Annotated in this window: 125 protein-coding genes and 1 pseudogene (2 of these 126 cut by a window edge); 31 read left to right on the forward strand and 95 right to left on the reverse strand. The window is 48.2% G+C overall.

Annotation, left to right across the window (positions count from 1 at the left end; genetic code table 11):
- The 3 genes in view from PAEVO_RS15050 to PAEVO_RS15060 are tightly spaced (at most 60 nt apart) and all read right to left on the reverse strand, a layout consistent with a single transcriptional unit that may run on beyond the window.
- Positions 1 to 881, reverse strand: the 5' portion of a protein-coding gene (locus tag PAEVO_RS15050) for a phosphotransferase family protein (RefSeq protein ID WP_100538266.1). The gene continues 49 nt to the left of window position 1, outside the view; only the first 881 of its 930 coding nucleotides appear in the window; its start codon is at positions 879 to 881; the stop codon falls past the left edge of the window.
- Positions 878 to 1423 carry an STM3941 family protein gene (locus PAEVO_RS15055; protein ID WP_100538267.1) on the reverse strand — a complete coding sequence of 182 codons (546 nt, stop codon included), beginning with the start codon at positions 1421 to 1423 and terminating at the stop codon, positions 878 to 880. Before PAEVO_RS15055 ends, PAEVO_RS15050 begins: the two co-directional genes overlap by 4 nt.
- A 60-nt stretch (positions 1424 to 1483) precedes the next feature.
- Positions 1484 to 2371 carry a PhzF family phenazine biosynthesis isomerase gene (locus tag PAEVO_RS15060; protein WP_100538268.1) on the reverse strand — a complete coding sequence of 296 codons (888 nt, stop codon included), beginning with the start codon at positions 2369 to 2371 and terminating at the stop codon, positions 1484 to 1486.
- Positions 2372 to 2565: 194 nt separating this feature from the next.
- On the opposite strand from PAEVO_RS15060, the gene PAEVO_RS15065 reads away from it, so the two are divergent.
- On the forward strand, positions 2566 to 3672 hold the full coding sequence (locus PAEVO_RS15065) for a glycosyltransferase (RefSeq protein WP_100538269.1): 1107 nt from the start codon (positions 2566 to 2568) through the stop codon (positions 3670 to 3672).
- 132 nt (positions 3673 to 3804) lie between these two features.
- On the opposite strand, the gene PAEVO_RS15070 is transcribed toward PAEVO_RS15065, so the two are convergent.
- From PAEVO_RS15070 to PAEVO_RS15090, 5 genes are all read right to left on the reverse strand, one after another.
- Entirely contained in the window at positions 3805 to 5940 is a 2136-nt protein-coding gene (locus tag PAEVO_RS15070) for an Ig-like domain-containing protein (protein ID WP_100538270.1), read from the reverse strand.
- 345 nt (positions 5941 to 6285) lie between these two features.
- Positions 6286 to 6711, reverse strand: a complete 426-nt coding sequence (fosB, locus tag PAEVO_RS15075; RefSeq protein ID WP_100538271.1) for a metallothiol transferase FosB — start codon at positions 6709 to 6711, stop codon at positions 6286 to 6288.
- On the reverse strand, positions 6692 to 7405 hold the full coding sequence (locus tag PAEVO_RS15080) for an HAD family hydrolase (RefSeq protein ID WP_100538272.1): 714 nt from the start codon (positions 7403 to 7405) through the stop codon (positions 6692 to 6694). Before PAEVO_RS15080 ends, fosB begins: the two co-directional genes overlap by 20 nt.
- 17 nt (positions 7406 to 7422) lie before the next feature.
- Positions 7423 to 7896 carry an 8-oxo-dGTP diphosphatase gene (locus PAEVO_RS15085; protein WP_243390782.1) on the reverse strand — a complete coding sequence of 158 codons (474 nt, stop codon included), beginning with the start codon at positions 7894 to 7896 and terminating at the stop codon, positions 7423 to 7425.
- A gap of 228 nt (positions 7897 to 8124) precedes the next feature.
- Positions 8125 to 8859, reverse strand: a complete 735-nt coding sequence (locus PAEVO_RS15090; RefSeq protein WP_100538273.1) for an RNA polymerase sigma factor — start codon at positions 8857 to 8859, stop codon at positions 8125 to 8127.
- 163 nt (positions 8860 to 9022) lie between these two features.
- Here PAEVO_RS15090 and clpP point away from each other — a divergent pair, with 163 nt between their 5' ends.
- Together clpP and PAEVO_RS15100 are read left to right on the forward strand one after the other, a co-directional pair.
- Positions 9023 to 9619 (forward strand): ATP-dependent Clp endopeptidase proteolytic subunit ClpP, encoded by a 597-nt coding sequence (clpP, locus tag PAEVO_RS15095; RefSeq protein ID WP_015736473.1) that lies wholly within the window; start codon positions 9023 to 9025, stop codon positions 9617 to 9619.
- Between the two features lie 70 nt (positions 9620 to 9689).
- A complete protein-coding gene (locus PAEVO_RS15100; RefSeq protein WP_100538274.1) occupies positions 9690 to 9902 on the forward strand; it encodes a hypothetical protein in 213 nt (70 codons plus the stop codon).
- Between the two features lie 26 nt (positions 9903 to 9928).
- On the opposite strand, the gene PAEVO_RS15105 is transcribed toward PAEVO_RS15100, so the two are convergent.
- The 11 genes from PAEVO_RS15105 to PAEVO_RS15155 form a co-directional block, all read right to left on the reverse strand.
- A complete protein-coding gene (locus PAEVO_RS15105) occupies positions 9929 to 10846 on the reverse strand; it encodes a phosphotransferase family protein (protein WP_100538275.1) in 918 nt (305 codons plus the stop codon).
- 30 nt (positions 10847 to 10876) lie between these two features.
- On the reverse strand, positions 10877 to 11164 hold the full coding sequence (locus tag PAEVO_RS15110; protein WP_100538276.1) for an antibiotic biosynthesis monooxygenase family protein: 288 nt from the start codon (positions 11162 to 11164) through the stop codon (positions 10877 to 10879).
- 42 nt (positions 11165 to 11206) lie between these two features.
- Positions 11207 to 11560 carry a DUF952 domain-containing protein gene (locus PAEVO_RS15115; protein WP_100538277.1) on the reverse strand — a complete coding sequence of 118 codons (354 nt, stop codon included), beginning with the start codon at positions 11558 to 11560 and terminating at the stop codon, positions 11207 to 11209.
- Positions 11561 to 12003: 443 nt separating this feature from the next.
- Positions 12004 to 12702: a cyanophycinase gene (locus PAEVO_RS15120; protein WP_100538278.1), complete on the reverse strand. Its 699-nt coding sequence runs from the start codon at positions 12700 to 12702 to the stop codon at positions 12004 to 12006.
- 15 nt (positions 12703 to 12717) lie between these two features.
- Positions 12718 to 12939: a hypothetical protein gene (locus tag PAEVO_RS15125; protein WP_243390783.1), complete on the reverse strand. Its 222-nt coding sequence runs from the start codon at positions 12937 to 12939 to the stop codon at positions 12718 to 12720.
- 55 nt (positions 12940 to 12994) lie between these two features.
- Positions 12995 to 13627, reverse strand: a complete 633-nt coding sequence (locus PAEVO_RS15130; RefSeq protein WP_100538279.1) for a histidine phosphatase family protein — start codon at positions 13625 to 13627, stop codon at positions 12995 to 12997.
- A gap of 195 nt (positions 13628 to 13822) precedes the next feature.
- Positions 13823 to 14221 carry an NUDIX hydrolase gene (locus PAEVO_RS15135; RefSeq protein ID WP_243390784.1) on the reverse strand — a complete coding sequence of 133 codons (399 nt, stop codon included), beginning with the start codon at positions 14219 to 14221 and terminating at the stop codon, positions 13823 to 13825.
- A gap of 40 nt (positions 14222 to 14261) precedes the next feature.
- Positions 14262 to 15143 (reverse strand): GNAT family N-acetyltransferase, encoded by an 882-nt coding sequence (locus PAEVO_RS15140; protein WP_100538280.1) that lies wholly within the window; start codon positions 15141 to 15143, stop codon positions 14262 to 14264.
- 135 nt (positions 15144 to 15278) lie between these two features.
- On the reverse strand, positions 15279 to 16973 hold the full coding sequence (locus tag PAEVO_RS15145; protein ID WP_100538281.1) for a M3 family oligoendopeptidase: 1695 nt from the start codon (positions 16971 to 16973) through the stop codon (positions 15279 to 15281).
- A gap of 140 nt (positions 16974 to 17113) precedes the next feature.
- Positions 17114 to 17428, reverse strand: coding sequence for a DMT family transporter (locus tag PAEVO_RS15150; protein ID WP_100538282.1), 315 nt, complete (start codon positions 17426 to 17428; stop codon positions 17114 to 17116).
- Complete coding sequence (locus PAEVO_RS15155) at positions 17428 to 17775, reverse strand: DMT family transporter (protein ID WP_100538283.1); 348 nt, start codon at positions 17773 to 17775, stop codon at positions 17428 to 17430. Before PAEVO_RS15155 ends, PAEVO_RS15150 begins: the two co-directional genes overlap by 1 nt.
- A gap of 148 nt (positions 17776 to 17923) precedes the next feature.
- Between PAEVO_RS15155 and PAEVO_RS15160 the strand changes: the two genes are divergently transcribed.
- On the forward strand, positions 17924 to 18790 hold the full coding sequence (locus PAEVO_RS15160) for a LysR family transcriptional regulator (protein WP_100538284.1): 867 nt from the start codon (positions 17924 to 17926) through the stop codon (positions 18788 to 18790).
- 18 nt (positions 18791 to 18808) lie between these two features.
- On the opposite strand, the gene PAEVO_RS15165 is transcribed toward PAEVO_RS15160, so the two are convergent.
- The 4 genes from PAEVO_RS15165 to PAEVO_RS15180 all read right to left on the reverse strand — a co-directional run bounded on the left by PAEVO_RS15165 (position 18809) and on the right by PAEVO_RS15180 (position 21197).
- Positions 18809 to 19690, reverse strand: coding sequence for an HAD family hydrolase (locus tag PAEVO_RS15165; protein WP_100538285.1), 882 nt, complete (start codon positions 19688 to 19690; stop codon positions 18809 to 18811).
- A 154-nt stretch (positions 19691 to 19844) separates the two neighbouring features.
- Positions 19845 to 20237, reverse strand: a complete 393-nt coding sequence (locus tag PAEVO_RS15170; protein WP_100538286.1) for a DUF6220 domain-containing protein — start codon at positions 20235 to 20237, stop codon at positions 19845 to 19847.
- Complete coding sequence (locus PAEVO_RS15175; protein WP_100538287.1) at positions 20230 to 20727, reverse strand: DUF6022 family protein; 498 nt, start codon at positions 20725 to 20727, stop codon at positions 20230 to 20232. Before PAEVO_RS15175 ends, PAEVO_RS15170 begins: the two co-directional genes overlap by 8 nt.
- 35 nt (positions 20728 to 20762) lie before the next feature.
- Entirely contained in the window at positions 20763 to 21197 is a 435-nt protein-coding gene (locus PAEVO_RS15180) for a DUF6526 family protein (RefSeq protein ID WP_100538288.1), read from the reverse strand.
- A gap of 116 nt (positions 21198 to 21313) precedes the next feature.
- Here PAEVO_RS15180 and PAEVO_RS15185 point away from each other — a divergent pair, with 116 nt between their 5' ends.
- Positions 21314 to 21946, forward strand: coding sequence for a TetR/AcrR family transcriptional regulator (locus tag PAEVO_RS15185; protein WP_243390785.1), 633 nt, complete (start codon positions 21314 to 21316; stop codon positions 21944 to 21946).
- 184 nt (positions 21947 to 22130) lie between these two features.
- Here the strand turns inward: PAEVO_RS15185 and PAEVO_RS15190 are convergent, their stop codons facing one another.
- The 12 genes from PAEVO_RS15190 to PAEVO_RS15245 form a co-directional block, all read right to left on the reverse strand.
- Positions 22131 to 22796, reverse strand: coding sequence for an HAD family hydrolase (locus PAEVO_RS15190; protein ID WP_347708131.1), 666 nt, complete (start codon positions 22794 to 22796; stop codon positions 22131 to 22133).
- A 2-nt stretch (positions 22797 to 22798) separates the two neighbouring features.
- Positions 22799 to 23356, reverse strand: a complete 558-nt coding sequence (locus PAEVO_RS15195; protein WP_243390786.1) for a hypothetical protein — start codon at positions 23354 to 23356, stop codon at positions 22799 to 22801.
- A gap of 23 nt (positions 23357 to 23379) precedes the next feature.
- Complete coding sequence (locus PAEVO_RS15200; RefSeq protein WP_100538291.1) at positions 23380 to 23784, reverse strand: RDD family protein; 405 nt, start codon at positions 23782 to 23784, stop codon at positions 23380 to 23382.
- Positions 23785 to 23821: 37 nt separating this feature from the next.
- Positions 23822 to 24109 carry a hypothetical protein gene (locus PAEVO_RS15205; RefSeq protein WP_100538292.1) on the reverse strand — a complete coding sequence of 96 codons (288 nt, stop codon included), beginning with the start codon at positions 24107 to 24109 and terminating at the stop codon, positions 23822 to 23824.
- A 57-nt stretch (positions 24110 to 24166) separates the two neighbouring features.
- A complete protein-coding gene (yqeK, locus tag PAEVO_RS15210) occupies positions 24167 to 24817 on the reverse strand; it encodes a bis(5'-nucleosyl)-tetraphosphatase (symmetrical) YqeK (protein WP_481856498.1) in 651 nt (216 codons plus the stop codon).
- A gap of 224 nt (positions 24818 to 25041) precedes the next feature.
- Positions 25042 to 25455, reverse strand: a complete 414-nt coding sequence (locus tag PAEVO_RS15215; protein WP_100538294.1) for a VanZ family protein — start codon at positions 25453 to 25455, stop codon at positions 25042 to 25044.
- 23 nt (positions 25456 to 25478) lie between these two features.
- Positions 25479 to 25955 carry an NUDIX domain-containing protein gene (locus tag PAEVO_RS15220; RefSeq protein WP_100538295.1) on the reverse strand — a complete coding sequence of 159 codons (477 nt, stop codon included), beginning with the start codon at positions 25953 to 25955 and terminating at the stop codon, positions 25479 to 25481.
- Between the two features lie 192 nt (positions 25956 to 26147).
- A complete protein-coding gene (locus PAEVO_RS15225) occupies positions 26148 to 27068 on the reverse strand; it encodes a Gfo/Idh/MocA family protein (protein WP_100538296.1) in 921 nt (306 codons plus the stop codon).
- A gap of 274 nt (positions 27069 to 27342) precedes the next feature.
- On the reverse strand, positions 27343 to 27681 hold the full coding sequence (locus tag PAEVO_RS15230) for a YrdB family protein (protein ID WP_100538297.1): 339 nt from the start codon (positions 27679 to 27681) through the stop codon (positions 27343 to 27345).
- A 49-nt stretch (positions 27682 to 27730) separates the two neighbouring features.
- Entirely contained in the window at positions 27731 to 28174 is a 444-nt protein-coding gene (locus tag PAEVO_RS15235) for a DinB family protein (RefSeq protein ID WP_100539470.1), read from the reverse strand.
- 39 nt (positions 28175 to 28213) lie between these two features.
- On the reverse strand, positions 28214 to 29305 hold the full coding sequence (locus PAEVO_RS15240; protein WP_100538298.1) for a winged helix DNA-binding domain-containing protein: 1092 nt from the start codon (positions 29303 to 29305) through the stop codon (positions 28214 to 28216).
- A gap of 50 nt (positions 29306 to 29355) precedes the next feature.
- Entirely contained in the window at positions 29356 to 30141 is a 786-nt protein-coding gene (locus PAEVO_RS15245; RefSeq protein WP_100538299.1) for an ABC transporter ATP-binding protein, read from the reverse strand.
- 334 nt (positions 30142 to 30475) lie between these two features.
- Between PAEVO_RS15245 and PAEVO_RS15250 the strand changes: the two genes are divergently transcribed.
- Complete coding sequence (locus PAEVO_RS15250) at positions 30476 to 31225, forward strand: MBL fold metallo-hydrolase (RefSeq protein ID WP_100538300.1); 750 nt, start codon at positions 30476 to 30478, stop codon at positions 31223 to 31225.
- Positions 31226 to 31247: 22 nt separating this feature from the next.
- On the opposite strand, the gene PAEVO_RS15255 is transcribed toward PAEVO_RS15250, so the two are convergent.
- Together PAEVO_RS15255 and PAEVO_RS15260 are read right to left on the reverse strand one after the other, a co-directional pair.
- Complete coding sequence (locus PAEVO_RS15255) at positions 31248 to 32210, reverse strand: aldose epimerase family protein (protein ID WP_100538301.1); 963 nt, start codon at positions 32208 to 32210, stop codon at positions 31248 to 31250.
- A 99-nt stretch (positions 32211 to 32309) separates the two neighbouring features.
- Positions 32310 to 35648 (reverse strand): tetratricopeptide repeat protein, encoded by a 3339-nt coding sequence (locus PAEVO_RS15260; protein WP_100538302.1) that lies wholly within the window; start codon positions 35646 to 35648, stop codon positions 32310 to 32312.
- A 168-nt stretch (positions 35649 to 35816) separates the two neighbouring features.
- On the opposite strand from PAEVO_RS15260, the gene PAEVO_RS15265 reads away from it, so the two are divergent.
- The 6 genes from PAEVO_RS15265 to PAEVO_RS15290 all read left to right on the forward strand — a co-directional run bounded on the left by PAEVO_RS15265 (position 35817) and on the right by PAEVO_RS15290 (position 43721).
- Positions 35817 to 36710, forward strand: a complete 894-nt coding sequence (locus PAEVO_RS15265) for an AraC family transcriptional regulator (protein WP_100538303.1) — start codon at positions 35817 to 35819, stop codon at positions 36708 to 36710.
- Between the two features lie 215 nt (positions 36711 to 36925).
- Positions 36926 to 37891, forward strand: a complete 966-nt coding sequence (locus PAEVO_RS15270) for a carbohydrate ABC transporter permease (protein ID WP_100538304.1) — start codon at positions 36926 to 36928, stop codon at positions 37889 to 37891.
- Positions 37888 to 38724 carry a carbohydrate ABC transporter permease gene (locus tag PAEVO_RS15275; RefSeq protein WP_009589859.1) on the forward strand — a complete coding sequence of 279 codons (837 nt, stop codon included), beginning with the start codon at positions 37888 to 37890 and terminating at the stop codon, positions 38722 to 38724. Before PAEVO_RS15270 ends, PAEVO_RS15275 begins: the two co-directional genes overlap by 4 nt.
- 163 nt (positions 38725 to 38887) lie before the next feature.
- Positions 38888 to 40675 carry a cache domain-containing sensor histidine kinase gene (locus PAEVO_RS15280; RefSeq protein WP_100538305.1) on the forward strand — a complete coding sequence of 596 codons (1788 nt, stop codon included), beginning with the start codon at positions 38888 to 38890 and terminating at the stop codon, positions 40673 to 40675.
- On the forward strand, positions 40650 to 42269 hold the full coding sequence (locus PAEVO_RS15285; RefSeq protein WP_100538306.1) for a response regulator transcription factor: 1620 nt from the start codon (positions 40650 to 40652) through the stop codon (positions 42267 to 42269). Before PAEVO_RS15280 ends, PAEVO_RS15285 begins: the two co-directional genes overlap by 26 nt.
- 162 nt (positions 42270 to 42431) lie before the next feature.
- Positions 42432 to 43721 carry an ABC transporter substrate-binding protein gene (locus PAEVO_RS15290; protein ID WP_100538307.1) on the forward strand — a complete coding sequence of 430 codons (1290 nt, stop codon included), beginning with the start codon at positions 42432 to 42434 and terminating at the stop codon, positions 43719 to 43721.
- Between the two features lie 201 nt (positions 43722 to 43922).
- Here PAEVO_RS15290 and PAEVO_RS15295 read toward each other — a convergent pair whose 3' ends face one another.
- The 4 genes from PAEVO_RS15295 to PAEVO_RS15310 all read right to left on the reverse strand — a co-directional run bounded on the left by PAEVO_RS15295 (position 43923) and on the right by PAEVO_RS15310 (position 51226).
- Positions 43923 to 46034 carry an alpha-galactosidase gene (locus PAEVO_RS15295; protein ID WP_100538308.1) on the reverse strand — a complete coding sequence of 704 codons (2112 nt, stop codon included), beginning with the start codon at positions 46032 to 46034 and terminating at the stop codon, positions 43923 to 43925.
- Positions 46035 to 46135: 101 nt separating this feature from the next.
- Positions 46136 to 47749, reverse strand: a complete 1614-nt coding sequence (locus PAEVO_RS15300) for an ABC transporter substrate-binding protein (RefSeq protein ID WP_100538309.1) — start codon at positions 47747 to 47749, stop codon at positions 46136 to 46138.
- A 122-nt stretch (positions 47750 to 47871) separates the two neighbouring features.
- A complete protein-coding gene (locus tag PAEVO_RS15305; RefSeq protein ID WP_100538310.1) occupies positions 47872 to 49707 on the reverse strand; it encodes a sensor histidine kinase in 1836 nt (611 codons plus the stop codon).
- Entirely contained in the window at positions 49685 to 51226 is a 1542-nt protein-coding gene (locus PAEVO_RS15310; protein WP_100538311.1) for a response regulator, read from the reverse strand. The genes PAEVO_RS15305 and PAEVO_RS15310 overlap by 23 nt, the downstream gene beginning before the upstream one ends.
- A gap of 174 nt (positions 51227 to 51400) precedes the next feature.
- Here PAEVO_RS15310 and PAEVO_RS15315 point away from each other — a divergent pair, with 174 nt between their 5' ends.
- From PAEVO_RS15315 to PAEVO_RS15325, 3 genes are all read left to right on the forward strand, one after another.
- A complete protein-coding gene (locus PAEVO_RS15315; protein ID WP_100538312.1) occupies positions 51401 to 52378 on the forward strand; it encodes an ABC transporter permease in 978 nt (325 codons plus the stop codon).
- 19 nt (positions 52379 to 52397) lie between these two features.
- Entirely contained in the window at positions 52398 to 53291 is an 894-nt protein-coding gene (locus PAEVO_RS15320; protein ID WP_100538313.1) for a carbohydrate ABC transporter permease, read from the forward strand.
- A gap of 254 nt (positions 53292 to 53545) precedes the next feature.
- Positions 53546 to 54358 (forward strand): hypothetical protein, encoded by an 813-nt coding sequence (locus PAEVO_RS15325; RefSeq protein WP_100538314.1) that lies wholly within the window; start codon positions 53546 to 53548, stop codon positions 54356 to 54358.
- A 159-nt stretch (positions 54359 to 54517) separates the two neighbouring features.
- On the opposite strand, the gene PAEVO_RS15330 is transcribed toward PAEVO_RS15325, so the two are convergent.
- The 7 genes from PAEVO_RS15330 to PAEVO_RS15360 form a co-directional block, all read right to left on the reverse strand.
- Complete coding sequence (locus PAEVO_RS15330; protein ID WP_100538315.1) at positions 54518 to 56446, reverse strand: ATP-dependent nuclease; 1929 nt, start codon at positions 56444 to 56446, stop codon at positions 54518 to 54520.
- Complete coding sequence (locus tag PAEVO_RS15335; RefSeq protein WP_100538316.1) at positions 56446 to 58257, reverse strand: ATP-binding protein; 1812 nt, start codon at positions 58255 to 58257, stop codon at positions 56446 to 56448. Before PAEVO_RS15335 ends, PAEVO_RS15330 begins: the two co-directional genes overlap by 1 nt.
- A 911-nt stretch (positions 58258 to 59168) precedes the next feature.
- The gene (locus tag PAEVO_RS15340) at positions 59169 to 61487 is read right to left on the reverse strand and encodes a glycoside hydrolase family 95 protein (RefSeq protein WP_100538317.1); all 2319 of its coding nucleotides are present in this window, start codon (positions 61485 to 61487) and stop codon (positions 59169 to 59171) included.
- 141 nt (positions 61488 to 61628) lie between these two features.
- Entirely contained in the window at positions 61629 to 64238 is a 2610-nt protein-coding gene (locus tag PAEVO_RS15345) for a carbohydrate-binding protein (RefSeq protein WP_100538318.1), read from the reverse strand.
- A gap of 20 nt (positions 64239 to 64258) precedes the next feature.
- Complete coding sequence (locus tag PAEVO_RS15350; RefSeq protein ID WP_100538319.1) at positions 64259 to 66319, reverse strand: alpha-galactosidase; 2061 nt, start codon at positions 66317 to 66319, stop codon at positions 64259 to 64261.
- A 311-nt stretch (positions 66320 to 66630) separates the two neighbouring features.
- Positions 66631 to 67425: an SDR family oxidoreductase gene (locus tag PAEVO_RS15355; protein ID WP_100538320.1), complete on the reverse strand. Its 795-nt coding sequence runs from the start codon at positions 67423 to 67425 to the stop codon at positions 66631 to 66633.
- Positions 67426 to 67475: 50 nt separating this feature from the next.
- On the reverse strand, positions 67476 to 67823 hold the full coding sequence (locus tag PAEVO_RS15360; RefSeq protein WP_100538321.1) for a nuclear transport factor 2 family protein: 348 nt from the start codon (positions 67821 to 67823) through the stop codon (positions 67476 to 67478).
- Positions 67824 to 67988: 165 nt separating this feature from the next.
- Between PAEVO_RS15360 and PAEVO_RS15365 the strand changes: the two genes are divergently transcribed.
- Entirely contained in the window at positions 67989 to 68876 is an 888-nt protein-coding gene (locus PAEVO_RS15365; RefSeq protein WP_100538322.1) for a LysR family transcriptional regulator, read from the forward strand.
- Positions 68877 to 68936: 60 nt separating this feature from the next.
- Here PAEVO_RS15365 and PAEVO_RS15370 read toward each other — a convergent pair whose 3' ends face one another.
- The 10 genes from PAEVO_RS15370 to PAEVO_RS34375 form a co-directional block, all read right to left on the reverse strand.
- Positions 68937 to 69203, reverse strand: a complete 267-nt coding sequence (locus PAEVO_RS15370) for a hypothetical protein (RefSeq protein WP_100538323.1) — start codon at positions 69201 to 69203, stop codon at positions 68937 to 68939.
- A 24-nt stretch (positions 69204 to 69227) separates the two neighbouring features.
- The gene (locus PAEVO_RS15375; protein ID WP_100538324.1) at positions 69228 to 69914 is read right to left on the reverse strand and encodes a class I SAM-dependent methyltransferase; all 687 of its coding nucleotides are present in this window, start codon (positions 69912 to 69914) and stop codon (positions 69228 to 69230) included.
- Positions 69915 to 69948: 34 nt separating this feature from the next.
- Positions 69949 to 70461 (reverse strand): hypothetical protein, encoded by a 513-nt coding sequence (locus PAEVO_RS15380; RefSeq protein WP_100538325.1) that lies wholly within the window; start codon positions 70459 to 70461, stop codon positions 69949 to 69951.
- 108 nt (positions 70462 to 70569) lie between these two features.
- Positions 70570 to 71259, reverse strand: coding sequence for an HAD family hydrolase (locus tag PAEVO_RS15385; RefSeq protein ID WP_100538326.1), 690 nt, complete (start codon positions 71257 to 71259; stop codon positions 70570 to 70572).
- Between the two features lie 54 nt (positions 71260 to 71313).
- Positions 71314 to 71892, reverse strand: a complete 579-nt coding sequence (locus PAEVO_RS15390; protein ID WP_100538327.1) for a hypothetical protein — start codon at positions 71890 to 71892, stop codon at positions 71314 to 71316.
- A gap of 61 nt (positions 71893 to 71953) precedes the next feature.
- A complete protein-coding gene (locus PAEVO_RS15395) occupies positions 71954 to 72421 on the reverse strand; it encodes an NUDIX domain-containing protein (RefSeq protein ID WP_100538328.1) in 468 nt (155 codons plus the stop codon).
- 98 nt (positions 72422 to 72519) lie between these two features.
- Positions 72520 to 73059 (reverse strand): YfiT family bacillithiol transferase, encoded by a 540-nt coding sequence (locus tag PAEVO_RS15400; protein ID WP_243390787.1) that lies wholly within the window; start codon positions 73057 to 73059, stop codon positions 72520 to 72522.
- A 114-nt stretch (positions 73060 to 73173) separates the two neighbouring features.
- Positions 73174 to 73590 carry a hypothetical protein gene (locus PAEVO_RS15405; RefSeq protein WP_100538330.1) on the reverse strand — a complete coding sequence of 139 codons (417 nt, stop codon included), beginning with the start codon at positions 73588 to 73590 and terminating at the stop codon, positions 73174 to 73176.
- 43 nt (positions 73591 to 73633) lie between these two features.
- Positions 73634 to 73831 (reverse strand): hypothetical protein, encoded by a 198-nt coding sequence (locus PAEVO_RS34370; RefSeq protein ID WP_243390788.1) that lies wholly within the window; start codon positions 73829 to 73831, stop codon positions 73634 to 73636.
- Positions 73812 to 74123, reverse strand: coding sequence for an NUDIX hydrolase (locus PAEVO_RS34375; protein ID WP_243390789.1), 312 nt, complete (start codon positions 74121 to 74123; stop codon positions 73812 to 73814). The genes PAEVO_RS34370 and PAEVO_RS34375 overlap by 20 nt, the downstream gene beginning before the upstream one ends.
- A gap of 469 nt (positions 74124 to 74592) precedes the next feature.
- Between PAEVO_RS34375 and PAEVO_RS15420 the strand changes: the two genes are divergently transcribed.
- The 6 genes from PAEVO_RS15420 to PAEVO_RS15440 are packed head-to-tail and all read left to right on the forward strand — an operon-like array spanning position 74593 to position 79099.
- On the forward strand, positions 74593 to 75192 hold the full coding sequence (locus PAEVO_RS15420; RefSeq protein ID WP_100538331.1) for a hypothetical protein: 600 nt from the start codon (positions 74593 to 74595) through the stop codon (positions 75190 to 75192).
- Positions 75193 to 75225: 33 nt separating this feature from the next.
- On the forward strand, positions 75226 to 75957 hold the full coding sequence (locus PAEVO_RS15425) for a glycosyltransferase family 2 protein (RefSeq protein ID WP_100538332.1): 732 nt from the start codon (positions 75226 to 75228) through the stop codon (positions 75955 to 75957).
- Positions 75954 to 77186: a glycosyltransferase family 4 protein gene (locus PAEVO_RS15430; protein WP_100538333.1), complete on the forward strand. Its 1233-nt coding sequence runs from the start codon at positions 75954 to 75956 to the stop codon at positions 77184 to 77186. Before PAEVO_RS15425 ends, PAEVO_RS15430 begins: the two co-directional genes overlap by 4 nt.
- Before the next feature lie 22 nt (positions 77187 to 77208).
- Positions 77209 to 77379 (forward strand): hypothetical protein, encoded by a 171-nt coding sequence (locus PAEVO_RS33850; protein WP_165789671.1) that lies wholly within the window; start codon positions 77209 to 77211, stop codon positions 77377 to 77379.
- 38 nt (positions 77380 to 77417) lie between these two features.
- On the forward strand, positions 77418 to 77978 hold the full coding sequence (locus PAEVO_RS15435; protein WP_100538334.1) for a methyltransferase domain-containing protein: 561 nt from the start codon (positions 77418 to 77420) through the stop codon (positions 77976 to 77978).
- A gap of 29 nt (positions 77979 to 78007) precedes the next feature.
- Positions 78008 to 79099: a class I SAM-dependent methyltransferase gene (locus PAEVO_RS15440; protein ID WP_100538335.1), complete on the forward strand. Its 1092-nt coding sequence runs from the start codon at positions 78008 to 78010 to the stop codon at positions 79097 to 79099.
- A gap of 332 nt (positions 79100 to 79431) precedes the next feature.
- On the opposite strand, the gene PAEVO_RS15445 is transcribed toward PAEVO_RS15440, so the two are convergent.
- On the reverse strand, positions 79432 to 79833 hold the full coding sequence (locus PAEVO_RS15445) for a hypothetical protein (RefSeq protein ID WP_243390790.1): 402 nt from the start codon (positions 79831 to 79833) through the stop codon (positions 79432 to 79434).
- 179 nt (positions 79834 to 80012) lie between these two features.
- On the opposite strand from PAEVO_RS15445, the gene PAEVO_RS15450 reads away from it, so the two are divergent.
- Positions 80013 to 81497, forward strand: a complete 1485-nt coding sequence (locus tag PAEVO_RS15450) for an endonuclease/exonuclease/phosphatase family protein (protein WP_100538336.1) — start codon at positions 80013 to 80015, stop codon at positions 81495 to 81497.
- Positions 81498 to 81550: 53 nt separating this feature from the next.
- Here the strand turns inward: PAEVO_RS15450 and PAEVO_RS15455 are convergent, their stop codons facing one another.
- Together PAEVO_RS15455 and PAEVO_RS15460 are read right to left on the reverse strand one after the other, a co-directional pair.
- The gene (locus PAEVO_RS15455) at positions 81551 to 82024 is read right to left on the reverse strand and encodes a DinB family protein (protein WP_100538337.1); all 474 of its coding nucleotides are present in this window, start codon (positions 82022 to 82024) and stop codon (positions 81551 to 81553) included.
- A 40-nt stretch (positions 82025 to 82064) separates the two neighbouring features.
- Positions 82065 to 82742 carry a class I SAM-dependent methyltransferase gene (locus tag PAEVO_RS15460; protein ID WP_100538338.1) on the reverse strand — a complete coding sequence of 226 codons (678 nt, stop codon included), beginning with the start codon at positions 82740 to 82742 and terminating at the stop codon, positions 82065 to 82067.
- Positions 82743 to 83111: 369 nt separating this feature from the next.
- Here PAEVO_RS15460 and PAEVO_RS15465 point away from each other — a divergent pair, with 369 nt between their 5' ends.
- A complete protein-coding gene (locus PAEVO_RS15465; RefSeq protein WP_100538339.1) occupies positions 83112 to 84320 on the forward strand; it encodes an S-layer homology domain-containing protein in 1209 nt (402 codons plus the stop codon).
- 73 nt (positions 84321 to 84393) lie between these two features.
- Here PAEVO_RS15465 and PAEVO_RS15470 read toward each other — a convergent pair whose 3' ends face one another.
- The 5 genes and pseudogenes from PAEVO_RS15470 to PAEVO_RS15485 form a co-directional block, all read right to left on the reverse strand.
- On the reverse strand, positions 84394 to 84852 hold the full coding sequence (locus tag PAEVO_RS15470; RefSeq protein ID WP_100538340.1) for an NUDIX domain-containing protein: 459 nt from the start codon (positions 84850 to 84852) through the stop codon (positions 84394 to 84396).
- Positions 84853 to 84891: 39 nt separating this feature from the next.
- A complete protein-coding gene (locus tag PAEVO_RS15475) occupies positions 84892 to 85335 on the reverse strand; it encodes a GNAT family N-acetyltransferase (RefSeq protein ID WP_100538341.1) in 444 nt (147 codons plus the stop codon).
- A 38-nt stretch (positions 85336 to 85373) separates the two neighbouring features.
- The gene (locus tag PAEVO_RS34380; protein WP_243390874.1) at positions 85374 to 85799 is read right to left on the reverse strand and encodes a GNAT family N-acetyltransferase; all 426 of its coding nucleotides are present in this window, start codon (positions 85797 to 85799) and stop codon (positions 85374 to 85376) included.
- Between the two features lie 36 nt (positions 85800 to 85835).
- Positions 85836 to 86294: pseudogene (locus PAEVO_RS34385) on the reverse strand (GNAT family N-acetyltransferase); the annotation flags it as partial.
- A 113-nt stretch (positions 86295 to 86407) separates the two neighbouring features.
- Positions 86408 to 86782: a nuclear transport factor 2 family protein gene (locus tag PAEVO_RS15485; RefSeq protein ID WP_100539472.1), complete on the reverse strand. Its 375-nt coding sequence runs from the start codon at positions 86780 to 86782 to the stop codon at positions 86408 to 86410.
- 140 nt (positions 86783 to 86922) lie between these two features.
- Between PAEVO_RS15485 and PAEVO_RS15490 the strand changes: the two genes are divergently transcribed.
- Positions 86923 to 87186, forward strand: a complete 264-nt coding sequence (locus PAEVO_RS15490; RefSeq protein ID WP_100538343.1) for a hypothetical protein — start codon at positions 86923 to 86925, stop codon at positions 87184 to 87186.
- Positions 87187 to 87244: 58 nt separating this feature from the next.
- Here the strand turns inward: PAEVO_RS15490 and PAEVO_RS15495 are convergent, their stop codons facing one another.
- The 5 genes from PAEVO_RS15495 to PAEVO_RS15515 all read right to left on the reverse strand — a co-directional run bounded on the left by PAEVO_RS15495 (position 87245) and on the right by PAEVO_RS15515 (position 92813).
- Positions 87245 to 88144 carry a phosphotransferase family protein gene (locus PAEVO_RS15495; RefSeq protein ID WP_100538344.1) on the reverse strand — a complete coding sequence of 300 codons (900 nt, stop codon included), beginning with the start codon at positions 88142 to 88144 and terminating at the stop codon, positions 87245 to 87247.
- A 299-nt stretch (positions 88145 to 88443) separates the two neighbouring features.
- On the reverse strand, positions 88444 to 89133 hold the full coding sequence (locus tag PAEVO_RS15500; RefSeq protein ID WP_100538345.1) for a stalk domain-containing protein: 690 nt from the start codon (positions 89131 to 89133) through the stop codon (positions 88444 to 88446).
- A 70-nt stretch (positions 89134 to 89203) separates the two neighbouring features.
- Positions 89204 to 90412, reverse strand: coding sequence for a hypothetical protein (locus PAEVO_RS15505; RefSeq protein WP_100538346.1), 1209 nt, complete (start codon positions 90410 to 90412; stop codon positions 89204 to 89206).
- A gap of 173 nt (positions 90413 to 90585) precedes the next feature.
- Positions 90586 to 92121: a sensor histidine kinase gene (locus PAEVO_RS15510; protein WP_100538347.1), complete on the reverse strand. Its 1536-nt coding sequence runs from the start codon at positions 92119 to 92121 to the stop codon at positions 90586 to 90588.
- Positions 92118 to 92813, reverse strand: a complete 696-nt coding sequence (locus PAEVO_RS15515) for a response regulator transcription factor (RefSeq protein ID WP_100538348.1) — start codon at positions 92811 to 92813, stop codon at positions 92118 to 92120. Before PAEVO_RS15515 ends, PAEVO_RS15510 begins: the two co-directional genes overlap by 4 nt.
- A 175-nt stretch (positions 92814 to 92988) precedes the next feature.
- Here PAEVO_RS15515 and PAEVO_RS15520 point away from each other — a divergent pair, with 175 nt between their 5' ends.
- The 5 genes from PAEVO_RS15520 to PAEVO_RS15540 are packed head-to-tail and all read left to right on the forward strand — an operon-like array spanning position 92989 to position 97110.
- Positions 92989 to 93933: an ABC transporter ATP-binding protein gene (locus PAEVO_RS15520; RefSeq protein ID WP_100538349.1), complete on the forward strand. Its 945-nt coding sequence runs from the start codon at positions 92989 to 92991 to the stop codon at positions 93931 to 93933.
- A gap of 1 nt (position 93934) precedes the next feature.
- Positions 93935 to 94669, forward strand: coding sequence for an ABC transporter permease (locus tag PAEVO_RS15525; protein WP_100538350.1), 735 nt, complete (start codon positions 93935 to 93937; stop codon positions 94667 to 94669).
- Complete coding sequence (locus PAEVO_RS15530; protein WP_100538351.1) at positions 94666 to 95352, forward strand: ABC transporter permease; 687 nt, start codon at positions 94666 to 94668, stop codon at positions 95350 to 95352. Before PAEVO_RS15525 ends, PAEVO_RS15530 begins: the two co-directional genes overlap by 4 nt.
- Positions 95353 to 95398: 46 nt before the next feature.
- A complete protein-coding gene (locus tag PAEVO_RS15535; RefSeq protein WP_100538352.1) occupies positions 95399 to 96505 on the forward strand; it encodes a sensor histidine kinase in 1107 nt (368 codons plus the stop codon).
- Positions 96502 to 97110: a response regulator transcription factor gene (locus PAEVO_RS15540; RefSeq protein ID WP_100538353.1), complete on the forward strand. Its 609-nt coding sequence runs from the start codon at positions 96502 to 96504 to the stop codon at positions 97108 to 97110. Before PAEVO_RS15535 ends, PAEVO_RS15540 begins: the two co-directional genes overlap by 4 nt.
- Positions 97111 to 97167: 57 nt before the next feature.
- On the opposite strand, the gene PAEVO_RS34390 is transcribed toward PAEVO_RS15540, so the two are convergent.
- From PAEVO_RS34390 to PAEVO_RS34655, 6 genes are all read right to left on the reverse strand, one after another.
- Positions 97168 to 97554 carry a histidine phosphatase family protein gene (locus PAEVO_RS34390; protein ID WP_347708132.1) on the reverse strand — a complete coding sequence of 129 codons (387 nt, stop codon included), beginning with the start codon at positions 97552 to 97554 and terminating at the stop codon, positions 97168 to 97170.
- Between the two features lie 164 nt (positions 97555 to 97718).
- The gene (locus PAEVO_RS15550) at positions 97719 to 98603 is read right to left on the reverse strand and encodes a class I SAM-dependent methyltransferase (protein WP_100538354.1); all 885 of its coding nucleotides are present in this window, start codon (positions 98601 to 98603) and stop codon (positions 97719 to 97721) included.
- A gap of 21 nt (positions 98604 to 98624) precedes the next feature.
- On the reverse strand, positions 98625 to 99149 hold the full coding sequence (locus tag PAEVO_RS15555; RefSeq protein WP_100538355.1) for a GrpB family protein: 525 nt from the start codon (positions 99147 to 99149) through the stop codon (positions 98625 to 98627).
- Between the two features lie 42 nt (positions 99150 to 99191).
- Positions 99192 to 99671 carry an NUDIX hydrolase gene (locus tag PAEVO_RS15560; protein WP_100538356.1) on the reverse strand — a complete coding sequence of 160 codons (480 nt, stop codon included), beginning with the start codon at positions 99669 to 99671 and terminating at the stop codon, positions 99192 to 99194.
- 43 nt (positions 99672 to 99714) lie between these two features.
- Complete coding sequence (locus PAEVO_RS15565) at positions 99715 to 100455, reverse strand: SDR family NAD(P)-dependent oxidoreductase (protein ID WP_100538357.1); 741 nt, start codon at positions 100453 to 100455, stop codon at positions 99715 to 99717.
- A 20-nt stretch (positions 100456 to 100475) separates the two neighbouring features.
- The gene (locus PAEVO_RS34655) at positions 100476 to 100601 is read right to left on the reverse strand and encodes a GNAT family N-acetyltransferase (RefSeq protein ID WP_279300454.1); all 126 of its coding nucleotides are present in this window, start codon (positions 100599 to 100601) and stop codon (positions 100476 to 100478) included.
- Positions 100602 to 100788: 187 nt separating this feature from the next.
- On the opposite strand from PAEVO_RS34655, the gene PAEVO_RS15570 reads away from it, so the two are divergent.
- Positions 100789 to 101292, forward strand: a complete 504-nt coding sequence (locus PAEVO_RS15570; protein WP_100538358.1) for a VOC family protein — start codon at positions 100789 to 100791, stop codon at positions 101290 to 101292.
- A 76-nt stretch (positions 101293 to 101368) separates the two neighbouring features.
- Here PAEVO_RS15570 and PAEVO_RS15575 read toward each other — a convergent pair whose 3' ends face one another.
- From PAEVO_RS15575 to murI, 18 genes are all read right to left on the reverse strand, one after another.
- Positions 101369 to 101803, reverse strand: a complete 435-nt coding sequence (locus tag PAEVO_RS15575) for a GNAT family N-acetyltransferase (RefSeq protein WP_100539473.1) — start codon at positions 101801 to 101803, stop codon at positions 101369 to 101371.
- A 74-nt stretch (positions 101804 to 101877) separates the two neighbouring features.
- Positions 101878 to 102180 (reverse strand): hypothetical protein, encoded by a 303-nt coding sequence (locus PAEVO_RS15580; protein WP_100538359.1) that lies wholly within the window; start codon positions 102178 to 102180, stop codon positions 101878 to 101880.
- A 24-nt stretch (positions 102181 to 102204) separates the two neighbouring features.
- Positions 102205 to 102501 (reverse strand): hypothetical protein, encoded by a 297-nt coding sequence (locus tag PAEVO_RS15585; RefSeq protein ID WP_133120329.1) that lies wholly within the window; start codon positions 102499 to 102501, stop codon positions 102205 to 102207.
- A gap of 104 nt (positions 102502 to 102605) precedes the next feature.
- Positions 102606 to 103436, reverse strand: coding sequence for a class I SAM-dependent methyltransferase (locus PAEVO_RS15595; RefSeq protein WP_100538361.1), 831 nt, complete (start codon positions 103434 to 103436; stop codon positions 102606 to 102608).
- Positions 103437 to 103499: 63 nt separating this feature from the next.
- A complete protein-coding gene (locus PAEVO_RS15600) occupies positions 103500 to 103898 on the reverse strand; it encodes a DUF1801 domain-containing protein (RefSeq protein ID WP_100538362.1) in 399 nt (132 codons plus the stop codon).
- 55 nt (positions 103899 to 103953) lie between these two features.
- Positions 103954 to 104727, reverse strand: coding sequence for a class I SAM-dependent methyltransferase (locus PAEVO_RS15605; protein WP_100538363.1), 774 nt, complete (start codon positions 104725 to 104727; stop codon positions 103954 to 103956).
- A 167-nt stretch (positions 104728 to 104894) separates the two neighbouring features.
- Positions 104895 to 105263, reverse strand: coding sequence for a hypothetical protein (locus PAEVO_RS15610; RefSeq protein WP_100538364.1), 369 nt, complete (start codon positions 105261 to 105263; stop codon positions 104895 to 104897).
- Between the two features lie 35 nt (positions 105264 to 105298).
- Positions 105299 to 105967, reverse strand: a complete 669-nt coding sequence (locus PAEVO_RS15615) for an ATP-binding cassette domain-containing protein (protein WP_100538365.1) — start codon at positions 105965 to 105967, stop codon at positions 105299 to 105301.
- Positions 105968 to 105980: 13 nt separating this feature from the next.
- Positions 105981 to 107366, reverse strand: coding sequence for an ABC transporter permease (locus tag PAEVO_RS15620; RefSeq protein WP_100538366.1), 1386 nt, complete (start codon positions 107364 to 107366; stop codon positions 105981 to 105983).
- 88 nt (positions 107367 to 107454) lie between these two features.
- The gene (locus PAEVO_RS15625) at positions 107455 to 108543 is read right to left on the reverse strand and encodes a sensor histidine kinase (RefSeq protein WP_165789672.1); all 1089 of its coding nucleotides are present in this window, start codon (positions 108541 to 108543) and stop codon (positions 107455 to 107457) included.
- Positions 108540 to 109217, reverse strand: coding sequence for a response regulator transcription factor (locus tag PAEVO_RS15630; protein WP_100538368.1), 678 nt, complete (start codon positions 109215 to 109217; stop codon positions 108540 to 108542). Before PAEVO_RS15630 ends, PAEVO_RS15625 begins: the two co-directional genes overlap by 4 nt.
- 767 nt (positions 109218 to 109984) lie before the next feature.
- Complete coding sequence (locus tag PAEVO_RS15640) at positions 109985 to 110527, reverse strand: NUDIX hydrolase (RefSeq protein WP_100538370.1); 543 nt, start codon at positions 110525 to 110527, stop codon at positions 109985 to 109987.
- Positions 110528 to 110559: 32 nt separating this feature from the next.
- The gene (locus tag PAEVO_RS34660; RefSeq protein ID WP_279300455.1) at positions 110560 to 110688 is read right to left on the reverse strand and encodes a hypothetical protein; all 129 of its coding nucleotides are present in this window, start codon (positions 110686 to 110688) and stop codon (positions 110560 to 110562) included.
- A gap of 30 nt (positions 110689 to 110718) precedes the next feature.
- Positions 110719 to 111291: a hypothetical protein gene (locus tag PAEVO_RS15650; RefSeq protein WP_100539474.1), complete on the reverse strand. Its 573-nt coding sequence runs from the start codon at positions 111289 to 111291 to the stop codon at positions 110719 to 110721.
- Positions 111292 to 111577: 286 nt separating this feature from the next.
- Positions 111578 to 111889, reverse strand: a complete 312-nt coding sequence (locus tag PAEVO_RS15655; protein WP_133120330.1) for a hypothetical protein — start codon at positions 111887 to 111889, stop codon at positions 111578 to 111580.
- A 123-nt stretch (positions 111890 to 112012) separates the two neighbouring features.
- Positions 112013 to 112387, reverse strand: coding sequence for a VOC family protein (locus PAEVO_RS15660; protein ID WP_100538372.1), 375 nt, complete (start codon positions 112385 to 112387; stop codon positions 112013 to 112015).
- A gap of 166 nt (positions 112388 to 112553) precedes the next feature.
- Positions 112554 to 112739, reverse strand: coding sequence for a hypothetical protein (locus PAEVO_RS15665; protein ID WP_100538373.1), 186 nt, complete (start codon positions 112737 to 112739; stop codon positions 112554 to 112556).
- 143 nt (positions 112740 to 112882) lie between these two features.
- Positions 112883 to 113346, reverse strand: the 3' portion of a protein-coding gene (gene murI / locus PAEVO_RS15670; RefSeq protein ID WP_100538374.1) for a glutamate racemase. The gene runs 313 nt beyond the window's last position; the window shows 464 of its 777 coding nt (coding positions 314–777); its start codon lies off the right edge, out of view; its stop codon occupies positions 112883 to 112885.

The following is a 113346-nucleotide window of genomic DNA, read 5'->3' on the forward strand; positions in this document are numbered from 1 at the left end:
TGGGGATCATCCTTCTTCGCATAAAAACGAAGTCCGTCCAGCGCTTTGAACAGTTGATGGCCTAACAGTCTCTCTTCAAAATAAGGAATACCTACGCCTTGCTGCTCCAACGCCTGCTGCAGCCTTTTCGGAAACTCCAGCATCGGGTACCACGTATGAAGAACAGAGACATCCAGCATGAAGTCGCCGAACATGGCCATCTCCCAATCCACGATCCCCGTTACGTTCCCGTTCTCTCCCAGCATATTGCCCAAATGGAAATCTCCATGTACAAGATATCGCTCCGGAGGCGAATAGCGAACCAGTTCGATCATCGTTTGGTAAATTTCTTCGAAAAACTCTTTTTCCAGAAAGCTGTTCTCATACAGATTGTGCCATCCATGGTAGAACCCTTCTTGCTCCTCATCGAAAACAGACGTGATGTAGTCCAGCCATGAACGATGGACAGCCTTGCCTTCCGGAGTAATCCAGCCATAACCCTCATGGGAATCCGCGACATGCATCTGACGGATCCGCATGAATTGATGGACAATGCCCGGGATAAGCCCTCGAATTTGCGTCGGCTCAAGAGCACTTATCGGCGTACCGGATACTTTGTCCGAAATGGAGAAGTGAATATTCTCCACTTTCCCTATCTTGTGAATACGGGGAATGGGCAAAGATTGCGCGCCGTACATATCGTAGATTTTGAACACTTTATGAAGGCTGTCCCCATTATCCTTAAAATGAATGACATAATCGGCATCGCCCTTACGGTAACTGAACACCTTGCTTAGTTCCCCCATCTCGATGGGGGTGACATTCATTACCGATTCCCCTTCAATATGCTTCAGATGACTTATCGCCATATCCAAAGACATCTCCGGCTTAAATGTTTTCATATCATGCTCTCCTCCTTCATCATCTGATCCGGGCTCGACTTGGACGCATTCCATCTTCGATATAACAAGGGGAACAATTCATATAAATTAGCGGAGATGCTCGATGCAGAAATATGAATAGTCGAACCCGTCATGCCTTTATTCATGTTCATGAGCTTCCGTTTCCAGGCAGGGTGCCTGGACATCAGATGATCAGGATCATAAACCTCAATTCCTATGAACTTCTCACTCTTGATCTGATAGATATGCATATTTTTAATTTCGTTCCACGCGACGGCTCCAGCGCTCACATAGGAGGATTTATCGACGATGCCCTCCTTATTGATCAAGAGTGCCGGATCCGATTGGAAAAGCTTGGTGATGGCAAACACCAGTCCCGCGCCAAAAAACAAAGCGCAGATGATTCCGACAATGGCGATAACCATGTTGTCCGATGTCACCCCACCGTATACCAATCCACTACCTAGCAGCACAAACGCCAGAGAGCCTATTAGCATTTTGGTCACCTTGGGATAGATCTTTATTTCTTCTTGTTCCTGCATTCGTCGCACTCCTTGGTTGTATTAACCTATGTAGGCGTTTTATCATCCGATGGACATCCATCAATAGCTAACTTGGAATTCCTTAACGAACACCGCCGTGCCGGAAATGTAGACATCCATGGTCTCTTTCCAGCGCTCCACTTGAACCTGTACCCTACCGTCTTTCCCCATTTCCTGGCCTTGTTCAATAGTAAATCGAGCAGAGGATATCTCAGGGTTCAAGTACGTCAAATAATAAGCCCCCATTACGCCCGATGCAGTTCCAGTTACCGGGTCTTCTACGGTGCCGGAGTACGGCGAAGAGAAATGTCTCGCATGCATGAACGAAGACCCATCCATCGTTTCCAGGCAAAAAGGATGCAGCGAGGCTTTTGGATTTTTTGTTAAAATATCCGGAAACGCTGCATTGTCAGGCACCATCCGGTCAAAATGCTCCAATCCTTTTATCGGCACCAACAATGTCCAGATCCCCGTGCTTCCATACACAATGGGCATACTGAAGTCCAAATCGTCACGCTTCAGACCTATGGAGGATGCCAGGCGGTCAACATCTCCCCCATAGGATATGAATTGAGGATGATCCTGCTTCATTTTCATGGTTAACTGGCCCTCGGCATTTTGAAATTCTATAGGCAAAATACCCACCTTGGTCTCCATCCACACGGTTTCTTTTTCCGGCAGCAGTCCCTTGGTTTTCAAGGCATACATGGATGCCATGGTAGCATGGCCGCACAAATTCATTTCATGGCCGGGAGTAAAATACCTTAGTCTAATATCCGCTTGCTCTGATTTTAAGATAAAGGTGGTTTCATTGAATCCAACGCTGCGGGCGATGGATTGCATCTCTTCCTCCGCGAGATCATCTGCATTCAAGACCACACCAGCAGGATTTCCCTTGTTAGGCTGCACCGAGAATGCATCATAATGAAGTACGTTTATTGATTTCATGTTTCTCTGATCCTTCTTTCTGCACCGTCTAGGATTTGAGCATCGAAGTTTAGTGAAAATTTTACCATTAGGGATTTGTTAAATCCAGACCAAATTTACAAACGGCTTCCTACATACGGTTCATTTCGTAAGCCCACTTGAATATATATCTGGCATATTCTTATGAATCAAAACCATACATGGGGGTAATTTCATTGAACACTATCAGCCTGTGCATGATCGTAAAAAACGAGGAACTCGTTTTAAACCGCTGTTTATCCTGTGTTGCCGACATCGTGGATGAGATCATTATTGTTGATACAGGCTCAACCGATCGTACAAAAGAAATCGCTCAATCCTTTACGGAGTCCATCTATGATTTTGAGTGGATTGACGATTTCTCGGCTGCGCGAAATTTTGCTTTTAGTAAGGCTACCCAGGACTATATCTTATGGCTCGATGCTGACGATATCCTGCTGGAAGAAGACCAGCTCAAGTTAAAAGTGCTTAAGGAAACCCTTGCGTCCGGCATTGATTCCGTTACCATGCTCTACCATTTAAGTTCAGACGAATTTGGCAATGTCACCTTCAGTCTCCGGCGCAACCGCCTTGTGAAGCGAATCAGGGGCTTCCGATGGATTGGACCCGTTCATGAGTATTTAGAGGTCTATGGCAATATCATTAATAGTGATGTAGCGGTTACCCATCTCAGCTCGAAGGATGATCCCGATACCGGCCGAAATCTTAGAATCTACGAGAAACGTGCGGCCGCTGGCGAATCGTTCACGCCACGAGATTTATTCTATTATGCGAATGAATTAAAGGATCACGGCCAATTCGAGAAGGCTATTGATAATTACGAACAATTTTTACATACGGAAAAAGGTTGGATTGAGGATATACTCACGGCCTGCAGCAGGCTCTCCGATTGCCATCACGAGCTCGGAAACGGGCAAGCCTCTTTTGAATCCTCTATCAGATCCCTGCATTATGCGCCACCACGGTCAGAATTCTGCTGCCGCATCGGTTACCATTTTTTCTTAAAAAACAACTACGATACGGCCATCTACTGGTATAAACTGGCGAGCGAGCTTGAACTGCCTTCGGATTACATGGGATTTCACAATCCCTCCTTCTCCACCTGGCTGCCTCACCTGCAATTGGCCGTTTGTTACGACCGGATCGGAGCCCATGCTCTTGCGAATCAGCATAATGAGAAGGCGCTTGTCTATCGCCCAGGTGATGAGACGATGCTGGCTAACCAAGAATATTTTCGAAACAAGCTGCAGGAGCTCCAAAGCGACCAAGAGAACCGGGAGTGAGGTGGATATTATACGATTGACGAATTGTATGTACTCGTGGAAGCGACGGATTTTCATGTGAACTCCAGAACCTCTCTTAGAATAAACAGCAGCCCGGCTTCTAATGAGCCGGGCTGCTGCTATTTATTGGATCTATTTGACAGAGACGGTGATGGATACGGTCTTTGAATCGTACTGCCCTTTAATGCGGGCGGTTCCCTTCGCGATCGCTTCAATACGTCCGTTCGTTACTTTGGCAACGCTGGAGTTGCTGGTTGTCCAAACGGCTGTGTCTCCAACATTTGTTTTCGCGCCGGTATCGAATTCAGCTGTAACCGTTACAGTCTTAACGTCACCGGGCTTCAGGTTCAGTTTCTTCTCGCTTGCCGTCAATTTCTTCAATTTCGGAACTACGTTTACCTTGACTGTAACCTCTTTGCCTTGGTAAGAACCCGTAATCGTAGCCGTTCCCTCGGCAACCGCTTTAACAGACGTTTTGGATACCGTCACAATCGCGCTGTCCGAGGAGCTCCAATTCATCTTGGAGGAGAGCGAAACCGTCTTGCCGTTACTGTAATAGCCTGTAACTTTAATCGATTTGGATTTCTTGATGTTGAGATCGATTTTCTCGGGCTCTACAACGATCTTGACAACTTCCTGCTCAACCACGACCGGAATCTTGATGTCTTTATTCAGATAAGTTCCTTTCAGTGTAGTCGAGCCTTTGGTTAATCCCTTAAGCGTACCGTCCTTAATGACAGCTGCTGAGCCTGTCAGTGACCATTCAACGGAAGAAGTCACATCGCTCTCCGTGCCATCTTCAAAAACAGCATTTACTTTCGGCAGCGCAATGCTTCTGCCCATAACCAGCTGATACTCTTCTACATCCGGCAGCAGCACCAGCACTTTTTCATTGACAGTAACCGGCACCGTCGCTACTTCTCTGGAACCGATCTTACCGGTAATTGTTGCTGTACCGGCATCAATGGCTTTGATTTTGCCGTCTTCGGTCGTTACCACTTTCTCATCGCTGGAAGTCCAGATAACCGCGCTGCTGAAATCCTCTTTCTCGTCGTCCAGAAGCGTTCCCGTCACTTTAGGGAATGATTTGGATTCGCCTTTGAGCACGTCCACTTCCGTTTCGGCTGCCTCAAACTTGGTCACGGTCGGATATACTTTTACCGTGAATTCTTTGCTGATTCCCAAGTAACTCACCTTGATGGTGGAAGTTCCCGAAGCTCTCGCTGTAATCACGCCACCATTAACGGATACGGCCAGCGGGTTGGATGAGGTCCATTCCCCGGTCACGTCAATGGATTGCGAAGCCGCGTTGCGAACCTTGGCTTTGACCGTAATCGAATCATTCATAAACAGAACCGGATTCTTGACGAAATCCGTCTGATCCAGAATCAACGCTTCATAAGGATTGCGCACATACACATCCACTTTGGCCGTTGAACCCAGATAGCTCACGCTGATCGTAGATTTACCCAACGCAACCGGTTTTAGCTTGCCATCCTCAATCGTAGCTACGGAAGAATTGGACGATTTCAGCTCTACCTTGTCCGTTACGTCCATACCTGCATCGGTCTCCGACTGCTTGGCAAAGACTTTCAGCTCAACAGGCGCATCGCCAACTAAGAGCTCCTGATCTTCGCCCGGCACGATCGCAAGCTTTTGGTAAGGCGCGACGACTTTTACCGTAAAAGAAGCCTTAAGCCCTTTGTATTCCGCAGTCACGGTTGCGCTTCCCAAACCTACAAGGGTCAATTCGCCTTTGCTTACTTTTACTACGCTGTCATCGGAAGTGGTCCACTTCGCTTCCGTGGTGACGTCGTTCGTTCCGTCAGCCAACGCTTTAACGGTTAGACCTTCCGTTCCAAGCTTATGTTCCACTTTATCCGGTTGATCCAGTTTAAACTCATCAATGGCAAATTTGACATCGACTTCAATCGTTTTGATCGCGCCTTTGTATTTTGCCGTAATTCGAGCCGTACCTTTCTCCAGTGGAATAATGAGTCCACCGTCAACCTTTACGATTCTTGTGTTGGACGAAGTCCACGTCGACTCATTGGTTACATCCTTCTTCGTAGAAGAGCCTTCAATGTTAGCCAATACGCGAAGTTGTTCCGTTGTTTCATTAACGGTTAAGTAAATTTTGCTCTCGTTCGTATCAAATTCAATCGACGTTACGTCCCCGGAGGCGGCGAATACGCTGGTTGGAAAAACCATCGCCAACATCATCACAACGACAAGAAAGATCTTCGTTGTCTTTCTGTTTAAGCTCATTTATTTCTCTCCTTTGTACCTTCTGTCTCTCAGGCTTTTTTTCAGTCTATCTCTATATCGACAATCCGGGATTAAATCGTTACCTTCCGACGCCAAAATAGGCACAAAGTAGGATAATTTCCCAGCTCCGAATCGCTGAAAAATTCCGGCGTGATGAAATGGACAGCTGCCCCTATCAGTCTAAACCCGGGTAATGGTCATCCTGCTTAATCAGTTCAATTGTATGAGTTTATAATTGTTCAAAATAAATAATGGAATCAACAACATTCTGGCTATCGTTATTTTGTTGGCAAGATTCATCGGCTCATCCCCTCGATCTGCAATTGGAATCGTTCGTACCCCTAACTATTCGGCATCGTAAAAGGTCATATGCTCTTTATCCGCGCGGTAATAATCCAGCCTGTCTTTCAAACCGCCCGTATGAAACTCGAACATATGTCCATCTGGGTCCAGGAAGTAGATCGACTTCTTGTCCTTCTCATCCCTTGCCCTGCCCGGCAGAATCTTCACCTGGAGCGCTTGCAGACGAAGCAGCGTTGATTCATATTCATCCTCTTCCATAGTAAAGGCAATATGCGTATACGTTCTATTCGCGGTGCTTCTGTCGACCTGTTCTTCATTTAAAGCAATCCACAGTCCGTTCAGATCGAAATAAGCCAGCTTTCTCCCTTTGACCAGAAGTTTGGCTTCAAACACATCCCTGTAAAAAGCGATGGACCTTTCCAATTCCGAAACAGAAAAGCAAAGATGGTTAATGGCTTGCAGGTTCATTGTTAGGCGACTCCATTTCATTAAAAGATTCGATGATGTCCAGCACATGCAGCGGTTGATGGATCTTCTCATACTCGCTCTCAAGGTATGTATTGAACCAATAGGCGTGATATGGCGTAAGACCGGCATTGCTGGCGCCCCTCAGTTCGTCTGAACCGCCATCCCCGATAAACAGAGATTCCTGCGGTGCCACGGACAATCGGTTACAAGCCAATCGATAGATTTCGGTATTCGGCTTGGCTGCCCCAACCTTATAAGAGAAGATGACGTCATCGAAGTAGGGTGCCAAGCCGCTCTGACCAAAAGAAATCACCTCTTCTTCCGAGCAATTGCTGATCAAGCCCAGCTTTAATCCCCGTTTACGCAAAAGGCCGAGCATCTCATAGATTTCCTGTGGAATGGCGCTGAAAGGGATTGTCTTCTCGCTTACTCTCGATTGGTAGAGAAACTCGACGTGTTCCTCATGATAGGGCAAACTTCGCGACTCCAGAATATCCCGGATAACAGCATGATAACTGGGATAATGCCCATTCATTCTTCGCTCAAACCGGATACGCCACTCCCGTTTAAACTCTGCTTCCGATAGCCCGAGGCTATTCATATAATCATAGGGCCTCTTGGATATCCGCTTGCCCTTTTCGAACTCCGTGATTAACGTCTCGTACAAATCGAAGAACACCGCTCTGACCACCATGAACACAGCTCCCTTCGTTAATCAACGACACCTGCCGCCTGAGGCATTTTAGCCGGATACTGCTTGATTGTTTCATCCAGAACAATCCCCGTCTTCTCATCCCATATCTCGCTTAATTCAAATGTGCCTTCTTCAAAAAACAGGGGGAACCGGCGCTTAAACCAATCCTGCATGGGCAGTTTCAATGCCGCTTCCCGATCCACCCATACCAGCTCGCCTTCGGGGGGATTCTCCAGCAGCTCCCCTTCAAAAGAGGTGGCCAAATAATTAAACACCATATACCGAAGACCTGTATTCGGTTCACACGATTCCTCGAGGCCCTTGTAGATGATGTCCTTCACAATCAAACCGGTTTCTTCCCGAACCTCCCGAATCGCTCCGTTCACAATGCTTTCCGGAAAATCCACTTTGCCGCCGGGCGCAATATAACCGGGAAATCCTTTGGCATCCGGTCTATTCATCAGCAGGATTCTGCTTCCGTCTTGGATCATGCACATGGTGTACAACTTCACTTCGGTCTGCAACCTAACCCCTCATTCCTAACGGTTCTACTTGGTTATAGTATACAACCAGAAACGCTGGATGACGATATGATGAACGGAGATTTCATGTCTTCTGCTTGCAATTCAGGTTTGTAAATCTTCGTAAAAAAAAGACCCGAGCAGCATCTGCTCCGGCCTTTCCGGTAAGTGTATGATCAGCCTTGTCAAATCTCCCCTTTACGCGGCCATTCTCATGTCGGACGAATATCCGCCATACATCATATAACTTGCGCTCGGGGTTTGAACCTGCATCGGAACCATGCAACCGATGGCTGATGCTTCACTGCTATTCCATTGAATAAGTCTTACGACCGCTTCAACATCCCCGGATTGGTAAGCCTCAGCCAATGCCCGAAGATTTAGCGTCATTTCCTCCTCTTCCGGCATGGTCAAGATAAGTTCCTCTTCTTCTGGATCCATCGATTGCAGCACTTTGTGAGCACGATGAAGAGCCGCTTTCACCGCTCCCTCCGTCGTTTTCAGTTTAACCGCGGTTTCCGAAACCGAATATTCATACACTTCACGAAGCAGCAGCACCGTTCGCTGCAGGGGCGACAAGTGTTCCCGCAGCCATTGAAAAGCGAACTCGATGTTCAGTTTGCTGTCCTCGTTCGACGTTTCTTCCCTAAGCAAAACTTGTTCCAGCTTCTCATCCAGAATTCGTCTATAGGTCTGATCCCGGCGGACCCGGTCAATCCATGTATTCTTGGCAATCCGAAGCAGCAGCGCTTCGGGATTAACATGGCTCCGGTTCTTCATATGCTCCAGTGCCTTGATCCAAGTGTCCTGCACCAGATCATCGGAATCCCATGAGGAGTTTGTAAGGGACAAACAATATCTGTGCAGGGTAGCATTCATTTCCTCCAGGCTCAGATCAGCCGGAGGGGTGACGCTCGGTCGATATATCGTCATCGGAAGCTAACTCCTTTCCTCATCTCGGTAAGATATCTTATAGGTAAACGAACGAAGGTATCTTTTCGTTACTTTGATGGTTGAAAATTTTAATTCGTGGTTTCTCCGTATCTTTTGCGGCTGCCTCTTCGTTTACTTGCTGAAACCAGAAAACCTAACGAATATGGAGGATGAAACCATGAATATTGTTCCTTATGTTGTTGAACAAACCAACCGGGGTGAACGATCTTACGATATTTATTCCAGATTGCTGAAGGATCGGATCGTGTTTGTGGGTGCAGCCATCGATGACGCCATCGCTAACAGTATTATTGCACAGCTGCTGTTTCTGGCGGCTGAGGATCCTGAGAAGGATATCCACATGTACATTAACAGTCCGGGCGGCTCTGTTTCTGCGGGCTTTGGCATTTACGATACCATGCAGATTATCAAACCTCAAGTTAATACGATCTGCACGGGCTTCGCCGCTTCTTACGGCGCGATCCTGCTGCTGGCGGGGGCTAAAGGCAAACGCCTCGCGCTGCCGAACAGCGAGATCATGATCCATCAGCCGCTGGGTGGTGTACAGGGGCAGGCCACCGATATTGCCATTACGGCTAAACGCATCTTGAAAACCCGCGAGAAGCTGGCGCACATTATATCCGAGCGGACAGGGCAATCGGTCGAACGCGTCGAAAAGGATATGGAGCGGGATTATTTTATGTCGGCAGAAGAAGCGAAGGAATACGGGATCATTGACGATATCGTCACTAAACTATGACGCTAATCGTAATCATGTCCAACACTGCAAGCCCCGATACTATATTTTATTCACAAGGAGTGAACCGTGTATGCTGAAAAGTTTGCTGAACCAGGAAGTGAGCATTTATTTTACGGATGGAAGCTATGTCCGGAGCGGCACGCTGGAGGAAGTAGGCGAGCAATTCATCCGGTACAAGGATGAATACGAGATGCTGTATGTACCGTTAACCGCAATCCGTTACGTTTCGGTGAATACCAAGGAACGAGACAAACCGAAGGTCGGTTTCACGCCAACCTCCTGATGGATAACAAGAACCGCATGGGCAACTTAGCTCATGCGGTTTTCGTCTGTATCGCTATTTATTTTGTCTAATATGAATGAGACCATTCGCTGTTTGCAGACATCGTTCTGCTCCCTCTGGTGAAAGCCGATAAATTGCAGGGCATGAATAACGGAGTAGAAATCAATCAGCGCCCGCTGCTCTCGGTTCGCTCCCCACTGCCTGCATAACGCCTCCACGTAGGGCATTCCCTGATCTCCAATATCGGAGACCACCGCCGTCTGGGTGAGGGCGATCATGTACAGCGGATCCCCGTAACAGACCCAGTCGAAATCAACGATGCCCTGAAGCTTGCCTTCAGCTACAATTACATTCTTGATCGTAAGATCATCAAGGAAACAGACAGGCTCCACTCGGTCGAAATAAGGCGTGTAACGCTGCTTCATTTTTTGCAATAGGACAATGGTTTCCGGAGTAACTTCATCGATAATATGATCTATATGACTGCGGAAATCACGTTCTATGATCTGTGTCCAAGATGAAAAAGGGCCCTGCTCCCCGATCGGAACCCATCCGAATCCGCTGCCCCTGGGAAGCTCTGACACGCTGCGCTGGTAGGAAATGATCTGCTGGGCAAGTTCAGCTAATTGTTCACGCGTCATTCCCTCAAGCTCATATCGGAGGTCCCGTCCGGGAAAGTGCTCCAGTATCATATAAGCAAAGGGGACCTTTTCCAAGGATACATCCGTTCGGATCACGTTCGGTACCGGCAAACCTAATGAAGAGAGAATCGCAATATTGTCCGCTGTATGCTTCAGGACGCCGGGCTTGTGATTGGTTCTGAGAATGATTTGTTCGTCTGAAAATGTCACGTTGTATACCTGATTGGTATGGCCAAATGACATGCGTTCGATCTTTAGCGGCGGACTGCCGTAAACCTCCGTTATAAGATCTTCCAGGTTCATCTCCACCACCTGCCTTAACGGTTGCTTTATTTATACATCTTCAAAATGTTCAACGACGGGAAATGGATCGTAAAAGTGATGCAGTAATTCTTTCCATTCCTGATATTCGGCGGATCCCCTAAAACCTATCGTGTGATCCTCCAGCGTCTCCCATTTCACCAATAGAACGTATTTGTGCGGATCCTCCAGGCACCGCTTCAACTCATGATGGATATAACCCTTCATCTTGGATATGATTCCTGAGGCGACTTGGAAATTGCGTTCAAAATCTGCCGTAAGTCCTGGTTTCACCTGCAGCATGGCCACTTCGAGTATCATTGCATTCCCTCCTTGTTATAAGGCTACGATTTATATTGCGTTCTATCCTCTATATTCAAGCTCGGTAGAAGCCTGAAAAGTAAATACTCCCTCTTCATCCGGCTCAAGACGATACACCTTCTGGACGGCATTCAGGTTCAGCCCTCCATAAATATGCGGGTACAACTGGTTCATCTCATATAAGTCCTCGTATACAATCTCCGCATCCACCTGATCTTCCTGAATACCTAATACCAATAGATCCGTCCTGCCTGAGTAGAACGTATTGGCTACTCCGCCGACTTGCTCCTCTGTGGAGCAATGGATGAATCGGTCCGTCTCTAAGCTCGGCGGCTCGTACAATCTATGCTCTCGTGCTGCCATCCAGACTTCCTTAGAAATCATATGATAGATCATGCTGTCCGTTCCCCCAGTCGCTTATTTTTCGTACTATCTTGACACACTTGAGATAAAAAAACCATTCTTTTCTTATAGTTTTCATGAAGGCATCCTTCTCATTAGCGAGATCTGGCGGAATGCCCCTTTTTTCCTGATATGAGACGCTCCGTGTACGAATCGTTCCTCCCATCGCTGTTCTTGTCCGGAATCGTTTCGTCCTTTCCGCTACGTTGTGCGAAAACATACGTTAGACATACGAAAAGAAACCGTTTCTTGGTTTCTGATTGAGGACTGACGAAAGTGAGTCTAGAGGTCGGATGGCTTTCGCTGCCCATAATCTACACAAGAAAGCGGCAAGAGCAAGAAAAGGCGGTGCAAGGATAACATCCTGAGCATCGCCATTTCTTCATTTGACACATTTTGTTAATCTGACGAATCTACCGCTTAGTGAGTAAACCTACCTACTTATGGGACAGCCCCTTTACGATCGTATACTGATCCAGGTCAACATCCTCGAAGATTACTTCATGGACGGATTCCCCCAAAGCATACGCCAGCTGTCCATTGATAAAAACGGCGCAGGCCTGCTCATCGATGCCGATCCCGCGCTTCACCTTCTTTGTTCTCATACCTTCCAGCAGATTGGACTGGTCGCTCCACTCCGTATAATGTACGCTGATCAATATATTTGAAAATAACCCTACCCCTTGCTTAAACAACATTACGCCTTGTTCATTATCCAGCGGCGATATGAGGCAGATCTCCGGAAGAATCAAGGCGCCTGCCGAATTCCCCGCAATTGGAACACCCTTCTCGTAACGATCGATTAACAGCTCTTTAAAGGGACCGGTTGCGTAATAGTGATGGTATTTCTCCGTGTTGCCACCGCCAATAAATATTCCCGTAGCCTGTGACAACACCTGTTCGACATGTTCCATGTCCAGCTTTCCATGATTGTCTGGGACGATCACCTGCATATCCTGGGCACCGGAGTCTTTCCACATCTGCTGAAAAAGGGGAACATACTCCTCCCAGCCCGGTTTGTTCATGATGCATAATGCGATTCTAGCGTTGGAACCGCCGGCTTGCTTTATAAATTGTCTATTGGCCTCTGCTTGAAAGGAATGTCCTCCGAGCAAATATAGATATCGATCCCTCAAGATAACGCCCCCCTACTACTTCTTTTTCGGACCACGTTTGTAAACATAGAACAGCAGCACGGATATAAAATAAATCGGAAGCAGGATCATGCCAATCACGGCACTCAGCAGGACGATGGAAAGCTGGCCGCGGTCTGCCATATCATCGTAATTCACATACCCGTATACAACCCAAACCAGCCATACCAACGTCACGGCATATCCTATTTTATAAGGGAATCTCACAGCATTGTTCACATCCTAGAAGTTGTTGGGATTTGCCGGCCTCCTACAGCAAACCAGCGAACGATCATTACGCACCCTGCTCCTCCCTGTAATGACTGACATCCCCATGCAGAATGATGGAAGGCACCTCATCGGTCAGTTCGATCTTGCTCAGGCATGTCGGGTGGATGTATGGCAGATCCCACAGCCGGTCCATGCTTCTCCCTTCAAAATGAGCCATTAACAGCTTGACCACCACGGTATGCGTGACCAGCAAAATACTGGCGCCTGGATTCGAAGCAACAATATCGACAAGCTTGTTAACCGCACGTTCTCTGACCTCATGAAAAGTCTCGCTGCCCGGGACGCCGAACAGCTCTGGATGATTCCAGAAATGATCCAGCTGCTGAGGAAATAATTCGCCGATCCGTTCCTGTATCTGTCCCTCCCATACGCCCAAATTAATTTCTTTGAATTCATCGCAAGCCGTAACCGACACATCTCGGTCCCCTCTAATAATCTCGGCTGTATGGAATGCTCTGTTACTGGTACTTGAGTAGATGAGGTCGATAGGGTCATGCTGCAAGGCTTCGCCGAGCCATTCCGCTTGCTGAACGCCCAGCTTCGTCAGCGGCGAATCCATATGTCCTTGAAAACGGTGCAACACATTCCACTCGGTCTGTCCGTGTCTCACGAGATAGATCGTGGTTGTTTCTTTCATCAATCGTTCCCTCCCTAACCTAATGTGCAACTCATCATTCATCGTTTAACTTAATCGAAAGGTCTTCTTGCCGTATGGCATAAGCCAGCTTGTACAGGTCCGCAATATCTTGCCTGCCGGTCTCTTCAAATCGCTTAACGGCTTCCTCCAAATCAACAGATTCTACCGCGATGACCTGCTCGCCATCTTCGGGATTTAGGGCTCTCCGACGATGCGCACATCCCCATAACCTACCAATCGATCAAAATGAGGATGGGGAATATGCGGCCGATAGGGGGTCTTGCTGTTGGATTCACAACGAAACTGGCCGAAGATTCGATACGACTCAAGTTCTGCACCCAACTCCTCCCTCACTTCCCGTCTAAGTCCATCCATATAGGACTCCCCGGGTTCCAGGGTTCCTCCAGGAAGCTCCCAGCTTCCGTCCGCTACCTGAAAAATAATGCAGCGATCCCCGTCAAATGGAAGGATGGTAACATTGCTGACCTTCGATTCATTGATTTCTTCGCCAAAGGCAAACCTGGCTCTCACTACGCCCCAATGGATATCATTCGAGAGGGCCGGGTACAGGCTCAAATCCCTGTTTTTTCTCATACACGCAATTCCTTTCGAATTTTACAAATATTCATGCTACCTATGTAGCACTGTATTCATGAACCATAAGCACCTGCTCCATCGAGCTCGTAAATCCAAGCTCCTTCAGCACGTTCACCAGTTCCTTATGCGAAGCTCGGATGTTGAATGCGGACCGCTTGCAGGCATAACCGGGTTGTATCATCTCCAGTACCGCGGTCTTCATCACGGCTTCTGCATCCGGATGTCCTGGAGCGGCTTCACAGCGAAACAGCGTAATGCCTGCCAAACTACCTGTGGCATCAAACACCCGCTTAAACAAACCAAAACCCACCGGTTCTTCTCCTTCATACACAATAACGCATTCGCCATCCTTGATACTGGAAGCGTCTGTCTGCCAGACTTCACCGGATCGATAGAAGGCTACGGAGGCAGCCTCCGCAGCTAGGCCTCTGACCAGCGTATACGGTGAACGAGTATTCTTCGCACCTTGCTGCTCCGGAGGCTGTTCATTCGTCATGATGAGCAGCCGGTCGATGATATGATATCCAACGCTTTCGTAGAGACGAATCGCTGGCGCATTCGTACTGATCGCCTCTAAATAGGCACGACGGACGCCTTGTTCTACGTACAGCTCTTCGTTTTTCTCCATCATGTTCTTGCCGATTCCCTTCCCCCGGAAATCGGGGGCTATCGCCGTCCCGCCGTTACGTGCAATCTTAACGCCATCTTCCTCCCGAAAGCCGTTCATGACGATGCCGGCCGGTACGCCATCCATGTAACAAGCGAGTGATCTCTCCATGCACAGACCATCATTTCCGATACGGGCAATGAAACGGTCCAGCGGCATCGAGGCGTTCACCATGTATCCTTCAAATGAGTGATTCCAGAGCTCCGATACTTCCCGAATCGGAAGCTCGCTTAACGGTTTGTATGTAATCATAGTCAAATCCTCCTAATTAGCCATGAGTGAGTATGGCATATTTAGAGATGCTCTCTATTAAAAACATGCAGGAAGCACACTTGAGTAACGTACTCATCGTGTTCTCCTGCATGTCTTAGCCATGCTTATTTACGTTTAAAGAGCTGCGTCATCTACGCTATCCAGCCAAGCCTCGATGCTGCCAATGACGGAAGTGACACAGCCATCCTCGAATGGGGAGATCAGACCTGCCACCTTCACCAATTCGGTGAACGACTTGCTTCCGCCTTGACGGCAGAGGTGCAGATAATCTGCCCATGCAGCGGATTGATCCTCATGCATCTTTTTCCAGAACTGGAATGCACAGATTTGAGCCAAGGTATAGTCGATATAATAGAACGGTGAATTAAAGATATGACCTTGTTTGTGCCAGAAACCGCCTTGTTCCAGATACGCATTATCTTCATAGTTCCGGTGCGGCAGATATTTTCGTTCGATCTCGCGCCATGCCTGTTTGCGTTCGGCCGGCGTTGCATCCGGATTCTCATAAACAAAATGCTGGAATTCATCAACCGTGACCCCGTAAGGAATGAAGATGAGTCCGCTCGCGAGATGGTCGAAGCGGTATTTATCCGCCTCGTCTTCGAAGAAGCGGTCCATCCACGGCCATGTGAAGAACTCCATGCTCATGGAATGAATTTCGCACGCCTCATAGGTAGGAAATCCATACTCCGGTACCTCGAACCCTCTGCTCTCGTACACTTGGAACGCATGACCGGCTTCGTGCGTCAGCACATCAATATCGCCGGAAGTCCCGTTAAAGTTGGAGAAAATAAACGGTGCGCCGTACTCGCTAATATAGGTGCAGTATCCGCCGCTCTGCTTGCCTTTTTTGGCAACCAGATCCATGAGGCCGTTCTCCTGCATGAAGGTAAAGAACTCGTGAGTTTCCGGAGACAATTCTTCATACATCTTCGCACCATGGTTGACGATCCAATCCGGGTCACCCTTAGGTGTGGCATTCCCCGATTTAAATGAGAAGTTCTCATCGTAGTACAGCAATTGGTCCACATCGATTCGTTTCTGCTGACGTTCTCTCAGCTTGGATGCAACAGGTACGATATGCTCCAGCACCTGGTTACGGAAATTAGCGACCATCTCCGCGTTATAATCCGTGCGGGCCATGCGAGCGTAACCAAGCTCTACGTAATTGTTAAATCCAAGCTTCTTGGCAATCTTGGTTCTTACTTTAACCAGATCATCATAGATACGGTCGAAGTTTGCTTCGTTCTCAGCCATGAAGCCGCTGGACGCCTCCATTGCACGTTTACGCATATTGCGGTCCGTCGATTGCTGGAAAGGAATCAATTGCGACAAGGTACGCTCTTCACCTTCGAACTGAATTTTGGCAGAAGCGATCAGCTTCGAATATTCCGTCGTCAGTTTATTCTCCTGCTGCAAGTCCTCAATGATCTCAGGACTGAATGTTTTGAGGGAGAGCTCTGCCAGCTGGAACAGCTGCCGCCCCCATTTGTTCTCAAGCTCGGCTCTGAATTTAGAATCCACGAGGGCACGATAATAATCCGTTATGTATTCCTGGATGACCGGTCCGTTCTCGTCGAAGAAATCCTGCTCTGCCTTATAGAACTCGTCGTTCGTATCAATCGAGTGACGGATGTACACCAGTTGACTCAGGGTGTCCATCTCACTACGGAGTTTGTTAATGCGGGTCATCGCCTCATCCTGCTCCTCATACGTGCTGGCGGAGGTGAAGGCGCTAAGCTGTTCTTTAAACTTTTGCTCAAAAGCTTTAACGTCGGGGCGTTCATAGCGATATTCGCTGAATTTCATAAGACACCTATCCTTTCCCATATAAAAAATGCATCCTGGCGTCTGATCGCATGGATTCAAAACACCAAACTATATCTAAATTCTATATGCGAATCAGAATATCCTTCACAGGTCTATGAAATTCTACACGCCCCTATGGGCTACGTTATAATCTTAAGGCCAATCGCTGAAGCCAGGATTAAAGCAATGAAAAATATCCGACGTGCTTCCTTCGGTTCTCCAAAAGCAAACATCCCCAGCAAGGTACTGCCGGCCGTCCCCATTCCCGTCCAAATCGCATAAGCGGTTCCCATGGAAATAAAGGCCATCGCGTACGTCAGCAGCAGAAAACTCGAACCGAGCGAACAGGCCAAAAAGATGTAGGAGCCCAAGCTGCGAGTCAGGCTCACCCTTCTTAACGCAATCACACCCAACACTTCACATAACCCTGCGGCGATCAGAGCGATCCATTCCATTACGCACCACTCTCCTTCGCCTGATTATCCGTGTCTTTCGTGACCAGTTTGAGTCCCAACACCCCTGCAGCCAACATGCCAATCAGCAGCAGCTTGATGGGATTCGCCTGCTCGCCAAACACAAGGATCTCCATCAGCACCGTACCGGCTGTCCCGAGTCCTGTGAAAATCACATAGACCGTACCGATGGGAAGTTTAGCCGCAGAGTCCAGAAAAACTTTAAAGCTGAATATAATCGAAGCGATGGTAATGATCCACTGCCACCAGGTATCGGAATGCTTCAAACCGGATACCCATACAACCTCCAGTGCTCCCGCCAACAATAAGAGCCACCATGCCTTTTTCATCCTCCAACATCCTTCCACTCTTTATTTGTATATAAAATGTTTGTGATGTAGTTGTGATTGTAATCTAAAAATGGCATACCGTATAATGATAATAAATAATGATGTCATCATTTTTAGTGATGTCTGGAGGAGAGAGAGGATGGTTTAGATGGAGCTTACCGATCTGAAGGTATTTCTGAGGATTGCCGATGAAGGGAATATCACCCGCGCTGCGGAGCAACTTGGGTATGTGCAGTCCAATGTTACGGCCCGGGTCAAAAAGCTTGAGAATGAACTGGGGGTTCCCTTATTCAACAGACACTCCAATGGAGTGACTTTGACGGAAAAAGGGCGCACGTTCCGGGACTATGCGTGTACTATTCACAATCTGTCTGAAGAAGCGGTGCGTGCTGTACAGGAAACGCCTTATCCAAGCGGTTCTTTAACCATTGGCGTCGTGGATACGGTGCATTGCGGACATTTCATTAAATCCTTGTCGGACTATCAAACCATGTACCCGGACGTCAAGCTATCGCTCTTGACCGGCAGCTCTTCGGAGCTGATTACCCAAGTATTAAACTATCAGCTTGACGGGGCATTTGTGACGGGAAACATTCCGCCGAAGCTGGTTGCTGATTATATAGAAGAGGATGAGGTCAAACTGCTGACCAAATCGAAGGAGCAGCCCTTTCCCGATCTGGCAGTGACCAAATGGGCCGTTGCTCCGGCGGGATGCCCGTTTCGAAGCATCCTCGAAAGATGGCTGTTAAGCCAAGGGATTCCGCTGACCAATATGATCGAAGTCTCATCATTAGAGACCCAATTAGGCATCGTACAATCAGGCCTTGCCGCTACGCTGCTCCCCACCTCCGTCTTGAGTGGAGAATTTGCGAATATGGGCAGCTTCTCGATCCCGGAAGCCTTCCGGCACACCTCGACAAGCCTGATCAGGCGTAACGACCGGTTCAAGAACAAGGCATTTTCCGCTTTTGCCGAGCTGGTTAAGGTTAATTTCGATAAGACGGAAGGTTTATGAATAATTACACTTTCAACGTCATAACTGTCCTCCTAGAGTGGATATGGTGGTATTCTTCCGCGATAGTTCCATCTGCCGCTCGATATAATGGGCGACGCCATCAAGCTCATTCGAGTCGATAATATGGTCAGCCAGCTGCAGTATCCTCTCGTGCGCGTTCCGGACTGCGATCCGCGTGCCTCCGGCCTCGAACAGGCCGATATCATTGATGTGGTCGCCGAACACCACCGCGTTCTCCAGATCAATCCCCATGTGGGCGGACCATAATCGGAGACCGTCTCTTTTGTTTGCTTTGGCATGGCTGAATTCGAGGAAATAGTGGTTGCGAATGTAATAATCCGGCATCATATGCGCATGAATCACGTCGCCGTATAATGTCGTGACCTCTTGCCGAATCGGCTCCAATTCCTCATGTAGTCCAATGTATGTAAGAGCTAAAGTCCGGTAATCCGGCGGGCAGCTCAGGTTCTTCACTTCCAGGAATCTCGGATCACGGGGGCGGCTATCGTAGAAGGACATTTCCCCCTCTCTACGCAGCGTCTCATGCAGAACACGCTCCCGCTGATCCTTATCGAGCGAGAAATAAAAGGGGGTAATGCCAAACTTCCTCCCAACGTCGATAATTTCATTCGAGATATCCCGCTCCAGCCAATATCCATCCATTACGTTTTGATTCAACCCGTCATATATCAAAGCACCGTTATAAAGAATCACGGGGTATTTCCACGAGATATCCGATACAACGCTTTGAGCGCTAATATTGCCGCGGGCAGTGGCAAACGTAACAACCACGTCCTGCTCCAGCGCATTCGAGATAACATCCCTAGTATAGGGTGAAAGTGTCTGATCTGATCGCAGAAGCGTTCCATCCAGATCCGTAATATATGCTCTTTTCTTCATCAAGAAGCAATGCCTCCTTCGCCGTCCAGTATGTGACAAAACCCAGCCATAGAGCAGCTCTATCTAAGACTGGGTCATTATTATGAATGAGACGTCTTCCATGATTATACAACTTCTATGATAGAGATGGTAAAGGTTAATTGCTTATTTCGCTTCAATCCCCATCTATTTTAGATCCTTTACCTGATCGAATAATGTCAACACTACCCCAAAACAACATTAAAGCAATGACCGGGTGGAGTGCAGATAGAAATCCGATCTGAGACGAGAATACCGCTGTTAAGAACATCCCGATCACCATACCGAATAAACCTATGCTTTTCCGAAGTAATCGTCGGGAAAGTCCTCCTATCCATGCCATGATTGCCATGATGAGTGGTACAAAGGCAAAATATCTCGCAAAGCTAACATGGGCTGCCCAACTTCCTGGATCCACAAACAGTGCCATTCCGGCGATAAGAACTTGAAGCGCAACACTAACACTGAATATCAAAGTGAGCACGATAAACGAAGCACGGGAAACTCGAACCAAGTTTATGTTATTCATACCTCTCATCTCCCCAACCTATAGATCCCCATGCTTCCGGTTGCCAATGAGAAATCACCTCTTTTATTGCTGTTACGTCGGTTTGAGGAATGGCATATATTTGCGGCACGATAGGAATACGAAAAGTAGTATGGTCGTGAAAAAAACGCGTGATTAAGGTACCTATTGCCCTTCCATTATCATAGTGAATCACACTCCAAAATCGCCTTTCCCTCTCTTCCCACGGCCCCCAAAGCTCCTCAGATTGTGGAAAGGTACCCGGCATTACGGGTTTAGGGGTTAAACCTGCACTGTATACTTCTGCTTCCAATGGACGGAATAGCTTGGAACAAAAGAGTCCATAAGCGTAATCTCCTTTATTTTGAAAAATATGCTCAAGCTCGTTCTGGTTCTCTTCCCATACATTCTGCCACTGATCATCCATATATCTCTGGCAGTAATGAGCCAATGCCTTCATCATGGATACGTTTAAACGCTCTGTTAAGATCATATTCTATCCTCCACCTTTTAATTTGGATATGTGAGTTATACTCGATGATGATCAGATCTCCAGTTCCGGATAGCAAGCTTGATATTTTTGGATGATAAGTTTTCGTTAACAGCTTTCTCACACAGCATTAGAAACTCATCATCCGAAGCGAATCGAAGTGCAATGATTTGTTCTATTGTCAGATTTGGATCCAGGAGCCTCCCTGTCGTTACAAAATGCCTTAGGTTCTCTTCTGCTCGAATTACGCGATCTTGCACCTTACAAACGAATTGCCGGATGAGAAATAAGGTCATAACCACCGAAAATGACATGAGTATGAGAAGCAATGACGTAAATAACGATATTCCACGCATATTCGTCACAAACAGATAAACGAATGCTGCGGCGACCATAGCAAAGCTAAGCGGCACAAGAAAAAAATGAAATGCAGGCACATGTCTTTCATGGTTGCTGTAGGATTGATTTTTCATAGGAATACCTCCTTTTTTTATTGTGAGTGAGCACACACTCATTATTAGTTATCACGTTTCCCAACTCATCCAAGGTGAATGCCTTGACTTTGAGTGAGTGCACACTCATAATACAAGTGGAACCATTACGAAGTCAACAGAGCGAGGGGATTATTTTGGATTTAAAGAGCAAGATCGCCGATGCAGCGGAGCTGGTCATTCGCACAAATGGATTGGCCAAAGCAACAACGAAAGAAATTGCCAGAACCGCCGGGTGTTCAGAAGGCTCGCTGTACAATCATTTTAAGAGCAAAGACGATCTGTACCTTCACATTTTACGCGGACAATTACAAAATTTTATGCAGACACTCATATCTCTCAGAGATCTTATCGGAAAAGATACAGTACGCAGCAATCTGGAAAAAGTGGCTCGTGCGGGCTTATCGGATTACTATCAATCCATGCCTCTGATCAGTTCCATCTTCTCTGAGCCAGGACTGTTAGCACAACACAGGGAAGGTTTCACCACTCGGAATGAAGGCCCCCACCGGGCAAATGAAGCAGTTGAATCCTATTTGCTGGAGGAGCAGCGACTTGGGAGAGTATCGGAGCATGTTAAACCGAGATCCGCTGCGGACATGCTGCTTGGAAGCTGCTTCCAATATGCATTTCAATTAAACTTTCTAGGCCGCCCCTTATCTGATGAAGAACAGAATGAGTTTGTATATTCGGTGTTGGATACATTGTTTCTAGGGATGGGGAATAAATGACCGGAGAGCAACGGGTGGTAACAGAAGAATCGCCGCATACCAGAGTCCCTGTAAGGGACTCCCTGCCTCAGGTGGAAACATGAAGCTGTACAGCGAGAATAGGGTGACGCAGACAAATAAATTAAGAACTCATCACGTAGCCTCGGCCAACATTCCCGACAGAATGCCAGCCCTGCGGATGACCTCAATCCTTTCCTCGCGGCTGAAGATAACCTATAACTTCTTGTATATGCTGAATCTCGGCAAACGGAAAAACACCCATGCTGTTCATTCTCGCGATGTCCCCGCGATAGGCGATAAATGAAATTCCGGCGCTCTCGGAGCCCTTACCATCCACCCAGGCATCTCCGACAGATAACCATTCCTCCGGCGATGTATGAGGGAAATGCTTCAGCACCTCCATATAACCATCGGGTGCCGGCTTTAACAATCCCATGGCCTCCCTGCCAATAATGAGATCAAAATAATGCGCAATCTTGTTCTCTTCCAGTGCGGCCATCGCTGCTTCCACCGCATTATTCGTCACAATGGCCAGATGCAGCTGCCCATGCAATTGCTGAACAAGCTCGCTTGCTCCCGCTTCAAGAACCGCACCCATCATCCCCCTCATCTCATGTTCCTTGGCAATATCCCACATCGCGTGACGAAGATCTTCCGACAGCAGCCCTGTATTCAAGGCTTCAGCAATGATGGTTGAGGTGGTGTGGGTGTCCATGGCCAGACCTTGGGGCAAGATTCTGTGAAGGCATAAAAAGGCGTAGATGTCCCTCTTCATTGCACCAAAATCAATGCTGGAATGCAGCAGCGTATTATCCATATCAAAGACAATGCCTTTTATCGTAAACGCGATATCTAATCAACTCCAGTCATAGAAATGCCTTGAATTGCTGCCCCGTCAGGCAATCCAGATTTGGGTATGCTGATCAAGGATGTGACGCTTGCCTGACCAGGGTAACCCTCCGTCCCTTCATCCTGTTGGGATGCTAAAGTGATGTATAAGTGATTCTTTTCATTCTCTAGCTGTCCGCTAGCCATCTTCATGGACGCAATCCGGAAACCTCGGGCAGACGGAAGCTGCCCACCGCTGACCAACAAATAAATTTCCTGATCCGTTTCCTTAAGCACCCACCCGCCGGGAGCCATATTTATGCCGTCATCATAAAGCTGTTGAATGACCGGGTCAAGGCACTCAATCGAACGGTACTCCCAGGTAAATTCCGGAGAGGTCTTGGTGTATAAAAGCTGCGTGTAGTGGATTTGCAAATAGTCGATCTCATGGAGTATACGTTCTTCTTCCGTCGCATTTTGTACCTCATAGGAATCATTGCTTCTAGGCCCATGGCTCCCAGCAATCAACATCATTATAACAATCATGGTGAAGATCAGCCTTTTGCTGATACTTATTCGCATATACTCGTAAACTCCTTCATCTCCTAATCATGTACAACTTCCGTACCGGCGATAAAATCGTGCAGGGAACGCTTATCTTCGCGCATCGCAACCATAAATATGCTCACAATGAGTCCAATTCCAAACGTCAGTGCATACACAATTCCGGCTACGAGGTTGCGGAGCAGCATTGTTCCAATGCCCGGCGGCTCAAGAAAATCGAATTTGCGAATGCGGATGCCGCATATGCGCTTGCCAATCGTATAACCATTCCAATACACGGGCACCAGCATAGCATACAGACCGTAAATCAAATCGGAAATCCGCTCATTCTCAAAGTTTCCCGTGATAATTCCTGCAATGATGGATAAAGGAAGAGCAATAATTAGACCGTCCAGAAGATTGGCGCCTAGGCGGATCCAAAAGCCGGCAACTTGGTTTTCCCCCACTCAATATACCCCCTTAAAAAATCAAAATAACATTCAATTATGGACTCCTATCGGCGTTGTCTGGCTGGTCAATCTCCTCCCAGTTATGCTTGATCTTGTTCAGGTCATCCTTTAGCCATTTACGAATGATGGGGACGATGATGCATAAGATACCAATAATCAAACTGATGATGCTGAATATCCACGGCCCTTTTCCTATTTCCGATAACAAGTCTTCAAACGTCCTGGGGCTGTATATCCCCACAATCGCAGCTGTTAAATACCGGATACCGTACAAAAAAGCCGAAATACAGATAAAAATAATACCCATCGTTTTATGGTTCATAGTGTGTGTAGTCCTTCCTCTTAACGGTGCCGCACACAAAGCAAGCAGCTGCCATGATTATACCCTTTGGGCGATTAGCTCACTTCTGGCGGCGATTAACCACGGATGCACCAATTTCATTTTGTCGCGTTGATTCCATACATGGTCCAAATACACAAGCGCCGCTCCGTCTAAATCCAGATCGTCCAGTTTATTGCGCATGTCCGCTTGGTAGGCGTGATTGCCTTCAAGTTGCCATGAGATCTTATCCGCAACGAATAATACCTTATCCAATTGGCTCGCCCCGGCTTTTAACGTTGTATGGCATTCAATAGCGTTTAATATGTCCGGTGAGGTGCAGCCGAAGATGCGCTGAGCCATTTCCATGGAAAGCTTCTGATGAATGATCCTGATATATCGATGTTCCTCTTCCATAATGGGTAGAGACCATTCTTCCGCGGCCTCCTTCATTTCACTTACCGAAATAGCATTGCTGATATCATGCAGCAGCGCCGCCTGCCGGGCGGCATCTGGGCTTACATTAAATAACGGTGCGATGGCTAACGCCTCTTGTACTACATTCATGATATGCTCGAACGTTTCCTGCTCTCCATGCTTGATTAGAAAAGCTTCTACATCATCCCTTAGGTTATATGTAAACTCTATGCCACACGTCAGCTTACTAAACACGGAATCCCTCATCCTAGACCACACCTTTCCGCACAACATTTTCCAATCGCTCATATCATTGTAAGCTTCGGTTCCTGATCGAACAATAGTTATTTTCCACAATTCCCCATATTGGCGTCATCCATCTCATGTTGAGAATGTAACTTCTACACAACAAAATCAGCCACAAATAAAAAAACAGAATGACTTTCCTACATCGTAGTTAAGTCATTCTGCTGCCTGTTATACACGATTTTATGTATGATCGAAATATGCGGTTACGGTTATCTGCTCCTCGATTTCATGATGACCCCAAGCAAACCATAGCCCATGGTAACTCCTACCGAGTTCAACATAAAATCATCCACATCCAAGCTTCCCCGTCGCGAGAGCAGCTGTGTCATTTCGAGCACGAATAACCCGGCCAAAAAGTAAGCAAACATCTTACGAAATCGAATTTGAAATGCAAGCGGAATGAGTACTCCAAAGGGTACAAACACAGCGATATTCCCAACGATATTGATCAATGAGCCCAAGCTGCGAATCGGAAAATACCTTGTCATCGTCGAGAATGGAACCAGATTATAACTGAATTCCGGCTGCGTTGTCCTCCCGAATCCCCAAATCATCCAGTATGCTAACAACATGGTGTATCCAATGAGGAGGATCAAGGTGATCATTTTAACATGGGATTTCATGAAGGTCTCCTGTTAAACTGAATTCACACATATTTATCCAATACATAATCCTCGATCATGTCAATATTTCGGCGTTCCTGTGCGTACTGTTTAATGTGTTTCTTGATATTCGGATACAAAATAATGTCGTCCAGCTGCTCGAGCGGAATCCATTTCACATCGGTTTGATTCGGATCTGGCACAGCCGGAAGTTTGGGGGACGATCCTTCATGTGGATAACATTCAAACACGATGTATAGCGTATGAATGCCAGAACTGTTATCTCTAGACTGTTTATGCGGAGCATTCTCGTACACAAAAGCAACAGGCCCAGTCTGTGCTTCCAGCGTGGTTTCCTCGTACAATTCTCTCAAGGCACCCTCAGCGATCGACTCTCCTGGCTCGGCCCCGCCCCCCGGCAAATTGTAATGCAATCCGTTCTCATCTACATACTCGACCAATAAAACATGCTCATTCTGAAAGACTAACGCTGTCGGTCTCACCCGAATATGATACGTCATCATCATAACCACCTCTCGACGGCTTACAAAAACGGCCGAACGTATTTGATCTGTCTATCATACAATTAAACGAGGCTGATATGGAAATATTATGTATAATTGCAGGTCAAAAAGGTCATCAGACGAGGCGAGTCACATCGCCCCCCCCCCAACAACCTCCATCCCTCAGGGATTCACATGGCGTCTGTTCCGTTATCGTCCTGTTCGATCGTTATCATCCAGTCTCACGGTTTCACCCGTTTCGCGGGAGACATTCGCCGCCTCCAGAAATCGAATGATCTCCAGCGTCTCAGATAAAGGAACATCCGAGACACCTGTCGTGAACATCCTCATGATCTGTTCCAGCAGACTCGCATAATAGGGTTTGTGATGCGCCATAATGTCCACAAAGCTGCTAGCCTCCACGCGATGAATGGTCATCCCAAATCGATCATTACCTGCACGGTTGCCACGAATTATCCCGATCCTCCCGTCATTCCAAACCGCCGTTAATACCTCATGCAATTCCGTCGCGGCGACATGTACGCTTACGCAACCGGGTCCAAGAACGCTGTAAAGCATCTCCGCCGCGTGGATTCCATACCAAAAAAATCCCGGCTGTGTAGGTTGAAGCGGAAGTGGTCCGACGCAATCCACGCCAATGATATCATCCACACCGCCCCGAGCCAGTTCATCCTGAAGTCCTTGTGCATATCGAAGAGACGAGCTGCTCATAACGGTAACCTGGAACTGCTCCGCCAGTTCGGCAATTTCCACTGCGTCCTTACTGCTCACCGCAAACGGCTTATCGATAAATACCATTTGGCAATGAGGAGCAATCGCGCGAAACAAGGACAGATGCGACCTTCCGTCGACCGCTTCGAGCATGACGGCATCGACCTGTTTGGCCACGTCTTCCGGAGAATCCAATATTTCGGCTCCCCATCCGGCGAGTTCCTTCGTATATCCCTCCACCCGGCTTATGCTAAGTTCGAAGTCCGGTGATCCTCCGGGAAATGCCGCTGTAACCCGTGCGCCGGGAACGTAATAGGGATGCGCCTTGTCATGCAGCATTTTCGAGAAAATGGAGACATGCGATGTATCCAAACCAATCATACCGATCTTCAAGGTCATAAGTTCATACTCCTTTACCTGCAGGATTTTAAATGATCACGATGGCTTTTCCATTCGCTGCGTTACTTAGAGATATCAGCAGCCGGAACATAGGCTTTTCTAACAATCATCATATCACCCTGAACGACTAAAGGACGTGACTTTAATTCGTCTTTTAACCTAAACCTGGATCCGACACAAAAAGACCGCCTCCATCTGTTTATCAGACGTTGGCAGCCTCCTAGCGGACTTATAAATGCGTCGTGCAGTTGTATAAGGGGCAATTCCAGATACTCTACGGCTGCATCCTCCATCTTATCACGATGAGGCGGTTGACCAGAGCCACAAAAGCAAACACAATGGCAAACGTTATAAAGCCCGAGGATACCTGGCATGCCACCGCGGTTGTAAATATAAGAAATTCGATAAGCAGCACGACGGCAAGCGGCAGCTTGATCCTTGCTTTCGGAGAGATGGTCATGCCCCAGATGACGGCTGCAAGCAGTGGAAGCCCAATACCGAGTGCAACCTGTGCCATGAGCCCGGAGCCATAATGGAACCCCCAGTAACCTATCGAAAATAATAGAATCAATTCCAGGATAAATCGGAGAGCAAGATTCAGCAATCTGAACATGGTGGGATACCTTTCGTTTCCTGTTGTATTCCTACTGTCAATGCTGTAATCACAGCTCGATTTGCTCCAGGTGATGGATCATATGATCCACATAATCGTTAAACAACCACTCCAGCGTGACCTCCGTTTTATCGGGCAGCACACATTTTTTCTGGAAATCAGACGAATCGGCTTTTTGCATGACACGCAGAATCATCCAGTTCATCTGCTGCCACAGCGATAACACTTCCGTTTGGTCATATTGATCCTGGTAATCGTTCACCCGGACCCAATCGTTCTGCGCGTACCCTTGAATGGCAATCGGATAATCGGAGAGCAAAATTTTTACAAACCGGATATGGTTATTGACTGCCGAATCGCATAGGTGACCCAGGATCTCCTTCTTGGACCATTTATCAGGCGCAAGCTTCAGATTGAACTCCACCTCATTAGTCGCCGTTACAATTTCCGTCATTTCGGCAATCAATGATTCCAATTTCATGATTGACTCCATCATTATCTTCCTCCTAAGAGCTCATCTCAGCCGATAGGCTTAGAGAGCTTGATTCCATTCTATTCGTGTCATCGGCATTCCAACGAAATCGCTATATTGCTTGGCAGCTTCCATAAACTCCTCTTCTCGCTCGTTCCTTAGCGAGAACGGACTAAACGTGATTTCGATGCCGCTGCGCTTAATTTCCCGCTTCCAGACACCAACCACTTCGCCGCCTGCCACCATCATGGGTTGAAATACCCCGTTGCGATGGGGAGCGATCTTCGCATCGTGCTCTGTCTCTATGATCGCGCTGCGGTCCTTGTAACCCAAGTAATATTCATCAAAACCCGGAAGCAGAACCACCGAATCCGTATCAGCGGACACAGCCGGCTCAGTAACAGAGCTCCAGTATTCCGTGCCGTTGACAAAATCTAAACGAAGATTTGATTTGACCGCCTCAAAGCCTCGTTTAGCTTCCGTCAGCGTTAACCCGACCCACCATGCAAAATCCTGAATCGTGGCTGGTCCGTGCCCTGTAAAATAGCGAAGCGCCAGCTCCGCCAGCGATTCTTCGAGCGTCAGTTCCCTCGATTTCGGTACCCACTCATCGAGCAGCACGAAGCTTTGCTGTTTGCCTTCATGCGGGCCGAAACAGATCATGCCTGTCCGCCCCAAATATCCGAGAATGTAGTAGCCGCGGCCGTTCTTGGTGCTGATCCCCGCTTCCTCCAGCAGTTCCATTAGTCTGGGACGGGATATGGGTGTACAGCCACTCAACGCATCGCTGATTAGCGTCCTGCACCGATGGAGCGTACCTTCGTCAAGCTCAAGTTCGGCCTGCTTCTTCTTGTCATTCGTTTGAAAGCGCGATTCCGTCAGCTTCACCATCCATTTGGCATCCTCGGACGGTACGAAGAATATCGTCCCTCGCATCGGCCAGGTTAGCACGATTTTGCGATCGTTAAGGGCCTGCTCCACATCGGATACCTTGGCGGACTTCGTACGGAGACCGATTCCCCAGACCGCTTGGTGGTAATCCTGGGCTTGCACAGCGCCGAGATTTCTGACGACTTCCTCCGGAGTTTCATGCTTCATGCCGGTTATCCCTGAATTGAACAGCCTTCGGTTCGCTATGATTCGATTTGGCACAATGGTCACTCTCCTAGGTCATGAATATCTCGCGAGCTTCAAAGCCATCATTATAAGTCCGGAATGGACATCCAGGCTCGATCATTCTGCCAGCTCACCTCGACCGGCGTCTCAAAAAACGAGGTCAAATTGTCGCTGGTCAGCATGTCCCGGGAACGCCCCTTCCCGAACACGGTGCCCCGGCGGATGAGCAAGGAGTGCGAGAAAATCGGCAGTATTTCTTCGATATGATGCGTAACGAACAGCAGGGTCGGCGCATCAGGCTTTGAAGCCAGTGCCGTAATACTGGACAGCAGCGCTTCCCTCGACAGAAAATCCAGTCCGTTACAGGCCTCATCCAGAATCAAAAGCCTGGGCGAAGCCATAAGCGCCCGGGCAATCAGCAGCTTCTGCTTCTCCCCTTGCGAACAAGTCTCATATGTACGACCCAGCAGATGAATACAATTAAAATCCTTCATCAGCTGCTCGGCCTGCTCCCGGTCAGCTTCATCCACCTTCTGATAAAGGCCGATCGAGGCGTGTTTGCCGCTAATCACGACATCCAGCGTGGATTCGCTCGGCCGGATTCTTTCCTGCAGCGAGGAGCTGACCCAGCCTATCGATTTACGCAATTCTCTTAAATCCACCCTGCCAAAACGATGCCCGAGCACCGAAACCGTACCGCTGGTCGGCCAGATGTATCCGTTAATCATATTCAAAATGGTGGTCTTTCCGGACCCGTTCAGCCCAAGAACCGCCCAATGCTCTCCTTGCTGTACGGTCCAATCCACGCCTGTAAGAACGGTCTTCTGCTCCCGTTTCCAGGTTACGTTATTCAGTTCAATCGTCGTGTTCATCACTGCTCCCTCTCCTTCTTCAATCTGCTGCGAAATTTCGTTTCTCTTTTCAAGGATTATACCAGCAATTACATATTCCTCAATAAAAAGATGAAATCCAGCCTTGTGATCAGGCTACGATTTGGAATCAAGCGATGAATGCCAGGCTGGACATTTCATGCCTAAACGAGGATTCTAGTCAATAGATTATATATTGACAAATAATTATTTTTGTGTTATGATAAAATGTTTATCTATTTACACAAATTTGTTGATTTGATAATCTACTTCTGCTCAGTCTTCTCTGGAAGTTGAAATCGGGAGAAGAAATCCCTATATAGTGGAGGTAAGTAACATGTTAATCGATCAAGGCATTGCCATGCTGGAAATTTCCGCAGCCATGATGGGACGTATCGAAACGATCCACCCGACGTTCCTCTGGGATCATCAGGATCTGGTTCTCATCGATACCGGCTATCCCGGCCAGTTCGCGCTGATTCAGGAGCAGTTATCGAACATCGGGTTTTCCGTTCAGGACGTAAACAAAATTATTATAACACACCAGGATTTGGATCATATCGGCAGTTTGCCGGCCGTTATCCAACATAGCAAGCGAGCCCCCGAAGTGTTTGCCAGCGAAATCGAAAAGCCTTATATCGAAGGCGATACAAGGCTTGTCAAATTATCGCCCGAGGCTATCGCTCAAGCTATGGCATCGCTGCCGGACAACGTGCCTACAGAGTGGAGAAATGCGTTTAAGCATACCCTCGAGAACCCTCCTACAGCCCCTGTGCATCGTATTGTGCGCGACGGCGAGGAGCTGCCTTTTGGCGGCAGCATTATCGTGATCCATACGCCGGGCCATACCCCCGGCCACACCAGCTTATATCACATACCGAGCAAAACCCTGATTGCCGCGGATGCGCTGAACGTCAGGGAGGGACAACTGATCGGGCCGGATCCGGCAACCACTTTCGATTTGGCGTTAGCCCAGCTCTCTTTGCAGAAGTTCACCCACTATGACATCCGTAACGTGATCTGTTACCACGGCGGATTATTTACGGACAATCCCAACCAGCGCATTCGTGAATTGGCTTATGCTTAAGCGTTTGTTGGTCCACTTTTGGTCATGAAGGCTTCCCTTGTTTATATCCATCGATCCAGCTAATCTCAAGGTACCAAGTATACGTGCCGCCGGCCGGCACTTCGGCCGCTGCCTGACGATGCATGGCATACGAGAGATCATCGAGTTGCCCCGTCGCAGGCTCCAGCGCAAGATGGTACTGTCCTTGATAGCCGCCATAGTTCGCCCAAATCGCTAGATAAGGCACCTGCTCTTTAGGAAACGTCATGCGGAGTCCTTCCCTCGCAAGCGGATCGTAAATGGAGGCTGTCCCCTCCGGCAGCTCGCCTGCAAAATAGAATTTCTCGGCAGTTGCTTCAAGCCTGCTCTCGGTTCGATTCAAGCGGATATGGGGCTTTTCATCCCATGGCTGCGGCCAAGTACGAATATCGCCGGATTCTCCCAATCGACCGTTCGCCGAGTACGATACGATGATCTCACTCAACTTATCTGGAACGATGATCTCAATGCCTTCATTGATCTGAAACAACGGATGTGCTGCCCACAGGAAAGAGAATGGGAACGGACTCGAATTATGAACGGCATAATCGATCCGCAGGGTATCTTCACGGGGGAAGGAGTAGGTTTTGCGCAGCTGATAAGGGATTCGGATTCCCTGTACGCTGCAATGAAGCTGTTCTTGTTCGCCGCCCGCCTTCCATGGAATGGCCCATACCTCGCCATGATCCGGAAGCTCCGTTCCTTCCCATGGATACGCGGGATACCGGCAGTCATTGATCGTTGGAAACATTTCGTCCCAGCCGCTGCCGTCCCGCTGTCCAAAGGAGCTTGCATACCCGTTCGTTTCCAGAGCTCCAGCAGGCTGCACCAGCCATTCCCGGCCAGTCTTTCGATTGCGAAGTGAGATGACTCTGCTTCCGAGTTCAGGCACCAGGACCATCTCCATTACCTCCGTGCGCCCTGTCCAAACCTCATATCCATCCAGCATCCCTTTGCTCCAGATCATCTTCGTCATCCTCCTCCGTTATAAGTCAAGGCATTACCCGGAATACACAAATGCTCAAGGACCGTTCATACCGGCCCTTGAGAATAAAGTGTCAATCTTTTACATCAACGTCTTGCAAAGCGCCAAATGCAACGCAGCTCCTTGATGGTGAGACTCCAGCTGCAGCACCTCGCGGAACAGCTTCTCCGCGGACTGCCGGTCACCGAGACCAAGATGCCCAAGCCCCATCATATAGCGGCAATGAATTTCGTTTCTTCGGTCCAGATCTTCATCAAACACCAGAAAGTCCGGCAGCGAGACGGCAAAGTAATCGATTCTCTGAGGCTCGAATATATGCTTCTCCCCATAATCGATCAGCTTGTTAAACCGGCTCCGGGCCTCATTCTCTCGGCCCAGCCTCCGCAGCGCGGCCCCTTGATAAAAAATCATGTGCGGCGGCTGATCGTTGTAATACATCGCACTGGCCGGCTCATCCAGCCCTTCCGAAGCTTTCATGAAGTACGCCTCCGCCTCTCCGGACAAGCCCAGCCCCTCATATGCACAGCCTAGGTAATAGTCAATGTTGTTCTCCTGCGCTCCCGTGAGTTTCCCTTCATTGATGTTGAGCGGATATTGCTTGGCATTAAGGAGCTGCTCTATGGCTTCCTCGCAGCGATGCTCCTGAAGCAACTGCTTCGCCAGCTCCACCCGGGCCAACACATACTGGGCCGGCACCTTGCCCTCGCCGCCTTCCCAAGGGTGGAAGTTGCGTTTCAGAATCAATGCCAATGCCTCCTCATAACGATTCAGCGTATTGTGCAGCGTCATATATTCCAGATATAAATCGTCACGCTGCTCGACCAGCTCTATGTGCTCCTCCATCCCTTTCAAGCGATCGGCCGGAGCATGACCGAGCTTTTTATACAGCTGGTCCAGCTCGTAGAAGACCCTGGCGTCCGCCGGATTCAGCGAGAAGGCGGTTTGCAGGGATGCCAATGCTTTATCGCGGTCCTGCCTCTTGTTATAGTAAGCGAGCGCCAGATTCCGATGCAGCGTAGCGAAGCTGCCATCCAGAGCGACGGAAGCTTCCCAACTGCTTATGGCTTCCTCGTAACGCTTCTTGTCGTACAGCAGATTCCCTAAGTAGTACATCGCCTTCGCATCCTGCGGCTGTACGCTGAGCGCCAGCTTTAACGTCACGTAGTCATGCAGGGAATTCGGGAAACAGTACGACGGATCGGCTTCCGAGGCCAATCGGTAGCAAGCGGATGCCTCTTCCGCCCGGTTCATCTTCATGAGTGCACTGCCTTGGTAGTAATAAACCATCGGATAGACAGCAGGTGCCGTAAGGCGTTCGAGGCGCTGCAGCACATCCAAAGCGTCGCCATATTGGCCTGCATCCGCATAGTCCTGAGCAACGGCGATATAATTATGCGGATGATCGCGCAGGAGCTGGACAAGTGATTCGTAAGCATGCCGGCTCTTGTCCTCTTGCTTCAATTCTTGATATACGGCTGCCAGCTCGTTCATCGCGCCCGCATCCATAGGATCCAGCTTCAGCGTTTCCTCAAGCCATAACGCGGCATCCGCCAAGCGCCCCTGCCTCCTTAAAATGATGCTCTTCAGATGCCGCGCTTTATAATTACGGTACTGGGCAGCCAGGGACCGTTCGATCAGCTCGAACGCCTCCTCATATTCCTGCTTCTCGCAGGCAATCTGGGCTAAAGCCAGATATCCCGCCCCTTGCCAAGCCCCCGACCAGACCGACTTGTACAGATTAGCGTACGCTTCGTCCAAACGCCCCTGCCATTTCAAGGCTTTGCCCAAATGATAGAACGGTTCGTTGTCATAGGGCCGGGCATTGTGGCGGGTCAAGGTTTCAATGGCTTTTTTAAAATAAGTCTCACTTTGCGTGAAGCGCCCTCTGCGCAGCAGGAGCAAACCATAGGCATTGTTCAGCCTGACGTCTCCGGCATCGCGCCGAAGACCTTCTATATAATAGGCTTCCGGTTCATAGGTTGCGTGCCTGTACTGCTCCAGATGCTGCCCTGCCAAGAACAGCGCTTCGGTATTCTTCAGTTCCTCCGGCTTGCCAATTGCCGTGGCCGGGTCCGGCGTCCTCTCCAAGGTACGCGGCTTGGGCTGGTAAGCGACCAGTTCTCTGCCGTCCTCAGCGAATACCGCCACCCGCACATCTTCTTCCCTGACACCGGGATCCAGTTCGATCTCGGCCTGGAAGGTGTCGGCTGGCGACAGCTTGACTTTCCGTTCCAAATAGGTGCGTCCCGCTCCGGTCACCAGGATGCGAGCCCCTTCCCTAACCGAGGTGGCATAGACATGGACAACGGCCTTATGGTCGTGAACTTCGAGATTTACGGCGGCATCAATGGACGCGTTCTTCACCAACCCGATGTCTTTATAAGGCATGAAGTACTGTTTGAAGCTTTTCTCCTCATACGGTGCCAGCCAGGTGAAATCGGGCTGGTTATCGGTATACACGCCGGTCATGAGCTCGATGTATGGGCCGTCTTCGTCGGTCAAGTTGCGATCCCAGGCTTGGCCGAATTCGCCGTGCCCCCATGTCCACTGTTTTTTGCCGGGGGATATATGTTTATTGGCGACATGCAGAATCCCCGCTCTCAAGCCATGGTCGTATCCGCCGACGAAATCATAATCCGAATGATAGGCCATATAGGAGGTCGGAACGGGAATGTTGCGGTACATGGAAATATCGACGCCCGCCGAATAGTCCTGCTTATAATACGTGCCGGTGGCGATCGGGAATTTGGACACGTCCCGTTTCCCGTGGTCGAACACCGCGTGAACATCCGGCGGAAATACGGACTGGGTATGATCGTTGACCGCTACGGCCGGATTCGCCCACCACAGAAAAGTCTGCGGCTCCGAGGTCCGATTGTACATCTGCGCGTGAATTTCAAGATACGCCTTGCCCGGATACAACGTGAAACCGGTAGACACCTTCGTGCCGTACATCCGGTCGATCTCGCCGACCCATACCGTCTTGCTGCCATCCGGGTTATCCGTTAAGCTCCACTCCACCTCGCCAAAGGTGTTCGGCCGGTGATGCTGCGGCCAGTTGAACTCGATCCCTCCGGATATCCATGGACCCGCAAGGCCCACCAAAGCCGGCTTGATCACTTGATTGTGGTATACAAAATCATAGTTGTTGGTTTTATCGATAGCCCGGTAGATGCGGCCGCCAATCTGCGGCATGATCTGAATCTGCACGTACTCATTTTCAAGGAAAATGATCCGGTAGGGCTTTACTACTTTCTCATCGTAAATTTTATCGATGACCGGCAGCGGATAGACACGCCCCGAGCTCCCCTGATATACCCGTTTCTCCAAAAACATCGGGTTCAGGTCCGGCTTCCCCACTTCATACGTGGGAATCTCCACGGTCTCTTCCCGAACGCTCACTTGCCGTTGTTTTGTCATGAGTCGTCATCCCTCCATTAATATCAGCGTTGGCTGCGTTATGTCTCTATCTTATAAGCCAGCCTGCCGAAGAGCCATTGACGATATCATGTTGATGATGGATTATATTCTGATTATCAGTCACTCCATCCGGTTGACAACAATTTCGTTCCGATTCATAGTAAAGCTATGGATACCATACGAAAACCAGACGGATTCGAGTCCCAGAAAATCATTGTCCTCCCGGATCATATTATGAAAGAAGCGGCCCGCCATCCGCTTGTGGAACCGCTGCATGTAACCGACATCGGGTACTTTCCGCGCGCGCTGCATCACTACCGGGAACGCCCGGAGGGCAGCGGCGCATACATCTTAATCTACTGCGTGGAAGGTGAAGGCTGGTACCGATTGAACGGTGGCAAAACCTATCAGCTGCTCAAGGGACAGGCGATCGTCCTCCCGCCGGATTTGCCGCATGAATATGCATCCTCGGAGCTTCATCCTTGGAGCATTTACTGGTGGCATATGAAGGGTACGCATGCGGGCCTATTATTTGAAGGCTTTAGCCATTCGGCGGAACCTGCCGTCCTTCCGGTCGACCAATCAAGGAGCATCGTGGAGCTGTTTCAGGAAAGTTACGAGCTGCTGCAAAAAGGGTATACGCTCAGCCATATCATCCATGTCTCGCAGTTAGCCGGCCACTTGGCGGCCGTCATCCGCCTCGCCCGGCTCCAACCGCAGCGGGGGCAGGATCAGCATAATAAGCATGACATGGAGCAGACGCTTCGGTTCATGACCGAGCATCTGGAGGGCCATGTGAGCCTGAAGGAGCTGGCGGCCTACGCCAATCTGTCCATTCCGCACTTCACCTTCCGGTTCAAGGAAGCGACGGGCTACTCCCCCATTGATTACTATCTGCGGCTCAAAATCCAGCGAGCCTGCCAGCATCTGGACCTGACCGGCCAGAGCGTCAAGGAGATCAGCCACCGTCTCGGCTTCCAGGATCCCTACTATTTCTCGCGGCTGTTCAAAAAAATCATGGGAAAATCCCCTTCCGAATACCGAGATACCCGGAAGGGGTAGGTCCCTTATTGCCTCTTAGCTGCAGCGCGTTATTCGTAACGTCGCTGCTTGTTCTTTTCCGACGTCGTTTCCTCGAAGGGACCATGCCCCCGCACTTTCTCCCGAACTCGCTCCTTAATCATTCAATAATGAAAGAATTTGTGCATCTTTCGCCTACAGGCCCGATTTCCATCAGGATACAATGGGAGCTATCAATAGGCGAGAGGTGATTAATCATGAATGCACAAACGGTACAGTCGTCGGACAAGGCCGGACTGTACAAGGGCATGAAGGCGGTTGCCAAAACACTCAAAGGGCGCTGGAACGCGCCGATAGCCGGCTACCTGTTCATCGCCCCCTGGCTGCTGGGCTTTCTTATTTTACAGCTGTGGCCCATTATCCAGTCCTTCTATCTATCCTTCACTGAGTATTCGCTGCTGGAGCCGGCCCGCTGGATCGGGCTTGAGAACTACCAGGATATCGCTCAAGACCGGCTCTTCTTCAATTCGCTGAAGGTGACATTTCTGTACGTGATCGCTTCCGTGCCGCTGAAACTGCTGGTCGCGCTGGTTGTAGCCCTGCTGCTGAACCGGAACATCCGGGGCATATCCTTCTACCGGACGATCATTTACCTGCCGTCCCTGATCGGCGGAAGCTTGGCGGTGGCCGTGCTATGGCGCAATATTTTCGGCTTGAACGGCTTCATTAATGAGCTCGCGATATGGGTCGGAATCGCCCCCAAAAACTGGATCGGCACCCCCTCCACCGCCCTCGGCACCCTGGTGCTGCTGACGGCCTGGCAGTTCGGTTCATCGATGATTATTTTCCTTGCCGGTCTTAAACAAATCCCAAGCGAGCTGTATGAGGCTGCCTCCGTGGACGGGGCCTCTCCGCTCCGCAAGTTCATCCGGATTACCTTGCCCATGTTATCCCCGGTCATCCTGTTTAATCTGATCATGGGCATCATCAACGCATTCCAAATGTTCACTTCAGCTTTTGTGGTCACGAATGGAGGACCGGTCAATTCAACCGAGATGTTTGCCCTGTTCCTGTACAACAAAGCCTTCGGATCACTGCAGATGGGCTATGCCTCGGCCTTGGCCTGGATACTGCTTGTTATCATCGGCATCGCCACGGCCCTTAATTTTATCGCGTCCAAATACTGGGTCTTCTACGAAACCGAAACGGAGGGCCGCAAATGACAGGTGCTCATAAAAAACAAAACTGGCTGGTCCATGTGCTGATGATCGCATTCTGTTTTGTGATGTTTTATCCCGTGCTTTGGTGGATCGGCGCCTCCTTCAAATCGACGCCGGAAATCAGTCTGCCCACTCTGTTCCCCAAAGTATGGTTGTGGCAAAATTATACGGAAGGCTGGATGGCGCTGCCCAAGTATACCTTTACACGCTTCTTTATGAACAGCCTCAAGCTCAACGTGGCGACCACGATTTTACATGTCATTTCAGCCAGCCTGGTGGCTTTCGGCTTCGCGAGACTGTCCTTTCCGCTGAAGGGGTTATGGTTTTCCATCCTATTGATGACCCTGATGCTTCCGGGACAAGTCACGCTCATCCCGCAGTATACGATGTTCCATTCCTTCGACTGGATCAATACGTATCTGCCGTTGATCGTCCCGTCGGCCATGGGCGGAGCGTTCTTTATTTTCCTGATTGTCCAGTTCATCCGCGGCATTCCGCGGGAGCTTGATGAGTCGGCAAAAATCGACGGCTGCACCTGGTTCGGCATTTATCTGCGCATCATCATGCCGCTGACCCTGCCGGCACTCATCACGGTTACGATTTTCTCGTTTATTTGGGGCTGGGACGAATACTTTGGGCCTCTGATTTATCTGAACACCGTGGACAAGTATACCGTCCCGCTCGCGCTCAGGATGTTCATCGACTCCCAGTCGGCCGTTCCGTGGGGGCAGCTGCTTGCCGTATCCCTGCTCTCCGTTCTGCCGCCGGTGATCATTTTCTTTCTGGCGCAAAAGCATTTCGTGGAAGGGATCGCCACATCCGGGCTGAAAGGTTAAGGTTCAGAGCGGTAAACGGATAGCTGTGCCGCGTTATTTCCAGCTCTTCTTCAGGTAACGGTTAAGCCGGACAATCGCGATCATCCGGCTTCCGCCATCATGGGCATTGAGGCAGCATTGCGAATGCTGTGTCCTCATGGCTTCCAAAGGAAGGGGAAAACGCATGAATCCGTTTCGCACGTTCCGCATCGATTACGTTTTTTTCTTCAGCTTTGCCGGTTTTATCGCGATCCTCATCACGATTATGATGATTGTCAGCTATCGGTTCTCAGCAGATGAGCAGGCGGACAGCGCCTCCAAGTACCAACAGGCGGTGCTGCAGCAGCTCAACAAACAGCTTACCGACCAGATGAGCGCTGTGGAGCAAACCTCGCTCGCCGTGTCCATCAACTCGCCTCTGGTCAACTATGTAACGATGAAAGGAGATTATTATGAACGCAAGACGGCCAGGGACGAGCTAAACCGGGATTATTTGGCGCCGATGCTGAACAGCTCGCGCTCGATGTTTTCCTTTCAGATTTATATGAGCGATCCGCTTCAGGTCGATCCCAACGCCAACATTCAGTACCTCCCGCTCGCCTCGGCCAGCCGGGAGAGCTGGTATCCGGCCGTCGACAAATCCGATTTTCTCTGGATCGGCCAGCGGGAGGTCGGTTCGCCGCAGGGAAAGCAGCAGGTGATCAGCTTTGTCCGTAAAATCACAACGCTGGACGGTGTGAACCGGGGAATTCTGATTATCAATGTCCGGGTTAAATTTCTGCGGGAAATTCTGACGGAAGACAACTCCTCGGCCAGCCGGCTGCTGCTCGACTCCGGCGGCCGGATGATCATGCACACCCGGATTGCTCCGCCGCCCGGGGAAATCAATGCCATCCTGGAGCGGGTCAGCGGGGACACCGGCCATGCGCATCAGCTGCTGGCCGCCGCCGGCTCACTGCCGGAGAAGAACATGCTTACCGTGTGGTCCCGGACGTCCCCGGGCAGCTGGATGCTGGTGGAGCTTACGCCCTGGAAGGAAATCACCAGCGGGAGTGTCCGCCTGGCGTGGACAATGGCCGTGGTGGGAGCCGCCGCCATTCTGCTGTCCCTATTCTTCACGTTGTTCCTTTCCCGGAATTTCACACGGCCGATCCGGAGGCTGGTTCAGCTGATGCAGGCGTTCAATCCAGGGAAGCGCGGGCAGCCGCTGCCGACGGAATACCGCAACGAATTCGGCAGCCTGTTCAGCGGCTACCGCAAGCTCACCGAGCGGATCGAAACGCTGTATCAGTCGCTGGAGCAGCAGTATAAAGCGCAGCGCGAAGCGGAGATTAAGGCGCTTCAAGCGATGATTAACCCTCATTTTCTCTACAACACCCTGGATCAGCTGAACTGGATGGCGCTTGAAGCCGGCCAGGAGAAGATCAGCCGCGTGCTCGAGCTGATGGGGCAGATGTTTCGCATCGGCCTGTCGGGCGGCGAATCCATGATTCCGATTCAGGAAGAGCTTCTGCATGTTGATTGCTATCTGAGAATCCAACAGTTCAAGTGGGGCGAAGGATTGGAATGGCACATCGATTGCCCGAAGGAAGTACAGCATCTGATGATTCCGAAGCTGACCCTGCAGCCCTTTGTGGAAAATGCCATTATGCATGGTTTTCATGGCAGACGCCAGGGCCAGATCCATCTGACTTGTGCGGTAGAAGACCTAGGCATCCGGATTTGGATTCGGGACGACGGCATCGGGCTGCGTAAAGACTGGAAAACGCGAAAACGCCATCCGACGGGCGGATACGGCATCCGCAACGTCACCGAGCGCATTCAGGTTTTTTTCGGCCCGCCCTTTGGCGTTTCGCTTCGCAACCGTACCGATGCGCCAGGCACCGAAGCGGAGATCTATTGGCCCAAGCTGAATCAGCAGCGCAATCACGAAGGGGGAAGAATACATGTGGACCATCGCAATCGTGGATGACGACCGGCAAGTGCTTGGCGGCATGTCTCGGCTGATCCCTTGGGAGCAGCTCGGAGTAAGGCCCGCCGGGGAGGCCATGGATGGCGAAGAAGGACTGAGGCTGATTGAAGCAAGCCAACCCGACATCGTCATCACGGATATTTATATGCCCGTCATGAACGGCCTCGACATGATCGAACAGCTCCGTAAGCAGCAGTACACCGGCAAAATCATCATTTTGAGCGGGTACTCGGATTTTGACTACGCTCGTAAAGCGCTGCGGTTACAGGTCGACGATTATTTGCCCAAGCCGGCCTCACCGACCACGATCCGCGAGGTGCTGCAGCGCGTCACTCGCGAGCTTGCGAAACGCCGGGCGCTGGAAGACAGGGAGAGGGAGCTTCAAAACCAACTCATGGAGTATGAGCCGTATCTGGAAAGGGAATGGGTCAAATCCGTCCTCACCGGAGGGACTTCCTCCCCGTTGACGGATCCCTCCCGTATGCTGGAGCGGCTCGGGTGGAAGAATGCCCAATTCATGATGCTGGCCTTGGAAATCAAGCGGCAGGGACGCATGGAAGGCATCTCCGTCCGGGATTGGCACCTGTTCCGTTTCGCCGTAGGCAACACGGTGGAGGAGCTGGCCGGGCAGGACGGGCTGCGCAGCTATTTCCTGGAGCTGCATAGTCACCATATGGCACTGCTGCTGTATAAGCCCCTCTCCTGGCCGACGGAAGCGTTCCGCTCGGAAGTTCTGGCGCTGGCAGGGCGAATCATTTCGTCCGTGCATCGATTCCTCAAGGTCAAGCTGCACATCGGCGCCGGTCTTCGCAAGGACGACTGGCTTGCCATCTCCGACTCCACCGAAGAAGCGTTTCAAGCACTCGCCGAGCGTCGCGAACCGGATGTCGCCCTTCCCTGTGTCTACGTATATAACGAAGGCGGCTTCCGGCATACGGCACCCCGGAACGTGCGGCCGGTGCGATTTTTCCAGGAGATGACCGACGCCGTGCGGACCTTTGACGAGCCCAGAGCGCTGCTGGCGCTGGACGACTTCTTCCGCAAGGACAGCGGCGCGGCTCAGCTCCAGCCCGACGAGCTTGCCGCCATCGGAACGCAGCTGTTTGCCATCCTCTCCTTTACCCTGTACGAGTCCGGCATCCGGCTCGACGATGAGATATCCCTTACAGACTTGACCAAAGAACTGGGGCAATTGGAAGATGCCCAGCAGTGGAAGGCATGGATAGCGGAAAAAGTGAACCGAATCTGTTCGCGTTACACGCCGAATGAAAACCTCAAGCATAAGGAAACGGTCGATTATATCATCCAATACATTCATGAGCATTACGCCGAGAACATCCATCTTCAGGATGTGGCCGACCAGGTCTATATCTCCAAAAACTATCTCAGCACCTTATTCCGCCAGTTTACAGGTGAAACCTTTGGCGATTATCTAACCAGGGTGCGAATGGAAAAAGCCAAGAGCATGGTTCTCGAGAAAAAGCTGCTGATCGCCGAAATCGCCGATCGGGTCGGTTATCGGAATGTTCCGTACTTTACCACCCTGTTCAAAAAGCATACCGGACGCAGTCCCACCGAGTTCCACAAAGCCTAAACGGATAGTCCCGTTTACTCCTGGCGACTGAGCATCTCGCCCCCCTTCATTCGATCATCGTAAAATACTGAAATGATTTGTTGATTTGTCCCCTACGAGCAGGACCCTGGACTTGGTACGGTAAAGGAAGAAGATCAGTTACTTAAGGGAGGTTCATTTCCAATGAGAAAATCATGGCACCGTCTCGCCGCCGGCGCTGCGGCTGTGCTGTCACTGTCCCTGGTTCTTTCCGCCTGCAGCGGGATCAAGAAAGAAGAAACCGGATCTGCGGTGTCGGGAGACGGCAAATCCATCAAGCTCCGAATCATGTGGTGGGGCTCTCAGGCCCGGCATGACGCAACTCTGAAAGCGCTTGATCTGTACTCTGAAAAGCACCCGGGTATCACGTTCGAACCGGAGTATCAGTCGTTCGACGGGTATCAAGACAAGCTGTCGACCCAGTCCGCGGGGAAAAACACGCCGGATATTTTCCAAATGGATGCTGCCTGGTTCAACGATTGGGCGTCCAGCGGACGGCTGGACGATCTCTCCTCCATTCCGGCGGACCATATCGATAAGGTGCTGCTCGAGACAGGCACCTACCAGGGCAAGCTGTACGCAATGCCGCTTGGCAACAACGCCTGGGGCATGGTGTACAACAAGACGATGATGGACAGCCTCGGCGTTCAGCCGCCGAAGACATGGGACGAATTTTTCGCCATGGCGCGCGACCTGAAGCCGAAGCTGGCTAAGGACCAATACCTCACGCGGGACCTGACCGCGGATGGCGCATTCTACATGTCGTATCAGCTGAGCATGGGCAAGGGCTTCTCCATGAGCAAGGACGGAAAATTCCATTATGACGAGGCTACCTGGAAGGATTGGATGAACAAATGGGCGGAGCTGCGCAAGGACCAACTCGTAACACCCCCTGACGTGACCGTGTCGGATAAAGCGCAGGACGCGCAAATGGACCTGCTCATCCAGGAAAAGATTCTGCTTCGGGGCGCGCATGCCGCGGAATTCGGCGGAACGGATGCCTTAAAACCCGGCGTCATGGCGTTAACGACCCAGCCGAGGGGAACGCAGGCCGGCGGCTGGCTGAAAGCCTCCATGTACTGGAGCGTCAGCCCCAACAGCCAATATAAAGAAGAAGCGAAGGAGTTCATCGACTGGTTTGTCAACAGCGAGGAAGCCGGAGAAATTTTGGGCACTTCGCGGGGGATTCCGGTCAACAAAACCGTAGCCGATGCACTCCAGCCCAAATTTACGGACGTTGATAAAAGCTCCCTCGGCCTGATCAACGAGGTGTCCAAGGACGGGGCCGCGTTTGACCCCGGCCCCGGGAATAAGGGCGGCTGGGCCAACTTCACGAAGGAATACGATAACATCACGCAGTCAATCATGTTCGGTAAAATCAGCATCGACGAAGGCTGGGACCAGATTGTCAAATTAAGCAAAAGCCTGGAGTAATCCATGCCGTTAAGCTGTTGTTTTTGTTTGGATAGAACCGCCACGCGGAAGCGGTGGCACACCAAAAAGCACCTGAACGTATCGGGTGCTTTTTCTCGCGATCTAATATCATGCATAACATTGAAGTTAACATGGAAGGCAACGGCAAAAAAACGCCGCATTGTCTATTAGACAACGCGGCGCTTTCTATTTTAGGATATCTTATCCCTGTTTCAGAATGCGATACACCAAGCTGTCAAAATCCCCGCGCAGCGGCAGCTCAATCCCGATGTTCATGAGTGCCCTGCCGCTCCATGTACCTTCAAGCCCCTCGATGCCATACGACTGATCGGCTTGCAGTCCGGTAAGCCGCAGTCTCGGCAGCGGTTCGCCCAGCTTCTGGCTGTGCAGGAACGCAAACAGCACGTTGTCGCTGCCGTCTTCGCTGCCGTACTGCACGGCCGTTACGCCTTTATGCCGAAGCGAGTCCAGGCGATACTGGCTGCCGAACTGAACCAGATGGCGAATGGATTTATACTGCGCAACATATTCGGCCGATTCCGCAATCAGCTCATCGCTCCACTCATTCAGGTTGGAGCCGATGCCGAGCGTTCCCATCATGGCGCTGTGGAAGCGGTATTTGAGGGAGACCTGTCTGCGATTCATCCCTGTCGGCGACTCCGTCACCCAGCAGGTCATCATCCGCGGAGCATACGTGTACGAGAAGCCCTCCTGAATGCTGAGGCGATCAAAAGCATCGGTGTTATCACTCGGCCAGGATTGGTCGGCGTATCGGAAGATGCCAAGATCGATGCGTGCTCCGCCGCCGGCGCAGGTTTCAAACGCCACATGCGGGAATTTGCGCCGCAGCTCCGCCCAAATCTCGTACAGGCTCTGAACGTGGCGAATCCAGATCTCCTTCTGGCGGTGAAGCGGATGATCCTTCATGCCGGGTTCGGTTACGGTCCGGTTCATGTCCCATTTAATGAACTTGATGTCATGCTTCTCCAGCAGGTCCGTCATAAACTGCACAATGTAAGCCTTAACCTCCGGCTTCGAAATGTTCAGCAGCAGCTGATTGCGAAGCTCCGAGCGCTCCCGCGTCTCGAAATGGTACACCCAATCCGGGTGCTCCCGGTACAGATCGCTGTCTGGATTAACGGCCTCCGGCTCCACCCAAATGCCGAAATTCATGCCCAGCTCATGCACCCGGTTAATCAGCTCGCCGAGACCGTTCGGGAATTTCTCCCGGTTCACGAACCAATCGCCAAGCCCGGCGCGGTCGTGGTTGCGCCCGCCGAACCACCCGTCGTCCACGACGAACAATTCCACGCCCATGCGCGCAGCTCTTTCGGCCAAAGCCATTTGATCCTTGGCATTGACATCGAAGTATGTTGCCTCCCAAGAGTTATACAAGACCGGTCTCGTTTGGCTGCCCGGCAGCACATCCGAGTATTGATAGCGATGCAGTTGCCGGCTCATCCCGCCAAAGCCGCCGCTGCTGTATCCCCCGACGAAGCTTGGCGTATCGAAGGCTTCTCCCGCTTCCAGCACCCACTGGCTGTCGAAGTCATTGATGCCCCCGGTCACCCGGACATGCTCGAACACCGTCCGCTCGGCCGTGATCTTCCAGTTCCCGCTCCAGGCCAGCGCGCCGAACCAGACCTGCCCCGCCGACTCCGTGGCATGTCCGTCATCCATCGCAAACCACGGATTGGCATGGCTGTCCGTAAAGCCCCTGCGGGATTCCAGCACCTTCTTTCCTTCGGTGAGGAAGGTGCTGCGCAGCTGAAATTCGCCGGACCATTTCCCCGTCACGTGCGTGAGGCGGTAATCCGCCAGATAGGGGATGACCCATGCCGCGGATTGCGTATTTTCCAGCACGATATCCCCCTCGCCGCGGTTGACGATCCGGGCTGAACGTTCGATCAGGTCGCACTCGGGAATCGCCCGGTAGGACAGTTCCACTTCGAGCGGGTACGCTTCGTCCTTCAAGACGATGACTAGCGTCTCCCTGCCTTCCGTCTGCAGCGTGCGGTGCCCGGCATAACGAACCGCCAAGTCGCGCACGCCATCCGGCATGCGGACCTTCAGGCTGGGCTCGCTGTATTTGACGCCGCCCCAGAAGCTGTATTCCTCCACCTCCGAATGGACTTCCGCGTCAAACGAGCTGTGGGATCTCGGCCTCAGCAGCGGCGCAGCGTCTTCGATCGCGACGGACTCCCCCCAGTAGAGATGCTGCAGATTGCCGCTGTCGTTGATGCCGAACAGATAGGAGCTGTTATCGGTTTGTATCGCAAACACGCGAAACTGTTCTTGGTATTGAATGTTCACAGAATATCATCCTTCCGATTCGTGTTGATCTGGTTTATGCCTGCGCAAGAAAAAAAGGAGGAGTCAAAAGACGAAGCATCTTTTGACTCCCCTTGGTCAGATTATTTGCCCCACAGCTCTTGACGTTTGTTGAAGTTGTCCGTATAAATCTTTTCCAGCTTGGCCAGGCCAGCCGCCTCGATCTCGGCCATCATCTGGTTGTAGGACTCCACCACTTGATCCTCGGATGGCGACAGGGCCATCTTCAGGAAATATTTATTGATGGTGTCGTTCACCTTCGTTTCCATGATGGCTTCCGGCGTTCCGCCAGCCGGACCCAGGTTGTCATACGGTGCCGTATCAAACGACGTATCGGCCAGGTTCTTGATCGCCAGATCCGTGACCGGATCGGTCTGGTAACGGCCCATCAGGTCATACGGGGTTCCGTCCTCGCCGGGACCGTTCTTGATCATCCAGGTCCACTTGCGAATGCCCGTCGTACGGGAAGCTTCATCCCAATTCTTCTTGAAGGCGTCCAGCACTTCTTGTCTTGGCACATGCTTGCCGTCCTTCATGTCCCAATGCTCGCCCTCTACTCCCCACATCAGCAGATACTGGCCTTCCTCGCTGGCCAGAAAATCCAGCAGCTTCATCGTACGCACCGGATCCTTGTTGGAGCGGCTGATCGCGACGCCGTCCCAACCAAGAGAGCTCTTCGGTCCGTAAGTGGCCTCTTCAGGCTTCACGCCCGGGGCCAGCACTTTATATTGGTAGAACTGACGCTCGTCCTCGGTAGCCTTATCGGCTGCCTCGGTTTTGAGCAGCGCATTCGCATTTCCCACATTCCAGAGCGCTTCCGCTGTGGCGAACACGTTGCCGTTGCCCAGCTTCTGCTCGAACTGCTTGGTCTTCATCGTTGCCCATTCCTTATCGAGCAGGCCTTTGCGGTACAGGGAGTTCAGAAACTTGACCATTTCGAGATAGCGCGGATCGCGCACGTCCTTCTTCAGCTCCCCGTTCGTTTCGTAATACGGCATCATGCCGTACATGCCCTTGAAGCTGCCGGTCACGGCTCCGACGTTCTCGCCATTGAGCGTCATCGGAATGCTTTCTTTGCCGTCAATCGTTGGATATTTCTCCTTGAACTTGACAAGCAGCTGCTCGAACTCCTCAGCGGTAAACGGCTCGCCGTTGTTCACTTTATCGCCGACGCCCAGCTCCTTCATGATGTCCATGCGCATCATGAAGCCGAACACCGGGTACTGCTCCAAGCCGTACCAGTTGGAGAAATAATAATTGTTGCCGTCCTCGCTTCGGGTTTTGGCAAGCGTGTCGCCGTACATTTTTTTGATATTCGGTCCGTGCTCTTCGATCAGATCATTCAGCGGAATCACCGCGCCAGAGGTAATATACTTGTTCATGATATCGCTTCCACGACTCATCAAAATAACGTCGGGAAGATCGCCGCTGGCCAGCATCAGATTCAGCTTCTCGACCGGATTGCCCGTAGGCTGCTGGATCTCGACGGTGACGCCTGTCTTTTCCGTTATCACTTTAGCGACCGGATTCGTAAAGGCATCCCCCGTGTTTTGGTCAAACCAGGTTAACGTGATCGGAGCATTGCTGTCCGTCTCCGTGCCGCTGTCTCCGCCCGATGCCGCCTTCTGGTTGCCGCCGCAAGCCGAAAGCGTTGTCATAACGAGCGCTGCTGCCAGAATCAATTTTAGTTTCTTCATTCCCTGAACCCCTTTCTAAGGTCGTCATATTCATGTGCTCGAATATATCTATCATTGTAAAAATCGGGAGTTCATTGATCTATAACGCAATCTTACAATCCATGATGCAAAATGTCTTTCATTCAGGGTAACGCCTGCTGCGGGTCCCGTTCGTTTGCAGGATGCCTATCGGAGATTACAGGTATCCGAATGGTCACCGCGGTTCCGATGCCGAGCCGGCTGAAGATGCTGACGCCATATTCTTCCCCGTAGGTCAGTTTGATCCGGTCATCCACATTCTTCACGCCGTAGCCCGACAGATTATCCGATTTGTTCAGCGCGTGATCGAGCTGTTCGGGCTTCATCCCGATACCGTCGTCGATGACCTGGAGCAAGATATCGTCCCCCTCCTGCCTGAGCTTCACGTTAATGTTGATTCCCGATTCGTCCCCTATGGCATGATTGATGCAGTTCTCGATGAAGGGCTGCAGAATCAGCTTGATCGTTGTGTTCCCGAACAGCTGCTCATCCAGGTCGTAATGCATATGAAGCTTGTCCCGGAACCGGATCTTCTGGATCGCGACATAATTCTTCACCAGATTGATTTCCTGCTCCAGCAGAATGATGCGTTTTCCTTTGTTCAGCGACACCCGGTAATACTTGGCCAAATAATTGACCATCTGGTACACCTGCATAGCCCCTTCTTTGATTGCCAGAGAAGAGATCGAGGACAAGGTGTTGTATAGAAAATGGGGGTTGATCTGGGCCTGGAGCGTATTCAGCTCCGACTCCTTCCTTGCAATCTCCTTCACGTATACGTCATGGATCAGGGATTGTATCGTCGAGGCCATCTTATTGAACGCAAAAGACACCTGACCGATCTCGTCATGCCCCATCGGCTTAATCGACAGCCGGAAATCCCCACGCTCCACCTTCCGGATCTGCTGCAGCAGCACCTCGATGCGCTTGGTCATGACCTTGGTCGTAAAATAAAGCAGCAGGATGGCCATGCCAATCGCCAGTACGGAGAACCAGATGACATTCTTGGTCGCCTGATTCGCATTGGCCAGCAGCTCGTCGTAGGGCACGGTGATGACGGTGGACCAGCCGTTACTGAGCTTTTTATACGTAAAAAAACGCTCCTGCCCGTTAATCCTCATATCGAATGAGCCTGCATCCTGGGTCATCCGCTCCTGAATCGGGAACACGTCGAACAGCTGGTTCGATTGGAGGTTCTGATCCCCCGTGCTGATCACGCCGCCAGATTCGTCGATAATATAGACGCTTTTGTTGTCGTTTTCCATTTTGATCAGGGAGTAGAATTCGTTTGCGTTAATGTCCATAGTCAAAATCCCGTACGGATGCTGCAGGCTGAAATAGCTTAATGAACGGGCAATGGTGATATGTGCATCATTGGCCCTGAAATCCTCGGAATGAAAGTACACCGTACTGCCGGCGGCATCCAGCACCTGTTCCTCCATCGCCGAAGGCATCTCTTCCGTATATTTGACGTATTGGCCGTCGGAATAAAGCGTATGGTTCCCCGTATAAATCGTAATGCCCAAGATGTTGGCATTCAGGGTCATCAGAGACGGCAGCGTCCGGTTGATATATTGGAAAGCATCCAAATAATAATACGCCTGCTCATAGTCGGTAGACAGATAATTGCGGAGCTGCGCATCCATGTAAAGGATGTTCGACAGCTGATTGTAGTACTCCAGCCGTTTCTCCACGTTGGTGTTAATCTGTGCCAGCGATCCGCCCAAGGCCGTATAGGTATGCTCCGTAATCGTGCTACGCGTCGAAGAATACGAATAATAGATCAGCAGCGAGAACGGCAGGATGATGACGATCAGAAAGATGAAAAAGAACTTGTGCCGGAGCCGCCAGTTGGTGTATGCGCGTAAGTGCGCGAACGGGAAAGCCCCTGCCAGACGGCTCCACGGGCCGGACGGGCTAGATGTTTTTGCGGTATTCATTCGGCGTAACTCCTTGGCTTTTTAAGAATAAGGAAATGAAGTAGGATGTGCTCTCATAACCGACCCTTTGGGCGATGTCCTGCACTTTGAGCGAATCGTCGGCGAGCAGCTCCTTGGCTTTGTTCAGCCGGATTTTGGTTAGGTAATCATGGATCGTCATGCCGGTTTTCTCCTTAAAGATGGAACGAAGGTAGTTGGGAGACAGATATACCTGATCGGACAAGCTGTTGATTGTGATGGCCTGGTGATAGGTCTGGTCGATCGTCGTGCGCACCTGGTGCACCAGCCTGGCATTTTTGTCCATGAACCGGTGTTCCAGCGTCCGAATCGCATGCCCGGCGTAATCCATGATGATCGCTTCGATTTCAATCATGGTTCGGCACTGATAGATGGATTGGTAAAGCTCCGCCCGCTTGTGGCTCTCCGTGATCGGCTCGTGGATCCCCTCCAGCAGACGCTCCACCAGTCCGATGGCAAAATCGCACACTTCGGTTTTTCGGATCCGCAGCATCACCAGCCGGTTGAAATAATCCCGCAGCTTCTGCGCGGCCTGCTCGGATGCCAGCTGATGAATGTCCTCGAAATAGGCCGTCTCTTGGAAAGGAGGAATTTGCCGGCTCTCCAGCTGCCGCAACACGTCCTTGGCATAGATGACTCTCCCGTTCCCGACGTAAAACATCTCCTCCAGCATCAGCCGCGTCTCCCGGTATAAATCCTGAATGCGGAACAGCTCTTCCGGTTCCTCGTTCACGGCCGCGGTCATCGTAAAGCCCAGCGCATCCTGCATCTGCTTCAGTAGATCCTCCCACGTAAAACGGCTCAGATGACTGGCAGCATCCATGAAGATGCCCAGCTCGCCTTCCCGGCAGATGACCAGATCCGCCTCCAGCTTCTTGTCCGCAAGCCACTCCTCCATATGTGTCTGCAGGCGCGCCATGCCATCCTCGAGGGACAGCCCCGGCTGTGCAGCGTGCGGAGCATCGAGGCCGAGCAGCGTAAGGGTATACGTTCTCGGCTCCGTATGGCGGGACAGCTTATGGTAGCTGGCAGCGAGGTTTCGGAATCGCTCCTCGTTCTGCTCGAACATCATCTCTCGTACGATATTGGATTTGGTCACGCGAATGGAGCGGTTCTTCATCCGCACTTCCTCGCAGCGCCGCTTGACTTTATCGATAACGCTTACAATTTCGCTCAGATCCAGCGGCTTCAATAAATAGCCGACGGCTCCCACGTTTAAGGCTGATTTCACATAATTGAATTCATCGTGTCCGGTCAGGAAGACGAACTGAATCCAGTCGAATAACTCACTCACCCGCTTCGCCATATCGAGCCCGTTCATGACGGGCATCTGGACGTCCGTCAATACGATATCGGGCTGAATCACCTCGATCTTCTCCAGGGCATCCCTGCCGTTCAGGGCTGTTCCGGCCACGTATATCCCCATCTCTTCCCAACGAATATAATCTCGGATCATCTCTAGCTCTAGCTCTTCGTCATCTACGAGAAAAATGCTATACATGCTCATACCCCCTGTGTCGGCTTTATCCCTTAATATTATAGCGATTTCGTTATTTTAACTATGGGAACAAACAATGTAAGTTATTTTCAAGCATCTTTCGTTACATTGTCATATCGACACTCATTTTTTCGGAGTCTTATAATTTGAGTTAACTTGAGATGCGAGGTGCCCCATATGAAACCTGCTACAACCTTACAGACGCGGAGTGACTTGAGCTTGAGTCCTCATCGAAAAAGCCGCTGGGCCATGCTGAAGCAGCAGAAGTATTTATTCCTGATGATGCTGCCCGGACTGATCTGGGCCATTGTGTTTGCGTATACGCCCATGGTTGGTCTATACATGTCCTTCGTCAATTACCAGCCGACGCTCGGCGGCTTCTGGTCGACCCTGTTTTCGAGCGAGTTCGTCGGCCTGGAGTGGTTCCGTTACTTCTTCAACAACGGCGACTTCTGGATCGTCATGCGAAATACGCTGGCCTCCACGCTGATCACGCTGCTCTTCTCCTTTCCGATGCCGATCCTGATCGCCATCGCAATTAATGAGATCAAGAATGTGAAGTTCAAAAAGACGGTGCAAACCGCCTCCTATCTTCCCTATTTCATATCCTGGGTTATCGCGGCCAACATCATCGTGACCCTGCTCTCCTCGGACGGCGCGATTAACGGCATGTTGAAATTCCTCCATATTACCGATGAAAGCGTTTTATTCCTGCAGAACGGCAAGTACTTCTGGTGGATCGTCGCGCTTGGCAATACGTGGAAGGATATGGGCTACAGCTCGATCATGTATTTGGCGGCCATTTCGTCGATCAACCAGGAGCTCTATGAAGCGGCCAAGGTCGACGGCGCCAACCGTTTTAAGCAGATCCGTTACATCACTCTGCCCCACCTGAAGCCAACCATTGTCATTCTGCTGATCCTGGCGCTTGGCGGCATCCTGAACGCGGGCTTCGACCAGCATTTCCTGCTCGGCAACGACCTGACGCGGGATTACTCCGACGTCCTGTCCACCTATTCGTTCCGCTACGGTATCCAGAACGGCATGTTCTCCTATGCGGCTGCCGTCGGCATGTTCAGCTCCGTGGTCGCGTTCATCATCGTAGTCATCGTCAATTATACGGCGAAGAAGCTGAACGGGCAGTCCCTATTCTAAACCATAAGGAGGTACATCCATGTTAAGCAAAAAAACCGTGCCCGAGCGTATCTTCGATGCCTCTTTATACCTGTTCCTGGCCGGCATCTTTCTCGTGACCTTCTATCCGTTCTGGAACATCCTGGTCATCTCCTTGAACGATGCAACCGATACGATGCGGGGCAACCTGTACTTCTGGCCGCGCGTGCCAACCATCGAGAGCTACCTGACCATCTTCCGGAACCCGGAAATCTGGAGCGCCATTAAGATTACCGTGCTGCGTACTATCGTCGGGACCGCAGTATCCATCTTCTTCATCACGCTGCTCGCCTATCCGCTCAGCAAGCGCAATCTCTTTGGATGGAAATACTTCTCCTTCTTCTTTGTGTTCACGATGTATTTCGGCGGCGGACTGATCCCGACGTATATGATCATCAAATCCCTGGGGCTGATCGACTCCTTCTGGGTTTACATCTTCCCTGGCTTAATCGGCATATTCCTGATGATTCTGGTGCGCACCTTCATGGAGCAGATCCCCGGCGAGATCGAGGAATCCTCCAAAATCGACGGCGCGAACGACCTGCAGACGTTCTTCCGCATCATCATGCCGCTGTGCGTGCCGGTGCTCGCCACGATCGGCCTGTTCCTGGCCATCGGCCACTGGAACTCCTGGTATGACTCCTATGTGTATACCTACAAGCCGGAACTGAAGACCCTGCAGGCCGTCCTCGTCAAAATCCTCAACCAGTTCCAAACCGCCGGCATGATGTCCGACGCCCAGCAGCTGGCGCAGGGCTCCAAGCGGATCCCCGTCTCCAGCGAGAGCATCCGAATGGCGGTGACCATGGTCGCCACGCTGCCGATCATTATGGTGTATCCGTTTGTACAACGGTATTTTGTGAAGGGGATTATGATGGGGGCTATAAAGAGTTAGATTTTTGTTGGGAAATGAAGAGGGCCCTTACCCGGGAGGGTAAAGGCTCGGTTTGAGTTAATGGGATAAATCTTGTGTAAATTTCTTAGAAAGACTCTACCACAGATTAGAAAAATGATAACTCAGAAGAAATTATAAAGCGAGTGTGATCCCTCAAGTTCCCTAGTAAATATCTCCATTTCACGGTATACTAAACATGTCACAATTTGTAAGTATTATGAGAACTTTAATGAGTCTTGAGGGGGATTTACTGCTTGGATCAATTCACTAATTACTTTTTTGACAATGTAGGGAACTTAATTTCGAGCTTAATTTTTTGCATCTTAGGGGTTGTACTAAGTTTAATCTTTACTCCCAAAAAGAAAGAAGGCAGCTTAATACAGAACCATACTTCATTTCAGCAAATTCTTATTATCGTTCAGCAAGTCTTTGTTATCAACGAAAATTCTGCACAAAACAATAATTCTAATCAGCAAAAAAATACCACAATTTCAAATACAAACGGAGATAATTCCTTTATATGGATATTAGCTATTATTGGGTTAACATTATATACAAGATATCATAGTGATCTAATCAACTGGCTTATATTGTTTGCAATAGCAAGTTTCCTAAGCATTTGTACTATAACCCTAAAATTGTATCGTGATAATCAATATGACAAATTAAATCAAGGATGGACAGGCCTAATATTTTTATTGATAATTTCAGACCTTTTAACTGCATGGCTTATGAAATCTCAAGATTTAGCAGCTGATAATATTACTCTACTATTCAAAGTGGCATACTACGCACTTGGACTTTTTATAATGATTATTCCCAATATTTTTATGCTTTTGTTACTTATACATTTGTTTTCAGTAAACTCATACATTTCTAAAGGTGGTAAAATTTCAGCCTTTTTCATAAGACATACTGCTATGTTTGTTAAAGCACCCAAAAGTACTTCAGCAATTATCGTTGTTTTTTGTATCCTTTCTATTTTTCTTTCTTCCGGAGTAGCATATGATCTTATTTTACACTATAACGAAAAGAGTTTAGAAGGATTTTTAGAAAAAGTTCAATAACGATTATGTATATTGTATTACTTTCAAGTAAAGATTATAAGACACTAAATCACTGCAAAAAGAGCTTCGGTTGGTATCATCAGTCGAAGCTCTTTTATTGAACATTTTATTCCTTAAAGTTAGTGTTACTTACTCCTAATGACTACAAGTTTATATAACCTACAGGCAATTCACCATTCTTATATATTTAACAAGTTTATTTAAACCATTAAGTAGATCATCAATCATTGTAGGATCGGGATGCGGCACAATGCTTTGCTTTAGTAAATGTTTAACTTCGAAGTTGTTATATACAAATCTTGCTAGTTCATCTTTTTGTTTTACTGAACCACTCTCAGTAGATATGCCGTGAAGGCCACGATTTTCAAGTATTTTTCCTGCACCTTCAGTAGCGGAATATACATTCCAGTCCGTTACAGACGCAGTACCCTGTATTTTAGATGCATGATGTTTTTCTCTATTTGAATAAAAGGATTTCAGTAAATCAGGATGAGCATAATTTTCAAGTTCTCTACCAGCAAGAACCCAAAAATTAGGGATTTCGTTGTATAGACTCTCTATATTCTCCTCTTCCAAAGTCTTATTTTTTAATAAGGCATGGGTTTTATTCTGTCTGTTCAACTCAGTTGCAATTCTTATAAATCTTTGGTACTTTTTTGATGTTTTTTTAACACTGTCAGAATCAATCATAACAAAAGGATTAGGATTTACTTTTAGTACTTTTAAAAGGGTGTCTTCTTCAATATCTTGTAGAGAGTACACATCTTCTCCAAAGGAGTAATGGGAAATTGTACTACCACCAGTCATAAGCAATGAGTAATGAAGTCCCTCAAGTAAATACGTATCTAATTTTCCTTCAGCAATCATGTATTCACAATAAGCCTTTATCCATGCTCTTAGCCAGAAGACTTCAGATGGACCCTCCACCCAAATAATGCTATTACTTAATAAAACATCTCCGGGTAGCACTCCTAATTCATTACAAACTTCTCTTGCAATCTTTGCTCCTGAAGAATCCATTTCTAAGTGCCTGAAGAACCCAATATAGGAGCATACTCCAAGGTTTTTTTGAGAACGATATAAGTAATCATCTTCAGTAGCTGTTTCAATTGCAATAGGGGAATGAGTAGAAACAATAAATTGGGCATTTCCAATTTTTTTTATTATCTTCATAACTTCTCTTACAAGTCCTGGTTGTAGATGACTTTCAATTTCATCTATAATTATTAGTTTCTTATCATTTCGAACTAGTTCCATTAATAGAATATACAACATAGTGTAGCCAGTTCCGACTTCTCTAGACGATAGCTCCAAATTCCCTTCAAAAGTAAAAATCAGTTCCTTTTGGTTTACATTCGCTGAAACTGCTACAGGTGAATCTAAATGAAGCTGTTTTTCGATATATTCCTGTACTTTTCCTTTAGCAATCCTTTTTTCAGAGGGATGCTCTTTTTCATTTAGCCAATTTACAAGCTCAAGACCACTTACTGTTAGGGTGTCTTCCCCAGCACGATCAAACGCTCTAATAGGATCAAACACAAGCACATTTTCTTGAAAAGCTTTATATAAGGTATTGCATATTTTCAATACTTCTTCGTCTTTAACGTTATATTTTGTTAAAAACTCTGAGTTAAACTGTACATCAAGTATTTGTTTATTATTAAAACAATTATGAGACTGTACTCCACTTATAGATAAACAGACGTTCCCTAAATATTGTTTATTACACTTGTGAACTTGTATTACCATATCAATTTCATCGAATCCAGCTATTTTATTTAAATTTGGATCGTTATACTGAATCAACATTTTTTTGTCAATTGTAAATTCCATTTTAATAGGTTTGCTAGTATCTAAGTTATAAAAGTCATTATCTGTTATTTTTTCTGCCAAAAATCTCATTGTATTATTTTGCACGCCATTAATACTATATTGAAACACTCGAATTAAGCGAGACAATAGAGATTTTCCAGAGTTGTTAGGTCCAATAATAAATGTTGCATGATTTATCTTGGCTAATAGAATTTCTTGACGATCCTTCAAGCCTCTAAAATGTTCAACGGTAATCCTTCTGATAAAATATGACATTAGTTAACATCCCACCAACGATGAATTGTATCCTGAACATTATAGTTAATAAGTCTCTTTTTCCAAACTGAACTAAACTTAACATCACTCGAATTTGGTTCAGGGATAGGCGGAGTAATGATAACCTTAGTTGGGATGGTTACACATTCTCCTGCAATTAAACACTCTCCATTTTGGAAAAAAGGGATCATGTTTGATAACGAGTTTAAATGATCAGGGAGCACTCGATTGATGAAAGTTTGATCATTCGGATTCGTGACTCTCATAACTAAAAAATTCGAACACTGCGATATAATTGTTTCACATAAATCAGATGGTCTCTGGCTTACTATTAACTGATTAATTCCATATTTACGTCCTTCTTTTGCAATCCTAGATAAATATTTTTTAGGAAGTCTTGTAGTAGATGTGGTTTCTTTTGGTATGTAATTATGTGCCTCTTCAAACACTAGATATAGTGGAAGTTTTTTGGGATTGGGATCCCATAACTTGTATTCAAAACATAAACGAGATACAACTCCAATAATTATTGGCAATACTTCTGAAGGGAGAGTTGATAAATCAATTATTGTAAGTTGAGTTGACCTAACACCAGTGGAAACTGACAATAAACTTTCCATAAATGAATAAAACGAAGTTGAGTCATTTTTATCTTTTGAAAATAGAAATTGATATCTTCTATCTGAAAACACACTTTGTAATTTCTCAATGACTTGATCTAATTCACCATAATAATTTTTGTCCTGATGAACCTTATCATTTTTACCATTTCTATCAATGTTAGTATTCCCTGAACTTGGTAAATACTCACCTGTTTCATTATTTATAGCTGGTGCGTTATCCGAGTTCCAAATAGTTCTCTTATTTAACTTAATCAACTTGGGCAATAAATCTTCGAAGGAGTAATAAAGCGGTGCGTTAATATTAGCTTTAGAAATTTCTCCAACGGTATCTATTATCATTTCATGCTCTTGTTCTTTAATTGATACGATCATCTCCTTAAGGATACGAATTCCGTTGCTATTTTTAAAGGGATCAACTTCACCAAGAAATATAGATTGAAATTCATCAAAGTTTAATAACCAATAAGGAATATTTAGATCATTTGCATTTATTTTATTTACTTTATAACTTCCTCGTTTGTCAGGAAAAGCAGTGTCATATTCATCATGTGGATCAAAAAATACAATATGACTATATCGGTGAGTTTTTAAGACATTTTGCATAATACTTGCAACTGTAGATGATTTACCAGAGCCTGTAGAGCCTAAAATTACAGAATGTTTACCTAAAAATTTATCAATATGAATAGATACTTCCTCATCTTGAACTCCAGATGCTCTGCCGATTGCAATCCCAGTACCCTCGTCCAAAGAAAAAAGTTGCTTTTTTTCTTCTGGAGTCAATAAATAACATTTTGCATTAAATTTAGGATAATGCCCAGCACCACGCATAAATTTAAGCATATTCTTTTCTTTTAAATCTTGGTATCCGATTACCTTTGCAATTGCAATCGCCTTATTTTTAAATTCTACATTTATTTGATTATTATGTGGATCTTGTTCAAATGTAGAAACAAGTTTTATTTCTTCAAAAATACCGAAATGCATTACTTGATGAGTTGATGGTCCACCTAAAAGAAATATATCCCCGACTGTCCCAACATTCAGTTTGATATTTTCTCCAATTTCTATAACCTTCTCCTGCTCTAAATTATCAGTTAACACAGATTGATAGATTTCAATTGTTACACTCATCCCCGTAATTGAAGTTATTTGACCAAAGGGATGTTCTTTCATTAGAATATCCATACTGTACCACCTTTCAATTAAAAACTATGAGAAATTTCAGAATTCAAAAAATCTGAATTAATCAAACTAGCTTCTTTAACAGTATTCGCCAATAAACAACAAAAACCTCCCTATTAATAATTACAATTACCCAGGACCTTTAACCTATGTATTATTTTCTCTAAAATAATTTTTTTTGTAAGCTCTAATCTGATCCTATTACCCTGTCTGCCTAACCAGTTAAGTTATCTCTGTCATACGACAAGTTAATATTTACCAATTGCCTGCTACGTTAGTTGAAGATATTAATTCTTTACCGCGAACAGATTCTCAGCATGAAATAATCTCAGTACAACCTAACACACTACTAAGGAATGGTGCTTAATTAAGCATCTCGTCCTTCATTTTAAGTAACTTGTATTTCTTCACTTTGGAATACACTTTAATCTGAAGGGGTATATTTTCATTTCTTCATTGCTATTATTAGCATAAAAATGCCCCTTGAATCTTTATCGGTTAAACCTACGGGTTCTTCCAATTTCTATTCTAAGGGGGAGGTACACTTCATCCATTAGCAGAGGTTTATATAATAACTGATTCACGCAAACATCGGATCTATGAGACAGGTACGTTTGAATTATTAAACGCAAGAATAACTATATACTTAAAAAGGGTCTTCTCATCTCGGGTTAACAAAACCTTCCTCGCGCACCAACCACGTAGCTATAAACTGAATATTTATTTATGGCAGGACAAGGACACTATTTCCCTTTTGTTTATGGCAGACTAGCAACTGAAATTAATCTTTGCTATACCGCTTAGCGATCCGCTCTTACGATGTAGATTTAACACTCCATACAACGGAGTTAGAATCCATCGAGCAGCTACAGTTGATTTATTAATTTTGTTTAAAACAATAGACCCGTCTTAAATCAATTGTCGACCTTTACCAAAGACACCCCCATCTCCCTCCCCCCATAAAACACCTTCACACTCCCACTCTCATTCCCCTTCACCCTCGCCTCAACCAGCTTCCCATCTTCCCAGCTCATATCCACCTCTATATTCCCTTTCGCCTTCAGCCCTGTCACACTGCCTGTCGGCCATATTGCCGGCAGTGCGGGCAGAAGATGAATTTCGCCTTCGTGGCTCTGCAGCAGCATTTCCGCAATGGCGGCGGTGCCGCCGAAGTTGCCGTCGATGACAAAGATGTTGGACTCGGCTCCTGCTACGCCGGGTTTCGAGTAGGTGAGCATGTTGTCGAAGCACAGCTCCCCGATCAGGTGGGCAATATGCTGCACGGCTTGGTCCCCGTCATGCAATCGGGCGTAGAAGAGTCCGAACAGCGCCGCAGTAAATTCGATGTCCTCCAGGTCGACCCGGCTGTTGCGGTTCTCCAATGTCACTCGGGCTGCCGCAGCGAGTTCCGGTGTATGATGCGGGGTGATTTGGCTGCCGGGATACAGTGCAAGCAGATGCGACAGATGGCGGTGCTCCGGCTGCGCCTCCTCGTAGTCCTCCAGCCATTCCTGCAGCTGTCCCTTCTTGCCGATCATCAGCGGAGGCAATCGATCCAGCGCCGTCTGCCACTTCTGCTGAAGCGCCTCATCCACGCCCAGCGTCTGTGCCGCCTTCACGCAGAACGCCAGCAGATCCCGAACCAGGATCTGATCCATGGTCGCGCCCATGGACAGCTGCTGATGCCCATCCTCCGGATGGCCGGTATAAAAGCTGTTCTCCGGCGAATTCGACGGACCGGTCACCAGCCAGCCATACTTCGGATGCACGGTCATGTAATCCATGAAAAAGGCTGCGGCCTCCTTCAGAACGGGATACGCCAGCTCCTCCAGAAAAGCCTGATCGCGGTTATACGCGTAATGCTCCATCATATGCGTCGCGATCCACAGTCCGCCCGTCACGTTCAGCCCCCAGGAAGTTCCCCACCCCGGTGATGCAAATCCCCAGGCATTGGAGAATACATGGGCCACCCAGCCTTCGGCATCATAATAATGGCGCGCCGCCGAGCGTCCGGCCACCGATAGCTGCTGGATATACCGCATGAGCGGCTCATGGCTCTCGCTCAGGTTCGCGGCCTCCGTCGGAAAATAGTTCATCTGGGTGTTCACATCCAGGTGATAATCGCAGCTCCAGGCCATTTTGTTGGCTTCGCCGTCATTCCATATGCCTTGTAAATGCATAGGCAGGATGGAGTCTTGTCGTGACCCGCTAATCGTCAAGTACCGGCCATATTGATAAAACAACGCAAACAACGCCGGATCGTCCCAGTTGCCCTGCTTAAACCTGCCGATCCGCTCGTCCGTAGGCAGACTGGAATGCTCGGAGCTTCCCAGATCTAAGCTTACACGGGCATACAGCGGCTGATAATCCGCCAGATGTTTGGCTCTCAGCGCGTCATATCCCAGCAGCACACCCTGATCCAGCTGCAACGCGCTTTTCTCACGCCAGCTCTCACCTTCTTGACGGTAATCCGTATTCACCGCAAAATAAATCGCCGCCTCATCCGCTCCGGCCACGTTTATGGTGTCATCCGCGCAGCTCACCTGCCCGCCTTCCGTTACGACACGCAGCTGACCTTGGCATAACACCCCGCACTCCCCATTGCTATGTACGCTTTCCAGCGCCTGTCCCCGGAATTCGATCTTGCCATTCCCAGCAACGACAGCATGAAAAGGACCATTCTCGCTTCGAATCGAAATACGGAATGACACGCCTAACGAGCCATGGCTGCTGCGAATCCGGGAAACGATCACCTGATCGGCATGGGAAGCAAATACCTCTCGCGTCATCTCCGCTCCATCGATCTCGCAAAAAGAACGTGCCACCGCCTCCTCCAAATCCAATTCCCGATGGAACAGCGGCTCAGCTGCTGCATCTTGTCTCCCGCCTTCGGATGGCTTCACGTGATGATCAAACTCCAGCACGACTTGGCATAGTCCCAGGTTGGTGCCAAAATTCAATTTTTCCGGTTCCAGGTGCTTCTTGGCCAGTTGATCGCCTTCGCGATAATCACCCTGGAAGAAATACTGCCGCATTTGCTCCAAATCCGCTTTGCTGTTGCTTTGCCCTTGAGCCGGCTCCGGCCGGCCGGACCAATAGGTGGTTTCGGTGATATGCCATATCTCTCTGTCAGGAGTGGATACCACCACATTCCCCATTCGGCCATTGCCGATCGGCAGCCCTTGCGACCAGCCCTGGGCCGGTTTCGTATACCAAAGCTTCATATCTGACATGTTGTATTCTCCTCTTTATTTGATTTTCCAATATCGAGACAAGCGCTACCCTTACAGCAAAAGCAAGAAATCGCGATCCCCGGATGGAGCCGAGAAGCGCGATGAACTTGCAGATGAACATGATGAATCGATGACTTCTTGTTATGGATTAGGGACGATTTTATAAAGCTTGGATTCAGCCCCTTTAAGCGTCACATCCAGCGAAGAGCCAGACACGGTCTGAGATTGGCCGCTCCATACATCCGTCACCGTATAAGACTTCGCCTCTCCCGAAGCGATACCGGCACGAACGAGATCCACGGTGTGCTGTGCCGCATTTTGTGTATAGTTAAACACGGCAACATAGTGGGTTCCCTGATCGTCCAGCACGAATACGTTCGCTGCCTGCGTGCCCGTGTTGCCTTCTACCGGCCGGAACGCCTTGCCCTTCATCGCTAGCCCGTTCACTTCCCGGTTGGTCAGCAGCGTTTCCATGTACTGCCGTGCCGTCGCATCCGTTACGTCATCCGAATTCAGGAAGGCCGTGCCGGAGATCGCGGCCGCATTGACGCGAGACTGCGCTCCTTCGATCGATCCGCCTTTGGTCAAGTGCATATAGTCCGGATCGGTATAATGGTAGATCGTTCCGTTCTGCCACCAGCCGTACGCGAGATTGTTCAGCTGATATTCCGTGCTGCCGATGCTGCCGTCGATATCGCAGGAGATGCGGCGGCTGTGCGCATATTGGCTGGGGAACAGCGGCGCGATGGAAGCGCTGATGAACATGGAGCCGTCCAGCACTTCATTCACGTAAGCCATCCCTTGGTTATAGGCCTGGATGCCGGTTTGAACGCTAGGGTCATCATGCTTGCCTTCCATTGCCCCATGGCTCAGAAAATCGATTTTGATATATTCGAAGCCCTTGCTCTTGAACTTATTCATGTAATAATCGATCCGCTGCTTCACGCCTGGATGCGTCGGATCCACGGCATAAGCGCCGTCCAGCGTTGGCAGCACGTTGCCCTCCAAATCGCGCAGCACGATATCGCCGTATTTATATTTGCCGTTGGTCCCTTCGACCTCCTGTTCCATATTGTTGCCCCAGTACACGAACGGCGAATAATAGATGCCGGCCTTCTGTCCATTGCTATGAATGAGCTGAACCAGATCCGTCAGCTGCTGATCCGTCATGTTATCCCAATAGGAATCAAGATTGATGTAGATATCGCCTTCATTGTTGAAGGAATGGTTCTGAATATGGTCTTTAAAATAATTCGAGACGGAAACCGCCTTGTCAAAGCTCAAATCGCTGGCATAAGCTCCCCAACTGTTCCAGCCGACCGGAACGCCTTCAGGAATGTCCTCGCCAAAGGCTAACGGAGGCTGGATCGCTGCATTCACCTGGCCAAATTCCTCCAGCCCGGTCCGGTAATCCTCGAAAAAGCCGACCATGATTTTCGGCGAAGCAATCTGCTTGCCCGTTACCTTTCCATGCGGAATCGTGTCCCATGTGGAGGTGGATGACGTAAATCCGCCATATACGCGCAGTTTGTTCAATTTGTCATTCGAGCCGCTCCAATAGATACCGGTTTTCCACGTGTCATGCGTCACCGATCCGATAACGAGGCCGTTCCGGCTCGTATTGTCATAGATGGCCGTCAGCTCCGAGCTGACATACAGACCGTTGTTGAGGCCGGTATTCATCGACTTCGCCTGGTATCTGGACCAAGCATCATTGTCGAACGGAACGACGAGGACCCGGTTATCGTCATAGCTGCCGATGTCGATGCCGCCCCTCGCTTCCATCGCGATAGGTGCGATATTCCCAGTAGATATTGCGGAATTGTGGGTAGCGACTGTTTCCGTAAGCAAATATGGCCCGTCTTCATAGACGTAATAGATTTGGCTGAGCGATGGCATTCCCCCATCCTCATTCACGACCGTCACCTTGATGCCCTTGCCGGTAGCATCCTGGAATGGGACAACTTGATTTTTATAGAATTTATGATGTTTATATTCCTTGCTTGCAACCATCCGGTCGAGCTGGATCTCACTGTATAACCCCTTGGCAACCGCTTTGCCGTTCCAATTGTATTGTGACAACCCGGTCGAGGTATTGTACAGCAGCTCATACGTCGGATTGGACACCTTGAAGCCGTTGGCATACTCGGTTAGGGTGATGGAGCCATAGCTCGTGGCTTTCTTTTGCTTGCCTAAATCGCCAATGCTTCCATCAGGGCCTGATCCGTCATCGCCGGCTGAATCAAAGGTCAGCTCAATCTTGTCAAAATCGGGCGAATAACCGCCTGCATCATCGAACAGAATCGTGTTGCTGCCCTGATTCAAATAGATTTGGATCTGATAAGTGCCGATCGTGTTCCAATCTGCTGTTTTCGGAAAACTGAAGTTCTCCTTCTCCGCTCCGTTTACGGAGATCGAAGCCGCGCGGGAATCCCCGGAGATGTAGAACATGTTCATATTGTAGATACCGGCCTTATCGGCCTGAATCCCGTTGAACGTCAGCGTGGAGCCGCCGTACAAATTGCCGGCTTTTTGCCCGGCTGAACAGAAGCCGCAATCGACCGCTCCTGCATTGCCGGTAAACGTGTTCTGAGATGCCTCGGCCTCGTAGGAAAGGATGCCTCCGGCCGTTTGACTCGGCGGCTGCGGTTTTGCCGAAGCAAAGGAGCTGCCTAGCATAGCCCCCGCTAACAGAATCGATAAGAATAGCATGAATGGCTTTTGGAAGAATTTGAACGGATAAATACGCACTGAACCTCTCCTCCTTCTATTCATTGAATTTGGCTAACCTTTAGGATTTTCGATTCGGCTGGCGACAGCTCGACCGTAAGTGTGCCGTGCGCTTGACCTGCCGTACCTTCCCACACATCCAGGACCGTGTAGGAAGCGTGCGCCTCTAGGCCGCAGCGTTCCAAGGAAACCGTCTTCTGTACGGACTCGGCCCCGTCAAAGTTAAATACGGCAATATACGTTGTTCCCGGTTCGCTTGGATGTGTCAGTACAAACGTATCCGCAGCTTGTTTCCCTAGATTCCCCTCTACGGGCACAAAGGTTCTACCCAATCGGGCAATCTCAGTAATTGCCTCATTTCCCAGCCAGGTCTTGGCGCGCCATGCCGCTTCCTCATGCCGGAAGTCATCGCCCAGCAGCAGCACCGTTCCCGAGATCACGGACGCGGTCAGACGGCTTCGCCCTTCATGGCGGGTCGTTGAATCCTGGTTGAAGCTTTTATAGATCACGGCATGGTCCGGATCGTTAAAGCGGTACAGCGTATCGTTCATCCACCACCCGTGCGTCAGCGAGTTCAGCAAATATTCCGTATCCTTCATCGTTCCGAATACATCGCAGGAAATTCTGCGGCTGTGCGCATAGGAATAAGGGAACAGCGGGGCAATCGACAGGTTGATGAAGAACGGTCTGCCGATTCGCTCCGGGGAGAGCTTTTCCGTCAGATACGAGAGGCCGTAATTGTATGCAGCGATCCCCGTCGTAATATCCGGATTGTAATGCTTGCCTTCCAGAGCCCCGTGCGCCAAGAAGTCCAGTTTAATATACTCAAATCCCTCGGAAACGAATTTATCCATGAACCAATCGATTCGCGCCAGGTTCCCGGGATGTGTAGGATCAATCGCAAGTCCGCCGTCAACATCCGGCAAAATTTCGCCATCCTGGTCGCGAAGCAGGATATCGCCATAGGTATACTTCCCTTCGGTGCCCTCCACGGGGTTCCCGAACCCAGCCGGACTTCCCCAGAAAGCAAACGGCGTCCAGTATGTACCGGGTTTGTGCCCGTTCTCGCGGACCCTTTTCAAGGCATCCTCCATCTCGGCAGGCGTCAGGCGATCCCAGAACGCATCGAAATTGATGTACAGGGTATCCTCGTTATGAAAGCCCTGCGGCTGAACCTCCCGCTTCAGAAAATCGCTCGTCGCCACATAGAGGTCGTAATCCAGCGTGCTCATCGCGGCCGACCAGCTGTTCCAGCCGATCGGGACGCCGCCGTCCCAGCTCAGTGCAGGCGCTATCTTCGTATTCGCTTCCCCATACGCTTCGAGTCCTGTCCGGTAATCGTCGTAATCCCCTACCATAACCAGCGGAGATTCGACGCGCGTTCCTCTTACGTAGCCATGCGGCTGGGAATCTCGGGTCATGATGTCGGCCGCGCCAGCGTACAGTTCCAATTCATCCAGCTTGCCTGCCGTTTCCCCTTTCACGCGAATGCCGGTCTTCCACACGTCATGACTGATCGATCCCATAATCAATCCATTGCGGCTATCCGGCTGGAACAAGGCCGTCACTTCGTAGCTTTCCGTCTCCAGCGGGGCCGTCTCCGTCAGATAGCGCACCCATTTGTCATTGTCATAAGGCACGCGCAGAACATGCAGCGCTTCTGCCGGAACCGTCTCGCTCCCGCTGGATACGCTATCGGTTTTCACCACCGCGATGCGGTTTACCTTTAAGTCCTCCTGACCGACAATGACGACACGTGTGATGAAAGATGAAGCCCCTTCATAGACGTAAAAATGCTGTTCCAGTCCTGGGAGCAGATCGGATTCATGCTTAATCACGGCATGGATTCCTGTTCCGAACGAATCTTGGATCTTCTCGGGCTGCCCTATCATATAGTGGCGGTCGTAATGTCCCGTATGGTATTCCCGGCCCTGCCATCGAAAGCCGCTTCGTACTTCTTGCAGAGCGAATCCCTTGCTGCCTGCGTAGGCGTAACCGCCTTTTTCCAAATCCACCTCAATGGCCACCAGGCCATTCGCCAAACGAATGTGACTTTCGGCATTCACCCCCACGTTCACCGCCGTATCGCTGCTTCCTAACATCTGTGGATTTCCTCCTTCTGCGTGCATCTGTGCTGCATTCAGGCCGTTCAACTTTTAGAGCCTTTTACAGCTTGCTATCATTATAGAAGCGCGGGTAAAGCGCTTACTATACAACGATCTTCCGATCCATATCGGGATGTAACGCATCTGGAGCAACTCATTTGTTAAAATGCAATATGATCACTCTCCGCCGATCGCTGGCGATGGACCCACTCGAAAAAAAAGGCTATCGCAGAGCGCCTAAGTTCTCCGGATAGCCTGTTTTACATATGGATGATGAAGTACCACTGTTCTCACGCTAGATCTTATCATTAGACGGTTGGTATGGTGCCGCCGTCGATCACATATTCGCTTCCCGTTATGGATGACGCCCTGTCCGATACAAGAAATGCCACCAGCTCTGCTACCTCTTCTGGAAGCCCGGGACGTCCTAGAGGGATCCCACCGAGCGAATCCATCAATTCCTGGAGCGCACTTTCTCGGCTTCCTGATACCGACGCAATCCGGTCGATCATGGCATCTGCAGCCTCCGTCTGAATGAATCCGGGCGATACGGCGTTAATTCGAATGCCCCGCGGGGAAAACTCGTTGGATAACCCTTTACTGTAATTGGCAAGGGCAGCCTTCGCCGCGGCATAAGCCAGCGTGGTTTCATAGAGCGGCAAGCGTCTCTGTATCGAAGTAATATGAATGATGGCACCTGATCCCTGCTCTACCATGTACGGCAGCAGCCCCCTGTCCAAACGAACCGCTGCGAGAAGATTCCAATTCAAGGCTTGAACCCAATCCTCGTCGGTTAAGGCAAGCGCCCCTCCAGGGGGTGTAGTCGAACCGCCTACGCAGTGCACCACGATGTCAATTCCATGCAGGTGCTCCTGTACACCTTGAACCACCTTGTCGACGCCTGTAGACGTCGCAATATCGGCTTGAACGAACACGCCGGAGCCGACCCGAACGCTAGGTTCGGAACGGGCGGTAGTCAGTACAGCCGCCCCACCGTCTGAAAGCCGCTTTACGATGGCCTGACCCATTCCTCTGGTTCCTCCAGTAACCAGCACTCTTTTGCCTTCAAACTCATTCCATGGTCCTTCATGTCTTTGTTTCATAATTGCCCTCCAGTATTCGTACCCTTAAATTTTGAATATGGTATTTTTTCTTACTTGGATTCAGAGATCTGCAATTTTGAAATCTGACCGCTTTGCACCGTGAAACAAAATTCAAAATCGCAAGGGCCTGCCGGATAATCACCATTTACTTCGGTTGAAACGATGTACTGGTCTAGGCGATGATGAATGTTGGTCGCCCGGACATTTACCCGTGCGCCGATAAATTCGTCGTCGCTCCATTTCTGTATGGCTGCCTTGCCCCTGAACTCCCTGCTGTCATCGACGACTATAGCATCCTTGCCGAAGCATGAAAGCATCCGGTTTGTATCATGATCATTGCTTGCCGATAAAAATGTGCGAATTACACTCTGCAGCTGCTTCTCGCTTATCTCGATCATAACGCTTCACTCCTTATGATGTGATATTCCTCAGGCTTGACGCCGCTTATCCTCCCCCGGTCCGGTTGAAGACAAAGATATCTTACCTTGACGCTTTCATAACGTCCAATTTATAATAATCATAAAATTTATAAATAAAATTCATATAAAGTAGGTGCTTGAAGATTGGAGCTTACCCAGCTGGAGTATTTTTTGATGGTTTCCCGTCTTCAACATATGACGAAGGCTTCGAAAGCGCTCAGCATCACGCAGCCGGCATTAAGCCACGCTATCTCCAAGTTGGAGAGCGAGCTGGGCGTCCCTCTTTTTGAACGAAATGGCCGTAATGTGAAGCTTAACCGCTATGGCAGCATGTTTGCCAGATGGGTGGAGCAGGCACTCCAGGACATTCAAAACGGGATGCAGGAAATCGAAGAATTGTCCAATCCCGATACGGGGATCATTTCGGTTTCTTACCTGAATATTTTAGGGGTCGATCTCGTCCCTGCTCTTGTCAGGACCTATCAGCTGGCTCATCCCAAGGTTCGTTTTGAATTAAACCAGGGAAACCTCGGCGATATTGACGAACATTTGGAAAAAGGGCATTCGGACCTCATGATTACATCTAGGGAATCTACTATGGACCAACATAACTGGCTGGTCATGAGAACCATGCCTTTATATATCGTGGTTTCAAGCCGCCACCGCTTGGCGAAACGTCCCTCCCTAAGTCTGATGGATTTGTCCGGAGAGCCGTTCGTCGGCCTGAAGCATAATTGCGGCCTTCGAGCCACGATTCAATCGCGATTTCAGCATACCGGCTTTATTCTGTCTTCGACGTACGATGCAGAAGATTTGACCACCGTAGCGGGTTTTATTAAAGAGGGACTTGGCGTCTCCGTTCTGCCGAAAACGGCCGGCCTTATGCTGGAAGGTCTCTCGTGGATTCCCATTACCGATGAAGGCTGGTTTTGGGAGATTGGCTTAAAATGGCGCGAAGACCGCTACCTCTCGCCTGCGGCAAGACGATTCATTGAATATGTGAAGCATCATTATCAAGTCGGCGGGAAGTAACCGTTTGGTACACAATAAAAAGGCTATCCAGGTCAAAATGACGCTTGGATGGCCTTTGAATCATTGAAAGATCACATCGACCACCTGGGTCACAACTACGCACTCTATGACGAAGATTCCCAAACAACAAATATAGAAAACGGACAGCTTCAGCTCTCCGAATTGATCCTTCCAAAACCGTCCTCGAAACAAGGATATGATGTCCGGTGTAAACGAATATTTCACCGATTGCTTCAGATCGTCCACATCCTTAAAAATCCGTCTAAACACCCACTTGTATATCGGAATGTTAAGAATAAACAAAACCACATACATTAGAAGCTCCACGAGGCCACATCCTTCGTCCTTTGCTTAAACATGTTTCCACCAGATCCCTGCGCACTCCGGCACGGTTGACCATTGTTTCGCCTGGATCTTGTCCGTTAGCTCTTCTCCAAAAAAGAATCCCGTGTGTTGCAGTGCCTCTTCTACTGTATCAAATACATAATCCGTTCGAATCCACTGATGGCTAAATCCGTATCGATGCTCCAATTGAGCGTAATAGCCGGTTAGGAAATCGGGAGGATTCGGTGTCTCCGTTCCGGTTCCCATCGTTTCCAGAATCAAGATCGTCCCGCCTGGTCTCAAAACGCGCTGCAGCTCTGCCATGACAAGTCCGAGATTGTCACTCCATTGCTCATGGCTTGAATCAGCCAGATAACTAATACTCCAGCCCGATACGATCAGATCTACACTCGAGGAATCAACCGGCAGGCTGCGATGATCAGCGACTACGGTAGTCCAATTGCGAGAATCATAAACTTCGGATAATTTGTCATCTAAAATATTCAGCATCGGCTCGGATATATCGGTACAAATCAAGGATTTGGCATCACGGGCAAGCACCATAGATAATCGGCCTGATCCTGCCCCCAAATCAAGTACATTCAAGCCCTCGTATGGTCTGATACCATGAATGATACCCGATAAATCGGGCTGCTTGCTAACCATGGCCTCATAAGCTTCGGCCTGCTTATCGTAAATCCCGTTCGTAGACATAACATGCCATCCCCTATCCTACCTGCTTCCAGGTTTAATTCTTCACTGATGTTCGCTGTCTTCTGTTCAAGAGTCCTTGGATCAACTTGTACCCGAAACACAATAGAAGCGAGAAGGCAACCATCATAAAGTACGTGTTTACATTAAAGAATTGATTATTCATATGGATCGATAAAATACCGGTTGTGATGGATTCGATATGAACCCAGTCCACTTCACCATATCTGGATTCGATTGCTTCAGCTTGGATTGTTCTATAGATTTCGAGTCTATGAAGCTGATATATATAACCCGTTATAATATAGCCGGTCAGAGCTAAGATCAAGAGGCTTAACCTGCTCAGGGATACCTTCACACCTTTCCATACGCGAATCCATTGATAGACCAACACGAGAAAAAGGATACTCAGAGGGATAAGCAGCAGGATGGCGGGATTGCCGTTACCGGAACTGCCGCCGGGTATGGGTGTCATCGCATTTCCGAATAGAACCAGGATCAGACAGACAAGCGCATTGATGAGCAAACCGATGACTTGTTTTATTTTCATTTGTGATCTCCACCTCACTCAAGCTTCCCTGCAAAAGCCTCTCGTCATAAATATCTAAGGCATCTAAAGGTTATGAAGTGACCCGCGTCCTTAACATTACGCTGCCGCTTACCATTCCTCATCGTGTTCGGTATAAATACGAATCAATTCCTCCAGCTTATGTATGGTCCTGTACGGCTTTACTTCTTCGGAGTAGTCCCAGCTTCCAGCTCTCGTACACCATATGGGTTTGATACCGCATTGCGCTGCTCCAATGATATCGTTATGCGGGTGGTCTCCCACGAACCACGTCTCTGATGGCAGTACGTTAAGCAGATCTAAAGCCCTCATATAGATCCTTGGATCCGGTTTTTTAATGCCAGCCTCTTCGGAAATTACGATGGAATCGAAATACTCAAGTATACCCAGTTGACGGATCTTCCCCTCTTGAACTTGAACGGTTCCATTGGTGATGATGCCAAGCCTCAATCCCTGAGACTTCAAATGACGGAGTACGGGAAACAGCTGATCCATCGGCTGGATACATAGCGGGATTTCTTCCCTGAAAAATGTCAGATATTCGTCGGCCGTAGGCGGATTCACCCACTGAAGATGCTCGACCAGCATCTCATACACCTCGCGCTTATCCCGGTAACCGTTATGATCCGCCTCCTTAAATCGCTTGGCTATCCTAAGCTGAGTATCTTCATCGGAGTCCGGGAAATACCTGGCAATCAATCGCTCAATGAACGAGTCAATCGACGCCCTTCTGTCCGTTAATGTTTCATCCAAATCAAAAAATATCGCTTTTAACGTCATAGCGGACCTGCTTTCTGTTGTCTTGGTCTAGGAAAGGGATCACCTCTGTATATCCTACTTCGGTACAATCTCATAGCTATTGACCAACCCGCGCTCATCAAAGTAAATAAAAAGACCCTCACTCTTGTAATCGACCCTTCGCAGTGATCCAAGATCATACACAGCTTTATCGTCATCGCCATTTGCCCATTTGGCATTGTCGTTGGCACCGAGGCGGTCCGTCACTTCCCCCTGAGTTAATCCGATCAAATCATGTTTCTCTAAAAAATCGTCCACCATAATCGATCTTTGTTCTGGATAACCAACCCAACGGTTGTAATCGAAGTGCTGCTGCGATTGGTTGTAACTTAAGGCGTAGATTGAAAAAGATAAGAGAAGTACCCCGATAATGCCAGTCGACCAATAATGCGTGGGATGTAACTTGCTCCTCGATGTTTTGGATATTAGATACAGAATGAGCAGCAGCAACAGAACAGGCAAAGAAACCAATACTACCGATAAAAAAGACAATACAATATGATAGTGGTAGATCAACCGGATGATTACTCCGGCATAGATCACAACGTATATGCCTACGACCAAACCAAGAACGGCAGCATGCGGATTCCATCTTGCTTCCTTGCTCTCCGACATAGGCCGCTCACCTCCAAGTTAAGTTCATGCATACGTTTTAGATTTCAGTCTGTCATCCCCTTCAGAATAGAGCCCGCTCTCCATTCGCTTTGATGAAAATATGCTCCGGATATTTTAAAGCCATGGGCGGAAGTTGATCCTCTGGAAAGAACACGAGCTCCGCAAACTCGTCGTTCTCACGATCCAACTCACCCGAGATGACGCGGCACTCGAACACAATGGTCAGGTACTCCACTTGATGTCCGTTGCTGTACGTATATCGGCGTTCTTTTCCACCATATACTCCAATAATTCGTTCAGGTACGATATCAAGCCCCGTCTCTTCCTTCGCTTCGCGAGTCATCGCCTCTGCCGGGGATTCCCCAAGCTCGATGGCGCCAGCCACAAGTCCCCATAATGCTTCTTGATGCTTTCTTCCAAATAAAATAAAATCCTGCTCATTACGGATAATCCCCGCAACGGATGGCATAAATATTAACTGGTTTCCGATCTTTTCTCTTAGATCCTTATAGTAGTCTGACATTCCCATGATTTGATGGCTCCTTTGGATTCCTAATCAAATGGATGATTAGAATCTGTTCGCTATTATTAACGCCAAGCATACTTCGATCTCCAGCTCAATTAGCCTCACTCCTTATGTAACTTCGCGTTTTCACGGTTCAATATGGATGTAATCTGCGCGATATGATGCTGGTTGTGCCACACGAATCGCTGCAGCGCGATATCCAGGGTAATACTGCCGAGCACTTGAGTTCTCATCGTTCTTTTGAAATCCTCAGGCTGTAAATCCTTAAGCAGGATAAGAAAACGAAAATGAAGTGTTTCCAGAAGCGAAAGCGAGTTCTCTATGGGAACCTCCGTGTAATCACTCAGCTCCGCCCATAAATCCTCCCGGTACGAGCTTGCCAGCGGCTCATTCTCGGTCAATGCACGTTTAAATCGCAAGTATGCGTTCATGTCGTTATCAGCCAGATGGTGCACGATTTGCTGAATGCTCCAACCCTCTTCACAATAGGGATATCGAAGCAGAGCATGGGGGCATTTCATTATGATTTGCCGAAGCGTCGGTGCGATCGTCGGAATGCGTTGTATAAACTTATGCCTTTCCTCTAATGTTGGCTCTTCTATCGGCTCAAAGGAACCAAGGGGAAAACGAATACCGCCCACTTCCTTACCTCCTCGATACATCATCGTATCCTACGGTTCCAAGCAACAAAGGATCTGTGTTTCACAACAGCACTAAACCATCTTGCCATACCCTTTACTAAACCCAGTCATAGCTTAGCCCCGATATCTGTTGTCTCCAACGGATCGTATAAACAATACACCTGAGAATACGGTAAGCAGCATGTGAATTTCCGGTTTTCCTAACACCTCTATAACGAAAAACCTTCCTAAGCCAAACCACTCTGCCCAATAGATCCACGGAATAAACACCACGACCATAAGTATAATAGCAGGTAACAGTAACCAGCTTACATGAATATGCCCTTTAATCACATATCCTAGCGCTCTCCACTCTATTAAAACTCCGAAAAGGAATCCCCATAGGCTCATCTTTAATAAGAAAAATAGCTGAGGAGAAAAATCTTGATACGATCTTTGAATTTCATGAAGAGTTTCTGTCATCAGGTACAGTAATATGAACATACCAATCATAACGAATCCGCCAAAAGCGATTTTTTTAAAATGGATCATCCCTCTTTCACTCCTTTATTCAGAAAAAACACGAAATGACACGCTAAGAAATATGATTATGCGATTCGCTTGAAGTTAGAAGCAAAGAAGGATGAAACAATTCAAGCGAGTGCTGAACGCCATTCTTGAGATTCTCCACGATCTGTCTCATCACGGCAGCATCCCGGAATTCCATGCTGTCATCCGCCAGGATATCGGACAGCTTAACCCACCGGCTATCTTTAATCTCGCCAGCTCCCAATTGAAGCAAGCCCCCCCACCACTTCTCCGGTAAAATGGAACATGATGACTGGGTGATTCAAGCTGCTGATAAATGGATACACGCCTGTGGTGCCTGTCAACTGGACATCATAACCTGTCTCTTCCTTCACTTCTCTTATAGCCGCCTCAAGCATAGCTTCCCCAGGCTCGATGCGCCCTCCCGGGAAGGTCCAGGTATCCCGCACCGAAGGTTTATTTTCTTGGATGATGAGCACTTGATCCCCTTGAAAAAGGGTAACGTTGACCACAAGAACATTTCCATTTTCCGTCATATCCACATCCCTTTGCACATGATCATAAACAAACAGAACCCACCTTTGGCGTTAACCACGAGGAGGGTTCTTGGATGAAATATTGGCTGATTAACATCATTCTACCGTTAAAGCACATAACGTGCAATCGCGCGGCGTTGTTGAAAATTCAATACAAATGACTCCCCTTCTCGCGCATAATGATCCAAGCTTGTCCATAAGGATCCGTAAAATCCAGAAACCATGCGAAGCCTTAGTCCCGAATCTGCTCAATTCACGCGGCAACGGCAGATAAATAGGACTCAGTTCTACGATAACTCGATTGGTTTTGAATATAAATGATGCCTCTAGTCTCCTGCAAGTCACTCTTGCAAGGAGTCTTTTTTTTGAAGATAGAGTCACGCGTCGGGTCAGGCTGCTAAAGCAAAGAGTATATTATTGAAGACTGGTGAAGGGAGGGAGTACTATTAATAATAACCATGCCCAGAACATGATTACCAAGATTCCCGATGGAACGCTTGTCCGCGGTTCGGGCTCGGCTGTATTTCTGATTGAACACGGCAAAAAACGGCCCGTTATGGATTCCAGTTCCTTTTATTTTTACAAACTAATGACCAATAAAATCATACCACTTGAGGATATGCTGCTTCGCCCGTATCCTCTTGGAGAAGGCGTGACGGCGGCTTCGGGACCGTGGGCGAAGTGCGCCCCGGCAACTGTATTCGTAAAGGGGAGCGGATCTGGGATTTATTTGTGGATGGACAGCCGTTTGTTCCCGATCCAGTCTGGGGAAGTGTTCCGACGTTTGCGGTGCCAAATGGACGAAATCGTGCATGTCCCGGATTCCTTGGTTCGTTCTTTGCCGGTTGGACACTCCATTAGCACCTCTTTTTTTCTTCAGCACCCGGTTCTAAACGGACGCCTGTACTGCTCCCCGAACGGTCATATTTACTACGGCGAACGGCGAATGCTGCGAAAAGTGGAAGGTCCCATGGTTTTTTCCTACTTTCAATGGAGCGTCGATCAGCTGATCTATTTAACCCAAGATGAATTTATAAAAAGCCCGATCGGAAAGCCGGTACTTTCCTAACCGGGGTCAGACACGGGCGGGAGGCAAGAAAACATGTTACCGAGGGTTTCAGTTATTATCCCTTTTTACAACTGTTCCTATGTTCAACAAGCCGTAGAGAGTGCTTTGGCGCAAACCTATCCTGAGATGGAAGTCATTGTGGTCGATGACGGGTCTTCCGAGCATATGGATCTCCTAACTCCTTATATTGACCGCATCCGGTATATCCGAAAGATCAACGGGGGAACGGCTTCCGCTCTTAACGCCGGTATTCGAGAAGCTAAAGGAGATTATATCGCTTGGCTTAGTTCGGACGACTATTATCTCCCCAACAAAATAGCACGCCAAATTTCGTTTATGCTGCAACGCGGAGCGTGGATCAGCAGTACAAACTTCAACTTCGTCAACGAACGGAACATAGTGCTCCAAGAAGCCCCTAATTTTTCGTTTTCTTCAACTATGGAGCTGCTTGATCGATTAAAAACTGCATGTCCGATTAATGGCTGCACCACCATGATGAAAAGACACCTTTTTGAAAAGGTCGGCATGTTCAATGAAAAGATTAAATACACGCAGGATTACGACATGTGGTGCCGGGTCGTGCTCACCGGTTACGAATTTCATTACTTGCATGATATTCTTCTGCACTACCGTTATCATCCGAACATGGGGACCTTAAAGCACCAAAACGCCCTTAAGCAAGAATTCGCGGCCCTTCAGGCCATATATAGCGACAGGCTGGAGCAGCGAAGACAGGTATTACTAACAGGAGGGCGGAAGCCTTGAAAATTTTGCTGGCTACCTATTTTCAAATCCCGCATGTCGGCGGAGTGTGGAAATATATGTTGCAGGTGAAACAGGGACTTGAACAAGAAGGGCATCAGGTGGATCTTTTTGGGAACGGACTGAACCGATTTTATATTTTCAACGGTAACCAGGAGGTTCCGAAGGTTCACTTCAAAGAAATGTTCGATCACAAGATAACCCCTGCCACCGCGCCTTTAATTGCCGAGCATCCCTGGGTCAGGGGGGCGGAGACCGACAGGTATAACATGGAGTTATCGCTCGCTTTTATCGGTCTTGACCAATACGATATCATACACGCGCAGGACGTTCTTGCCGCCGCTGCCATAAAACGCATAAAACCCGAACGGATACCGTTGGTGACCTCCATTCACGCTTCTGCGGCTCTCACGGTACTGGATATGCTGAAGAACAACAAAACTTCTTCGGAAGACCCGATGAGCTCCCTGGTCTGGAAATACTATAAATCTATGGAATACTTGGGAAGCTCGGTAAGCGATAAAATCCTTCTTGCTTCCGAATGGCTTAAGGAAGTGATGGTTCATCAATTTAGGGCTCCGTCCGAACGGATTGCTCTTATTCCTTACGCCATCGACATCCCTTTTTTTCACAGCAGCATGCGTACGGTTTCCCTAAATCCGATCGCGAAGCCCACGGGTAAAACCGTGATCATCAGCACTTCGCGTCTTAGCTACGAGAAGGGGATCCATGTCTTGCTGAATGCCTTGTGCAGGCTGTATGTAGACCGCCAGGACTGGGAGTGCTGGCTGGTCGGAGACGGGGACAAGCGCAAGGAATACGAGGAGTTATGCCTCCGGATGGGCATTCAGTCGGCGGTGCGTTTCCTGGGAAGCCGGGAGGACGTCCCCTATTTGCTGAGTCAGGCCGAAATTTTCGCAATGCCCAGTTTGATGGAAACCCTATCCTACTCGGTTATGGAAGCACAGCTAGCAGGTCTTCCCATCGCATCATCCAGCGCAGGCGGATTAAAGGAAGCGGTACGGCATAACGTTGATGGATTGCTGTCGCCTCCGGGAGACGCGCATGTACTTTATCTGCACTTGGGCCGGTTGCTGTCAGATCCATCTTTCCGGCGCAGGCTTGGAGACAATGCGCTGGCGTGGGCCTTAAAAAACCGGTCTCTCCAGACGATGGTCAAGCGTTTGACAGAGGTTTATTCGGAGCAGGTGTCTCTAAAAAAACAATCCTAATTTTAAAAAGGCGGTGTTTGTCATGAACGTGCATCAGGTTCCCGGGGACAGATACAACGGGTTGTTTTTAACCCAGCTTTCCCAGCCGCATATTGTTGTCAACCGACAGGTGTGGGACCGGATTTCCGCCAATCTCCCCAAAGAATACTTCCTTCCGGATTTCCGCATCATCAATCTCATGATGAACGCTTAGGACCATCGCCTCAATAAGAATTAGAGGGGAAGAAGAATATGGGAACATCCAATTGGCAAAATATTTCATATTGCGTGGAACTACTCCGTCAAATTTCACCGTCCTCGGTACTTGATGTCGGCGTTGGATTTGGCCGCTGGGGCATGTTATGCCGCGAATTCCTCGATGTGTGGTCAGGTCGGGTATTTCGCAAGGATTGGAAGGTAAGGGTGGAAGGAATCGAAATATTTCCTAAAAACATTGATCGGTACCATTCGTATTTCTACGATAAGATTCACATCGCTGACGCTTTTGAATTTATTCCGTCTTCTTCGCCCGGAGAATATGACGTCATAATCATGGGTGATGTTCTGGAGCACTTCGAAAAGGACAAGGCGGTTACCCTTCTGAATGCTGGCATTGCAAGAAGCAAGCACGTTCTGCTGAACATTCCCATCGGAACGGAATGGCCGCAAGGTACGGTGTACGGCAATGAGTTCGAGGCCCACCGCAGCATCTGGACAACCGAGGAACTTGATGCTTTCCCGGTTAAAGCCAAAAGGCATTTTAAAGATTATATTAACCGAGATTTTTCAACGTATTTATTTTCTTCGAAGTAAGGGGATTTCGATAAATTGGAGGGTGAGCGATGTCCGGGTATTTACATGTTGATGTCCCGATTGAACTGCTGTTCACGGATCTGGTCACGGAGGAAGGAAAAAAGGATGTTCCGAACTACACCGATCACTGGTACGAACATCATAAGCTTTCCGCTGATATTCCAATCATGCGTTTTAATTCGCACAAAAGCCTGTACCGATATTTCATGAACGAACAAGCCAGCCCGTCGGCGTACCTGGATTGGTATAAGAAAATCTATATCACCCGGGGAATCGAACCACCTTTAAATGATCAAGAGGTCATCGCCTTTAGGAAAAATCAGTTTCACATGATGAAGGTGGATTTATCGTCCAATAGCGCTTTTTTACACCAAAATCCGCCTTTGGTGAAATTTAATCGCGCAGGAGGTTATTTTAACCTGAGGGACGGGCATCACAGGTCGACTTTTTTGTACTGCCAAGGTAAAAGGAGCATTAAAGTCAAAATATCCTGCGAAGATTATATTCACTGGATGAATATCGAAGGGCTTTCGGAGGTTGCCGATTCTTTTCAGAGATATCAAAGGAACCTTATTTATACGCCCATACTGCACCCTTCCTATCTTCATTTGAAAAGCGAGCGCGACCAAATCTATCCGACAAGACTTGATATCATGATGGATTTCTTGGGCTCACGTTCGCTTCGCGGTACGAAAGTGATCGATATCGGCTGCAATATCGGATATTACGCGCGGCATTTCGTTCGCGAAGGTGCGCACGTAACCGGGCTGGAACCGATGGCTGAGCATTATGATCTGGCTTTGCGGCTGAATCAGCTGGAAAGGGTGAACTTTAATCTGCTTCCGGACCGCTTCGAATCTTCATCTAGACTTCAGAGATATGAGATTGGCATCCTGTTAACCGTTTTTTATCATCTTATGGGAGACCGGGATATCCGTAACGCTTTTTTGCGCAAAATCAATCAATGCATAACCGATATGCTTTTCTGGGAATCCGGCGGCGAGCCTGAAACGGAAAAATCGCTTCTGCTGCAAAATACACATTTCACCCGGTACGTGAAGCTGGCGGCAACATCGGGCACAGGGAAAGTAAGGGAGCTCGGCGTATTCTTAAAAACCTGAAATGGGTGTTTACAGGTGAGCTGAAACTCGGAAGGCGGTGCTCTTGAGACGTTAATTACAGCGTTGAGGTCAAAAGGCCCTGCAGATACAATGGCTCTTCTTGGCCTCATTCATGTACCGACCCACCGCAAGAGCCGGGAATGACCGGCGAAATAAAAAAAGCGGTGGGGCTAGGTTTACATATCACGAACAGCCTGATGAAACTTTTCCGGGATCATGTGCTACATAACGCGGAAGTAGAGTAAGCTAACCTGCACTCAACCTCGGGTTGAGTGCAGGTTTTGTCCGTCTTCATGTTAGTTTAAGGGCCTTAGATCGTAACTAACGCAGAATCAATACACCCTTCTTTCCTGCGTAGCCTCCTCAAGCCATGAGATAAGCCCCATTTTGCTAATATAGATTTCGTTTTGCACCACAATATAAGGAAACCGCGAACCCGCAGCAGCCCCCTGCCCTCTTACCGCATTCTCGGCTGAGATGATATTTTTCACCTGATACTCGGTCAGGTTCAAGAATTCAGCGGTTTGTTCAAGAGTCATTAACGGACTTTCAGATTGCACCAAGTAGGCTTCATCCGCAACAGCTGGCACAGACTTTGAACCCTCAGTCCCCTGAAGTATAAAACTCGCCGCAACGATGGAAATCCCGATAATCAAAGAGCTGATAATTGAACCGTAATTCAATGTCTTCAAACCATAATCACCTCGATTCATAATGGTATATTCCTGATACACTCAACCATTTCCTCCACCAATATCCAAAAGGAAAGCAAAAACCTAAAATATTGTAAATACGCAACCCGCTAAAAATAAGATATGATATGGGCAAATCAGGAAGGGAGGACAGGATAAACCTACTTAATTACCGGCTTTAGAAGAAACATCATCTTGCACATGACGAAGGAGGAACTTTAATGAGAATCCCCAAAATCACCAGCCTGTTCATGATGCTTACATTTTTGACGTCGGCTTCGCTATCCACTTCCGGCGAACTGGCAAGCACGGCCGAAGCATCGTCAGGACCTTTGCGCGTGATGAGCTTCAACCTGCGTTATGCCGCCAACGACAGTCAACCTTGGGAGAAGCGCCGCCCTGTCACGAAGAACCTGATTCTGGAGCATAAACCGGATGTCATCGGGACGCAGGAAGGACTTCACCGGCAAATCGTTGATATAGAGAACGATCTGCCGGGGTATGACCGAATTGGAATCGGACGTGAAGGCGGGAACTTAGGGGAGTACATGGCGATTTTTTATAATACGGAGCGATTGAAGCCCTTGGAACAGTCTCACTTCTGGCTGTCCGATACGCCGCAGACGATCAGCTCCGCCAGTTGGGGTAACCAGATTCCGCGGATGGCAACCTGGGTTCGCTTTCAAGATCTTCAGAACGGCAAAACCTTTTATATGGTCAACACGCATCTGGATCACCAATCCGAGGTTTCCCGGCAGAAGAGCGCCGCACTCATTGTCGACAAAATGAAGGCCTTTGCCTCGGATATCCCCGTGGTCGTGACCGGCGATTTCAATACCGTTCCGGGAAGCGATACGCATTCGATTTTTACAAGCAACGGGCTGTCGGACGGACATGTCACCGCCAAGAAACGCACCAACGATGACCTGGGAACCTTCCATAATTATAAGGACCCTACGGGCGGCGGCAGCGGAAACCGGATTGACTGGATTCTGCATAACCAAGACTGGAATGTCCTGCACAGCGAGATTATCAACTACAATGAAAACGGCCAATACCCTAGCGATCATTATCCCATCATGATGGAAGGCACCTTGCAAAAATCCAACAAAACGACCGAAGAAACGGTGCCTAAGCCGCCTCTGACCACTGCCCTTCATATCACTGAGGTGGTCGCTAACTCGAACGAACAAGGAAATTACAATTATGTGGAGATCTACAACCCGAATGACCGGGAAATCGACCTGGAAGGATACCAAATCTACTACTATTACGACCCTGCGCTTCCGTTCGATAAATCCAAGTCCAACCGCTGGACCCTTACGAAGGATCGCTACAGCACGAACACCATCATCGGCCCTAATGAAACTAAAGTGATCTGGATCAAGAAGCAGCCCTGCTGTTATGACCTGAGTATGGAGCAGTTCCTAGCCAACTATAATACCTCCGGAGATGAGCTCTCGCCTTCTCAACTGCTGGCCGTCTTCACGCCGGGGAACAATCAGGGGCTGAATGGAACCTCCACCAGCGGACGTTCCTTGGGCATCTCGTCGCCATCCGGCACGCATCTTATAGGCGTACAGTTCAATAACGGGCAACTGGATGCCGGGATTAATGAATCGATCACGTATCGAGAGCCCGAGCCGCTGACGAGCATTATGCAGAAAAAAGAGACCCACCAGATCCCTTCTCCAGGTCAACCGTAAAATAAAAAGTCCCCCTTGATCGCCGGATACGCCATCTAAGGGGGACTTGCTTATTAGATCGATGTGGATTTATATTGAACCGCCAAACACTGCTTCGCGATGTAAAAAATCTGACCCATATGCTCCGAGTAATGCGTGGCGCATTGATGCAGGATGTCGAGGTTACTCCGTTCTTTTCCGCGTACCGATTGAACCCGTTCAAAGTCCTGACTCGACATGGATTTTACCGTATCGATCAGAAACTGAAATCGGTTCTTCACGATCTGAATCAGATCATCCCGGCTGACAAATACCTGAGTCAACTCTTCCTCCCGGTTCCGCGTAACTTCTTGATGTAGAATCCCTTTCATGACCCGCTCTTGAATGTTACCTTCAATGTGCCTGATCAACGTCGATATGCTCAGACTGGAATGGTTGGGCCGCCAATTGACTTGCTCATCGTTTAACTGCACCAGCACTTTTAAGGTACGGCTGCGGATGTTTTCAAATTTGTCCTCCAGCCACTTCCGGTTGAACTCATGATCCATAACGCAACACTCCTTTTTCGGTATGATAAACGATTTGATGTCACTTCTTCATCGCTTTCCAGATGTATTTGTGTTCATGGACTCCAAGCTGCCCGTCGATCTGATTCTCCCGTATCTTAGCCTCGAGTTCACCCTTCATTTCCGGCAAGGTGATATCGGGATTACCCGGCGTATCCGACAGAAACAATGCAAATTCGCGGGCATTCGGGAAGTAAGTAATCGCTTCATTATACTCCTCGATCTCGACATTCATGTAGCGGTTCTCCGACAATCGCCTTCGAACAGCAGTCACATCATTATGTATGCCGATGATGGTGCCGCCTGAGGCCAATATCCTGGGATGTTCAAGGATCGAGGTGGGTCCTCTGCGGTCATAGATGAGATCAAACTGACCATCTTGAAAGGGCATCTCGGTTTTCGTTGTGGCATACACAAATTCCACATTCCCGATTCCACTGCTCTCGAGTAAGGATTGGGAGATTCGGATCATCTCTGCGGAATTGTCAAAACCGATGATGTTCTCAGCATGCCTGGACATCCGGAGCGTGAACTCGCCATGCCCGCAGCCTGCATCCAGCACCGAATGAAACTGCGGCAGCATCTCCACTAACCGCTCCTCAAACACCTCTCCCGCCGACCTTCCGACTACGGTACACACCGCTCTTCCTCTGTAGCCGCCATTTCTGCGTGCGATCATGTCATACCAATCATTCCCCATGCATTACCTCCTCCGTGATAAGCTGCATTGCACTCACCATCCAAGATGGCAGAAACCTGTTTTTACGTGATCTGATACAAGCCGCTAGGTGCTGAAATCAACCGAAATATCTAATGACTTAAAATATTACCATTTTGTTCCGTAATGTCAACGGTTACATTTAAAAAATTCCCGTCTAAATCATACCTTTATCTTTCGATCTCCCCGATATTCGCTCCTCATTCGAGACGTTCAAAAAACTGAAACGGGCGCAGGCTAACTCCCAATCCATAGGTAAACATTCAGAAAAAACAATTGCTCCTGTCATAATTTGTCGACTACAATGGAGGAATATTAATCCAATACATAGATACATACAGGAGGATTCAAATGTTTCTAAAAAGGTGGCGTCTATTATTATCTTTAACCCTTATTCTATCGTTGTGCATGACATCCATGGCAAGCGCGGCGGGATCCAACCAAGACAAATATGCCTGGGCCAATGAGTCCGTTGATTTCCTTAGATCCCATGGGGTTTTTGAGAACATGGAGTATCGGACAAAAACGTTAGGCAAGATGGTGACCAAATCCGATCTTACCCTTATGGTTCACCGGTTGTTTACCGATTTCCGGGTCGAAGCCGATAAGAATATCAACATTCCCGGCGTCCCTTATGGGCACCCATCCTACCAGATCTTTAAGGATGTATACGGCAGTATACCTTCAGCGCCGAACGGATTAATCGGAGCCGCCGACAAAATCAATTATGGCAATGAAACCTTCAAGTATATACCGGAGAAAGTGTTAACACGCTGGGACTTGTTGATTACGCTGAATGCGCTGTTTGATGATATTGGTTATTCCCTGGAGTTATCGGACGGTGAGGATATCGCGAGATTGCGGGCGATTAAAGACCTACCCAAAAGATATTTCAATTCCTACAACCAATATGAGAAATGGAAGTATGCCTATCAGCCATTGACACCGGAAATCGGATTGATGCAAGACAAAAAATATGGGCCTTCCTTAGCCTCCGACCTCGATTACGTCAAAGCCTATGCGGTGCTCGGCTTTGCCGAGGCCGGCATCATGAAACCCGATACGAAAGGGTATTTTCGCCCGAATCAAAAGGTAACGTTAGCAGAAACCGCAGTTGTCCTGCATCGAATTTACGACTATTATAGTGGCAGCGACTATGTCCGGGAACCATCGCCGGATGATCTCATTCCGAATGGCACAAGAAATTTTATCTATGCGGGTTCCCCATCAGGACACGGACAAAGTCCGGTTTCTGACTTTGCTTTGGTGAATCGCGATGCCCTGCCGGAATTCTATCTGGCCTTGAAGGCTACGGAGAAAATCGACTTGCAGATCAACGTGAACGGGGAGCCATCCTATTATACTTACGAGCAGTTGAGCAACCCTAAGCAGCCTGTTCGAATCTCCTTGAATGGCGCATACTATGCAGAATTCATCCCCATTATCCGAAGCAAGGGTCAAAAAGCAACCGGCGACAATAACAACATTGAAGTTATGTATTATTACTCTGATAAGTTCCAGGACTTTACCCAAACCATATGGTATGAACCCAAGTTCTAGTTAAGTTAACAAAGGGAGTGCACAACTGTTGCAAACAGTAGGCACTCCCTTTTTATCGTGTTACAAGACATATTCAAGTTCTTAAAATGTTTGCCTTCCCGCTTTGCAGATCCTCAAATACCGGTCTTTGCACAGAGCTGATGTCCTCTAGCTCAATCTCATGCAATGCCTTGAATTCCAACTGTAACGACTCGTTATCCTCATCGTGATGAATCAGTATTCTGCCTTGCTCCTCCGTCCTCCCTCTCAAATCCGCCGTGGCGTTAAAAATAAACATGACAAACACGACTTCATTTCCGTCCGGATAACGATATTGCATTCTGGGTCCGCTATAAACCCCATAGAGTTCATGATCGAGGACGACCAGCCCCGTTTCTTCGAGCACTTCCCGTCTCATCGTCTCTTCAACGGATTCTCCTGCCTCCATACCGCCGCCGGGAAGTCCCCAATTGCCGTAGTCCGAGCGTCGTTGGAGCAAGATTCGCCCTTGATGATCCCGGATGATGGCGCCGCCAGTCACGATGATTTTCATATCAGCATAATCCTCTCCACATACTTATAGACCAAGGGTTCAAAGCATCAGTTTCGCTACGGATTCACCATCCGACCACGGCATGACGCCGATTTCCTCAAACCCCGCTTTGACGTAAAGCTGCCTGGCCCGTTCGTTCTTCGGATCAAAACTTATCATCAAGACATCCGTCCGGTCAGGTTTGTTTCGGATTTCTTCGATTATGATTCGAAGTGCTTCTTTGCCATATCCCTTCCCTTGATAATGCCCGTCGATCATGAAACGGTAAATCCAGTAGTTCCCGTCATCGGAGTCCAAGCCATACAACGCGAATCCGACCATCGTCTGCTCATCATAAATCGCCATTGCTTCAAAATGTTCAAGAAATTGAAACTGGGCAATCGAATACAGATTGGAGGCAATAAAGCCCTCTTGCTCCGGTTTCGCTTTCAGTTTAATGCATTCGGTCCAATTATCCTTATCAACGGGTTGCAGTCTAATCATCTCAAGCTCCTTCGGATGGTTGTTGGTTTTAGACTCGCCTACTCTAAATACTTAATAAAGTAATAATGCTGATGACCCCTTGGGGCATCGTCAATGCGAGTTATCTCTTGAAATCCATGTTTACGGTAGAATACCGGCGCTTGAAAGCTGAAGGTATTGAGCTTGATGAATGTGCATTGCTTTTCTCTTGCGATCCTCTCGATCTCCTGTAGCAATCTTGAGCCGTATCCCCGTCCTCGAAGCCGATCATCGACCCACAGAATATCGACCTCAATCCAATTCCAGCAAAATACACTGTTGATACCGCCTGCGATTTCATCATTCTCATCTTTTATATGTAAGTTGATCTCCTCGTAATTCTGCTGCAAATCTTCTGCGATAAACTGTGCATTAAATTTAATCAGATTCGTCCGTACTGATTGTGCTTCTTCAGGACTGCTTCGATGGATGTTAATCTTCGGCAATTCGTTACTCCTCTTTCTCTTAACTTCTTGGTTAGATAGCACATTCAGCTTCAGAACTTCCTCATCGCCAAACCAGTTTCCCGTTTCCGCAAAACCTAGATTGCTGTACAAGGTTTTCGCTATCCGGTTATCCTTGTGTACGGTCAGGCGTATTTCTTCACATTGCGGAAATTGGCTTTGGATCCATGTAATCATCTGGAGTATAGCTGCTCTGCCATATCCTTTGCCCTGTTCTTTTGCATCTATTAAAAAGCCGTTGATCCAATAACCATCGGTTGTATTCACTTCATAAGCATGCATGATAAATCCGACCATTCGGTTCCCGTCATATATCGCAAAAGGAATGTATTCGACTTGTTCACCATCCGGCTTGATGTAAATCTTGGCTAGAGATACAGCTACCGCTGGCACAAACCCCTGCTGTGGGTCCAAAACCTGCAGTGCTAATGCTTCTTCCCAGTTCTTTCGATTGACCGGCTTTAACTCGATGTCCATATCATCGTCCTCCCAAGCGAGCGTACATTAAACCAAATAATACCATATGGAGTTGCGATATTCCTGGAATTAAACGACTTTATATAAACTCTTCCAAAATACATCCAGCCCAATCAACTATAATCCTCGATCACTGCTACCTTATCGTCTCTAAACGCAAATACGGAGCTTCCCTTCATATGAATCCTATGGCCGGCTTTCATACCGTTAGGCAGATCCTTGGCAAGAATACCCTCGTAATCAATCTCAACCTGAACTTTGTCATCTTCAAACGAATAACCAACGATAGTCTGACAGCGATAGGAGAATAACGACTTGGACTGTTCGGCTATTTCTCGAAATTTCTCGATTCCTTTTGTCTCCACATCCACCGATCCGCTAGAATTATTTCTGAATTCAATATCCTTATGCAGAAGAGCTACCATCCCCTCGACATCAAAAGAATTATAGAGCCTCACATACTCTTCGATCATGTCCTTCATTTTCATAGGATTCACATTACATATCCCCTTTCGTCCGTTTTGGGTTACAACTTTAATTTTGTAAAACTCCGCCTTTTGCTTTGCACACTTCTCATCAACTTGTCATTTAATATACTGACTCTACTATAGTAAAAGGGGTGAATCGAATGGGTCGTGTCCGCGCTGTTCCTCAACCGGATTTAGTATTAATCAGCTGGTCAAGAAACCCTCTTGTTGCGGGCTCCGCGCGTAGAATCGTTGCTGCCCGTGTCATTGGCGATGCTTCTCCTTGCCGAGCTGATTTGACGCCGAATGCATTGCTAAGAACTGCCTTAGCCTGCTTATTAGATAATGATGTAGGTTTCAAAATCGTATTCCGCCAAAGAACATCCAATATTAGCGGATATCTGTTATTGCAGCGTAATGCATAACCTATCATTAAGAGCAGCCTTATCGCTGCTCTTTTTTGTCTCTTTTCTTGGGGTCATCTTATATATTCATCTCATCTAGTGAGTTTGTTATTCTCTTTAATTCATCGAGATTTTCATTTAAAAACGCCTTGTGTTTATCAATCCCTCGTTTGGCACACCATGCCACCCCACAAAATGAATCATATAATGAATAAAAGGGCAGTGTTCGCTTAAGATCAATTAACGTTTTAATGCTGTTATAACCTTCTTCAAATATTTCTCTTGTAGCTGGATTCCTCTCCCAGATATATCGATTCACTTTCGTGAAATCAATCTCGGATGACCCTCCTCTGGAGCTCTCAAAATCAATAATGCCTGTAATCTTATGATCTTGAACCAATAGGTTTCCCGGTCTAAAATCTAAATGAACAACACATGGAGGATCCGGTTCTGGAAGACTTGAATATGCTTTATCAAAATATGCGACGCATCTTTCATATAGCCCCTGCTCCAATATGTCCAGGCATATTGGTTTACAATTTTCAAAATTCCAACGTATATAGGAACGCCAATGATTATCGGGTAAACCATGAAATCCGTCTGGCGTATCGTAACCGTACCCCGGCATGTTTACTGAATGCATTTGCGCTTGCAAACTTCCGATTTCATAGGCAAGTTTATCCGGGATAACGCCTGTTATAGGTAGGCCGGGAATGGATTCTAACAGCAATGCGCCAGTGACTTCATCATCTCCTTCCCAATATTGATGAACTTTCGGAACAGGCAGCTTCCCAGCCAATCGTTGCAACATAGCAAATTCACGATATAACTTCACCTTATTGAATGGGATCTTTAAATATACTTGTTGTTGGTTCGACAGGGTTAAGCGGTAGACCTCCGAGCTATAAGACTCCGGAACTCCATCCACATGAATCACATTCAATTTAAATCTTTTAATGAATTTTTGTATGTTATTCATGGCGGCTCCTCTTTTCATATCATCCCATATTTCATATAACATCGAAATGGTAAGCCATTTCGAGTAAACCTATCATAATAAGATTTATTGATTACGTACATCCCTAATTTTCACTCCCTTCCGATTTCCCATCTTTTTGCCAGATTAGATTGCCCAGGAAATATCTCTTCCCAAATAGCCTCTTGTAATGAAAAAAGCTTGCAGGGTATCCATTCACCCTGCAAGCTTCCTCGTAAGAACCACGATTCGCCTTTTTCATATCTAAGCCATATCTCTATTCCTATGGTTTGTCTCTATATTTATTGCACTTGGGCAACGCTTACTGCAACCTTCTCCAGCTGTGCTTTGCTTAAAGAATGATCCGGAGAGCTGATCGTCACGAAGCGGTCATTGATTTGAAACCCCAGCATGTCCGTATCATCCGGTGTATACCATTTTGCTTTGGTCCCATTGGACAGAGTTACCGGTTTGCTGTCATATCCATGAGAGTAGTCTCTTGGGGAGATATATACCGTCATGTGTTTGAACAGCATGTTAACGCCATCTCCCGATGCACCCGTCTTCTGATACATATCTCCTTTTACCATCTGACTTGGAGCATACGGTGTTTGGAAACCATCAAATTTGGCGAATGCGCTTTTGATCTCTTTTAGTTGTGCATCGCTGTATTTCACGTTGATCAGCTCGATCGTCTGACCGTTTCCAGGATTACTTCCGATCAGCACCTGGTTATTCTTCGCATCGTATTGTACAGGAACATCCAGCACATTGGCAATTGCGCGAACCGGCAGGTACGTTGTGTTCTTATACGTGATCGGAGTCAATGTTTTGCCGGTGTTATAAACGGTACCGTCCACTTGGATACCGATGCTGTGGTTCAGGTAAGCCGAGATTTTCTCCAGGTTTGCTCCCGCATAGACACCCGCGGCTCCCGTTAACGTCATTCCTAGCACGGCAACTGCCACGATTGATTTTTTTAATTGTTTCATTTCAACCATTCCCCTCGTTGTCCCATCAACATCTCTAAGTCGATGAGTCATAGTATGAAGCACGATATCTTTATTGAAAATCAATAACATACGTTGCAATTAAATCTTCTTTATCTTCAATCGTAATTCCCAGTCTTTTTCCAGATGGACTCCAAGTCAGTGGGTAGACCGGATGGGCCGCAGGATGCACCGCTGAATAATAAGGCGCCATCCAGCTTACTTTCCCGGAAGCCGTATCAAACACATACACGCCGTTCATCCCGCTCTCATTTTCCGAGTACACATCAAAGGCTAATCTGGCAGAATCCGGCGACCAGGATAAGTACGAGATCAAATTGCCTTTTCCGATCAGAGAACCTTGCAAACTGCCGGCCGCGTCATAGATCAGCAGTTTGCTGCTTTGGTCCCCTCCCGGGCTGGTAGCTGTTGAGACGGCAATGTACTCGCTGTCCGGAGAAATCGCAAAGTTCCATACATTTTCAATGAGATGTATCGGCTTCGACTGTCCGGGTTCAACCACCTTAAGCACCTGGTTCACATCGGTATAGTAGATGCGGCCCTTACTCGCTCCAAATTGGTTGTAAAATTCAACATCCTCATCCTCAATGGCTATGGTGGTATAAGTGCCGTCCGTGGAAATGAGTCGAATATCGCCTTTGCCGCTCATGGAGCCTGCTGCGAGAACATAGGTGTCGGAATCCAGCCATCCCCCAATCTCCATGTAATTGTCACCTTTAACCGGTATGCTCTTGCCTGTACTCAAATCCTTCAGGAAATTGTCAGCTGTGTACTTATCCCTCCATTTCTGAACAAAGCTATATTTACCGTCTGGCGAGATCTCTTCTTTGACAAGATGTTCGCCTGGATGCGACTCTTCATGATTCGTCAGCTTACGCCGCTCACCTGTGCTTACACTCACTGCTTCGGAGGTATAATCATACTGCGGTTCTTCCGTTTCGGTCGCTTCCTTGATCAGCTTGGTTGTAAGCACCTTGACCTCATTCTCCGACAGCCATGCCTCAATGTTGGACGAGGCGATCCGATGCGCCTGATTCACGACCACTTCCTGACTGGATTGCCCACTCGCCCCTTCCACAACCGTGAGTTTGCGCTCCCCCGATGCCGTCTCTCCGGCGTTCGATACAGGGTACTGGACAGTTAGACTGTTGCCTGGCTCCACGATCGTCAACCGATCCTGGGACTGGCAGGCCGCAAGCGTTGCAGCAACAGCAACTACAGACAACAACTTGAACCCATGCTTCCCAAATCTATGTTTCATAACAGGTTCCTCCTAAGCATTCCCCCAAGGAGCTTCGGCAGCTGCAGCTAATGTGTCTAAGCATGCCGCCTCTTTCCCTGTTGAACTCAGTATAGAATGCAAATATCTCGATACGATATCGAGCTTGTAACGAACTTGTAAACAAAGATGTACATTTAAAAAAAGCCCAGACCTTATTCCAAGTCTGAACTTTCTTCTGTCGAAATAACCTCTGACGATTGTGGCCGATTCATCGGCAAGACAATCACAAACGTAGAACCGCTGGGACCGGATTCCACAAGCTGAACGGACCCATGCTGCTTCTCCGCCAAATTGCGTACCAGGGCTAGCCCCAGCCCTGTCCCTCCGTGAACCCTGGAGCGGTCGCTGCTCACCGTGTAAAAAGGATCAAAGATCCGTTCCCGGGCCTCATCCGGAATTCCGATTCCGGTATCGCTTACCTTTATGAACATCCGATCATGGCCATGCTCATCCTGCTTCACTTCGTTCGAGAGTGTGACGGTCCCTCCGGGCCTATTGTATTTAATTCCGTTATCCAGCAGATTCAGAACCATGTGCATCAAATTCTCCGGATCGGCCCATACCTTACCCTCCGTTAGGAATGATTGAATCGCAATGTTAGATTGCTCTGCCTTGGCCTCTAACCGGGCTGCCGCCTCTTGCAGAATCGGCATGAGGTCTATGTGCTCCGCATGGGTTTCGAATTCATAAATATCCATGGACGATAACTGAAGCGCCTTCTCTACCAGGCGGTATAGACGCTGTGCTTCCTTGCTGATCTGTCCTCTGGCTTCCTCGAGCAGCGCGGGATCGTCACGATACATTTCAAGCAGATCCGCATAAGCGAGTATGGAAGTCAGCGGCGTCTTCAACTCATGGCTGATATTCCCGATAAACTGCTTCTGCTGTTGTTCCAGCTCCTGCAGCCGTTCGATGGCATCCAGCAGCTTCAGCTTCTCCTCCGTCAGCTGGCTCACCGAGGAGGAAATTCGCCCGCTCATTTCATAGATGCCTTGTGCCAGCTCGCCGAGCTCATCGCTTCGCTTAACCGTCGGCTCGCTAAGATAGACGCCTTCGCCAATCTTCTGCGCAGCCTGGTTCAGCCTGCTGATGACATGCACCTGCCGCCAGACGTATAGAAAACCGATCAGGAAGCCGGCGGCCAGCACCGCAAGGCCTGTCACGATAAACAGGTTCTGGATTCGATCATAGAAAGCGTGCTGCTCAGTTAGGGAAGCGTGGAATTGAATCGTTCCGATCGGCTGATCCATATTCCGAAGCGGGGCAAGATAGAGCAGCTGGTCACCCTCGGTAATATAAGCGGAACGCCCTTGCGCCGTGTGTGCAAGCGCGTCTTGTACATCCATTTTGGGCTGAAACGGAAGGGAAGTCCCCGTGAATGTACCATCCAGCTTGTACAGGGTTACCGGCATGCCGCTCTGGGTTCCAAGATCGACGGCTAGCCGTTGACCGACATTTTCCATAAAATCATCTGGCTGCGTTTGAGGATTCGTCAAAAATTCCTGCTGAACCCTGAGATTGGCAGCTTCTGCTTCATGGGCGAAGGATTGCTCCAGTCGCACCCGCTGATCCTCCCGTATCCCGGCAAGAACCAATGTGCTTAGAACAACAACAACGGCGATCAGCAGCAAGGCGAGAAGAAGTGCGACTTTCCACTTTAAGCCGAAACGCACTTTTCTTTTGCTCATGATGGAATCTCCGTGCTTTTATAACCGATGCCATACACGGTCTGGATCACGTCATGCTGGTTCCCCAGCTTCTTGCGCAACCTCTGCACGTGAATATCTACCGTACGGGTTCCGCCGGCAAAATCCATATCCCATACCTGTTCAAGCAAGGCTTCGCGCGAATATACCCGCTCCGGATTCCGGGCCAGGAGAGCCATGAGATCAAACTCCTTCGGGGTCAGCTCAAGGGGCTTTCCTTCCACGTGAATGGTGCGATTTAACAGGTTCATGGTAAGCCCGGATATCCGGATCACATGCTGTTCCGGGGCTTGCTTCCCGGCTGCTTCAGGAGTACGGCTTCTTCGGGACAATGCTTTTACCCTGGCGATGATTTCCCGCATGTCAAAGGGCTTCGTCATATAATCATCGGCACCAAGCTCCAGCCCAAGCACCTTATCCACAATATCGTCCTTCACCGTCAACAGCAAAATGGCAGGGCGCTGCCGCTCCTCGAGCTTGCGACAAACATCGTACCCGCTAAGCTTCGGCATCATGACATCGAGCACCATCACGTCAGGATCAAACGACTCCACACGCTCCAGCGCTTCCTGCCCGTCTCCTGCCGTCTCCACCGTATAACCTTCCCTTCGCAGCGCATAAGCGACTGCGCTTGAGATACTGATCTCATCATCTACTACAAGTACCTTGGTCATCGCAGATACGACTCCTTTGTTGGCCGATTACACATTTGCTAATTCCATGATGGTAACGTATCCGGCATCATATTTCAACACGCGGTCCCCTGCCGATTTCATTACAATTGTAACTATGAACGTTTTTGCCAGGTTGCGATAATAAAGCTAAGCACTCAAGCAAAGGAGGATTCGGATGACAATCGCTACGATGAACCATATCATTAAGCGCTATGGACATCAGCTTGTCTTGGACCATGTCAATCTAGAAATCAGGCAAGGCGAAATACTCGGCCTTCTTGGACCGAATGGTGCAGGTAAAACCACATTGATCCATGCGTTATCCGGTTTAATTGACATCGATTCCGGAAGCATCGAGCTGTTTGGTAAACAGCTAAGCGGCCCTATGCTGGAGGTCAAACGAAAAATTGGACTGGTCACGCAGGATGTCACCGTTTTTGAGGATCTTACCGCACAAGAGAATCTCGCCTTTTTCGGTGGAATATATGGGTTAAGAGGCACTGAACTGAAAAGGAAAATAATGGAAACACTCCAGTTCGTCGGATTAACGGATCAAGCCCATAAACGCCCTTCCAAATTTTCTGGTGGAATGAAGCGGAGGCTGAATATCGCCTGCTCTATCATTCACAGGCCCAGGCTCCTGATCATGGACGAACCTACGGTTGGAATCGACCCCCAATCCAGAAATCACATCCTGGAATCGGTACGCGAACTGCAAAAAAGGGGGACGACCATTCTTTATACAACTCACTACATGGAAGAGGTACAGTCCCTCGCGTCCCGTGTCGTGATTATGGATCAAGGCCATGTCATTGCGCAGGGGACGATCGATGAGTTGGTAAAGAATATCCAACATGAAGAGAAGATCAAGCTGGAGGTCGTGGAGCTGACAGAGGATCTGATCGATAACATCAAACAGCTGGATGGAGTCAAGCAAGTGATTTTGACAGGAACGCAAATTAAGATCATATCACGAGCAGGTGCAGGAAATCTGGATCGTATCCTGTCGTTGGCCAAAAGCGCGGGTGGCGTCCTATCCATCCATGCGGAGAAACCCACGCTTGAAGACGTATTCCTTACGCTTACCGGTAAGCAATTACGTGACACGGAGGGGATTTAACATGCTTCTATTCAGGATGACATACTTCTCCTTGCTTCGCCTGATACGCGAACCCATCGGGCAGCTGCTTCTGGTGGTCCTTCCACTGGTCGTCATTACCGTGCTGGGTCTCGTTATCGGACCCTATGAAGGCATGAACGGTGTTCCTCCGCTGGATTTGATGGTCGTTACGACCATTATGGGCGTTCAGTTTTTTGGCGGCACGTATTTGATGAGTTATTTGGATATGGATTTACTTAAAACCCGGAAATGGAGAATCTATTCGCTCCCTATTAACGTAGCGGTTTATTCAAGCTCTCTTATTCTTGCCTGCACACTCTTCAGTACTTTGCAAGGATTGGTCTTGGTGTTATTCACAACCTGGGTGTTCGGGATCGCGTGGGGATCGCTCGGCTGGGTCCTGCTGGTTTTTATTATTTTTTCCTTGTTTGCACAGTCCGTACATCTGCTGCTGACATTATCCATCCACAACGTAAAATTGGCTGAAAGGGTATCTGAAATCCTCGGAATCGGCTTCATTCTCCTGACCGGATTAATGTTCCCTCTTCCAGATCATCGTTTCTTTGAGTTCATGTCGTCCTATGGGAATCCGGTATCCCTCGGAAAAATGTCCATCTTGGAGATGCTTGTCGATGGCGGGCAAGGGAAAGCGTACCTTAGCATATTATTGCTGTTAGCCTTAACCGTAATATGTATGATGATCAGCGCATGGCTTGGGAGGAGGAAGCTCGCTTGACGATATTTCATTTCGCGCTGATTCGGAGCGTCCGCAGCTTGCCCAATCTTATCCTGCTGTTAGGCCTTCCCGCAGCCGTCGTTTTCCTCCCTGTGGGCGGTTGGCATGGCTTACCGCTGGGGTATCACTTCTATGGAATACTGCTGTTATTCACAGCCTCCAAACTCGTTCATATGATCATGGAGGATCGGAAGAATAAAATTCTGACCCGGATCGGCGTTGCCCCGGTGACGCACTTCAAGTATTTATCTCAGAATCTGCTTGCTTTCGCTCTACTGCTCGTAGGACAAAGTGCCGTGGTCACGATCGGCGCCGGGTTGCTGCATGCCGATGTTTTTGGCAGTCTGATTCAACTCTTCAGCACGTTCAGTGTGTTCTCGGTCACCGCGATTAGCTTCTCTCTCGCTTGGTGCTCCATGTTCCGCCAGCCTGAATCCTCTACGGCCGTCATGCTGGGAATCATCATGGTCATGGCGTTGCTCGGAGGAACCTTATTTCCCATTCAGGCTATGCCTGCATTATTGCAGAAAATCGCCATGTTATCCCCGACCTACTGGCTCCATGAGGGAATCATGCTGGCTAGGAACGGGGAGGTGTTCGCGGAACAACTCACTCCGCTCGGGACACTGCTATTGTTTTCGATCGCTTTTATGCTGATTGGCAGCCGAAGGAAACTGGCTTGAAGAATATGTTACGATATGGGGAGAACAACTGCCATGGGAGGTTTTCATGAAAAGCTATACCGATTCGTGGTCCCCGAGCATCGCCGTAGTGATTTGGAGAATACTTGCCCTAATGCTTCTGGCCGCTCTTTGGTTTATGGGAGATGCCGGGACCGAAGGCTTCAGCCTGATCTTTGCCTTAGTGATCCTGGCATTAGCCCGATGGCGGTTTTCCCTTCCTACATGGACAACAATGGTCGACCAGATCCTATGCATGTCCATCATTCCATACTGGCCGGAGGCCAGCTTCGGACTGGCTCTGCCGCTATTTGAAACCATGCTTGCCGGTCAACCGCTATTTTCCTTGCCCATTCTGGCAGCGCTTGTTATCGGCTATGTCCATCCTAACCTCCCGCTTCTTCTCTTACTCGTTCAAGCTTCATTTGCAGGATGGATCGTTTTATGTTGGTCCAAACAAATCCATCATTATCGGTTGGAGGCCGATCAGGAGCGTCGCGACCGCTACGAGTTGGAAATATTGAAGGGTGAGCTGCTTATGGCCAATGTGCAAACGGCCCAGCTTGCCGAGCTGAGAGAGCGCCATCGGATCTCTCAGAAGCTGCATGATGAAGTCGGCCATGAATTAACAGCCGCGATGTTGGCCTTTCAAGCTTTTGAAACATTATGGAGGGAGCATGACCCGCAAGCGGAAGACATGTTTGCTCAAGCCCAGATGCGCTTGTCGAGCAGCGCCCTGGAACTGCGGGAAACAGTCCATAATATGCAGCCTGTCCAAGCGACCGGCATTCGGAGCCTGGAGGAGATCTGCCGTAATTTCAAAGCGATGCCTGTACAGCTGCAAATTTATGGAGATACATCCCGTATAGCTGCCCATCTGTGGGTCATCCTGAATGCTTGTCTCAAAGAAGCCTTAACCAATGCGGTACGTCATTCCAAAGCCAAACACGTTGAAGTATCGTTGGACGTCAATGAACATATCGTGCGGTTAAGCGTCCAAAATGACGGCGTTTTGGATTCCTCCTCGCTGCCTGGAACCGGGCTCCGCAACCTAAGACAAAGAGCCCAGGCGGCAGGCGGCAGCATCTCCACCAATACATCCAGCGGCTTTCAATTGGTCTGCGTATTACCTACAGGAAAGGAAGGCATTCGATGAACATTCTCATTGTAGATGATGATCCATTGGTATGTCAGAGTCTCCGGCTGCTTCTATCCAGAGAACCGGATATGAAAGTAACGGCCACTGCGAATGACGGCGCTGCAGCCATTCAATGCTGCGAAGAGGTCCTGCCGGACATCGTCCTCATGGATATTCGGATGCCTGGCATGGACGGAATCCAAGCGGCGAGGCTCATCAAGCAAAAATGGCACCAAGTGCAGATTATGATGCTGACCACGTTCCAAGATGAGCATAATATCCGCCTAGCGCTGCTAGCCGGAGCCGAGGGGTACATGCTGAAATCGACGCAGGTCTCCAATATGGCACAACAGCTGCGTGCCTTGGCTTCCGGTACTTCCGTTGTGGATGTCAATGTGTTGAAAACCTTGATGCTGCCCGAAAAAGAGAATCGTGCCGACCTTACCCCGCGGGAAAACGATATTCTCGAGCTGGTTGCTTTAGGCTGCTCAAATCGGGAAATTGCCGAGCAATTGTTTATCAGCGAAGGAACCGTGCGCAATACCCTGTCGATCATACTGGATAAGCTGGAGCTCCGGGACAGAACCCAGTTGGCGATTTATTATTGGAGGCAGTCGTTGTAGTGTTCTTTTTCGTAAAGATGGATCACTCCTTCTGGGTCTCGTCAACGTTCTACCCTCTTATTTTTCAAAAATATACATGGCACCATTCCTAGGTTTTACAAATCGCTTGCCTCGATAACCTCTTCTGGACAATTCCTGAGTCAGCACTTTCATGAATGCGCCATGGCTAACCACTAATACGTTGCGATTGCGGTAACGCTCTTCGATCCAATCTAAAATTTGCTTCGCTCGATCCAAGGTCTCGGATCTCCCCTCCACTTGTGAGCTATGAGAAAAATACCAAGCCAAACGTCCCATCAGCAGCCACATGTGGTAATGCAGCTTTAGATTTCCCAAAGGATGAATCGATTGAACCTCAATCTCTCTTAACCGATTCGTTGCGATGATAGGGCCTGGATATATCGTTTCTGCTGTCTGAATGGCTCGGGATAAATCACTGGATATGCAGACATTCCATTCCGAGAAGCTATCGTTAAGTCTATTTCAGCGTTGTTATAAGCCTCCACCCAAGAATTGAACGGGTCCGACGACATCCAATTCCTATCGAGTTGATGTATAACTTTAAAATGTCTTACCAATCCAATTTTCATAGGGCTCCTTTTGTAAGTTTATTCTCGGCTAACCGTACCAAAAGAAATCTTCATATTCGGCGCGTAAGTCATCCACGAATCGCTATCAAACGCCTTAAACAACTTGAGTTCGGCGGTATATTGCTCTTGTGCTTCCTCCGCTGTCAAACCTCTCTGTACAAGCTGCTCCACTACCTTAAACTGATCTTCCAGTTCCTGCCCAATGCCTTCTTCCTTTAAGGACTGAAGAAGCCGATCCTTCTCTGTTGCATCCATATTCTGATCCAAAAAATTCACCTTGTCACTTACTCGGCATTCCACATTCCGTAATCCCAGCTGACTTAGAAGAATCGGCAGCTTCATGCCGATGTTCCCGTTTTTGCCGCTGCGGCTGGCGTCGACTTCATACAGCTTCTGTAATACGCCTAGACGGACAACTTCGGAATGCTGCAAACCATCATCGAAACCAAAATTCGCCGCATTAGCGATCCAATGGGGCTCAAAACAAATGACCCGGCCGCCGTTCCGTACACTGTCGATCATTTTCTGAAGGATATCCCGGGGACTCTTCATATGTAATAAAAACGCGTGACAGAGCGCAATGTCGTACTGACGATGCACCTGGATTTCCTCTATATCTCCTTGAATGAATTCAACGGTATATGGCAGCTTGTCAAAAACCTTCCTTGCTTCCTTGATCAAATCTTCACCTTTGTCTATACCTGTGTAGGTTGACCCATCGGGTAAAAGCGGGAGCAGCTTCAGTCCAAGATACCCGTAACCGCAACCGTAATCCACAATGTTAACGGGAGCATGCATTTTCCAGACGTTCTTAATCAAAAACTCCAGGTAGTCGTCATTGTAATATAACCATCTGGTATTCCTCAGGTAATCGATTTTGGAATCCCAGTAATATTCGGACATCCTCTTTACTTCCTTTCTGCATCAAGATTCTAACTGTCTATCCAACCTTGCCTTTTGGATCACTTCACGAATGAAATCAGCCTTGCCGTTCGTATAGGCTACGCGGTCATGTTTGTACTGGCTTTCCAGAACTTTTTTTAAGGCATAGTACTGATCCCTGGTGTCCGGATGGTTCTTTAAATATTCTCTGAATAAAATTTGGTCATTCCACTGCGGACCCTTGTATTTGTAAATATGTAGATGATGCGTCCCCGCCCGCCATTGCCCTCTTCGAAAGAACATCCGCTCCGGAAACTCCGGTTTAAACACGTATTCATACCCGATTCTGGCCAGATTCTCTATATAATGTTCATTTACTGATGTTAAACTCAAAACACCAGCCATCATATCGATGGTCGGTTTGGACCCTAAACCCATCACAGACGTGCTCCCGATATGTTCGATGTGTACGTTAAGCCCCTTCAAAGCCAACCTAATGTTATCTTGTTCCCGTTCAAACTCATTGTTCCAGTCCGGATTGTATGGTGTTACAATGACTTCTTCCATGCGAGTTTTCCTTTCGATACATGATTGACCATTACAAAGCCTTTATATATTCCGTCTCAGCTTAATTTCAAACTCCGGCTTCGTGATATATTCCATATAGACGACCTCTCGATTGAAATCCAAATAAGCCTGAAATCGCGTACGAATGGCCGGGGCTTTAATGTATTGAAGTACTTCATCCTTAGCGATCCAACGACTGTCTGTCGTTTCATCCGAAGTGCTCAGTTCTCCCCCCGTAGGCTTACACACAAAATCCATCATCACTTTCGTTGGAACCACAGCAACGCCGCTATGTCCCGGATAGGTTGATGTATTGGAATAGACGCCGATCAGATGGGAAACGATGGTATCCATGCCGCTCTCCTCTTTGATTTCTCTTATCAATGCATCCATTAGATTTTCTCCGGCTTCCACCTGCCCACCTGGAAAAACCCAGCCGCTACGGTCCTTCACCAACAGAATTTCACCGCATTCATTCTCAATCACGCCGCCTACAGCGACGATATGGGTTGGCATCATCATATCAACAGCCTCCGATAGATAAGATATACTTGCACAAGGTCCCTTAGATTTCGTCATAATTCACAATGCTTCCGGATTCAAAATTCTTGTCGATGATATGTAACAGATGAGCCCCGATTTCCTCTGTAGACAGCAGCTGCCCTGACTCAAACGCATGGGTGAACGCTTTGGCCATTTCAAATTCCTGCTCATTTTTTCCTCTGGCCAGTCTTTGCATTTCCGTATCCACCATACCAGGGTTGACCGCAATGATCTCCACCGGGTTCTTCCGGTTCTTTTGCTCGGCTCCAACACTCTGCGTAAACATATTGATTCCGGCCTTCGCCGTGCAGTAGACACTCATCGTAGGCGCTGGATATGCTCCAGAGCCTGAAGAGATGTTGATGATTTTCTTCCGAATGGAGAGCTTCTCCGTTTTCTTGATGAAGCAGGACGTTAAGATCATGGGTGCAATCAGACTGATTTGCACATTCATATGAATATCTGTAGCATCGCATAGTTCAATGGCCTTCAATGGTTCCAGCATGGACGCATTATTGATAAGGCAGATCCTATCTGCGTGATCGGGATCGATCTCCTCAAATATGTGATCCATAAGCTCCTCAAGCCCCAAAGTATCATTCAGATTATATTTATGGTGCCTGTAATTTGAGTGAGTGCCTAATCTTTCCGGCGTTCCTCTCGCGATTCCATGTACAATGTGGCCCTTCTCTAGAAGCATATAGGCCAATTGCTCGCCAATTCCTTTTGAAGTTCCCGTGATTATGAAATGACTTCCACTCATTGTTTTAACCTCCGTTATTCTTAAAAAGAAAGCTTGAGAATATATTCTTCCACTTCTTCACCACGAGCATGGGCATAACCCTTATCTTCCCCCCAGATAATGAAGCCGTTTTTTTCCAAAATCCGAATCGAAGCCGTATCTTTCATCGTCCACACCTAATGGATTTCACATGAGACATCCGTTATCCTGCAACCATCACACAATTTCCTAAATGCATTGTTATGCGAAAATCATAAGCAGCAGGAATAAATCGCAATCGAAAAGAAATCAAGATAAGAAGGGTATGATACGATTACTTTACATTCTATTATCTGTGATGAAGGAGTTGGGATGATGAAGAATAGAGTCCAAAAGATTTCACCAAACTTGTGGTTTGATCACCACGCCGAGGAAGCAGCCCAGCATTACGTATCTATTTTTAAAAATTCGCAGATCGAACGTATCACGCGCTACGGTGCAGAGAAGAATGACAACCATGAGTTTGCGGAAGGAGCAATAATGACCGTGGAATTCCTGTTGGAGGGACAACACTTCGTTGCACTCAACGGCGGTCCGCATTTCAAATTCAACGAAGCCATTTCGTTTATTGTGCACTGCGAGACACAAGAAGAACTGGATTATTATTGGGAGAAGCTATCTGAGGGTGGGGACGAAAAAGCACAAGTATGCGGCTGGTTGAAGGACAAGTTCGGTGTATCGTGGCAGATTATCCCGGCTAACTTAAGCGAAATGATAACCGACCCCGATCCTGCAAAATCGGAACGAGTTATGAAAGCTTTACTCCAGACGAAATCAAAAATCGACATGCAGACGTTACAACAAGCATACGAGGGGTAAGGAAGGCTGCCTTCATGGCAGTCTTTCTTACCGTTGAAAGCTCTCTATCAGATCGAGGCGGGACATTAGGATACCATCATAACTCAAGTTCATGCGTGACTATTTCATCATCAGCAATTTCCTTAAAACCTAAATTCTTATAAAATTCAGCCGCCTTGGGATTGTCCGTTTTCAACACGAGCTTGGTGTAATGGCTGCTGGCCTTATGAATTACCGCTTCCACCAACCTTCTCCCGGCTCCATGACGCCGACATTCCTTTAAAACATACAGTCTGCGGATCCTGCCTATGCTTCCGCCAGAATACGGATCACGGTTTAACCCGCAAATGCCGATGACTCTATGACCAACCCGACATTCAAACAAGGCTTCATCTTCATGCTGAAACGTATTCATCCCCTCATTATATTCATTCACTAGCCTATGGATATTCCTGAATCCTTCTTCCTTACTTTCAGTCAAGAGCTCGGTAATGTCTACTGCACCCAGGTCGGTAACTTCGTGAACGATCATGTTGTTCATGGTATTCGTCCCTTCCTTATACAAGATCACACCTCAAAATCTGGACTTGTAAAAATTGCATTGAATTAATGGATGTGTTCATTTGCACTTTTCTCTATGTCGCTTCGTCGTTTGCTGTACTTGTACAGTCTTATCAGTTCATCCTCAAAAGCTCCCCACAAAATCACGACTACACCACTAATTATTAGAATAATAGATCCATTGATTGCTGCTACTGCTCCCATTTCTGCTAAGGCTGTACCTAGCCTACCAGGAGGGGTTGTCCAGCTGCCTAATTTAGAAGCGAATAATGTTGCCGGTATATGCACACTCAAGTAAAGTATAATTCCACTTATTAATAAAAACCCACCTGCAACTACCTTTTTCATCAACTATCCTCCTTGTTCACTCAACTAGTATTCAAAAAAAGTATTCAGAATTCCAACGGCTCGTAATTGATAATCCTTGTTATCTTCCGAATATGTTTGTTCGACTCCCATATAGATTGCAGCATAGGTTCTATGCCCTGACTTAAAACGAATTTCCTTCCCGGATTTACTGCATTTATTTTCCGTTCCTGTGTTTACGCATGTAACTCCATATTCCTTCGATAACCATCTGTTATAATCGGCCTCATTGGGGCAGGTAACTGCTAAGATGATAAGAACCAGTACCAACATTGCAACCAATCTTCTAATTAATTTTTTCATCCCCCTCCTATAATTCCTAATCAGGAACGTCTATGCACGCTGACACTCTATTCTTTAAAACTTCAATGAGTTCTTCATCCATAAATGTGTACTCATCAGGAATATCAAGTCGAACCATTCGCCTGCCGTTTCTGCCCGATGTACAACAAATGAGACGAGACTCCCAAAATGCTTGGGTTCTCCGCTTCCTGGTAGATCAGGTTCATCACTTCTTGAAACTCCTCTGCCCCTCGAGACCGCCAATAATCGAACTGCTCTGCCTTGAATGAGCCTGCTATACTTGACGAACCTATCAATTTAATCGTCTCGAAGCCATGCGATTCCATAAACGGCTTGATGTCCTCCAAGTTGTAATAATACGCACCGGTAAATCTTCCTTCATCGCTATGATTGAATATCCCGGTCCTAACAAACTCCTTAATGTTGCTGATATTATCATTCGGTTTCCAATGTTCCGGAGATGATAAAGAGGTCATCAGATGCCGAATTCGAGTCATGAATGCCACAAAGACGTAGCCTCCCGCTTGTGTAACGCGATACAATTCCCGGACAGCCGTGGAACGATCCTGTTCTGTCTGCAAATGATATAAAGGTCCCATCATAAGTGCGGCGTCAAACAACCCATCTTGAAACAGACTAAGATTGTTGGCATTGGCACGGTGAAACCCTTTGAACTGGTCGGTTAACCTAAGTTCCTCGGCTTTAGCAGCCGCAATCTCAACTAATCTTGGCGTAAGGTCTGTTAAGGTCACATCGTAACCGTTCTTCGCTAATTCCATGGAATACTTCCCTGGTCCCGCACCGTTATCCAGCACATGGCCTTTCTCAGGCAGCATACTCAAGATATGATGCAGATTGACAACAAACTCAATGGGCTCCCTATCCAAGCGCCCCCATTCATCGAAGGCATTATAATAATCTATCACTTTATTCAACAGAGTCACCCCTTCACTTAATCGCCAGCTTGTAGAGCTGAACAACAACATATTACTCCCTGCTTAACCCTTACTCATCACTTCAATCCATCTAATGATGACTTGTTTTAATGGTTCTTTCTTCTCCTCTAGATCGTCTAAATTAAATATTTTCACGATTGCCCGATCATTAGAGGCCCATTCCAATAGAGTATCCTCAGGCATGACTCCCTTGATGTCATGATTTTGAACTTTTGCACCGCAATGAAAAATGATGCGAAAGAAACCTTTCCCTTGTAAATTCAAAGTGATCCTGTCTTCTCCCTGAACGCAGAAGCTGGGTGCATTCCATTTGATCTGCTCGGTTATTTGATCATCGACGCTTAATATGAAGCTCGTTACTTCCTCGATTTCAGCCTTGAGTGGATGCTCAAGATCGTGAAGATACTCCATGACTTGTTCGGGACCTGATAATTTTGCCATCCATGACTCCTCCTCAAATATTGAAAAAACTCATTTTACCTCAGGTGGATCTCGTTTATAATTTCCTAGCCGTCACAATCGGTTGATAGAAGCCCGATTCCGAAGGCATATGCCACCTGATATCGGCAAATCCCGCTTCCTCCAATATTGCACTTAATTCCGTTCTCAATAAAGCTCTATAGGATGTGCTGTTAACTTCAGTCCTCCATGCCCCGTCAATCTCTTGCATAATAAATTGGTTGGTTATATAGTGTTTTCCACCTTCAGCCCAATCCCACACTTGAAAAACGATACGTTTTCCTTCATCCATAACCCTGGGTACCGTTGCACGCTGTCGGTTCTGCCGAATCTCGTCATAGTCCCTCATCGATATAATCAGCAGCCCCTTGTCTCTAAGCTTCACGTAAAAGTTCCGACAAGCCACGCTTAATTCTTGGTCGTCCAGTAAGTGGGGGACAGCATTGTCAGCAGACAAGACGACATCGAATTGTCCTGGAACATCCTTATCCAGCGAGCGGAAATCCGCGACGCCAAAATGAACATGAACCCCCAACTTGTCTGCTTCCTTTTTGGCTCGTTCAATGGATTTGGGACTAAGATCCGTAGCCGTTACGGTAAAATGATGCTGCGCTATTCCCAAAGCCTGTGTTCCTATTCCACATGATGCATCCAGGAGATGAATCGGCCGCTCGTGTTCCCCTGCGTATAACGAACGAATAAACTTATCGAAGAAAGCACCCTGCCATTGAACCGTTTCATGCCAATTCTTAAATATCAAATGATATGTATCCGCTAGCCCATCGTAAAAGTCCAAGCTGGTGTCCTTCAACACAATCTCCTCCCGATCATGAATTGGATGATCCCTCAAGAATTACAGAGTGGTATATGAAATAGAAAAATTTCCCTTTCCCCTATCATAGATGATTTGTGCCCGGGAAGGAACCAAAAAAACCTCCAATTAGGAGGTTCATTTGATGTAAATACGATGGTTGTATATTAGTTCTCGTTATTCCGGAACCATTCTTCGAAATCTTCCCCGTCCGCTTCATTTCGTCTCTCCTGGAAGGATGACGGACCTGCTTGCGGCCGTTCGAAGGTTACATGATTTGCTGGACCCGAAGCATTCTTCTGCAAGATCCAACCCAGCGTTCCCAAGGTAACAGCAAATAATACATATTGTGCACTATTGGCCATATAGAAGTTGACAATATCATACTCGCTTCCGCTCACGCTGATCTGATTCTGTTCCACCATGCTGCTAATGTAACCATGAGACTCCACCGCTGCCCAAGCCGCATACAGCGTTAACAAGCCGGCAAGTACGTACAGAATGATGCTGAAGACATGTATTTTCTTTTTGCTCATATAGGATCAGCCTTTCTCTATATAAACTTTAATTATTATGACTTGATATACAGCAATTTTCCTTCCGAGAGTCCCCACACCTCGTCTGCCACCGATGTGACTTTCTTGGAATGGGTGACGATAATGACGCATTTTCCTTGGTCATGAGCGAGGGACATCAGAATATTCAATACCTCGGCTTCGGTATCCCGATCCAAATTTCCGGTCGGCTCATCAGCAATGACAACATCCGGATTGTGAGACAAGGCCCGTGCAATGCCGACGCGCTGCTGCTCTCCCCCCGACAGCTTCAATATTCTGCGATCTGCCGTTTCCCGGTTGATCCCCACTTTTTCCAGGAGCGAATAGGCAAACGCCTTTTTGTCCTTTTCCCTGCTTCCGCTTATATTCATGGACAGCACAATGTTCTCGACGGCCGTCGCCGTAGTGAGCAGATTAAAGCTTTGAAAAATAACGCCGATACTCCTCGCTCGATAATAGTCTCGGTCCAGCGACTTCAGACTGTCTCCTTTATACAGAATCTCTCCGTTCGCACATACGTCCAGACCGGAGAGGAGCGACAGCAGGGTGGATTTGCCGGAACCGGATTTTCCTACAATGGTATACACTTTGCCGTTCTCAAACGCCACATTGACGTTTTTCAAAACAAGCTGCTTTGCACCCTCATAGCGATACGATACATTCTGTAAGGCTAATACACTCATTCTTAAGCGCCTCCTAGTTCCGTTCCATCAAAATTTTAATGGGTTCGTATTTCGTAATTCGGCTGATGCTCATTATGCTGGATACTGCTGCCAGCAGCAGCGCGATAAGCGCGATTTGTAAAAGGGTATCCATTCCCAGCCCGACATCGATTTGGCTGATCGGCGGGGTTGTTACATTGCTCATATTGCTCTGTCCCCCGACCATCAGAAATTTACCGGGACCGCTCGCGGCTTTTGTCTGTTCCGCCGCTTCGATCTGATTCTGCAGAATGGTGTTGGCCGTAGGCTGCGACAGCGCACTTCCAACGGCCAGCCCTACTATAAGGCAGACTGCCGTAATCATAAGCGCCTCGCTGATAAGCCCTGCAGCGACTTTGCCTTTTTTCATCCCCATCGCCCGCAGAACCCCGATCTCATATTTCCGCTCCCTGATCGTTATGGAAGACAGCAGCGCAAGGATGATGGAGCCCAGAATAATCACGACGATCATAAAAGTCAGAAAGATTCCCTTCATCGCTTCGACCGGACCGACTACCTTGGCATAGCTTTCCTCATCGGTACTTACCGTATAGGAACTCGGAAGCCCTTTATCACGCAGCTCATTTTCGAAATCAGGCAATAGATCCGGACTCTTCAGAAAATAAGTGGCCTGAATGTTAACAGCACTCGCTGCCGCTTGGTCGTCCCCCATCACCGTATCAAAACTCGTCAAAATTTCATTGCGGCGGTTCATGAAACTCATCTCCATCGGCATGTCCCCGTATTCGGCCGTGGAGTCTAGATAGATTCCGGTAACGGTCAATGTAAACGGATCGCCCTCGCCCATCACACTGTTTACCTCAATCGTGTCTCCGACCGTGATATCGTTTAGCTCTGCAAACTCCTTGCTTACGATACTTTCATTGGTCTCCTGATACATTTCCCCCTCAGCCAGTGTTCTCTGTCCATCCGAGAATTCGGCAAGAGTCTCCAGGTTTGAATTCCCCACGAGTTTCATCGTTGGATTTCCTTTGGACGCTCCGCCGGGCCCTTGAAGCTTGATATTTCCGCCCTTCGGATCGTTATCCTGGTCCACCGCTTTGACGGTATCACTGGCACTTGGTACGACGGCGGAAAAGGTGCTTTGACTCAGGTATTCGGATTCGGCAAATTCCAAATATTGCTCCGATGTGACTTTTTCGTAATCTGGCCCCTTGCTGTACATTTGCTCTAAATCGGGAGCCAAGCTAACTTTGGAGCCAAACTGTGTTTTATAATCGTCAATGATCCTGCCTGACGTGTTATTGATAATCAGTGAGATGACGGTCGCAATGATGATGACCAGGACGATGATACCCATCAGCATATTTCGTCCTTTGTTACGGCCGATGTTTTTCATGGCATGTTGAAAGATGTACATGGTTATCCTCCCTATTGTTTTTGGCCATAGGTGCAGCGAACCGGTTCACTGCATCCTCATGGACAATCCCATTCTAACGAATGCCATGTTAATCTAATGTTAAGGCCTCTGGAAAAATCATATAAAATGTAGTGCCTTTAGCGCCTCTGTTCTCTACCCAGCACAGCCCGTCGCAGAGCTCGCACACATGTCGTACCAGACTAAGCCCGATCCCGTAGCCGTCTTTCTTGAGTTTGCCGACCCGATACTGGTAATCGAACAGCTTTTCCTGCTCCACTTCGTCAATGCCCTCTCCTCCATCGGAGACAGCTATAATCACACTGCCTTTCCTGTTGCTTACCGACACCAGGATTTCACTGTTCCCGCCATACTTCACTGCATTGGACACCAGATTGGTGACAGCACGATTTATCCAGAGCTCCCGCCCGATCACCGTATTGTTGGCATCGTCATCAAAATCAAAATGGATGTTCGGGTGAAGCCTTCGGTATTCGTCGCACACATCCGCGCATACAAGGGCGGTATCGACGATGTCCATGGTCGTATTCTCTTTGGAAGCACTCAATGTCAAAATATCGTCCAGGCTGTCCGTCACCTTGTCCACCTCTTCCGTCAGCTCTCCATGGTCTGAAAGCTGCAATTTGGCTCGGAGCAAGGACAGGATGTTTTTCTGTTCATGAGTCACGTAAGCACTAAGGCGGACGTAATCCAGGGTGTACGCCTCGAATTTACTCTTAATCTCCTGATAAGCCTTAACAATGGCAGGGTGCTGCTCCATGATGATATGCTCCTCATCCATACTGCTTAATTGCTTCGCTAGGAGTAGGGCCTGTTTCTCATGCTGAGCTTTCAAAATTTTGGACAATACCCAGGTCCCTGTCACCAGAATGCCTACAAGACATAGAACCAAGATCGGGATATGCTGAAGCAGCGCTCCAACATAATAATCCTCCAGGTTTCTTTTGTTAATAACGGAAGGTTTTAGATCGAGGAAGGACATGCCGCCAAAACTCCCGTTTTGAATGAGCGTTGTCACCTTGTTCATGTTAAACATAAAAAAATATTTAGGGAGGTTGGTCTCCGGGGCGGATATGGAACGAATGAAAAAAATGAAAGCAAGAATCAGGCAGGCTGTCACCGCCAGGGAGTAATACAGAAGAATTCGGCTGACTTTCATCGATGTTGACCGCATAACTGGTACCCGTTCCCTTTCATCGTGATCAGCAGCCCCTGTCCACCTTGCAGCGTTAGTTTCTTGCGCAAATTCGCAATATGCACCCTTAGCACCGACGAGAACGGGTCAAAAAACTCATCGTACACATGCTCCGCAATATCCTCGCTGGATACGATATCCGGGCTTCGGCTTGCCAGATACTCCAATATATCAAATTCCTTGGCGGATAATGCGATTTCCATTCCATCTATGTAAGCCTTCCTTGTACGGGGACAGACTCGAATTCGGCCGATATCAATCTCATTCTTCGTTCGCCCATAATAGCGGCGGATGACGGCTTGAATCCGGGCTTCAAGCTCGACAAAATCAAAAGGTTTGATGATATAATCATCGGCACCCGTGTTTAATCCTAGTGCTCTCTGAACGACTTCATCCCGTGCCGTAACAATCACGATGGGCGTGTCGATATGCTGTTCCCGTAGAAAGGAGAGGATCTCCATCCCGTCTTTGTCAGGCAAATTCAAATCAAGCAAAATAGCATCATACCGGTTGGCAAACCCTTTATCTTCGCCTTCGATTCCTTGGTTCGCGACATCGACATGAAAGCCGCTTTTTTCTAGTCCGGTTTTCATAACATGGGATAATTCACGATCATCTTCGATTATTAGCAGACGCATCTCTTCTACCACCTCCCCACCATTATACGGCTGCCAATGTTAAATCTACGTTAAGAGGACCTTAAGAGAAACTATATTGATAGGATTTGAAAAGACCCTGGAGCAGCAGTGCTCCAGGGTCTTCGGAATGGCTATTACTTTCATGAGTCCAGTTGTTACACTCCCCTTATTGCCTAAATCATTATCATTAGGACTCTGCGATTATAGTCATAAGCACAGTAATCAACAGGGTCAACAATAAAAATGAAACGGAAAAAATGTGATACCCCGATTTCTTTCGAAGGCAGATCAACCCGATCAAAACGGCAATTAGGGGCAAACCGAGTAAAAAGTGCATGATGTATTTCAAAGTAATGCCGCCAGCCAGATGGTTCATGTAGATTATAATTCCGATAGGCAGCCAGATCACTGCAAGCAAGAGTCCATAGGATATGGGGACTAACGCCCTTCCAATAAATTTGCCCATTATGCTGATCAATCTCCTCTTTGAATCTCAGAATCCTTAACCATGATTCGCCTGACTTATGGACCCTTAAGGACCCTTATGGACCCTTAATGATGTGCTTCACACGGTTAATGAACTCCCCTGCAAGCTCCACTCGTGCGCAAGCGAAATTCATATCCATATGGCCTGCAACACCTTTAGGATTTTATATCACTCTTCCAGCGAGCTTCCAGAGCTCCTCATACTGAAAGCAAAACCCGGCCTAAGATATTTCCTATCTAAGTCGGGTCATGTGGTGTTTGCGTATCTTTTTCTAACGAGATTAAATCCTAACTCCCTCTACCCGATAGTGATCCATCGCCTCTCTCATCGCTTCATCCGTTTCAATCGAGGCACTAATCTGAAACGGTGTTTGTTCGACCAGCTTACCGTCCTCATACGTGCATCGGTGATCATAGCAATTCGGATCTTCCAAGATAAGTTCGAGCGAACCCGGTATATTAGCTGCAATTCCAACATTCGCATCGTCCGTTATCCATTTAACGGGTTTCCAATCCAATATGCCTTCAGCTGTCGTGATCGGAGTATGGTAGATGTAATCCTCAGGCACCTCTGCTAGATATAAATACATACCACCCGTAATAGAACCGTTGACGGACCAAGTCACTACGCCTTTAAAGGTTAGTCTGTATTCTTGTATACGTGTCTCTTCCTCCAGTTCACGTAACATGGAGTCTCGCGGGGTTTCGTTCGCCTCCAGCTTGCCTCCTACACCATTCCAGCACCCCATCCAGGGCGGGGATTTACGATTCAATAATAAAACCTCATCACCGCGCCGCACAAAACAAATATTGTATTTGATCATCCGAAATGAATCCCCTTCCTCATCGGTTGCTCTTATGTTAAGCTTCGGATCTTCTCTTCGATTGGCTTCTGCTCATCTTCATCCCACACAATGGATATTTCAAAGGTCCCTAGACATTTCATTTTTCCTCCGTCCTGCAGCTGTAAGCTTGCGTTAGACATAACGCCCTCTCTTATATAGGAATATAGCTGCTACTCCCTAGAATACAAGAGTGCTCCGCCAGACCCCAGAATAACGAAATGTTGACCAGAGTGCGAAAAACCACTTTTTATTTTTCCATCCAGCCGGTTCAAATCGATCATCGAGGCGTTTTTGAGATAGTCATAGTTAGGGACAAACACCTGATCCAATACGACGGAAGCCCTTGGCCACCAAGGGTGAATAACTTCCAGCATCCAGCCATCGTTCGTCATGTGAATCCCGTCTCCAGACTCAAATCCAAATATCGCAATATCCTGTCCGCTCTGCGGAATACGAAAACTCAAGTAGTTCTCGCTAATATGATCTTCGGTTACTTCAGAATCCCGCTCTCTGTGAATCAAGGTTCCTGACTTGGCCTGCGTAATACTGTATCCATTGCTGCTGATCAGAACCAGGTTCTCATCGGCATCCCATCCGCACGCAATACACCCAGCAGCTGGAATGATAACCTCGTGACGCCAAGGATGTGGTGGTTTCGTAGGTTCTTTGGCTTGTGCCTGGTGCAGCAAATCGATCTCAAACTTCGTTCTGATTTCTTTTTTAGAATGTTTAAAAGGGTTCATATCATACTCCCACATGGATCTGAATTAAGGCGAATACGCTCCCAGATTCCTTCTCTGCTGGTTTAGCAAGGCTAACCTCACTCAATAAAAAATAATATCATTGTTTAGGATGATGATTTATCTCTTGTATTCTAGTGTTAAGCTCATCCAATGAACGCTGCATGCGCTCCATCCTTCTCAGTGCAGAATACTGATTGCTGATTATCCCGGCCAAGCCAACTATCAAAACGATAATAATCAAACTGATCATATGTAGAATGCATCCTTTCCGTTCTTAGATTGATCTCTAAAAATACTTGTTACCAGGTAACATCGAAGCGTGCACCCATTCTTCAAAACTACTAAACATCACGGTCTTCGGCCATTCCGCCGACTCTTCATGTTTCCAGGTTAAATGCACCTGCGCATACGTCCCCTGCTCATCTAATAAAGAAAATAAAAAATCATCCCGATCGCATCTTCTTGCTACGGTCTTCACTTGAACTCCGAACAGAATATGGTTCCTCGAGATTTCCTTATATAATTCTTCCGCGAATCTTTCCGAGGTCTCGGCTTCCCATGGCTTCAAGTAGATGAAGCCTTCAGGTATCGTTGTCATAGCAGCACCTCCGTTCGTATATCCTTCAATGTAATGATTCCTAATGTTGAATAATAACTTTATTTTCAATTCTCCGGTCCTTCCTGCATGGAAATGAGTATCTGAATGAGAAGCCTTTACCGATTATCCGCCAAATGAAATACGATACCCGTCCACATCTTCAATCGTAAACTCACTAAAATGATCATTCAAATCCGGTCCCTTTACAATGGAGATCCCCTTTACAGTGAACTCTTCAAGCAATGCCCGAACGTCGGTATAACAAAAAGCATCAAAATACAGCCCTCCCTGAACAGATGAATAGGGTTTAACATCACTGGGATTCACGGCTTGATGCAGAATAAACGTCACCTGATCTCTGGTCATATGAACATGCTGAACTTCGGGACCGCCTACTAGTTCATATTGAAAGCCCAAATTCTTATAGAAATGAATCGATTGGTCAATATTTTTAACAAGTAATACCATGGTTGGACCGGACAAAAAGACTCTCCCCATTTTTCATCCTCCTCTTAATTTCTCCTATATAAAACGCGAGCAGCAAATAGGATTGCACGGGCTTCCGTCATTGGACTTTCACTCCTCGCCCATATTCATTAACACGTATACCCTTTATAACCGCAAACACTCGTAAAATGTTTCATTAAACTTGGTCTGATCTTCACTATAATTCTCCGTATATTTGTTCAGCATCCGAACCCCTTGCGCCACTCTTAAAATGATGCTGTCCAGAATACCATTCCGTTACGGCATGACCATCTTGAATGATGAACAAAGCGGAGGCAGAAGCACCATACTTCTCCTGAGAGGCTTGAGTATATGAAATTAGTTTCTGGAACGGATCACTCATAAAAAGTCCCCTTCTAACGACAAAACCCGCCCTATAGATCTTGCTCTGCTTAGGTCGGGTCAAGTGTGTCTTATTATTTTATTTCGTTGCATAGATCGATAACCACTGAGGAAGCGCTGCAAGCGGGTTCAATTGCCAGTTCTCTATCCCTCTATTTCTCTATAAATGCTCAGCGCTTTCTCCATCTTGTCTGTGTATGCCGTGGACTGGCTAGAATTTAATAGCTTTACATCCTGACTCCCGCTGGAGCTGAGCAGATCATGGTCACTTAATACCTGAATGAGTCTGTTCACGGTTCCTTTACTGCCATCTATAATGCGAATGTGATCCGGCAGCAGATCCGATAAGATTCTTTTGTAAAAAGGATAGTGGGTACAGCCCAAGACGATGGTTCCGTATTCATTCATATCAAAGGATTCGAATTGCTTCGTAAAGTATGCGTTCATGACCTTTTGATCGAAGTTCAATGCCTCACAGTGCTCTACCAGCTCCGGCAGAGGAAGGGAGTCCACGATATGCATGCTATCGACTCGTCGAACCAGATCTCTGTACTTCGATTCCTTTAAGGTCAGCGGCGTGGCAAGCACAAGGATTCGCTTCCCGCTGG

This window comes from Paenibacillus sp. GM2FR (assembly GCF_002803325.1).
GTDB classification, from domain to species: Bacteria; Bacillota; Bacilli; order Paenibacillales; family Paenibacillaceae; genus Paenibacillus_AQ; species Paenibacillus_AQ lautus.

What these genes read in the sequence shown, in the direction of transcription:
- PAEVO_RS15055 (WP_100538267.1), bottom strand. Translation starts at nt 1,423, where the DNA reads ATGCAGGAACAAGAAGAAATAAAGATCTATCCCAAGGTGACCAAAATG.
- PAEVO_RS15060 (WP_100538268.1), bottom strand. Translation starts at nt 2,371, where the DNA reads ATGAAATCAATAAACGTACTTCATTATGATGCATTCTCGGTGCAGCCT.
- PAEVO_RS15070 (WP_100538270.1), bottom strand. Translation starts at nt 5,940, where the DNA reads ATGAGCTTAAACAGAAAGACAACGAAGATCTTTCTTGTCGTTGTGATG.
- fosB (WP_100538271.1), bottom strand. Translation starts at nt 6,711, where the DNA reads ATGAACCTGCAAGCCATTAACCATCTTTGCTTTTCTGTTTCGGAATTG.
- PAEVO_RS15080 (WP_100538272.1), bottom strand. Translation starts at nt 7,405, where the DNA reads ATGGTGGTCAGAGCGGTGTTCTTCGATTTGTACGAGACGTTAATCACG.
- PAEVO_RS15085 (WP_243390782.1), bottom strand. Translation starts at nt 7,896, where the DNA reads ATGATCCAAGACGGAAGCAGAATCCTGCTGATGAATAGACCGGATGCC.
- PAEVO_RS15090 (WP_100538273.1), bottom strand. Translation starts at nt 8,859, where the DNA reads ATGACGATATATCGACCGAGCGTCACCCCTCCGGCTGATCTGAGCCTG.
- clpP (WP_015736473.1), top strand. Translation starts at nt 9,023, where the DNA reads ATGGAGGATGAAACCATGAATATTGTTCCTTATGTTGTTGAACAAACC.
- PAEVO_RS15100 (WP_100538274.1), top strand. Translation starts at nt 9,690, where the DNA reads ATGCTGAAAAGTTTGCTGAACCAGGAAGTGAGCATTTATTTTACGGAT.
- PAEVO_RS15105 (WP_100538275.1), bottom strand. Translation starts at nt 10,846, where the DNA reads ATGAACCTGGAAGATCTTATAACGGAGGTTTACGGCAGTCCGCCGCTA.
- PAEVO_RS15110 (WP_100538276.1), bottom strand. Translation starts at nt 11,164, where the DNA reads ATGATACTCGAAGTGGCCATGCTGCAGGTGAAACCAGGACTTACGGCA.
- PAEVO_RS15115 (WP_100538277.1), bottom strand. Translation starts at nt 11,560, where the DNA reads ATGATCTATCATATGATTTCTAAGGAAGTCTGGATGGCAGCACGAGAG.
- PAEVO_RS15130 (WP_100538279.1), bottom strand. Translation starts at nt 13,627, where the DNA reads ATGAAAGAAACAACCACGATCTATCTCGTGAGACACGGACAGACCGAG.
- PAEVO_RS15135 (WP_243390784.1), bottom strand. Translation starts at nt 14,221, where the DNA reads ATGAGAAAAAACAGGGATTTGAGCCTGTACCCGGCCCTCTCGAATGAT.
- PAEVO_RS15140 (WP_100538280.1), bottom strand. Translation starts at nt 15,143, where the DNA reads ATGATTACATACAAACCGTTAAGCGAGCTTCCGATTCGGGAAGTATCG.
- PAEVO_RS15145 (WP_100538281.1), bottom strand. Translation starts at nt 16,973, where the DNA reads ATGAAATTCAGCGAATATCGCTATGAACGCCCCGACGTTAAAGCTTTT.
- PAEVO_RS15150 (WP_100538282.1), bottom strand. Translation starts at nt 17,428, where the DNA reads ATGGAATGGATCGCTCTGATCGCCGCAGGGTTATGTGAAGTGTTGGGT.
- PAEVO_RS15155 (WP_100538283.1), bottom strand. Translation starts at nt 17,775, where the DNA reads ATGAAAAAGGCATGGTGGCTCTTATTGTTGGCGGGAGCACTGGAGGTT.
- PAEVO_RS15160 (WP_100538284.1), top strand. Translation starts at nt 17,924, where the DNA reads ATGGAGCTTACCGATCTGAAGGTATTTCTGAGGATTGCCGATGAAGGG.
- PAEVO_RS15165 (WP_100538285.1), bottom strand. Translation starts at nt 19,690, where the DNA reads ATGAAGAAAAGAGCATATATTACGGATCTGGATGGAACGCTTCTGCGA.
- PAEVO_RS15170 (WP_100538286.1), bottom strand. Translation starts at nt 20,237, where the DNA reads ATGAATAACATAAACTTGGTTCGAGTTTCCCGTGCTTCGTTTATCGTG.
- PAEVO_RS15175 (WP_100538287.1), bottom strand. Translation starts at nt 20,727, where the DNA reads ATGATCTTAACAGAGCGTTTAAACGTATCCATGATGAAGGCATTGGCT.
- PAEVO_RS15180 (WP_100538288.1), bottom strand. Translation starts at nt 21,197, where the DNA reads ATGAAAAATCAATCCTACAGCAACCATGAAAGACATGTGCCTGCATTT.
- PAEVO_RS15195 (WP_243390786.1), bottom strand. Translation starts at nt 23,356, where the DNA reads ATGCGAATAAGTATCAGCAAAAGGCTGATCTTCACCATGATTGTTATA.
- PAEVO_RS15205 (WP_100538292.1), bottom strand. Translation starts at nt 24,109, where the DNA reads ATGAACCATAAAACGATGGGTATTATTTTTATCTGTATTTCGGCTTTT.
- yqeK (WP_481856498.1), bottom strand. Translation starts at nt 24,817, where the DNA reads ATGTTGTGCGGAAAGGTGTGGTCTAGGATGAGGGATTCCGTGTTTAGT.
- PAEVO_RS15215 (WP_100538294.1), bottom strand. Translation starts at nt 25,455, where the DNA reads ATGAAATCCCATGTTAAAATGATCACCTTGATCCTCCTCATTGGATAC.
- PAEVO_RS15220 (WP_100538295.1), bottom strand. Translation starts at nt 25,955, where the DNA reads ATGACGTATCATATTCGGGTGAGACCGACAGCGTTAGTCTTTCAGAAT.
- PAEVO_RS15225 (WP_100538296.1), bottom strand. Translation starts at nt 27,068, where the DNA reads ATGACCTTGAAGATCGGTATGATTGGTTTGGATACATCGCATGTCTCC.
- PAEVO_RS15230 (WP_100538297.1), bottom strand. Translation starts at nt 27,681, where the DNA reads ATGTTCAGATTGCTGAATCTTGCTCTCCGATTTATCCTGGAATTGATT.
- PAEVO_RS15235 (WP_100539470.1), bottom strand. Translation starts at nt 28,174, where the DNA reads ATGGAGTCAATCATGAAATTGGAATCATTGATTGCCGAAATGACGGAA.
- PAEVO_RS15245 (WP_100538299.1), bottom strand. Translation starts at nt 30,141, where the DNA reads ATGAACACGACGATTGAACTGAATAACGTAACCTGGAAACGGGAGCAG.
- PAEVO_RS15250 (WP_100538300.1), top strand. Translation starts at nt 30,476, where the DNA reads ATGTTAATCGATCAAGGCATTGCCATGCTGGAAATTTCCGCAGCCATG.
- PAEVO_RS15255 (WP_100538301.1), bottom strand. Translation starts at nt 32,210, where the DNA reads ATGATCTGGAGCAAAGGGATGCTGGATGGATATGAGGTTTGGACAGGG.
- PAEVO_RS15260 (WP_100538302.1), bottom strand. Translation starts at nt 35,648, where the DNA reads ATGACAAAACAACGGCAAGTGAGCGTTCGGGAAGAGACCGTGGAGATT.
- PAEVO_RS15265 (WP_100538303.1), top strand. Translation starts at nt 35,817, where the DNA reads ATGGATACCATACGAAAACCAGACGGATTCGAGTCCCAGAAAATCATT.
- PAEVO_RS15270 (WP_100538304.1), top strand. Translation starts at nt 36,926, where the DNA reads ATGAATGCACAAACGGTACAGTCGTCGGACAAGGCCGGACTGTACAAG.
- PAEVO_RS15275 (WP_009589859.1), top strand. Translation starts at nt 37,888, where the DNA reads ATGACAGGTGCTCATAAAAAACAAAACTGGCTGGTCCATGTGCTGATG.
- PAEVO_RS15280 (WP_100538305.1), top strand. Translation starts at nt 38,888, where the DNA reads ATGAATCCGTTTCGCACGTTCCGCATCGATTACGTTTTTTTCTTCAGC.
- PAEVO_RS15285 (WP_100538306.1), top strand. Translation starts at nt 40,650, where the DNA reads ATGTGGACCATCGCAATCGTGGATGACGACCGGCAAGTGCTTGGCGGC.
- PAEVO_RS15290 (WP_100538307.1), top strand. Translation starts at nt 42,432, where the DNA reads ATGAGAAAATCATGGCACCGTCTCGCCGCCGGCGCTGCGGCTGTGCTG.
- PAEVO_RS15300 (WP_100538309.1), bottom strand. Translation starts at nt 47,749, where the DNA reads ATGAAGAAACTAAAATTGATTCTGGCAGCAGCGCTCGTTATGACAACG.
- PAEVO_RS15305 (WP_100538310.1), bottom strand. Translation starts at nt 49,707, where the DNA reads ATGAATACCGCAAAAACATCTAGCCCGTCCGGCCCGTGGAGCCGTCTG.
- PAEVO_RS15310 (WP_100538311.1), bottom strand. Translation starts at nt 51,226, where the DNA reads ATGTATAGCATTTTTCTCGTAGATGACGAAGAGCTAGAGCTAGAGATG.
- PAEVO_RS15315 (WP_100538312.1), top strand. Translation starts at nt 51,401, where the DNA reads ATGAAACCTGCTACAACCTTACAGACGCGGAGTGACTTGAGCTTGAGT.
- PAEVO_RS15320 (WP_100538313.1), top strand. Translation starts at nt 52,398, where the DNA reads ATGTTAAGCAAAAAAACCGTGCCCGAGCGTATCTTCGATGCCTCTTTA.
- PAEVO_RS15330 (WP_100538315.1), bottom strand. Translation starts at nt 56,446, where the DNA reads ATGTCATATTTTATCAGAAGGATTACCGTTGAACATTTTAGAGGCTTG.
- PAEVO_RS15335 (WP_100538316.1), bottom strand. Translation starts at nt 58,257, where the DNA reads ATGGATATTCTAATGAAAGAACATCCCTTTGGTCAAATAACTTCAATT.
- PAEVO_RS15340 (WP_100538317.1), bottom strand. Translation starts at nt 61,487, where the DNA reads ATGTCAGATATGAAGCTTTGGTATACGAAACCGGCCCAGGGCTGGTCG.
- PAEVO_RS15350 (WP_100538319.1), bottom strand. Translation starts at nt 66,319, where the DNA reads ATGTTAGGAAGCAGCGATACGGCGGTGAACGTGGGGGTGAATGCCGAA.
- PAEVO_RS15355 (WP_100538320.1), bottom strand. Translation starts at nt 67,425, where the DNA reads ATGAAACAAAGACATGAAGGACCATGGAATGAGTTTGAAGGCAAAAGA.
- PAEVO_RS15360 (WP_100538321.1), bottom strand. Translation starts at nt 67,823, where the DNA reads ATGATCGAGATAAGCGAGAAGCAGCTGCAGAGTGTAATTCGCACATTT.
- PAEVO_RS15375 (WP_100538324.1), bottom strand. Translation starts at nt 69,914, where the DNA reads ATGTCTACGAACGGGATTTACGATAAGCAGGCCGAAGCTTATGAGGCC.
- PAEVO_RS15380 (WP_100538325.1), bottom strand. Translation starts at nt 70,461, where the DNA reads ATGAAAATAAAACAAGTCATCGGTTTGCTCATCAATGCGCTTGTCTGT.
- PAEVO_RS15385 (WP_100538326.1), bottom strand. Translation starts at nt 71,259, where the DNA reads ATGACGTTAAAAGCGATATTTTTTGATTTGGATGAAACATTAACGGAC.
- PAEVO_RS15390 (WP_100538327.1), bottom strand. Translation starts at nt 71,892, where the DNA reads ATGTCGGAGAGCAAGGAAGCAAGATGGAATCCGCATGCTGCCGTTCTT.
- PAEVO_RS15395 (WP_100538328.1), bottom strand. Translation starts at nt 72,421, where the DNA reads ATGGGAATGTCAGACTACTATAAGGATCTAAGAGAAAAGATCGGAAAC.
- PAEVO_RS15405 (WP_100538330.1), bottom strand. Translation starts at nt 73,590, where the DNA reads ATGATCCATTTTAAAAAAATCGCTTTTGGCGGATTCGTTATGATTGGT.
- PAEVO_RS34375 (WP_243390789.1), bottom strand. Translation starts at nt 74,123, where the DNA reads ATGACGGAAAATGGAAATGTTCTTGTGGTCAACGTTACCCTTTTTCAA.
- PAEVO_RS15420 (WP_100538331.1), top strand. Translation starts at nt 74,593, where the DNA reads ATGATTACCAAGATTCCCGATGGAACGCTTGTCCGCGGTTCGGGCTCG.
- PAEVO_RS15425 (WP_100538332.1), top strand. Translation starts at nt 75,226, where the DNA reads ATGTTACCGAGGGTTTCAGTTATTATCCCTTTTTACAACTGTTCCTAT.
- PAEVO_RS33850 (WP_165789671.1), top strand. Translation starts at nt 77,209, where the DNA reads ATGAACGTGCATCAGGTTCCCGGGGACAGATACAACGGGTTGTTTTTA.
- PAEVO_RS15435 (WP_100538334.1), top strand. Translation starts at nt 77,418, where the DNA reads ATGGGAACATCCAATTGGCAAAATATTTCATATTGCGTGGAACTACTC.
- PAEVO_RS15440 (WP_100538335.1), top strand. Translation starts at nt 78,008, where the DNA reads ATGTCCGGGTATTTACATGTTGATGTCCCGATTGAACTGCTGTTCACG.
- PAEVO_RS15450 (WP_100538336.1), top strand. Translation starts at nt 80,013, where the DNA reads ATGAGAATCCCCAAAATCACCAGCCTGTTCATGATGCTTACATTTTTG.
- PAEVO_RS15455 (WP_100538337.1), bottom strand. Translation starts at nt 82,024, where the DNA reads ATGGATCATGAGTTCAACCGGAAGTGGCTGGAGGACAAATTTGAAAAC.
- PAEVO_RS15460 (WP_100538338.1), bottom strand. Translation starts at nt 82,742, where the DNA reads ATGGGGAATGATTGGTATGACATGATCGCACGCAGAAATGGCGGCTAC.
- PAEVO_RS15465 (WP_100538339.1), top strand. Translation starts at nt 83,112, where the DNA reads ATGTTTCTAAAAAGGTGGCGTCTATTATTATCTTTAACCCTTATTCTA.
- PAEVO_RS15470 (WP_100538340.1), bottom strand. Translation starts at nt 84,852, where the DNA reads ATGAAAATCATCGTGACTGGCGGCGCCATCATCCGGGATCATCAAGGG.
- PAEVO_RS15475 (WP_100538341.1), bottom strand. Translation starts at nt 85,335, where the DNA reads ATGATTAGACTGCAACCCGTTGATAAGGATAATTGGACCGAATGCATT.
- PAEVO_RS15485 (WP_100539472.1), bottom strand. Translation starts at nt 86,782, where the DNA reads ATGAAAATGAAGGACATGATCGAAGAGTATGTGAGGCTCTATAATTCT.
- PAEVO_RS15490 (WP_100538343.1), top strand. Translation starts at nt 86,923, where the DNA reads ATGGGTCGTGTCCGCGCTGTTCCTCAACCGGATTTAGTATTAATCAGC.
- PAEVO_RS15495 (WP_100538344.1), bottom strand. Translation starts at nt 88,144, where the DNA reads ATGAATAACATACAAAAATTCATTAAAAGATTTAAATTGAATGTGATT.
- PAEVO_RS15500 (WP_100538345.1), bottom strand. Translation starts at nt 89,133, where the DNA reads ATGAAACAATTAAAAAAATCAATCGTGGCAGTTGCCGTGCTAGGAATG.
- PAEVO_RS15505 (WP_100538346.1), bottom strand. Translation starts at nt 90,412, where the DNA reads ATGAAACATAGATTTGGGAAGCATGGGTTCAAGTTGTTGTCTGTAGTT.
- PAEVO_RS15510 (WP_100538347.1), bottom strand. Translation starts at nt 92,121, where the DNA reads ATGAGCAAAAGAAAAGTGCGTTTCGGCTTAAAGTGGAAAGTCGCACTT.
- PAEVO_RS15515 (WP_100538348.1), bottom strand. Translation starts at nt 92,813, where the DNA reads ATGACCAAGGTACTTGTAGTAGATGATGAGATCAGTATCTCAAGCGCA.
- PAEVO_RS15520 (WP_100538349.1), top strand. Translation starts at nt 92,989, where the DNA reads ATGACAATCGCTACGATGAACCATATCATTAAGCGCTATGGACATCAG.
- PAEVO_RS15525 (WP_100538350.1), top strand. Translation starts at nt 93,935, where the DNA reads ATGCTTCTATTCAGGATGACATACTTCTCCTTGCTTCGCCTGATACGC.
- PAEVO_RS15535 (WP_100538352.1), top strand. Translation starts at nt 95,399, where the DNA reads ATGAAAAGCTATACCGATTCGTGGTCCCCGAGCATCGCCGTAGTGATT.
- PAEVO_RS15540 (WP_100538353.1), top strand. Translation starts at nt 96,502, where the DNA reads ATGAACATTCTCATTGTAGATGATGATCCATTGGTATGTCAGAGTCTC.
- PAEVO_RS15550 (WP_100538354.1), bottom strand. Translation starts at nt 98,603, where the DNA reads ATGTCCGAATATTACTGGGATTCCAAAATCGATTACCTGAGGAATACC.
- PAEVO_RS15555 (WP_100538355.1), bottom strand. Translation starts at nt 99,149, where the DNA reads ATGGAAGAAGTCATTGTAACACCATACAATCCGGACTGGAACAATGAG.
- PAEVO_RS15560 (WP_100538356.1), bottom strand. Translation starts at nt 99,671, where the DNA reads ATGATGATGCCAACCCATATCGTCGCTGTAGGCGGCGTGATTGAGAAT.
- PAEVO_RS15565 (WP_100538357.1), bottom strand. Translation starts at nt 100,455, where the DNA reads ATGAGTGGAAGTCATTTCATAATCACGGGAACTTCAAAAGGAATTGGC.
- PAEVO_RS34655 (WP_279300454.1), bottom strand. Translation starts at nt 100,601, where the DNA reads ATGAAAGATACGGCTTCGATTCGGATTTTGGAAAAAAACGGCTTCATT.
- PAEVO_RS15570 (WP_100538358.1), top strand. Translation starts at nt 100,789, where the DNA reads ATGAAGAATAGAGTCCAAAAGATTTCACCAAACTTGTGGTTTGATCAC.
- PAEVO_RS15575 (WP_100539473.1), bottom strand. Translation starts at nt 101,803, where the DNA reads ATGATCGTTCACGAAGTTACCGACCTGGGTGCAGTAGACATTACCGAG.
- PAEVO_RS15580 (WP_100538359.1), bottom strand. Translation starts at nt 102,180, where the DNA reads ATGAAAAAGGTAGTTGCAGGTGGGTTTTTATTAATAAGTGGAATTATA.
- PAEVO_RS15585 (WP_133120329.1), bottom strand. Translation starts at nt 102,501, where the DNA reads ATGAAAAAATTAATTAGAAGATTGGTTGCAATGTTGGTACTGGTTCTT.
- PAEVO_RS15600 (WP_100538362.1), bottom strand. Translation starts at nt 103,898, where the DNA reads ATGGCAAAATTATCAGGTCCCGAACAAGTCATGGAGTATCTTCACGAT.
- PAEVO_RS15610 (WP_100538364.1), bottom strand. Translation starts at nt 105,263, where the DNA reads ATGAGCAAAAAGAAAATACATGTCTTCAGCATCATTCTGTACGTACTT.
- PAEVO_RS15615 (WP_100538365.1), bottom strand. Translation starts at nt 105,967, where the DNA reads ATGAGTGTATTAGCCTTACAGAATGTATCGTATCGCTATGAGGGTGCA.
- PAEVO_RS15620 (WP_100538366.1), bottom strand. Translation starts at nt 107,366, where the DNA reads ATGTACATCTTTCAACATGCCATGAAAAACATCGGCCGTAACAAAGGA.
- PAEVO_RS15625 (WP_165789672.1), bottom strand. Translation starts at nt 108,543, where the DNA reads ATGAAAGTCAGCCGAATTCTTCTGTATTACTCCCTGGCGGTGACAGCC.
- PAEVO_RS15630 (WP_100538368.1), bottom strand. Translation starts at nt 109,217, where the DNA reads ATGCGTCTGCTAATAATCGAAGATGATCGTGAATTATCCCATGTTATG.
- PAEVO_RS15640 (WP_100538370.1), bottom strand. Translation starts at nt 110,527, where the DNA reads ATGATCAAATACAATATTTGTTTTGTGCGGCGCGGTGATGAGGTTTTA.
- PAEVO_RS34660 (WP_279300455.1), bottom strand. Translation starts at nt 110,688, where the DNA reads ATGTCTAACGCAAGCTTACAGCTGCAGGACGGAGGAAAAATGAAATGT.
- PAEVO_RS15650 (WP_100539474.1), bottom strand. Translation starts at nt 111,291, where the DNA reads ATGAACCCTTTTAAACATTCTAAAAAAGAAATCAGAACGAAGTTTGAG.
- PAEVO_RS15655 (WP_133120330.1), bottom strand. Translation starts at nt 111,889, where the DNA reads ATGACAACGATACCTGAAGGCTTCATCTACTTGAAGCCATGGGAAGCC.
- PAEVO_RS15660 (WP_100538372.1), bottom strand. Translation starts at nt 112,387, where the DNA reads ATGGGGAGAGTCTTTTTGTCCGGTCCAACCATGGTATTACTTGTTAAA.
- PAEVO_RS15665 (WP_100538373.1), bottom strand. Translation starts at nt 112,739, where the DNA reads ATGAGTGATCCGTTCCAGAAACTAATTTCATATACTCAAGCCTCTCAG.